This window comes from Aliirhizobium wenxiniae, from assembly GCF_014201355.1.
Lineage (GTDB): Bacteria > Pseudomonadota > Alphaproteobacteria > Rhizobiales > Rhizobiaceae > Neorhizobium > Neorhizobium wenxiniae.
Genome location: NZ_JACHEG010000002.1, coordinates 1,306,345 through 1,420,307 on the forward strand (window position 1 = coordinate 1,306,345; position 113,963 = coordinate 1,420,307).

Annotated in this window: 111 protein-coding genes, 2 tRNA genes and 1 pseudogene (2 of these 114 only partly in view); 67 read left to right on the forward strand and 47 right to left on the reverse strand. The window is 59.1% G+C overall.

Annotated elements, in window-relative coordinates:
- The 3 genes from HNQ72_RS14260 to HNQ72_RS14270 form a co-directional block, all read left to right on the forward strand.
- Window positions 1-933, forward strand: the 3' portion of a protein-coding gene (locus tag HNQ72_RS14260; RefSeq protein ID WP_183992842.1) for a TRAP transporter substrate-binding protein. 171 nt of this gene lie to the left of the window's left edge; 933 of the gene's 1,104 nt are visible here — the last part of the coding sequence; its start codon lies off the left edge, out of view; it ends in the stop codon at window positions 931-933.
- A gap of 344 nt (window positions 934-1,277) precedes the next feature.
- Entirely contained in the window at window positions 1,278-1,514 is a 237-nt protein-coding gene (rpsU, locus tag HNQ72_RS14265; protein ID WP_183992843.1) for a 30S ribosomal protein S21, read from the forward strand.
- 57 nt (window positions 1,515-1,571) lie between these two features.
- Window positions 1,572-1,790 carry a hypothetical protein gene (locus HNQ72_RS14270; RefSeq protein ID WP_183992844.1) on the forward strand — a complete coding sequence of 73 codons (219 nt, stop codon included), beginning with the start codon at window positions 1,572-1,574 and terminating at the stop codon, window positions 1,788-1,790.
- 47 nt (window positions 1,791-1,837) lie between these two features.
- Here the strand turns inward: HNQ72_RS14270 and HNQ72_RS14275 are convergent, their stop codons facing one another.
- Window positions 1,838-3,049 carry an MFS transporter gene (locus HNQ72_RS14275; protein WP_183992845.1) on the reverse strand — a complete coding sequence of 404 codons (1,212 nt, stop codon included), beginning with the start codon at window positions 3,047-3,049 and terminating at the stop codon, window positions 1,838-1,840.
- A 170-nt stretch (window positions 3,050-3,219) separates the two neighbouring features.
- Window positions 3,220-3,387, reverse strand: a complete 168-nt coding sequence (locus HNQ72_RS14280) for a hypothetical protein (RefSeq protein WP_183992846.1) — start codon at window positions 3,385-3,387, stop codon at window positions 3,220-3,222.
- A 153-nt stretch (window positions 3,388-3,540) separates the two neighbouring features.
- Here HNQ72_RS14280 and HNQ72_RS14285 point away from each other — a divergent pair, with 153 nt between their 5' ends.
- The 4 genes from HNQ72_RS14285 (at window position 3,541) to HNQ72_RS14300 (ending at window position 7,283) form a co-directional block, all read left to right on the forward strand.
- Window positions 3,541-4,158, forward strand: a complete 618-nt coding sequence (locus HNQ72_RS14285; protein ID WP_183992847.1) for a TetR/AcrR family transcriptional regulator — start codon at window positions 3,541-3,543, stop codon at window positions 4,156-4,158.
- A 30-nt stretch (window positions 4,159-4,188) separates the two neighbouring features.
- Window positions 4,189-5,424 carry an MFS transporter gene (locus HNQ72_RS14290; protein ID WP_183992848.1) on the forward strand — a complete coding sequence of 412 codons (1,236 nt, stop codon included), beginning with the start codon at window positions 4,189-4,191 and terminating at the stop codon, window positions 5,422-5,424.
- Between the two features lie 73 nt (window positions 5,425-5,497).
- On the forward strand, window positions 5,498-6,091 hold the full coding sequence (locus tag HNQ72_RS14295) for an HAD-IA family hydrolase (protein WP_183992849.1): 594 nt from the start codon (window positions 5,498-5,500) through the stop codon (window positions 6,089-6,091).
- Window positions 6,092-6,215: 124 nt separating this feature from the next.
- A complete protein-coding gene (locus tag HNQ72_RS14300; protein WP_183992850.1) occupies window positions 6,216-7,283 on the forward strand; it encodes an alpha/beta hydrolase family protein in 1,068 nt (355 codons plus the stop codon).
- Between the two features lie 35 nt (window positions 7,284-7,318).
- Here HNQ72_RS14300 and HNQ72_RS14305 read toward each other — a convergent pair whose 3' ends face one another.
- Entirely contained in the window at window positions 7,319-7,840 is a 522-nt protein-coding gene (locus HNQ72_RS14305) for a GNAT family N-acetyltransferase (RefSeq protein WP_183992851.1), read from the reverse strand.
- Window positions 7,841-7,859: 19 nt separating this feature from the next.
- Window positions 7,860-8,438: a helix-turn-helix domain-containing protein gene (locus HNQ72_RS14310; protein WP_183993143.1), complete on the reverse strand. Its 579-nt coding sequence runs from the start codon at window positions 8,436-8,438 to the stop codon at window positions 7,860-7,862.
- 155 nt (window positions 8,439-8,593) lie between these two features.
- Here HNQ72_RS14310 and HNQ72_RS14315 point away from each other — a divergent pair, with 155 nt between their 5' ends.
- From HNQ72_RS14315 to HNQ72_RS14325, 3 genes are all read left to right on the forward strand, one after another.
- On the forward strand, window positions 8,594-9,865 hold the full coding sequence (locus HNQ72_RS14315; RefSeq protein ID WP_183992852.1) for an MFS transporter: 1,272 nt from the start codon (window positions 8,594-8,596) through the stop codon (window positions 9,863-9,865).
- 72 nt (window positions 9,866-9,937) lie between these two features.
- Window positions 9,938-11,758: a translation elongation factor 4 gene (lepA, locus tag HNQ72_RS14320; protein ID WP_183992853.1), complete on the forward strand. Its 1,821-nt coding sequence runs from the start codon at window positions 9,938-9,940 to the stop codon at window positions 11,756-11,758.
- 201 nt (window positions 11,759-11,959) lie between these two features.
- Complete coding sequence (locus HNQ72_RS14325; RefSeq protein ID WP_183992854.1) at window positions 11,960-13,306, forward strand: NAD(P)/FAD-dependent oxidoreductase; 1,347 nt, start codon at window positions 11,960-11,962, stop codon at window positions 13,304-13,306.
- Here HNQ72_RS14325 and HNQ72_RS14330 read toward each other — a convergent pair.
- Window positions 13,303-14,181 carry a LysR family transcriptional regulator gene (locus HNQ72_RS14330; RefSeq protein ID WP_183992855.1) on the reverse strand — a complete coding sequence of 293 codons (879 nt, stop codon included), beginning with the start codon at window positions 14,179-14,181 and terminating at the stop codon, window positions 13,303-13,305. The two genes, HNQ72_RS14325 and HNQ72_RS14330, sit on opposite strands and share 4 nt — an antisense overlap.
- 99 nt (window positions 14,182-14,280) lie before the next feature.
- Between HNQ72_RS14330 and HNQ72_RS14335 the strand changes: the two genes are divergently transcribed.
- Window positions 14,281-15,216 carry an AEC family transporter gene (locus HNQ72_RS14335; RefSeq protein WP_183992856.1) on the forward strand — a complete coding sequence of 312 codons (936 nt, stop codon included), beginning with the start codon at window positions 14,281-14,283 and terminating at the stop codon, window positions 15,214-15,216.
- Window positions 15,217-15,367: 151 nt separating this feature from the next.
- Window positions 15,368-18,304 carry a hybrid sensor histidine kinase/response regulator gene (locus tag HNQ72_RS14340; RefSeq protein WP_183992857.1) on the forward strand — a complete coding sequence of 979 codons (2,937 nt, stop codon included), beginning with the start codon at window positions 15,368-15,370 and terminating at the stop codon, window positions 18,302-18,304.
- A gap of 90 nt (window positions 18,305-18,394) precedes the next feature.
- Here the strand turns inward: HNQ72_RS14340 and HNQ72_RS14345 are convergent, their stop codons facing one another.
- Window positions 18,395-18,634 (reverse strand): hypothetical protein, encoded by a 240-nt coding sequence (locus HNQ72_RS14345; protein WP_183823737.1) that lies wholly within the window; start codon window positions 18,632-18,634, stop codon window positions 18,395-18,397.
- A gap of 246 nt (window positions 18,635-18,880) precedes the next feature.
- Between HNQ72_RS14345 and HNQ72_RS14350 the strand changes: the two genes are divergently transcribed.
- A complete protein-coding gene (locus HNQ72_RS14350; protein WP_183992858.1) occupies window positions 18,881-20,653 on the forward strand; it encodes a methyl-accepting chemotaxis protein in 1,773 nt (590 codons plus the stop codon).
- 108 nt (window positions 20,654-20,761) lie between these two features.
- Here the strand turns inward: HNQ72_RS14350 and HNQ72_RS14355 are convergent, their stop codons facing one another.
- Complete coding sequence (locus tag HNQ72_RS14355) at window positions 20,762-21,067, reverse strand: hypothetical protein (protein ID WP_183992859.1); 306 nt, start codon at window positions 21,065-21,067, stop codon at window positions 20,762-20,764.
- Window positions 21,068-21,215: 148 nt separating this feature from the next.
- On the opposite strand from HNQ72_RS14355, the pseudogene HNQ72_RS14360 reads away from it, so the two are divergent.
- The 8 genes and pseudogenes from HNQ72_RS14360 to HNQ72_RS14395 form a co-directional block, all read left to right on the forward strand.
- Window positions 21,216-22,046 (forward strand): annotated as a pseudogene (locus HNQ72_RS14360) (NAD(P)-dependent oxidoreductase); the annotation flags it as partial.
- A gap of 15 nt (window positions 22,047-22,061) precedes the next feature.
- Complete coding sequence (locus HNQ72_RS14365; RefSeq protein WP_210319617.1) at window positions 22,062-22,430, forward strand: Rdx family protein; 369 nt, start codon at window positions 22,062-22,064, stop codon at window positions 22,428-22,430.
- A 92-nt stretch (window positions 22,431-22,522) separates the two neighbouring features.
- Window positions 22,523-22,609 (forward strand) — tRNA-Leu (locus HNQ72_RS14370).
- A gap of 89 nt (window positions 22,610-22,698) precedes the next feature.
- Window positions 22,699-24,156, forward strand: a complete 1,458-nt coding sequence (locus tag HNQ72_RS14375; protein ID WP_183992860.1) for a tyrosine-type recombinase/integrase — start codon at window positions 22,699-22,701, stop codon at window positions 24,154-24,156.
- Between the two features lie 232 nt (window positions 24,157-24,388).
- Entirely contained in the window at window positions 24,389-24,895 is a 507-nt protein-coding gene (locus HNQ72_RS14380) for an IS1 family transposase (protein ID WP_183992861.1), read from the forward strand.
- 324 nt (window positions 24,896-25,219) lie between these two features.
- Window positions 25,220-26,158 carry a ParB/RepB/Spo0J family partition protein gene (locus tag HNQ72_RS14385; protein WP_183992862.1) on the forward strand — a complete coding sequence of 313 codons (939 nt, stop codon included), beginning with the start codon at window positions 25,220-25,222 and terminating at the stop codon, window positions 26,156-26,158.
- A 272-nt stretch (window positions 26,159-26,430) separates the two neighbouring features.
- Window positions 26,431-27,003, forward strand: coding sequence for a helix-turn-helix domain-containing protein (locus HNQ72_RS14390; protein ID WP_183992863.1), 573 nt, complete (start codon window positions 26,431-26,433; stop codon window positions 27,001-27,003).
- 274 nt (window positions 27,004-27,277) lie between these two features.
- Complete coding sequence (locus HNQ72_RS14395) at window positions 27,278-27,913, forward strand: recombinase family protein (RefSeq protein WP_183992864.1); 636 nt, start codon at window positions 27,278-27,280, stop codon at window positions 27,911-27,913.
- A gap of 373 nt (window positions 27,914-28,286) precedes the next feature.
- Here the strand turns inward: HNQ72_RS14395 and HNQ72_RS14400 are convergent, their stop codons facing one another.
- The 4 genes from HNQ72_RS14400 to HNQ72_RS14415 form a co-directional block, all read right to left on the reverse strand.
- Entirely contained in the window at window positions 28,287-28,655 is a 369-nt protein-coding gene (locus HNQ72_RS14400) for a hypothetical protein (RefSeq protein WP_183992865.1), read from the reverse strand.
- A gap of 131 nt (window positions 28,656-28,786) precedes the next feature.
- Window positions 28,787-29,632, reverse strand: a complete 846-nt coding sequence (locus HNQ72_RS14405) for a C40 family peptidase (RefSeq protein ID WP_183992866.1) — start codon at window positions 29,630-29,632, stop codon at window positions 28,787-28,789.
- 11 nt (window positions 29,633-29,643) lie between these two features.
- On the reverse strand, window positions 29,644-29,994 hold the full coding sequence (locus tag HNQ72_RS14410; protein WP_183992867.1) for a MarR family transcriptional regulator: 351 nt from the start codon (window positions 29,992-29,994) through the stop codon (window positions 29,644-29,646).
- 54 nt (window positions 29,995-30,048) lie between these two features.
- The gene (locus HNQ72_RS14415) at window positions 30,049-31,449 is read right to left on the reverse strand and encodes a leucyl aminopeptidase family protein (RefSeq protein ID WP_183992868.1); all 1,401 of its coding nucleotides are present in this window, start codon (window positions 31,447-31,449) and stop codon (window positions 30,049-30,051) included.
- A 131-nt stretch (window positions 31,450-31,580) separates the two neighbouring features.
- Between HNQ72_RS14415 and HNQ72_RS14420 the strand changes: the two genes are divergently transcribed.
- Window positions 31,581-32,426, forward strand: a complete 846-nt coding sequence (locus tag HNQ72_RS14420) for a tetratricopeptide repeat protein (protein WP_183992869.1) — start codon at window positions 31,581-31,583, stop codon at window positions 32,424-32,426.
- 3 nt (window positions 32,427-32,429) lie between these two features.
- Here HNQ72_RS14420 and HNQ72_RS14425 read toward each other — a convergent pair whose 3' ends face one another.
- The 10 genes from HNQ72_RS14425 to HNQ72_RS14470 form a co-directional block, all read right to left on the reverse strand.
- The gene (locus HNQ72_RS14425; protein ID WP_183993145.1) at window positions 32,430-32,858 is read right to left on the reverse strand and encodes a GFA family protein; all 429 of its coding nucleotides are present in this window, start codon (window positions 32,856-32,858) and stop codon (window positions 32,430-32,432) included.
- A 54-nt stretch (window positions 32,859-32,912) separates the two neighbouring features.
- On the reverse strand, window positions 32,913-33,851 hold the full coding sequence (locus HNQ72_RS14430) for a type II secretion system F family protein (protein WP_183993146.1): 939 nt from the start codon (window positions 33,849-33,851) through the stop codon (window positions 32,913-32,915).
- A gap of 46 nt (window positions 33,852-33,897) precedes the next feature.
- Window positions 33,898-34,911 carry a type II secretion system F family protein gene (locus HNQ72_RS14435; RefSeq protein WP_183992870.1) on the reverse strand — a complete coding sequence of 338 codons (1,014 nt, stop codon included), beginning with the start codon at window positions 34,909-34,911 and terminating at the stop codon, window positions 33,898-33,900.
- A 21-nt stretch (window positions 34,912-34,932) separates the two neighbouring features.
- Window positions 34,933-36,426 carry an ATPase, T2SS/T4P/T4SS family gene (locus tag HNQ72_RS14440; protein WP_183992871.1) on the reverse strand — a complete coding sequence of 498 codons (1,494 nt, stop codon included), beginning with the start codon at window positions 36,424-36,426 and terminating at the stop codon, window positions 34,933-34,935.
- 33 nt (window positions 36,427-36,459) lie between these two features.
- Window positions 36,460-37,752 carry a CpaE/TadZ family protein gene (locus HNQ72_RS14445; protein WP_210319579.1) on the reverse strand — a complete coding sequence of 431 codons (1,293 nt, stop codon included), beginning with the start codon at window positions 37,750-37,752 and terminating at the stop codon, window positions 36,460-36,462.
- A gap of 27 nt (window positions 37,753-37,779) precedes the next feature.
- Entirely contained in the window at window positions 37,780-38,466 is a 687-nt protein-coding gene (locus tag HNQ72_RS14450; RefSeq protein ID WP_183823752.1) for a CpaD family pilus assembly protein, read from the reverse strand.
- Between the two features lie 59 nt (window positions 38,467-38,525).
- Complete coding sequence (locus HNQ72_RS14455; RefSeq protein ID WP_183992872.1) at window positions 38,526-40,007, reverse strand: type II and III secretion system protein family protein; 1,482 nt, start codon at window positions 40,005-40,007, stop codon at window positions 38,526-38,528.
- A 15-nt stretch (window positions 40,008-40,022) separates the two neighbouring features.
- Entirely contained in the window at window positions 40,023-40,823 is an 801-nt protein-coding gene (cpaB, locus tag HNQ72_RS14460) for a Flp pilus assembly protein CpaB (RefSeq protein ID WP_183993148.1), read from the reverse strand.
- Between the two features lie 119 nt (window positions 40,824-40,942).
- Window positions 40,943-41,464 (reverse strand): A24 family peptidase, encoded by a 522-nt coding sequence (locus HNQ72_RS14465; protein ID WP_183992873.1) that lies wholly within the window; start codon window positions 41,462-41,464, stop codon window positions 40,943-40,945.
- Window positions 41,465-41,557: 93 nt separating this feature from the next.
- Entirely contained in the window at window positions 41,558-41,737 is a 180-nt protein-coding gene (locus tag HNQ72_RS14470) for a Flp family type IVb pilin (RefSeq protein WP_183992874.1), read from the reverse strand.
- Between the two features lie 393 nt (window positions 41,738-42,130).
- Between HNQ72_RS14470 and HNQ72_RS14475 the strand changes: the two genes are divergently transcribed.
- The 7 genes from HNQ72_RS14475 to HNQ72_RS14505 all read left to right on the forward strand — a co-directional run bounded on the left by HNQ72_RS14475 (window position 42,131) and on the right by HNQ72_RS14505 (window position 47,560).
- Window positions 42,131-42,538, forward strand: a complete 408-nt coding sequence (locus HNQ72_RS14475; protein ID WP_183992875.1) for a pilus assembly protein N-terminal domain-containing protein — start codon at window positions 42,131-42,133, stop codon at window positions 42,536-42,538.
- Window positions 42,539-42,660: 122 nt separating this feature from the next.
- Entirely contained in the window at window positions 42,661-43,257 is a 597-nt protein-coding gene (locus HNQ72_RS14480; RefSeq protein WP_183992876.1) for a TadE/TadG family type IV pilus assembly protein, read from the forward strand.
- A complete protein-coding gene (locus HNQ72_RS14485; RefSeq protein WP_183992877.1) occupies window positions 43,257-43,847 on the forward strand; it encodes a TadE/TadG family type IV pilus assembly protein in 591 nt (196 codons plus the stop codon). Before HNQ72_RS14480 ends, HNQ72_RS14485 begins: the two co-directional genes overlap by 1 nt.
- Before the next feature lie 136 nt (window positions 43,848-43,983).
- The gene (locus HNQ72_RS14490) at window positions 43,984-45,204 is read left to right on the forward strand and encodes a phosphopentomutase (protein ID WP_183992878.1); all 1,221 of its coding nucleotides are present in this window, start codon (window positions 43,984-43,986) and stop codon (window positions 45,202-45,204) included.
- Complete coding sequence (locus HNQ72_RS14495) at window positions 45,201-46,181, forward strand: adenosine deaminase (protein WP_183992879.1); 981 nt, start codon at window positions 45,201-45,203, stop codon at window positions 46,179-46,181. Before HNQ72_RS14490 ends, HNQ72_RS14495 begins: the two co-directional genes overlap by 4 nt.
- Before the next feature lie 100 nt (window positions 46,182-46,281).
- Window positions 46,282-46,911: a uracil phosphoribosyltransferase gene (upp, locus tag HNQ72_RS14500; RefSeq protein ID WP_148146120.1), complete on the forward strand. Its 630-nt coding sequence runs from the start codon at window positions 46,282-46,284 to the stop codon at window positions 46,909-46,911.
- Window positions 46,912-47,026: 115 nt separating this feature from the next.
- Window positions 47,027-47,560, forward strand: coding sequence for a TIGR02281 family clan AA aspartic protease (locus HNQ72_RS14505; protein WP_183992880.1), 534 nt, complete (start codon window positions 47,027-47,029; stop codon window positions 47,558-47,560).
- Window positions 47,561-47,569: 9 nt separating this feature from the next.
- Here HNQ72_RS14505 and deoA read toward each other — a convergent pair whose 3' ends face one another.
- The 12 genes from deoA to HNQ72_RS14565 all read right to left on the reverse strand — a co-directional run bounded on the left by deoA (window position 47,570) and on the right by HNQ72_RS14565 (window position 58,795).
- Complete coding sequence (gene deoA, locus HNQ72_RS14510) at window positions 47,570-48,880, reverse strand: thymidine phosphorylase (protein WP_183992881.1); 1,311 nt, start codon at window positions 48,878-48,880, stop codon at window positions 47,570-47,572.
- Between the two features lie 9 nt (window positions 48,881-48,889).
- The gene (deoC, locus tag HNQ72_RS14515) at window positions 48,890-49,660 is read right to left on the reverse strand and encodes a deoxyribose-phosphate aldolase (RefSeq protein ID WP_183992882.1); all 771 of its coding nucleotides are present in this window, start codon (window positions 49,658-49,660) and stop codon (window positions 48,890-48,892) included.
- Between the two features lie 106 nt (window positions 49,661-49,766).
- Window positions 49,767-50,564, reverse strand: coding sequence for a purine-nucleoside phosphorylase (locus tag HNQ72_RS14520; RefSeq protein ID WP_183992883.1), 798 nt, complete (start codon window positions 50,562-50,564; stop codon window positions 49,767-49,769).
- Complete coding sequence (locus HNQ72_RS14525; protein WP_183992884.1) at window positions 50,561-50,953, reverse strand: cytidine deaminase; 393 nt, start codon at window positions 50,951-50,953, stop codon at window positions 50,561-50,563. Before HNQ72_RS14525 ends, HNQ72_RS14520 begins: the two co-directional genes overlap by 4 nt.
- A 4-nt stretch (window positions 50,954-50,957) precedes the next feature.
- Window positions 50,958-51,929, reverse strand: a complete 972-nt coding sequence (locus tag HNQ72_RS14530; RefSeq protein ID WP_183992885.1) for an ABC transporter permease — start codon at window positions 51,927-51,929, stop codon at window positions 50,958-50,960.
- 2 nt (window positions 51,930-51,931) lie between these two features.
- Window positions 51,932-53,035, reverse strand: a complete 1,104-nt coding sequence (locus HNQ72_RS14535) for an ABC transporter permease (protein WP_183992886.1) — start codon at window positions 53,033-53,035, stop codon at window positions 51,932-51,934.
- 79 nt (window positions 53,036-53,114) lie between these two features.
- Window positions 53,115-54,641: an ABC transporter ATP-binding protein gene (locus HNQ72_RS14540; RefSeq protein ID WP_183992887.1), complete on the reverse strand. Its 1,527-nt coding sequence runs from the start codon at window positions 54,639-54,641 to the stop codon at window positions 53,115-53,117.
- A 75-nt stretch (window positions 54,642-54,716) separates the two neighbouring features.
- A complete protein-coding gene (locus HNQ72_RS14545) occupies window positions 54,717-55,709 on the reverse strand; it encodes a BMP family lipoprotein (RefSeq protein WP_183992888.1) in 993 nt (330 codons plus the stop codon).
- A 232-nt stretch (window positions 55,710-55,941) separates the two neighbouring features.
- On the reverse strand, window positions 55,942-56,601 hold the full coding sequence (gene msrA, locus HNQ72_RS14550; protein WP_183993149.1) for a peptide-methionine (S)-S-oxide reductase MsrA: 660 nt from the start codon (window positions 56,599-56,601) through the stop codon (window positions 55,942-55,944).
- A 75-nt stretch (window positions 56,602-56,676) separates the two neighbouring features.
- Window positions 56,677-57,003 (reverse strand): hypothetical protein, encoded by a 327-nt coding sequence (locus HNQ72_RS14555; protein ID WP_183992889.1) that lies wholly within the window; start codon window positions 57,001-57,003, stop codon window positions 56,677-56,679.
- A 133-nt stretch (window positions 57,004-57,136) separates the two neighbouring features.
- Window positions 57,137-57,211: transfer RNA gene (locus HNQ72_RS14560), tRNA-Thr, on the reverse strand.
- Window positions 57,212-57,442: 231 nt separating this feature from the next.
- Entirely contained in the window at window positions 57,443-58,795 is a 1,353-nt protein-coding gene (locus HNQ72_RS14565) for an MFS transporter (RefSeq protein ID WP_183992890.1), read from the reverse strand.
- Window positions 58,796-59,112: 317 nt separating this feature from the next.
- Between HNQ72_RS14565 and cyoA the strand changes: the two genes are divergently transcribed.
- The 7 genes from cyoA (at window position 59,113) to HNQ72_RS14600 (ending at window position 67,592) form a co-directional block, all read left to right on the forward strand.
- The gene (cyoA, locus tag HNQ72_RS14570; RefSeq protein ID WP_183992891.1) at window positions 59,113-60,252 is read left to right on the forward strand and encodes a ubiquinol oxidase subunit II; all 1,140 of its coding nucleotides are present in this window, start codon (window positions 59,113-59,115) and stop codon (window positions 60,250-60,252) included.
- Between the two features lie 43 nt (window positions 60,253-60,295).
- Window positions 60,296-62,299, forward strand: coding sequence for a cytochrome o ubiquinol oxidase subunit I (gene cyoB / locus HNQ72_RS14575; protein WP_183992892.1), 2,004 nt, complete (start codon window positions 60,296-60,298; stop codon window positions 62,297-62,299).
- A 2-nt stretch (window positions 62,300-62,301) separates the two neighbouring features.
- On the forward strand, window positions 62,302-62,922 hold the full coding sequence (gene cyoC, locus HNQ72_RS14580; RefSeq protein WP_183992893.1) for a cytochrome o ubiquinol oxidase subunit III: 621 nt from the start codon (window positions 62,302-62,304) through the stop codon (window positions 62,920-62,922).
- Complete coding sequence (gene cyoD / locus HNQ72_RS14585) at window positions 62,919-63,320, forward strand: cytochrome o ubiquinol oxidase subunit IV (protein ID WP_183992894.1); 402 nt, start codon at window positions 62,919-62,921, stop codon at window positions 63,318-63,320. The genes cyoC and cyoD overlap by 4 nt, the downstream gene beginning before the upstream one ends.
- Before the next feature lie 69 nt (window positions 63,321-63,389).
- Entirely contained in the window at window positions 63,390-64,109 is a 720-nt protein-coding gene (locus tag HNQ72_RS14590; RefSeq protein ID WP_183992895.1) for an SURF1 family protein, read from the forward strand.
- A 272-nt stretch (window positions 64,110-64,381) separates the two neighbouring features.
- Complete coding sequence (locus HNQ72_RS14595; protein ID WP_183992896.1) at window positions 64,382-67,105, forward strand: ABC transporter transmembrane domain-containing protein; 2,724 nt, start codon at window positions 64,382-64,384, stop codon at window positions 67,103-67,105.
- A gap of 31 nt (window positions 67,106-67,136) precedes the next feature.
- Window positions 67,137-67,592 carry a cyclic nucleotide-binding domain-containing protein gene (locus HNQ72_RS14600; protein ID WP_148146138.1) on the forward strand — a complete coding sequence of 152 codons (456 nt, stop codon included), beginning with the start codon at window positions 67,137-67,139 and terminating at the stop codon, window positions 67,590-67,592.
- A gap of 14 nt (window positions 67,593-67,606) precedes the next feature.
- Here HNQ72_RS14600 and HNQ72_RS14605 read toward each other — a convergent pair whose 3' ends face one another.
- Both HNQ72_RS14605 and HNQ72_RS14610 read right to left on the reverse strand, forming a co-directional pair.
- On the reverse strand, window positions 67,607-68,089 hold the full coding sequence (locus HNQ72_RS14605; RefSeq protein ID WP_183992897.1) for a class I SAM-dependent methyltransferase: 483 nt from the start codon (window positions 68,087-68,089) through the stop codon (window positions 67,607-67,609).
- A gap of 15 nt (window positions 68,090-68,104) precedes the next feature.
- Complete coding sequence (locus tag HNQ72_RS14610) at window positions 68,105-69,445, reverse strand: nucleotide sugar dehydrogenase (protein WP_183992898.1); 1,341 nt, start codon at window positions 69,443-69,445, stop codon at window positions 68,105-68,107.
- A 108-nt stretch (window positions 69,446-69,553) separates the two neighbouring features.
- On the opposite strand from HNQ72_RS14610, the gene HNQ72_RS14615 reads away from it, so the two are divergent.
- Window positions 69,554-70,642 carry a glycosyltransferase family 4 protein gene (locus tag HNQ72_RS14615; protein ID WP_183992899.1) on the forward strand — a complete coding sequence of 363 codons (1,089 nt, stop codon included), beginning with the start codon at window positions 69,554-69,556 and terminating at the stop codon, window positions 70,640-70,642.
- Window positions 70,643-70,646: 4 nt separating this feature from the next.
- Window positions 70,647-71,387 (forward strand): polysaccharide deacetylase family protein, encoded by a 741-nt coding sequence (locus HNQ72_RS14620; RefSeq protein WP_183992900.1) that lies wholly within the window; start codon window positions 70,647-70,649, stop codon window positions 71,385-71,387.
- A 3-nt stretch (window positions 71,388-71,390) separates the two neighbouring features.
- On the opposite strand, the gene HNQ72_RS14625 is transcribed toward HNQ72_RS14620, so the two are convergent.
- Window positions 71,391-72,338: a glycosyltransferase family 32 protein gene (locus tag HNQ72_RS14625; protein WP_244654366.1), complete on the reverse strand. Its 948-nt coding sequence runs from the start codon at window positions 72,336-72,338 to the stop codon at window positions 71,391-71,393.
- A 179-nt stretch (window positions 72,339-72,517) separates the two neighbouring features.
- Between HNQ72_RS14625 and HNQ72_RS14630 the strand changes: the two genes are divergently transcribed.
- From HNQ72_RS14630 to HNQ72_RS14655, 6 genes are all read left to right on the forward strand, one after another.
- Complete coding sequence (locus HNQ72_RS14630; protein ID WP_183992901.1) at window positions 72,518-74,401, forward strand: ABC transporter ATP-binding protein; 1,884 nt, start codon at window positions 72,518-72,520, stop codon at window positions 74,399-74,401.
- Window positions 74,398-76,302, forward strand: a complete 1,905-nt coding sequence (locus HNQ72_RS14635) for an ABC transporter substrate-binding protein (RefSeq protein ID WP_183992902.1) — start codon at window positions 74,398-74,400, stop codon at window positions 76,300-76,302. Before HNQ72_RS14630 ends, HNQ72_RS14635 begins: the two co-directional genes overlap by 4 nt.
- The gene (locus tag HNQ72_RS14640) at window positions 76,299-77,297 is read left to right on the forward strand and encodes an ABC transporter permease (RefSeq protein WP_183992903.1); all 999 of its coding nucleotides are present in this window, start codon (window positions 76,299-76,301) and stop codon (window positions 77,295-77,297) included. Before HNQ72_RS14635 ends, HNQ72_RS14640 begins: the two co-directional genes overlap by 4 nt.
- A gap of 2 nt (window positions 77,298-77,299) precedes the next feature.
- Window positions 77,300-78,469 carry an ABC transporter permease gene (locus HNQ72_RS14645; protein ID WP_373289442.1) on the forward strand — a complete coding sequence of 390 codons (1,170 nt, stop codon included), beginning with the start codon at window positions 77,300-77,302 and terminating at the stop codon, window positions 78,467-78,469.
- 101 nt (window positions 78,470-78,570) lie between these two features.
- Entirely contained in the window at window positions 78,571-79,821 is a 1,251-nt protein-coding gene (locus HNQ72_RS14650) for a glycosyltransferase family 4 protein (protein ID WP_373289441.1), read from the forward strand.
- On the forward strand, window positions 79,818-80,960 hold the full coding sequence (locus HNQ72_RS14655) for a glycosyltransferase family protein (RefSeq protein ID WP_183992906.1): 1,143 nt from the start codon (window positions 79,818-79,820) through the stop codon (window positions 80,958-80,960). Before HNQ72_RS14650 ends, HNQ72_RS14655 begins: the two co-directional genes overlap by 4 nt.
- A gap of 2 nt (window positions 80,961-80,962) precedes the next feature.
- Here HNQ72_RS14655 and HNQ72_RS14660 read toward each other — a convergent pair whose 3' ends face one another.
- From HNQ72_RS14660 to HNQ72_RS14670, 3 genes are all read right to left on the reverse strand, one after another.
- Window positions 80,963-82,174: a glycosyltransferase family protein gene (locus HNQ72_RS14660; RefSeq protein WP_183993151.1), complete on the reverse strand. Its 1,212-nt coding sequence runs from the start codon at window positions 82,172-82,174 to the stop codon at window positions 80,963-80,965.
- Window positions 82,175-82,389: 215 nt separating this feature from the next.
- Window positions 82,390-83,397 (reverse strand): NAD-dependent epimerase/dehydratase family protein, encoded by a 1,008-nt coding sequence (locus HNQ72_RS14665; protein WP_183992907.1) that lies wholly within the window; start codon window positions 83,395-83,397, stop codon window positions 82,390-82,392.
- 61 nt (window positions 83,398-83,458) lie between these two features.
- Window positions 83,459-83,854, reverse strand: coding sequence for a response regulator (locus HNQ72_RS14670; RefSeq protein WP_183684915.1), 396 nt, complete (start codon window positions 83,852-83,854; stop codon window positions 83,459-83,461).
- 278 nt (window positions 83,855-84,132) lie between these two features.
- Here HNQ72_RS14670 and HNQ72_RS14675 point away from each other — a divergent pair, with 278 nt between their 5' ends.
- On the forward strand, window positions 84,133-84,531 hold the full coding sequence (locus HNQ72_RS14675) for a DUF1236 domain-containing protein (RefSeq protein WP_183992908.1): 399 nt from the start codon (window positions 84,133-84,135) through the stop codon (window positions 84,529-84,531).
- A gap of 62 nt (window positions 84,532-84,593) precedes the next feature.
- Here the strand turns inward: HNQ72_RS14675 and pncB are convergent, their stop codons facing one another.
- The 6 genes from pncB to HNQ72_RS14705 form a co-directional block, all read right to left on the reverse strand.
- Window positions 84,594-85,898, reverse strand: a complete 1,305-nt coding sequence (pncB, locus tag HNQ72_RS14680; RefSeq protein ID WP_183992909.1) for a nicotinate phosphoribosyltransferase — start codon at window positions 85,896-85,898, stop codon at window positions 84,594-84,596.
- Window positions 85,899-86,043: 145 nt separating this feature from the next.
- Window positions 86,044-86,994 (reverse strand): 2-hydroxyacid dehydrogenase, encoded by a 951-nt coding sequence (locus HNQ72_RS14685; RefSeq protein ID WP_183992910.1) that lies wholly within the window; start codon window positions 86,992-86,994, stop codon window positions 86,044-86,046.
- A gap of 17 nt (window positions 86,995-87,011) precedes the next feature.
- Window positions 87,012-88,640, reverse strand: a complete 1,629-nt coding sequence (locus HNQ72_RS14690) for an ABC transporter ATP-binding protein (protein ID WP_183992911.1) — start codon at window positions 88,638-88,640, stop codon at window positions 87,012-87,014.
- Between the two features lie 4 nt (window positions 88,641-88,644).
- Window positions 88,645-89,772 carry an ABC transporter permease gene (locus HNQ72_RS14695; RefSeq protein ID WP_373289440.1) on the reverse strand — a complete coding sequence of 376 codons (1,128 nt, stop codon included), beginning with the start codon at window positions 89,770-89,772 and terminating at the stop codon, window positions 88,645-88,647.
- A gap of 20 nt (window positions 89,773-89,792) precedes the next feature.
- Window positions 89,793-90,875: a microcin C ABC transporter permease YejB gene (locus HNQ72_RS14700; protein WP_183992913.1), complete on the reverse strand. Its 1,083-nt coding sequence runs from the start codon at window positions 90,873-90,875 to the stop codon at window positions 89,793-89,795.
- A gap of 128 nt (window positions 90,876-91,003) precedes the next feature.
- Window positions 91,004-92,839 (reverse strand): extracellular solute-binding protein, encoded by a 1,836-nt coding sequence (locus HNQ72_RS14705; RefSeq protein ID WP_183992914.1) that lies wholly within the window; start codon window positions 92,837-92,839, stop codon window positions 91,004-91,006.
- Between the two features lie 178 nt (window positions 92,840-93,017).
- Here HNQ72_RS14705 and mepA point away from each other — a divergent pair, with 178 nt between their 5' ends.
- The 6 genes from mepA (at window position 93,018) to HNQ72_RS14735 (ending at window position 99,010) form a co-directional block, all read left to right on the forward strand.
- Entirely contained in the window at window positions 93,018-94,076 is a 1,059-nt protein-coding gene (gene mepA / locus HNQ72_RS14710) for a penicillin-insensitive murein endopeptidase (RefSeq protein ID WP_183992915.1), read from the forward strand.
- Between the two features lie 117 nt (window positions 94,077-94,193).
- Window positions 94,194-94,571, forward strand: a complete 378-nt coding sequence (locus HNQ72_RS14715; RefSeq protein WP_183992916.1) for a methylglyoxal synthase — start codon at window positions 94,194-94,196, stop codon at window positions 94,569-94,571.
- 19 nt (window positions 94,572-94,590) lie between these two features.
- Window positions 94,591-95,613: a glucokinase gene (locus tag HNQ72_RS14720; protein WP_183992917.1), complete on the forward strand. Its 1,023-nt coding sequence runs from the start codon at window positions 94,591-94,593 to the stop codon at window positions 95,611-95,613.
- A gap of 119 nt (window positions 95,614-95,732) precedes the next feature.
- Complete coding sequence (locus tag HNQ72_RS14725) at window positions 95,733-97,514, forward strand: ABC transporter ATP-binding protein (protein WP_183992918.1); 1,782 nt, start codon at window positions 95,733-95,735, stop codon at window positions 97,512-97,514.
- Between the two features lie 17 nt (window positions 97,515-97,531).
- Entirely contained in the window at window positions 97,532-98,356 is an 825-nt protein-coding gene (gene dapB, locus HNQ72_RS14730) for a 4-hydroxy-tetrahydrodipicolinate reductase (RefSeq protein WP_183992919.1), read from the forward strand.
- Between the two features lie 18 nt (window positions 98,357-98,374).
- Window positions 98,375-99,010, forward strand: coding sequence for a 2,3-bisphosphoglycerate-dependent phosphoglycerate mutase (locus HNQ72_RS14735; RefSeq protein WP_183992920.1), 636 nt, complete (start codon window positions 98,375-98,377; stop codon window positions 99,008-99,010).
- A 73-nt stretch (window positions 99,011-99,083) separates the two neighbouring features.
- Here the strand turns inward: HNQ72_RS14735 and phnF are convergent, their stop codons facing one another.
- A complete protein-coding gene (gene phnF, locus HNQ72_RS14740; RefSeq protein WP_183993152.1) occupies window positions 99,084-99,818 on the reverse strand; it encodes a phosphonate metabolism transcriptional regulator PhnF in 735 nt (244 codons plus the stop codon).
- 89 nt (window positions 99,819-99,907) lie between these two features.
- On the opposite strand from phnF, the gene phnG reads away from it, so the two are divergent.
- The 16 genes from phnG to HNQ72_RS14820 all read left to right on the forward strand — a co-directional run bounded on the left by phnG (window position 99,908) and on the right by HNQ72_RS14820 (window position 112,717).
- Window positions 99,908-100,378 carry a phosphonate C-P lyase system protein PhnG gene (phnG, locus tag HNQ72_RS14745; protein ID WP_183992921.1) on the forward strand — a complete coding sequence of 157 codons (471 nt, stop codon included), beginning with the start codon at window positions 99,908-99,910 and terminating at the stop codon, window positions 100,376-100,378.
- Window positions 100,378-100,977: a phosphonate C-P lyase system protein PhnH gene (gene phnH / locus HNQ72_RS14750; RefSeq protein WP_183992922.1), complete on the forward strand. Its 600-nt coding sequence runs from the start codon at window positions 100,378-100,380 to the stop codon at window positions 100,975-100,977. The genes phnG and phnH overlap by 1 nt, the downstream gene beginning before the upstream one ends.
- 19 nt (window positions 100,978-100,996) lie before the next feature.
- Window positions 100,997-102,106, forward strand: a complete 1,110-nt coding sequence (locus tag HNQ72_RS14755) for a carbon-phosphorus lyase complex subunit (RefSeq protein WP_183992923.1) — start codon at window positions 100,997-100,999, stop codon at window positions 102,104-102,106.
- Entirely contained in the window at window positions 102,103-102,390 is a 288-nt protein-coding gene (locus HNQ72_RS14760; RefSeq protein WP_183992924.1) for a hypothetical protein, read from the forward strand. Before HNQ72_RS14755 ends, HNQ72_RS14760 begins: the two co-directional genes overlap by 4 nt.
- Window positions 102,387-103,268, forward strand: coding sequence for an alpha-D-ribose 1-methylphosphonate 5-phosphate C-P-lyase PhnJ (locus HNQ72_RS14765; protein WP_183992925.1), 882 nt, complete (start codon window positions 102,387-102,389; stop codon window positions 103,266-103,268). Before HNQ72_RS14760 ends, HNQ72_RS14765 begins: the two co-directional genes overlap by 4 nt.
- On the forward strand, window positions 103,265-104,041 hold the full coding sequence (gene phnK, locus HNQ72_RS14770; RefSeq protein ID WP_183992926.1) for a phosphonate C-P lyase system protein PhnK: 777 nt from the start codon (window positions 103,265-103,267) through the stop codon (window positions 104,039-104,041). The genes HNQ72_RS14765 and phnK overlap by 4 nt, the downstream gene beginning before the upstream one ends.
- Before the next feature lie 10 nt (window positions 104,042-104,051).
- Entirely contained in the window at window positions 104,052-104,762 is a 711-nt protein-coding gene (gene phnL, locus HNQ72_RS14775) for a phosphonate C-P lyase system protein PhnL (RefSeq protein ID WP_183992927.1), read from the forward strand.
- Window positions 104,759-105,376 (forward strand): DapH/DapD/GlmU-related protein, encoded by a 618-nt coding sequence (locus HNQ72_RS14780; RefSeq protein ID WP_183992928.1) that lies wholly within the window; start codon window positions 104,759-104,761, stop codon window positions 105,374-105,376. Before phnL ends, HNQ72_RS14780 begins: the two co-directional genes overlap by 4 nt.
- Before the next feature lie 115 nt (window positions 105,377-105,491).
- On the forward strand, window positions 105,492-106,346 hold the full coding sequence (gene phnC, locus HNQ72_RS14785; RefSeq protein ID WP_183992929.1) for a phosphonate ABC transporter ATP-binding protein: 855 nt from the start codon (window positions 105,492-105,494) through the stop codon (window positions 106,344-106,346).
- 87 nt (window positions 106,347-106,433) lie between these two features.
- Window positions 106,434-107,339: a phosphonate ABC transporter substrate-binding protein gene (gene phnD, locus HNQ72_RS14790; protein WP_183992930.1), complete on the forward strand. Its 906-nt coding sequence runs from the start codon at window positions 106,434-106,436 to the stop codon at window positions 107,337-107,339.
- Window positions 107,340-107,473: 134 nt separating this feature from the next.
- Window positions 107,474-108,400 (forward strand): phosphonate ABC transporter, permease protein PhnE, encoded by a 927-nt coding sequence (phnE, locus tag HNQ72_RS14795; RefSeq protein ID WP_373289439.1) that lies wholly within the window; start codon window positions 107,474-107,476, stop codon window positions 108,398-108,400.
- Complete coding sequence (gene phnE, locus HNQ72_RS14800; RefSeq protein ID WP_210319581.1) at window positions 108,400-109,755, forward strand: phosphonate ABC transporter, permease protein PhnE; 1,356 nt, start codon at window positions 108,400-108,402, stop codon at window positions 109,753-109,755. The genes phnE (HNQ72_RS14795) and phnE (HNQ72_RS14800) overlap by 1 nt, the downstream gene beginning before the upstream one ends.
- Before the next feature lie 116 nt (window positions 109,756-109,871).
- The gene (locus HNQ72_RS14805; protein WP_183992931.1) at window positions 109,872-110,585 is read left to right on the forward strand and encodes a DUF1045 domain-containing protein; all 714 of its coding nucleotides are present in this window, start codon (window positions 109,872-109,874) and stop codon (window positions 110,583-110,585) included.
- Window positions 110,582-111,718 (forward strand): alpha-D-ribose 1-methylphosphonate 5-triphosphate diphosphatase, encoded by a 1,137-nt coding sequence (locus HNQ72_RS14810; protein WP_183992932.1) that lies wholly within the window; start codon window positions 110,582-110,584, stop codon window positions 111,716-111,718. Before HNQ72_RS14805 ends, HNQ72_RS14810 begins: the two co-directional genes overlap by 4 nt.
- A complete protein-coding gene (gene phnN, locus HNQ72_RS14815) occupies window positions 111,718-112,326 on the forward strand; it encodes a phosphonate metabolism protein/1,5-bisphosphokinase (PRPP-forming) PhnN (protein WP_183992933.1) in 609 nt (202 codons plus the stop codon). Before HNQ72_RS14810 ends, phnN begins: the two co-directional genes overlap by 1 nt.
- A 130-nt stretch (window positions 112,327-112,456) precedes the next feature.
- Entirely contained in the window at window positions 112,457-112,717 is a 261-nt protein-coding gene (locus HNQ72_RS14820) for a hypothetical protein (protein WP_183992934.1), read from the forward strand.
- Window positions 112,718-112,758: 41 nt separating this feature from the next.
- On the opposite strand, the gene polA is transcribed toward HNQ72_RS14820, so the two are convergent.
- On the reverse strand, window positions 112,759-113,963 hold the final stretch of the coding sequence (polA, locus tag HNQ72_RS14825; protein ID WP_183993155.1) for a DNA polymerase I. 1,780 nt of this gene lie beyond the right edge of the window; 1,205 of the gene's 2,985 nt are visible here — the last part of the coding sequence; its start codon lies off the right edge, out of view; the stop codon is at window positions 112,759-112,761.

The window sequence follows — 113,963 nt, forward strand, 5'->3', positions numbered from 1 at the left end:
GCCCAGATCGTTCGCGATGCAACGGACGGCAATTTCAACATCCAGACCTATGCCGCCGGCGAACTGGTGCCCGGCCTGCAGGCTGCCGATGCGGTGGCCAACGGCACGGTCGAGATGGCGCATACCTGCTCCTATTATTACATCGGTCAAGATCCGGCCTTTGCGCTTGGAACCGCCATTCCCTTCGGGCTTAACGCCCGCATGACCAACGCCTGGTTCGCCAATGGCGGCAATGATCTGATCAACGAATTCCTGGCTCCCCGCGGTCTCTACGCCCTGCCCGCCGGCAATAGCGGCACACAGATGGGCGGCTGGTTCCGCAAGGAAATCGTCACCATCGACGACCTCAAGGGGCTGAAGATGCGCATCGCCGGGCTTGCCGGCCAGGTCATGACGAAGGTCGGTGTGACACCGCAGCAGATCGCCGGCGGCGATGTCTATGCGGCGCTCGAAAAGGGCACGATCGACGCCACCGAATTCGTCGGTCCCTATGACGACCAGAAGCTCGGCTTCGTCAAGGTCGCCAAATATTATTACTATCCGGCTTGGTGGGAGGGGGGCCCTGCCATGCACGCCTTCTTCAACCTCGAAAAATTCAACGCGCTGCCGAAGAGCTATCAGGCCATCCTGAAAACCGCCTGCGCTTCGGCCAATACCAGCATGCTGGCCAATTACGATGCGCATAACGCCATCGCGTTGCGCAAACTCGTTGCCGAAGGTGCGGTGCTGAAGCCGTTCAGTAAGGAAATCATGGAAACCTGCTTCAAGGCGGCACAAGGAGTCTATGCCGACCTTTCCGAAAAAAGCCCTGCCTTCAAGAAGATCTATGACCACCAGCAGGCCTTCAAAAAGGATTCCTATCTCTGGGCGCAGGTGGCAGAATACAGCTATGACACGTTCATGATGATGCAGCAGCGAAACGGCGCCCTCTGAACCTCCGACGACTTGAACACCAAAGCCCGGGGCCTGCCTCCGGGCTTTTGCATTTGCAGCAGGCGCCAATTCGTCCGAGGAATTAATTCCCCGATTTCATTGTTTTTTCCGCGCGGCACCCCATATTACCCATATCGAAATCTCAATCGGACCCACGCTGAAGCGCTGTTTTATGCGCTCTGATCCTCGTGAATGCCGATGGATGCCATCAGCCTCTCCTGACCGCGGATGTACCGGCAGCGAGATTTAGTCTATGGTCCTGGAAAGGTCGGGCAAGCCCGGCCTTTTTGTTTTGCCGTCCGGATGATCGGGCAAGGCATCGTATAAATAGGAAGGGATATAATTTGCAGGTTCTTGTCAGAGATAACAACGTTGAACAGGCACTGCGCGTCTTGAAGAAGAAGATGCAGCGCGAAGGTGTGTTTCGCGAAATGAAAGCCCGTAGTTCATACGAGAAGCCGTCGGAAAAGCGTGCGCGCGAAAAGGCCGAGGCGGTTCGTCGTTATCGTAAGCTGGCCCGCAAAAAGATGCAGCGCGAAGGGCTTCTGCCCGCGCCGAAGAAGGTTGCGCGCCCGCGCTGATTTTTGCGCGCCGATTTCTGCTTCCAGCATTCCCAAAACTTCAGGAAGGATGAGCCCATGACCGCTATCAAGGAAGAAACGACGCCCACCACCAAGCTTTCTGCTCGGGAAAAGGCCGCCGTTACCGATGAGACGGCGCGTGCGATCATCGCTGCCGAGGTAAACTCTCGGGAAGAGAAGACAGAAAGGCTGCGATTGCTTCGTCTCCAGCGGGAAGCTGCCGAAACACCGGCCGCACCTACCAAGCGCAAGGCAAGCAGCAAAAAGGATCACTGATCCCATCCAAAAAGCCCGGAGCATTTCCGGGCTTTTTGCTTTTATGCTCATGCGGGCTGCAGCTTTTCATCCTCGCGGCTCGGTAGCGGCGGAAAGGCGAGTGCCACCAGCACTGCCGCCAACCCCACCAGCGCAGAACCGAAGAACAGCCAGTTGTAATTGTTGAAGGCATCGAAGGCCCAGCCGCCGGCGAGCGGCCCGAAGGCCATGCCGATGCTGGACAGCATGGACGCCGCGCCGAGCACGGTGCCGAGGATCCTTGCGCCGAAATAATCCTGCGCCAGCACCGCATAAAGTGGCATGACACCGCCATAGGTGCCGCCGAAAACGATCGCCAGTGCGTAGAAATGCGCAAGGTCGGTCGCCATTGTATAGGCGGCAATCACCAGTGCCTGGATCAGAAGGCCGATTATCAGCACCGGCTTGACGCCGAACCGGTCTGCCGCAAGACCGTAGACAATGCGTCCGCCCAGGCCTGCCGCACCTTCGACACTGTAGATCGACACGGCCGCCATCGGCGCCACGCCGCAATACATCGCATAGCTGACCATGTGGAAGATCGGCCCGGAATGAGCGGTGCAACAGGCGAAAAAGGTGAAGGCCAACACCAGGAACTGCGGCGAACGAAAGACTTTTGCAAGCGGCAGGCCCGCCCCTTCCGCCTGCGGTTTATCGGCAACCACCGCCTCATCCGGCGGATTGCGGACCAGAAGCACGGTCGGCAGGAGGATGACCCAGGCGCCGATGCCGATCACCAGCATGGCCGTGCGCCAGTCGCCGAATTCATCGATCAGAAGCCGGGCCAGCGGCGAGATCGTCATCGGCGCCATGCCCATGCCGGCGGAGACAAGCGACACGGCAAGGCTGCGATGGTCATCGAACCAGCGCATGGTGAGCGAGATCATCGGCGCCATGAAAGCGCTGGCGGAGAGGCCGACAAGGCAGCCATACAGGATTTGGAAGGCGAAAAGGCTCTGCGCTCGACTGGCAAGCACCAGCGCCAGACCTGCAAGGACCGAGCCGATCAGCACGACTATCCTCGCGCCGAAGCGGTCGCTGGCTGCACCCCACATGAAACTGCCGAGCCCCATGACGATGAAATTGACTGTCATGGCGCTTGAAATCGCCGCATGCGACCAGCCGGTCTGGCGGGCGATCGGCTCCAGAAACACCGCGAGCGAAAACATCACGCCGACCGCCACGCAGCCCATCAGGCCGCCGGCAAACACGATGACCCATCGATACTGATTGCGCTTCATCCTGCCCTCCCGGCAAAGTCCTCAGGCGCGTGAATGCGCCACGATACACCAAGGACGTGCGAGCGGTGAGATTGCCGACAGGGAGGCTCGAATATTTTCCAGACTATTTATTGCCCAGCGAAAAGGCCCCGCACGCGGCGGGGCCCTCATAATCATGCGCTGCGGTGACGTCAGCTGCCGCTATTGGTGCGGTTGCTGCCCACATTGTGGTTCATCGACGATGTCTTGCCGTCCGGGTTCTGCCCGTAATAGGTACCGCCAAGATGGCCGCCCGAACTGGTGTTTTCGACCTGCCGTTTGGCCCGCTTGATGGCCTGTTGTACGTCACTTTTGCTCATGTCTGTCCTCCAGCTTTTGGGGTTGGTGACACAAGGCCAACCCCTCAGATGCAAAACCGTTCCGAGATTTCATCATCGAGGATGAGCAGGCCGCTTGACCTAAAGGCACTTCGCGCCTATTTGGAAACAATCATTTCCTAATTGGATTTCGTCATGAACATCGACATCAGCTCCAATCCCGGCCGCAGCGCCGGCCGGCCGCGTGAATTCGATATCGACGAGGCGCTCGACAAGGCGATCACCGTGTTCAGCGAGCAGGGCTATCACGGCACCTCGATTTCCGACCTGCGCGACGCGATGGGCCTGACAGCCGGAAGTTTGTACAAGGCATTCAAGGACAAGCATGCGATCTTCCTTGCCAGCTTCGACCGCTACAAGCAGGTGCGAAACGCACTTCTCGACGAGGAGCTGGAGAAAGCCGACAACGGGCGGGACGGCGTTTACCGCATGCTCGCCTTTTATGCCGAGGGCGCTCATGGCGAAGGTGGTCGACGCGGCTGCCTGGCTGTCGGGACGGCCGTAGAACTGGCGATCTTCGATGACGAGGCGGCACGACGTGTCGAGCGCTCGATGGATCGTTTCGAGACCACGTTCGAGGCGCTGATCCGCCGGGGCCAGGGGGATGGCTCCATCAATCGCTCGATCGACCCCAATGCGACGGCGCGGCTGCTTCTGTCCGTCGTGCAGGGGCTTCGCGTCCTGGGAAAGACCAGCCCCGGCCGCACACAAACCTTTTCCGTGGTCGATGTGGCGATGAAGCTGCTCGACTGAAAATACAAGAGACTGCTCAAGGATACCCCAATGACCAGCACGTCCGCGGCGATTGAAACGCCGGCACAGCATGGCCGGATGACCGCCGGCCTCACCTTCGTCATGGCCGCAGCCTGTGGCCTGATCGTCGCCAATCTCTACTACGCCCAGCCGCTTGCAGGCCCGATCGCCGCGGCGATCGGCCTCCCGCCACATCTGACCGGCCTGATCGTGACGCTGACCCAGATCGGCTACGGCCTCGGCCTGCTGTTCATCGTGCCGCTGGGTGATCTTCTCGAAAACCGCCGGCTGATCCTGATCATGATCGCAGCAACCGCGATCTCGCTCGTCGGCGCAGGCCTTTCGAGCGCTGCCGTGCCCTTCCTGCTGGCATCGCTCGCCATCGGGCTTACCTCGTCTGCGGTGCAGATGATCGTTCCCTTTGCCGCAAGCCTGACACCGGAGGAACATCGCGGCCGGGTTGTCGGCAACGTTGTCAGCGGGCTGATGATCGGCATCATGATGGCGCGACCGGTCGCGAGCTTCGTCACCGGCCTCACCAACTGGCATGTGATCTTCTTCGCTTCGGCTGTCGTCATGGTCGTGCTCGGTTTCATTCTCGCAAGCCGCCTGCCGAAGCGCACGCCGCACACGCAGCTTTCCTATGGCGGCCTGCTTGCCTCGCTCGGCACGCTTTACGCCACCCAGCCGATATTGCGCCGCCGCGCCTTCTACCAGTTCTGCCAGTTTGCCGCCTTCAGCCTGTTCTGGACGGTGACGCCGCTGGTTCTGGCCGGTCCCGCCTTCAACCTCAGCCAGACCGGCATTGCCCTCTTCGCGCTTGTCGGCGTTGCCGGCGCAATCGCCTCGCCGATCGCGGGCCGTCTTGCAGACCGGGATCTCGGCAAGCCGGCAACCGCGCTCGGCATCCTCTCCGTCGGCATCGCCTTCCTGATCACCCATATCTTCACCGAGGGATCTACAGCGGCGCTCGCACTGCTGACGATTGCGGCGGTGCTCCTCGATTTCGGTGTCGCGATGACGCTCGTCATCAGCCAGCGGGCGATCTACACGCTCGGCGCAGACCTTCGTTCGCGGCTCAACGGCCTGTTCATGGCGACCTTCTTCGTCGGCGGCGCGCTCGGCTCGGCCATCGGCGCCTGGGCATTTGCCGAGGGTGGATGGATGCTTGCCTCGACGATCGGCGTTGCGCTTTCGGCCGTCGCCTTCGTCTATTTCCTGACCGAACGGAAGCCGCATCACCGCCATCCGCAGCCCAAGGCCTGATACCGCACGCTCTTGTGGCCCGCCTTTCGGCGGGCTACTCCCATCCCGTGATTGACGAAGCGGATGGCGACAGATGAAAGTCCTGATGGTCGATATGGATGGCGTGCTGGTGAACGGCAGGCCGAAAGACGGGCTGCCCTATTTCACCGATATCGAACATGATCTTGGACTGCCCCTCGAACGCCTGCAAAAGGAGTTCTTCGGCGTCCACTGGCCGCAGATCATCATCGGCGAGCAACCCATCGAGCCGGTGCTAACCGCAGTTCTCTCGAAAATCGCACCCCATCTCGAAACGGAAACCCTGCTTCGCTACTGGTTCGAAAACGACTCCCGGCTGGATGAAAAACTGCTCGCGGATCTCTCCCTGCTTCGCAAATCCGGTGTGTCGATCTACCTCGCCACCAATCAGGAACACCGCCGCGCAGCCTGGCTGATGAACGAGCACGGCCTTTCCGAGCATGTCGAGGGTATTTTCTATTCCGCAAAACTCGGCTGCAAGAAACCGGGCGAGCAGTTTTTCCGAATGGCAACGGAGAGCGCGGGGGTCGCCGCCAGTGAAATCGCCTTCATCGACGATTCTGCTGAAAATATCGAAGCCGCCCGGCGTTACGGCTGGCAGGCGGTGCAATGGAAGCCGGGCATGGCCCTGAAAGAGGCCCTGGGATAGGGCAACAGGCGCAGTAGCCCCTCGCCGGAACAGAGGAATAAACGACCTAGATCATGTTCAAGGTCGAACGTCCGGCGATGATCGCTCATCGGTAACCCCGTTCTCCAACCAACGAGGTCACCCAATGAGACTGAAGGCTCTCCTTACCGCGCTTTCCCTATGCACAGCCGCAACTGCTGCGATTGCCGCCGAACCGGTCGGCGTTCGCACAATCAGCGTCGTCACCCAGGATTATCCGCGGCCGCTTGCGGTCACCATCTGGTACCCGTCGAAGGGCGACGGACAGACGGATAAGCCGAACTACGACAGGATTTTCGAGACAGGCCCTGCCGCAGTGAATGCGACGATCCGTGAAGGCCGTTTTCCGCTCGTGCTTCTCTCCCACGGTTCGGGTTCGCGCGCCGAAGGCATGGGCTGGATCGCAGCGGAGCTGGCCAAGGCCGGTTACATCGTCGCCGGGCCGAACCATCCCGGCACGACAAGCGGTGATTCCACACCGGCTGCCACGCCGAAGATCTGGGACCGCGCCCAGGACATTTCGGTTCTGATCACGGTCCTTTCCGCAGACAAGAACTGGACTACCTCGATCGATCCGAACCGCATCGGCATTCTCGGCTTCTCGCTCGGCGGCTCTACCGCAATGGAACTGGCCGGAGGCCGAGGCGATCTTTCCGCATACATGCGTTATTGCGACGAAAACCCCGCCATGATGGATTGCACATGGTTTGCTGGCGGTCGTGGTTATGCCGGCGGCGAGCAGGTGGATGTTGCGCCTCTCAAGCTGGCCGATATCGACAGGACACGGTTCGACCAGCAGAACCGCGATGCGCGGATAACCTCCGTTATCGCGGTCGACCCCGGCCTCGCCACCACGTTCCAGAAGACAAGCCTTGCAGGCATCGAGGTGCCGGTAACGCTGATCAATCTCGGCAGCCCCGGCCAGGTGCCGATGGCCGTGCTTTCCGACCAGTTGGCGAAGGATATTCCCGGCGCCTCCTACCTGCAGGTCGAGGGTGCCGATCACTTCAGCTTCCTGCCGGTCTGCAAGCCGGGCGCAGCGGATTTCCTCAAATCGGTCGGTGAGCTGGATCCTATCTGCGAAGAGACAAAGCGCCCGCGGGCAGACATCCATGCGGAACTGAGCCGGCTCATCGTCGAGGCTTTCGGCAAGACGCTGCAGGCCGGCAATTGAGACAATCGCGGAAGGCCGGGTCTACCGGCCTTCCTTCAGCCGATGCGCTTGTAGAAGATCGTCGTGTCGCAAAAACCGCCCTGCGGCCACAGCGCGTAATCGGGAATGACCCCGACGCGTTCCCAACCAAACCGCGGATAGATCTTTTCCGCTTCGCTGCCGGTCGCCGTATCGAGAACCAAGAGCGTGCGACCGCGGCGGGCGGCCTCTTCCTCCACCGCCACCATCAGCTTGCGCGACAGGCCGAGCCCGCGGCCGGAGCGATGCACGAGCAGCTTCATCAGGTCGCCGCGATGCGGCTGGTTGGGCTTGGAGGCGAGCCCGACCTGGACCGTGCCGACCACGCGCCCGTCGATTTCAGCCACACCAAGAATGATGCCGCCCGTCTCCACTTCGGCGGCGATATCGCTCCAGCAGGCCTCGCCATCCTGCGGCTGAAACGGCAGCATGAAGCCCAGTGAAGCGCCGCCATTGATGCAGTCGGAAAGCACCTCGCAGAGATCCGGGATGGCGGCGCGCGCGGCTGTCGCATCGAGGATGCGGATCGTGGCAGTCATTGATGTTCCCTTTGTTCTTTCAGCGTCCGCGGTTGAGGATTACCGCGTAACGGGCAGGCTTGTCGGATGGATTGTAAAAATCAAAGGCGTCGCCGATATCCATGAACAGGCAATCGCCCGGCTGCAGCCGATGGGTGGCGTCCGCCAGCACCATGTCCAGAACGCCTTCGAACAGCCAGACATGCTGGGTCATGACCCGGCTTTCCTCCCGCGGCGGAAAACTGACCCTGGCGCCGGCCGGAAACTCGATCTCGACGATATCGACCGGGCTTGGCATGCCCGGCGGCGAAACCGAGCGGCGCAGATATCCGGTCGTCGGGTCTCGCCACAGCCGCTGTTCCGTTCGCCTCGACAAGGGCGAAGACGAAGGTTCTTCCGGCGCGAAGAAAGCCGAGAGCGTCAGGCCTAGCCCCTCGCAGAGCCGCGCCAACAGAGCTGCCGTCGGACTTGCCTCGGCGCGCTCTATACGGGAGATCATCGCGCGGCTGACGCCGGAGCGATCCGCCAGCTGATCGAGCGTCAGACCTGAGCTGGCGCGAAGGCTTTTCAGCCGCTCTCCGATTGCGATTTCCAGTTCACTATCCGAATTTTCCATTATCAGAGAATTTCATTCTCTTATCGTGAAGTCAATGATTTTGACGTTCCGTTGGAAAATTCGCCGCGGTGGCGTTTGTACGATAGCGAAACCACTGCGCGATAGGATAAGCAGGCTGGATAGGTGGCGTGAAGCATAGCGGCTTTCGGAGAATTTGCATGACGGCTCAGGCGCAGGTCAGAGTTTCGCCCCTCTCCATCGCGAGCATCATCCTCTCGATGACGATCGCCGCCATCGGCAGCGGCATCATGGCCACTTATGTCCCATTCGTGCTGACCCAGAGCGGCGAGACATGGGCGGCGCGCCTCGCCGTGCCGGCGCTTGCCTTTGGCGGCCTGCTCGGCTGCGTGCTTGCCGGCCCGCTGATCCGACGCGTCGGTCATGCCCGCCTCTTCGCCTGCTCGATGGCGATGGTCATTATCGGCGCGGTTCTGGTTGCTGCCGATCTGCCGGCCGCCTGGTGGATCCTCGCGCGGGCGATCTATGGCGCGGCTTCCAACGTCAATTTCATCATCGCCCAGAGCTGGCTCAACCACGCCGCTTCCAACGAATGGCGCGGAAGGGCGATGTCCTTCTTCTACATGGCCTTCGTGCTTGCGCTGGGCGGCGGCGCATGGCTGTTCGGGCAGGTACCGGCCGACAGCAATCTTGCGCCGCTCATCGTCGTTTTCGTCACCGCGCTCTCCATCCTGCCGATCGGGCTTACCCGCCTGCCGAACCCGCCGGCACCTGCCAGCGTCAGCGTCAACGTAAAGATGGCGTGGAAGATCTCGCCGGTCGGTCTTGTCGGCGTGCTTGCCTCGGGCGGTCTCTCGATGGTCGTGCAGGGGTTTACCCCGATCTATGCGACGCTCAACGGCGTGACGCAGGGCGAGGTGGCGCTGTTGATGCTGGTGATGCAGACCGGGCTTCTGTTCGTGCAATATCCTCTCGGCATCATTTCCGACCGGCTCGACCGCCGCGTCGTGCTGCTGTTTACCTGCGGGCTGATCGTGGTTGCGGGTTTTGCGGCGCTGATGGTGTCGTTCACCACTTTCGTGCTCCTGATGATCGTCTTCCTCGTCTTCGGGGGGGCGGTGGAAACCGTCTATTCGGTCGCCAATGCGCATGCCAATGACCGCGCCGATCCGGGTGATTTTGTGCCCCTGTCCTCAACCCTTCTCGTCGCATGGTCGACGGCGGCGACGATCGTGCCGCTCTCTATCACCTTTCTCGCGCCGATCCTCGGCCAGCAGACCTTCATCTATGCGATCATCCTCGTGGCGACCGCCTATGGCCTCTATATCGTCTTCCGCCTGAAGGAACGCGGACCAGCGCCGGAAGACGAGCGCGAGACCCATGAGATGCGCAGCGCGCAGATGCCGAATGCGGCGATCATGACGGAACCGGGTGCGGCGGAGGCGCAGGCGGAAGCAAAAGCCCAGGGTTGAGGACGCTTATCGTCAACAAAGCCTTATCTTTCCACTTTGCGGCGAGCCGGGCCGCTGATATATGCGCGAACCATGAGCACCGATCGCACGCCCCTCGACCATATCCGCAATTTCTCCATCGTCGCACATATCGACCATGGCAAGTCGACACTCGCCGACCGTCTGATCCAGACGACAGGCGGCCTTGCCGAGCGCGAGATGTCGGAACAGGTTCTAGACTCGATGGATATCGAGCGCGAGCGCGGCATCACCATCAAGGCCCAGACGGTGCGTCTGCACTACAAGGCGAACAATGGCGAGACCTATGTTCTGAACCTCATCGACACGCCCGGCCACGTGGACTTTGCCTATGAAGTCTCGCGCTCGCTGTCGGCCTGCGAAGGTTCGCTTCTGGTCGTTGACGCCTCCCAGGGAGTGGAGGCCCAGACGCTCGCCAATGTCTACCAGGCAATCGATAACAACCACGAACTCGTCACGGTTCTCAACAAGGTCGACCTGCCGGCGGCGGAACCCGACCGTATCAAGGAACAGATCGAAGAAGTGATCGGCATCGATGCCTCGCAGGCAGTGCTGATTTCGGCAAAGACCGGCCTCGGCATTCCCGATGTTCTCGAAGCCATCGTCCACCAGTTGCCGCCGCCGAAGAGCGAAGCCGGCGAAAAGGGCCCGCTCAAGGCCCTGCTGGTCGATAGCTGGTACGACACCTATCTCGGCGTCATGGTTCTCGTGCGCATTCTCGATGGCGTGCTGACCAAGGGCATGACCATCCGCATGATGGGCACCGACGCGAAATACCAGGTCGAACGCGTCGGCGTGCTGACGCCGAAAATGCTGGCCGTGGACTCACTGGGTCCGGGCGAGATCGGCTTCATCACCGCCTCGATCAAGGAAGTGGCGGATACCCGCGTCGGCGATACCATTACCGAAGACAAGAAGCCGACGGCGAAAGCGCTGCCGGGCTTCAAGCCGGCACAGCCGGTGGTGTTCTGCGGTCTCTTCCCGGTCGATGCCGCCGATTTCGAGGATCTGCGCGCGGCGATGGGCAAGCTTCGCCTTAACGATGCATCCTTCTCGTTCGAGATGGAATCGTCTGCCGCTCTCGGTTTCGGTTTCCGTTGTGGCTTCCTCGGCCTGCTGCATCTCGAAATCATCCAGGAACGCCTTGAGCGCGAGTTCGACCTCGACCTGATCGCAACCGCTCCTTCGGTCGTCTACCATCTGCACATGACGGATGGCTCGATGAAGGAGCTGCACAATCCGGCCGACATGCCCGACGTGGTCAAGATCGCTTCGATCGAGGAGCCGTGGATCAAGGCAACGATCCTGACACCGGACGATTATCTTGGTGGCATCCTCAAGCTCTGCCAGGACCGCCGCGGTATCCAGACCGAACTGACCTATGTCGGCAAGCGCGCCATGCTGAGCTATGAACTTCCGCTCAATGAAGTGGTGTTCGACTTCTACGACCGCTTGAAGTCTATATCCAAGGGTTATGCATCGTTCGATTACCATCTGCACGGTTATCGCGAAGGCAATCTCGTGAAGATGTCGATCATGGTCAATGGCGAGCCAGTCGATGCGCTTTCCATGCTTGTTCACCGTTCGGCGGCGGAAAAGCGCGGCCGCGACATGTGCGAGAAACTCAAGGATCTGATCCCGCGGCACATGTTCAAGATTCCGATCCAGGCAGCAATCGGCGGCAACGTGATTGCCCGCGAGACGATCTCGGCGATGCGCAAGGACGTGACGGCCAAGTGTTACGGTGGCGACGCCACCCGTAAGCGCAAACTTCTGGACAAGCAGAAGGAAGGCAAGAAGCGGATGCGCCAGTTCGGCAAGGTCGACATCCCGCAGGAAGCGTTTATTGCAGCGCTGAAGATGAAAGACGATTGATCTTGAAGGCGCCGCAAGGCGCCTTTTTCATCTCCGCATGACTGCGACAGCGAAACAACCGAGGGATCCAAGCGGCCCGTTATGGTGTGCGCAATCGCCGCCTTTGGGCGCGTATCACCGGCAGATTTGCCTTCTTGATCCCCTCTCCCCGACTGGCTAGGGATTAATAGTCTCAATCTCTGCCAATCAGGACCGCCGCCCTTGCAGAACTTCCCTTTTTCCGAACGTGACCCGATCCAGTTTCCAGGTCCGGCGCCGAAACGCGCGGATGTGGTGATCATCGGTGGTGGCGTGATCGGGGTCACGACGGCGCTTTACCTTGCTGAAAAGGGCGTGGCAGTCACGCTCGTCGAAAAGGGCCGGATCGCGGCCGAGCAGTCCTCGCGCAACTGGGGCTGGATCCGCCAGCAGGGCCGCGATGCGGACGAGCTACCGATCGTCATCGAAGCCTGCCGGTTGTGGAAACAGCTTGCGGAAGAATGCGGCGAGGATATCGGCCTCGAGCAAACCGGCGTCACTTATCTTGCCAATTCGGCCAAGGAGATGGCCGATTTCGATGACTTCATGACGATTGCCGCACGGCATGATGTCGATACGCGGCTTTTGAGTTCGGCCGAAACGGCGACGCTGATCCCTGGCATGGCGCGCAAGTTCCATGGGGCGATGACGACACCTTCGGACATGCGGGCAGAACCCTGGCTTGCGGTGCCGGCGCTTGCGCGGCTCGCAGCTCGCAAGGGTGCCACGATCGTTGAAAACTGCGCTGCCCGCAGCCTCGACATTTCCGCTGGCCGGATCAGCGGCGTGTGGACCGAGACCGGGTTGATCGAAACCTCCAGCGTATTGGTCGCCGGCGGCGCATGGTCGTCGCTGCTGTTGCGTTTGCATGGCGTGTCCATCCCGCAGCTCAGCGTTCGTTCCACGGTCGCGGCCACCGAACCGATGCCTGAGGTTCACGCGGGAGCTGCGGTCGATAGTCACGTCGCCTTCCGTCGTCGGCAGGATGGCGGTTATACGCTGGCTCCCGGCAGCGGCAGCGCGCTCTATGTCGGACCGGACGCCTTCCGCCACGCGGTGAAATATCTGCCCGCACTGCTCGATAACCCTTTCGGTCTTCGCTATCTGCCAGCGGCACCCTCCGGCTTTCCCGATGCATGGTCGACGCGCAGAACATGGACGGCCGACGAAACCAGTCCGTTCGAGCGGATGCGCATCCTCAACCCCGCTCCCTCGCAAAAGGGGCTGCGTTCGGTGGAGCGCGAGTTCGCCCGGCTTTTCCCCGATCTTGGCCCGGTGCGCCTGAAAACCGCATGGGCAGGAATGATCGATGCGATGCCGGATGTCGTGCCGGTGGTCGATCGCGTCGAGGCGATCGGCGGCCTGTTCGTCGCAACCGGCATGAGCGGCCATGGTTTCGGTATCGGACCCGGCATCGGCCGCGTTGTTGCCGATCTCATAAACGGCAATGCCGTCGGACATGATCTGAGCCGGTTCCGGCTGTCGCGTTTTTCCGACGGCAGTCCGGTCAAGCTCGGGCCTGCGCTTTAGAAAGACAATTGCTTCACAAGCTCGAAAAGCCGTCCGACGGCCGGGTTTCTCGATGCCGTGGGAGCGCAGAGCACGACGTCGAATTCGGGCGGATCGATCAGCGGGCGGGAGACGATGGTTTCGCCGAGATCGCTGCAAAGCGATTGCGGGATCAGAGCTACACCCAACCCTTCTCCCACCAACCTTATGATCGTGTGCTGCAGGCGTGGCTCCAGCGCGAAATGTGGAACGATACCGCCTGCTGCACAATAGGCTCCGATTGCCGAGCGCAATGTAGGTACCACCGATGCCGGAGCGGCGATCAGCCTTTCCGACGTCAAGGACTGAGCCCCCACCTGTTCAGCCGAGGCCAGCGGGTGATCAGCGTGAACGATCAGGCGAAGCCGATCACGCGCAAGGAACCGCGTCTGCAGATGTCGCGCTGTCGGATTTCCAAGAGTGACTGCGGCATCCAGCCGCGATTCCAATAGAAGCTCATCAATATCGCTCGGCAACCTTTCTTCGAGAACGAGCCGCACATCCGGTGCGGCATCGGAGAGGAGACGCACAAGTTTCGGCACGATGCCCTGCGCCGCGTACATGGTAAAACCCAGTTTCAACTCGCCCTTTGCACCGCTTGCAACGAGCTGCACATCACGACACGCCGCCTCGAATCCGGCCAGTACCGAACGGCAATCATTGAGGAAATGCTTGCCCGCCGTCGTCAGCACGACGTTGCGGGAATTGCGTTCGAACAGCCGGACGCCGAGCGTCTTTTCAATTGCAGCAATCTGTCGGCTGAAGGGCGGCTGGCTCATGTTCATACGGGCTGCTGCCTGGCTGAAATGAAGGGTCTCCGCCAGTGCCACGAAATAGCGCATATGGCGCGTATCCATTTGATACCTCCAGAGTATCAATTCGCCACCTCAATGACATTGGATTATATCGATCGATAGCGTTAGGCAACGGGGCAACACTAATTCGAGCCTGCCGACATGCTGACCAACCTTTTGATCGTCCTGCCCATATTTGCCCTAATTTTTGCCGGCTGGATTGCCCGGAAAAGCGGAGCACTCGGGCCGAATGCGACGCGTGAGGTCAACCGATTGGTCGTCTATCTGGCCCTTCCGGCGTTGTTGTTCGACATCATGGCGAATGCAAAGATCGACCAGATCTGGCAACCCGGTTTCATCCTCGCTTTCAGCGCCGGCTGTGCGGTCATCTTTGTCGGTACGTTGTTCTGGCGAGTGGCCAAGGGCCGGCATCTTGCAGATGCTGCGGTCGATGCGCTGAATGCGAGTTACGCCAATACAGGTTTTGTCGGCTTTCCGCTGGTCCTGTCGCTTGTTGGCGATAGCGGCATGGCACCAACGTTGATCGCGACCATCCTCACGGTCTGCGTCCTGTTTGCCGTCGCCATCATCCTTGTCGAGGGCGGGCTGCAGTCCGAGACCCGCCACCGCGACATCGCCTTCAAGACCTTCGCCTCGCTTTGCAAGAACCCGCTGCTTGTCGCACCCGTACTCGGCGCCATCTTCATGCTATCCGGCTGGGGGCTGCCGCAACCGGTACACGCGTTCCTCAAGCTTCTTTCAGGGGCAGCCTCTCCTTGCGCGTTGATCGCCCTCGGCCTCTTCCTAGCCGGTCCGCAGGCGGCGACGGCGGCAAACAGGCTTTCCACCACCGGCATTCTGGTCGCGCTGAAACTGATCGCCCATCCGCTCGTCACCTGGGTGGTTGCCGGGCCGCTGCTCGGCCTGCCTGCAGGCTCGGTGCATGTCGCAGTCCTGCTCGCCACCTTGCCGACCGGTACCGGCCCATTCATGCTGGCGGAATTCTACAACAGGGAGGCAAGCCTAACCGGACGCGTCGTGCTGCTATCGACCACCCTCTCGATCCTGACCATCTCGGCCTATCTGTGGATCGCCTGAGGCCTATAAAGACAGCAAGTGTCGCCACCGATATTTTCAGCGACCTTACAGTCCATCGATCACCGTGTAATTGCGCTTGAAACCTCTTGGAAAACAGGTCTGCTGCTCCATATAATCGGCGCTTGTCCTACTCCCACGTTTCGGTGAATTCATGAACTATCAGGTCGTATCCGCCCATTGGCCGATTGGCGGAGGCGAAGCGGGGGAACTTGTCCGCGCATTCGACTGGTCACAGACCTCGCTTGGACCGATTTCCGAATGGCCGCAGCATCTGCGAATCAAGGTCAATTCGATGGTCAATTCGCCCATCCCGCAAGTGCTTATGTGGGGCGATGACCACGTGATGATCTACAACGACGGTTACATCGAAATCGCCGGCAGTTATCATCCCCGCGCGCTCGGCGGCACCGTTCCCGGCATCTGGCCGGAGATCTGGGACTGGAACAGAAAAATTCTCGAAGCCGGCTTTCGCGGCGAAGTGCAATCATTCCGCGACCAGACGATGACATTGCATCGCCATGGCGTTCCGGAAGACGTGATTTTCGATCTGTTCTACACGCCGATCTATTCCGAAAGCGGCAAGGTCGACGGTGTTTTGTGCACCGTGCTTGAGAACACCGACAGGGTGAAGGCCGTCAATGCGCTGGCGGAAAGCCGGGAGGAGCTTTCCCAGCTGACCAACGCCCTGCCGATCCTCGTCGGCTTCATCGATCGCGACAATACCTACCGTTTCGCCAACGAAGGCTACAGGGAATGGTTCGGCCTTCCCGCCGCCGACGTGATCGGCAAACATGTCGCCGACATTGTCGGGCAGGATTATTACAAGAGCCGTGTCCCGTTCATAAACAAGGCCTTTTCAGGTGAGGCGATCATCAATGACACGGTGATCCGCCGGCCCGATGGCGAAAAACGCACAGCGGAAGTCCGCTACGTGCCGCGCCGCACGCCCAAGGGCGAGATCGACGGCATCTATGTGCTGATCATTGATGTCGAGGCCCGAAAGCGTTCCGAAACCGCGCTTCGCCGCAGCAACGACCGCTTCCGCGCCGCCGTCAACGCCATCCATGGCGTGCTGTGGACGAACACGCCCGACGGACGCATGCTCGGAGAACAGGCTGGCTGGGCCTCTCTTACCGGTCAATCGGCGGAGGAATATCAGGGGTATGGCTGGTCGAATGCGGTGCATCCGGATGACCGGGCAGGCTCCGTGGCCAGCTGGCAGGCCGCAGTTGCCGCCAGGTCCACCTATATCTGGGAACACAGGGTTCTGCGCCACGATGGCGTCTACCGCACCTTCTCGATCCGCGGTGTGCCTATCATCGGCGCGGATGGCGAGATCGAGGAATGGGTCGGCGTCCATACCGACATCACCGAACAACGCGCGGCCGAGGCAAGCCTGCAGGAGCATGCAAGCAGCCTGGAACGGCAAATCCGCCACCGGTTGCGGGCGGAAGAACAGCTCAAGCAGTTGAACGAAAGCCTAGAAGCCCGCGTCGAGGCGGAAATCGCAGAACGCCGGTTGGCGGAACGTGCGCTGCAGCAGGCGCAGAAGATGGAATCGATCGGCCAGCTGACCGGCGGCGTGGCGCATGACTTCAACAACCTGCTGCAGGTCGTGGCAGGCAATCTGCAGCTTCTCGCCAAGGACATCGCCGGCAACCAAAATGCCGAACGGCGCGTTTCAAATGCGCTGGCTGGCGTCAACCGCGGTGCGAAGCTTGCCAGCCAGTTGCTTGCCTTCGGCCGCCGTCAAGCACTGGAACCGCGGGTCATCAATATCGGCCGCTTCATCGCCGGCATGGACGATCTTCTGCGGCGCTCTCTGGGAGAGGCCGTGGAAGTGGAGGTGATCTCCAGCGGTGGCCTCTGGAACACCTATGCCGACCCGACGCAGGTGGAGAATGCATTGCTCAACCTGGCGATCAATGCCCGTGACGCGATGGAAGGCTCGGGTAAACTGACGATCGAAGTGGGTAACGCCTTCCTGGATCAGGACTATGCCCGCGCCCATGCGGAAGTTGCAGCCGGGCAATATGTCCTTCTCGCCGTTACCGATACCGGTTCGGGCATGACGCCCGAAGTTCTGGAAAAGGTGTTCGAGCCGTTCTTCTCGACCAAGCCGGAAGGCAAGGGAACCGGGCTTGGCCTATCCATGGTCTATGGTTTCGTCAAGCAATCCGGCGGCCATGTGAAAATCTACAGCGAAGTCGGCCAGGGCACGACCGTCAAGGTCTATCTTCCCCGCTCGGTTGCCGACGAGGATCGCGAGGTGGTCGTTCCGGCCGGCCCTGTCGTCGGCGGAACCGAAACCGTGCTTGTCGTCGAGGATGACGAGGAGGTCCGCACCACCGTTATCGAGACGCTGACCGATCTCGGTTATCGGGTCTTGTCCGCCAAGGATGCTCAGGCTGGCCTCAACGTGGTCGAGAGCGGTATTCCAATCGACGTGCTCTTCACCGACGTCGTCATGCCCGGCCCGCTGAAGAGCCGGGAAATGGCGCGCCGTGCCAAGGAGCGCTTACCCAATCTCGCGGTCCTGTTCACCTCGGGTTATACGGAAAACTCGATCGTGCATGGCGGCATTCTCGATGTTGGTGTCGAGCTTCTATCGAAACCCTATACTCGAGAGGCGCTGGCGCGGCGCATCCGCCATGTGATCGCCAATCAGAAGCAGGTGGAACAATCGGCATCTCCAAGAACCGATGTCTCGGAATCTGGCGGCTACCGTTCATTGCCGGCACTGAGGATACTGCTTGTCGAAGACGATTTTCTGATCCGGTCCAATACTGCCGAAATACTTATGGAGTTTGGTCACGAAGTGATCGAGGCTTCTAACGGACACGAAGCGCTTCAGGAGCTCGCGGGTTCCGAGATCGATCTGCTGCTGACGGATATCGGCCTGCCGGATACAAGCGGCGGAGAACTGGTAAAACAGGCGATAGAGCTCAAGCAGAGCCTCGCAGTAATTTTCGCAACCGGCGAGAATCAAAAGCCCGATGGAGCCCCACCTCGGGCTGGTCTGCTGCGCAAACCCTATAATGAGCACGATATTGCAAAGGTGATCGAAAGCGTCATGACCAGTCAGTAACTCCCGACCCCTCGGCCTGTCTGAAACAGACGACCCGATCGTCCAATCCCGTTGAATCCCACAGAATGATAGGATCTCACCGGGAAAGACCTAATGGCCGGGGCGCGGGAGATCGGACGAGGTAATCCATACGCGGCCGTCAAACGCTACTTCACCGTGATCGAGCTTGCGGCTTGCAATCTTTTCGATGAGGCAGAGTTTCGAACGGACATTCCCGATGCGGCTGTCATTCACGACACAAACAGCGTGGAATGCAGTGCCCTCCTGCATCAAAAGCAGCGTGTGATGGGCATTGTCCAGGATCTTTCCGGGCAGCGTCTGGAGCGTCATGCTCTTCTCCTTGCCGATCATTTCAACCAACCGCCATAGAGACGATTGGCAAAAGCCTCCCTCAACAAGGTTAACGAATAGTTAAAATTTGGGTCAGGAAAACACCTCCTGCGTGCAGCGCCTTAACGAAACAAAACCTCTCGTAGTGCCAATAACCTATTGTATTATCAGTAAGTTAACCCGGATATTATATATCGATTACAATTTATGCAGTAACGCAACCTCCTATGTTGAGGATAGTCAACTATGTTTTCTTTCCAATCCAGTTCAGACCGGGTTCTTGATGCGCTCGATCTATCGATGGCGATCATCGAATTTGATCTTGAAGGTCGCATCATCAAGGCCAACAAGAATTTCTGCGATCTGATGGGCTATCAGCCACAGGAAATCATCGGCAAACATCACAGCCTTTTTGTCGAAGCGAACTACGTAAAGTCTAAGGACTACACGGCCTTCTGGAGCGCGTTACGCAATGGCCAGTTCTTCTCGAATGATTTCAAGCGGATTGCCAAAGGTGGAAGGGAAGTCTTCATCCGAGGCAACTATAATCCGGTCAAGAATAGCAGCGGAAAAGTCATTAAAGTCATCAAATTCGCCAATGACATTACCGATTCGAAACTGCATGCCCTCGACAGCGCGGCTAAAATCAACGCCATATCCCGCGCGCAGGCAACGATCGAATTCAACACAGATGGCACGATCATAGGTGCCAATGAGAATTTCCTGTCGACTCTCGGCTATGGCCTCAGCGAGATCGTCGGTCGGCATCACCGCATGTTTGTCGATGAGGCCTATGCTGCGTCGGCGGACTATGCCCGGTTCTGGGAGCGGCTGCTTTCGGGCGAGTTCGTTGCAGGCGAATTCACCCGTATCGGCAAGGGTGGCCGCAATGTCTTTATCCAGGCATCCTACAACCCCGTATTCGATGATACAGGGCGCGTCATAAAGGTTGTAAAATTTGCAACAGACGTGACCCAACGAGTGGAAAACGTCGAACGGCTGGCCTCCTGCCTGACCAATATGGCGGATGGCGACCTCTCGCAAACGATCGATGCGCCTTTTATTGCCTCGCTGGAAAAGCTGCGCGTCGACTTCAACATCGCATCCGCAAAGCTGCGTGAAGCCATGGCAACGGTTGCTGACAACGCCCGAGCCATCGCTTCCAGCTCCAACGAAGTCCGTGTCGCAGCGGACGATCTGGCGCAACGAACGGAACGTCAAGCGGCTTCCGTTGAGGAAACGGCTGCTGCTCTTGAAGAAATTACCACGACGGTCAAGGATTCCAGCAAGCGTGCAGAAGAGTCCGGCGCACTCGTCAACCGTGCCAAAGCCGATGCAGAACGCTCAGGCGAGATCGTTCGCGAGGCCATCAAGGCGATGGACTCGATCGATAACTCATCCCGCGAAATCTCCAACATCATCGGCGTTATCGACGAGATCGCCTTCCAGACCAATCTTCTCGCGCTCAACGCCGGCGTAGAGGCCGCCCGTGCAGGTGAAGCCGGCAAGGGTTTTGCAGTTGTCGCACAGGAGGTGCGTGAGTTGGCACAGCGTTCGGCTGGCGCTGCCAAGGAGATCAAGGCACTCATCACGACATCTGGCAACCATGTGGCAAGCGGCGTCGAGCTCGTTAGCAAGGCCGGTACAGCACTGCAGGAAATTGGCGGACAGGTGCATCAGATCAATTCTGACATTCTCGCCATCATTGATGCTTCCCGCGAACAATCGCTCGCACTCGGCAACATCAACCATGCGATCAACGAGGTTGACCAGGGCACACAACAGAATGCCGCGATGGTAGAACAACAGACTGCCGCAAGTCGCAGTCTCGCTCATGAATCACAAGCACTGTTTTCGCTGCTCGAACAGTTCCGCTTCGGTCAGGCATCCGCACATTCTGCGCCGTCAGCGCCAGTCAAATCCATACGATCCACGGCAAAACCGATCCGCACCCCTGCCCATTTCCGCACGGCGGGATCTGCTGCTCTGGCGGTAGAACCCGGCTGGGAAGATTTCTGAGCCACGCGTCATGCGGTGACAGGCCGCTCAGCTGATTTAATACGAAAAGCCGCCCTCTCGATGAGAGGGCGGCTTTTTCTTATCTGATCAACAGCCTGCAAACGGTTATCAGCCGCCGTTATTCGCAGGAGCCGAAGGAGCCGGTGTTGCCGGAGCAGGCGCAGGCGTTGCTGGCGCAGGCGTTGCCGGGGCTGGCGTTGCAGGGGCCGGAGCGGCCGGCGCTGCCGGCTGGGTCGTCGAGGACGTCGTCGTAGCATCGGTGGGCGCACTACCCATTTGCGACCAGACGAATGCACCCACGACGATCACGGCGAGCACTGCTACCCAGCCCATCCAGGATGAGCTGCCACGGGCCGCCGGGGGCGGTGTGCGCAGATCGGGACGGTTGTCATTCGGATTGGGATCATAAGCCATTTCGTTTCCTCCTATTCCAGCCAATAAAATGCGCGTTACCGGAATTTGTTCCGTAGCGGGGCATTTCGCGCCGAACTGCATAAAAATGGCATTTGCCGAAAAGACCGATTAGGAAGGTTGTGCTGGCGAAAAAGACGGGAGACTTCGCATGACAAAACCTCGTATCGGCATTATCGGTCTCGGTCGCATGGGACGCGCCATGGCGGCCCGGCTTGCCTCCTGCGGGTTCGAGATTACGGGCTGGAGTCGCAGCGGCGTTCCGGATGATTTTCCCGAAACGGCGACCGCAACCGCCGATATTGCCGGGCTTGTCGAAACCTCCGACATCATCATCCTTGCGCTTCTGGACGATGCAGCGGTGCATGCAATGGCCGAAAGGCTTGAGGCGATGGATCTTTCCGGCAAGCTGATCGTCGATACCAGCACGGTGAGCCCGCTGACACTGCGCAGCCACCAGGCGGCAATGGAACTCAAGGGCGGGCGCCTGCTGGACGCACCGATATCGGGCGGACCGGAGACGCTGACTGCCGGAAAGGCCGGTTTCTACATCGGCGGCAGCGAGGACGACTATCGCCGCGTCCTACCGGTGGCGGAGGTGCTGTCCGACCGTATCCACCATATCGGCGCACTCGGCCATGGCGCGGCCTCGAAGCTGATCAACAACATGATGCTGACCGGCCTGTGGGAAAGCCTCAAGGAGGCGCTGCAGCTCGGCGCACGCGCCGGCCTTGCCCGCGACAAGATGATCGAGGTCCTGTCCGGAAGCCCGGCTGCCAGCCCCGCCATGAAGGGCCGCCTGCCGGTGGTGTTGGGCGAAACCGACCATGTCGGCTTTCCGGTGTCCGGCGTGGTCAAGGATGTCAGCGTAGTGCGCGATTACGCCGCGCATCTCGACGTGGCCATCCCGGCGATGAAGGCGGCGCTTGCCAGCTTCGAAAGCGCCGCTAGGGCCGGCTATGCCGAAGCCGACCTCGCGACGATGGTCAAGCTTGCGCTGGACGAGGCCACGGCGGACCATTCCGCCGGCCCGGCGGTCACCCCGCATCGAAAGCCTCACATCACCATTCTCTATTGCACCCAGTGCAACTGGCTGCTGCGGGCCGGCTGGATGGCACAGGAGCTGCTGCAGACTTTCGGTGATTCACTTGGAGAGGTCGGCCTCATTCCCGGCACCGGTGGCGCGTTCGAGATAAGGCTGGATGGCGCTCTCATTTGGGAGCGCAAACGCGACGGCGGCTTTCCCGGCCCCAAGGAACTGAAACAACGTGTTCGCGACGTGATCGAACCGGAACGCGATCTCGGTCACCTGGACCGCCACGGTGTGGAAAAAGAGCCAAAAACCGATGTTCCGACCGTGGGTTAGCCGACCGGCCGAAAAGTTTTTTGCCTACTGACACAGAAACTTCAAAAACCCGGTTGACTTCATCGGCTGGCCCTCGTACATGGCTCTCCGTCGCCCAGATGGCGGAATTGGTAGACGCGCCAGCTTCAGGTGCTGGTATCCGAAAGGATGTGGAGGTTCGAGTCCTCTTCTGGGCACCATTCCCATTGTTTAAAGTTGAACATTTTCAATGTTCTCAGGATGTTAGCCTTCTCACCGGTACACAAACCGGTACAAGGGAAGGTACATTATGGGGCTTGTGTTGAAGTACGTCCAAGAGCCATCGGCGAGCCGAAGGCAGTACCGATATAGGCGCAGAGTTCCCGACGATCTCCAGTCCATAGCGGGCAAGAAAGAGCTGATCGCCACGCTCGGTGACAGCGAAAAAGAGGCCCTTAAAGCCTATCCTCGCATCCATGCAGGGTTTGAAGAGGAGCTTGCCCTTGCCCGCAAAGCACTGGTCGCCGAAAAAGCCAAACTTCCCTTCGCCGAACTCTCCGACCGCGAGCGCTATGACATTCTTCTCACCCGACTGAGGGAGTTGGGTGTCGATAATCCAGAAGCTGTCGCCAGCGATGATGAGCAGGTTTTCGAACGCGAGATAATCGCCGAGGGCATTGCTGCTCGATACCCACATAACGAGGAGACGGGAAACCCGATCATCACCGACAAGGCGGATGCGTTCCTCATTCAGTCTCTAATGTCCAAGGCTCCGCCTAAACCTGCCCCGTCACTGGACGATGCGGTTAAGCTCTACCTGAAGGACAAGGTGGCTGGCAGCGCGTTTGATGTGAAGAAGAACACGCAGCGCGTTGAGCGCGTCATCTCGCGGCTGAAGCGTGCGTTGGGCAAGACCCCTCAAGTCGATAAGATCACGCGTGACGATGCCCGCAAGGTCAGAGATCACCTGCTAGGCCTTGGCAGCTTGACACCGGCGTCAGTGCGCCGAGAGTTGAACGTCGTCAAGGCGATCATCAACCATGCGATCACCGAGTTCGAGCTGGGCGGCTGCAACAATCCGTTCCGAAAGCTGGACATAGCGGGTCTCGACGAAGAGAACGAGGCCGACAAGCGCCATCCGTTCCCTGCAGATATGCTCATCGAGGTCAGGAACCACATCCTCTCAACCGTAAACCCTGAACTCCAACTCATCTGGCGCTTGCTCGAAGGAACAGGCTGCCGAATGGCGGAGGTCTCCGGCCTGCGGGTGGATGATGTGACGATCATCGGCGATACACCAAACGTCCGGGTCACGTGGCATGAGGATCGACGCATCAAGACGAAAACATCGAAGCGTCACGTCCCCCTAGTCGGCGATGCCCTAGCAGCAGCGATTGAGGCCTTGGCTGCGGCTGATGCGGGACCAATGGTATTCAGCCGTTACAGTGACGAGAACGGCCCCACTAACGTCTCCAAGGCGCTCATGGACCGCGTGAGGGAGATCACCGATAACTCGCGGCTGGTTGTCCACTCGCTACGTCACAACATGAAGGACAGGCTGCTGCTCGCAGGGGTGGCGGAACTGGACCAGAATATCATACTAGGGCACTCGCTTGGCGGGGTCGGCAACCGGACCTATGGCGGCGAACAGGCAAAGCTGGTGGTGACGACGGCAGCGATGAAGAAGGCGTTTGGATTGGTTGATGGACCTGCCATGTCATCGGGCCAGCCCGAACAGCTAGCTAGCGCTGGCCGGCATCTTGGATAGCGCGTCAAGCCCATCTATCTCTTTATTTTCGACCTCTCACCGCCATTTCAGCAGGCATCCATATGCCCTATCCTCACGGCAGTTAGCATTGTCGTAAGGAGAGGAAGTTGGACATTTTTTCGTTCACCGCTGCGGTCGTTGCCGTCTCCGGGCTTATTGCGGCCGTCAGTTCGCTGCTCCGTGAACTCCGCAACTGGCGCACGCGCCCTCCTCGGGTCAACGACTGATGCCTATGGCCTCCGTAACTCAAGATGCCTATTGCCCACGCTGTGGCGGCAAGGACTTCGTCAAGAACGGCAGAGTACGGAACATGCAGCGTTTCCGTTGCCGGTCATGCAGTTTGAACTTCGTGGACGAGCCAAAGCATCGCTGGCCGCCCTCCTCCAAGCTTATCAACATCATGTTTGCGAGGGCGGGTGAAGGACCTGAAACAGCGTTAGAAATCGCCCGGGTTGACCGATGGATACTGGAAGCGAAAGAACACCATCCTTGGTTCATAAGAGCCTTGGCCGAGTTCGCAGTCAACAATGCTAGCCGTAGAGGCGAGACGCTGGAGAGCCTTCTGATACGCACCTGGGAACTCTACGCACACATCACCGAGCGCCACCCAGAGCCCTTCTACGATGTGCTGGCACCGGATTTGTACCTCGACATGTTCATAATCGGAGATGAGCCCTTTAGGAACGAGTTGCGTGACTGGCTGGCTGCGCATTCATCCCACTCGAATTTCGCAGGCTAGTCGGTGGTAGCCGCCCCGTCGATTACCGCCCACTTATGGCAGACGGCACCAATTACCCCTCACATATAGAAGAAGAAGGCTGGCGGCGATTGCCACACCCTTTAGGACAGAGCCGCCAACGGCAGCCCCTGCCCCTTCCTCGTGCCGTGTCGATTACCACGCACATATGGAGAACCACGCGCTCACGCGACCCGATAGCCGGGAGTTGGTTCAACCGCTCACGTTCGTCTCAGCCTAGCCCCGGTGATCAGATCGATTGCCGGGGTCTTTTTCTGCCGTGCTGGTGACGGACGATCACAACAAGAACCTAAGACGAGAACGAAGATGCAAGAATTCAACAACACAACACCCTCCTCACGGGCTCAGGGCGCTGCCTGCAGCCTTCCGCATGATCTGAAGGCCCTGACGTTCAGCAGGGCGCTGGACGCTCTCAGGCAGGCCCAAAAAGCCACCGCGAAGATCGACGACGAGCCGAGCCGTCTCCCGATTTCACAGCTCGAAGAGTTGCCGAAGGTGTTCCAGATCAGGAGCGCCGAAGTGGACGATCGGCATGTCACCGATCTGCTCAAGGCCCTGAACATCCACGGCGCGCTCGATCCAATCATGGTCTGGCGATGCGGTGGCCGAAACTTCGTGGTGGATGGTCATCACCGGATTGCCGCCTATCGGCTCTGGCGGAAGTCCAAGGAGCTGCCTGTCGTCTTCTTCAAGGGCACCATCGATGAGGCCATCGAACATGCCGAAGCGGTCAACGGAAAAGCGAGCCTTGGCATTACCTACGAGGAGCGATCGAACTACGCATGGAAACTGGTGGTCCATGCCGAACTTCTTGGCAAGTTGTCCAAGGCGCAGCTCGTCAGGCGAGCCAACATCGCCAAGGGTACAATCGATAACATGCGAGCCGCCTTCTCAGTCTTGGGCGTGCGAGCTGTCAGCCTGCCGGGTTGGCGGGATGCAATGACGGAATGGAAGAAGGGCCTGCAGGATGGAGATCAGGACTTCGATGAAAGCTGGCAAGAGGCGGAAGCTATGAAGATCGTCGATCGATTGGGCAAGGAGTTCGGTAAGCGACTTGCGAAGAAGCCGGAGATCGCAGCCAAAGCCTTTAGCCATCTCCTCGGCAGGAAATCCCGAGATGTCGCGGTTTTGATGCTGGAGGAGGACGGCCTCACGCCCATACTGCGCGATGAAGATGGCAATGAGATCGATGATCTGGATAGCTACGAGCGGCCCCTCCGCGAGCTGCCAGAAATCCCGTTCTGACCCATTTCCTGCCCACTGCTTAGGTGCCCATTTTGGGCAGGCGATAGACACGATTGCGGCCTTGGCCTTTCTCTTCAATTGCGAGAGGCGGGCCGAGGTCGGGACTTTTATGGCGGAAAATTCCGAGAGGCCAATCAGATATAAGGCTTTCTTCAGTTCCCCCGGTAGGGCGGTCGATAGCGCGATCGCGAGATTGGAACGCGCCTGATCGACTTGACGATATGAGTATATAAAGCTACTCATTGACGAGCATGAAAGGATACTCTATGTTAATGACCAGTAACGACCTTAGAGCCGCGATAACCGAATTAGGGCTGACCCAATCCGAGTTCGCGCGCTTGTTGAACGTATCAAACGGTGCAGTCGCACAGTGGCTGTCTGAAGCTCGGGCAATCCCGGGACCAGCAATCGCTTACGTCTCCCTCTTAATGCGCTCTCCGAGTTCGCTGCGACAACAGGAAGTAAACAACGTTCGCAAAGGAACACTGCAAATGCGCAATGGCATGTACCTCATTCATTTCACCGGCTCTGATGGAGACGGCTATGCCACTCTGACCTTCGAGGACGGTTACGCCTATGGCTTCGATACCGGTGGTGGCCAGTATGATGGCACCTACACCCATACTGGCCTGCTGGGCTTGGTGCAGGTTGACATTAAGGTCCGGATGCCCCCGAACGTCGCCAGCGTAGTCGGTGGCGTCTCACAGCGCTTCGAATGGGTCCTCCCGGTCTCTACTAAGCTGGATTTGAGTGCAGACCGCGGCGTCATTCAGGTCTCAACCGGACTTGGCCCCGCAGTCAGGGCTGAATTCCAGCGCATGCGCGATCTGCCCAAGGCCGCCTAGCCCCGCCTCTGGATAGGCCCGATAAACATGGGGGCGGGTTCACGGCCCCCACGCCCTATAGCGTAGTTGACCACGATAGCGGTGAAGCACCAACTCGCCTCGGCTGCGCAACTTCGCCGACATCCCAGTGATCTCATCTGAAGACCTTTGTCCGATAGGGCATACCATAGCGGACACCTCGCCAAATCCTCCCATCGTGTCCGATAGGGTTGACATCGTTCTTTCGTACACATATTCATTCGGACGCAATCCTATCGGACATTCGGAGTGAACCTTGGCAACCTTCCTATACGCTCGCGTCTCTACCTCTGAGCAGACCCTTGACCACCAGAAGACCCAAGCCGAGAAGGCAGGCTTTCAGTTCGATCACGTCATCGCTGATCAGGGCGTATCAGGTGTGTCGGTCTTGATGAGGGACCGCCCGGAAGGCAAGCGTCTCTTCGACATGCTGCGAGCTGGCGACACGCTGGTCGTTCGGTGGGTCGATCGCCTTGGCCGAAATTATGCTGACGTGATCGACACTATTCGAGAGTTCATGAGACGCGGCGTTGTGGTCAGGACCGTGATCAACAACATGACGTTCGACGGCTCGACCGCTGACCCCATGCAGATGGCGGTGAGAGATGCGATGATCAGCTTCATGGCCGCATCCGCGCAGGCGCAGGTCGAAGCTACGAAGGAAGCCCAGAAGGCTGCTATCGAGGCCCTGAAGGCGAAAGACGACGGCACGTATAAGGGCCGCAAGCCCAGCTTCACGCGAGCCGCATACGAGACGGTGGTCAACCTGCTAGGCAAAAACGCAAGCGTGTCAGAGATCGCCCAGGCATCAGGCATCAGCCGCCAGACGGTCTACAGGATCAAGGAGAACCCAGCGGCAGCGGAGAAGGCATTGGCGTTGTGGTCGCTATAGCGATCTGGCTGAATTTCTGATCGTCGGTTTGCCTTACCCCGATAATGTCTTTTCGGCCTGTCTGTGGTCAGCCCCAGCGGCCTCAAGATTTCCGGTACACAAAACCGCCACCGCATGGTACACACGCCCCACAGTATCGGTGAGGAAGCCATCTCGCAAGACATTGAAAACGTGACGCTTTAAGACACAGAGATGATGCCCTCGGCAAGCTTGGCTCGCCTCTTCTGGGCACCATTCCCATTGTTTATGCTTAGTAATTGGCCCGCTTGCGGGCCTTTACTGTTTTCGGGATTCGGGTCGCAGACCACCCGTTCAGGCCTGCCGGATCAGGTCATTTCCACAGTGAAACTACCCGCGATCTGCGGGCGAAAAATCATTCGGGAAGATGGCGTGGATTGAGGCCCGGGACCCATTGGGTGTTGGGCATATGCGTGCCGGTATAGGTGACGCCGCTCGGGGTTTCGCAGCGATAGACCTGGACCGGCAGATCATCGAGAATGCTGCCGCGGAACCGGCGGCGCGGCTCGGACGTGTAACCGACGCCGGTCGTGCAGCGATAGCCTTCCGGAGCATGCTTGGCGACGCGCGGCTCTTCCGGAACGACACCGGGAAGATCCTTGAAATAGGTATTCATCGAAGGACCGAACGCATTGCCTTCGGCGGCAAAGACCACGGAGGGCACTGCCGCGAGGATGAGCACGACCAGCATCGTTGCGGGCAATATCCATGCACCTTTGAGCATCTTGCTGAACTCCATACCTCGGACTGCTGTTCCATCTACAGATAGGTGTAGCCGGTCATGGATGCCATGACCGGCAGGCCAACATTCTCGTGATGACGAAGCCGGGATCATGAAGGTGTTGCCTGTTCGCGTCAGGCGATCCGGCGATAGCCGGTCGGCTGCTCGTAAAGCCAGCCGATACGTTTCACCGCCGCTTCGAAATTCTCGCGCGCCACGGTCATCGTGTGACCGTTCGCATGCAACAGCGTTTCTTCGTCTTCCATGATGCCGACATGGCCTTTCCAGAAGACGAGATCGCCGCGACGGAGCGCATCACGGGCAATCGCATGGCCGAAAGAGGCCTGCATGTCGGAGTCACGCGGTGCGCTTTTGCCGACCATCATCAGGGCCAGCTGGACGAGGCCGGAACAATCGATGCCGAAACCCGAGCGTCCACCCCAGAGGTAAGGCGTCTCGATGAACTTCGTTGCGACAGACACATAATCGTCCGCCATTGCCTCGCCGACCGGCAGGCAATGGGCGGCGATAACAGCTCCACCGCCGGCCAGAAGGAAATAGCGCGTGCCGCGCGTTTCCGCATCGCCGATGACGGTGACGAGGCTCCCCATTGAAAATGCCTTGATCGGCGGCTTGCGCAGCTCCGCTTCCGGGTAAAGGAAGGTCCGCGCGGCGGTGATCCGGTGCGTCGGCTCAATCAACGGGCCAATCATCTCTTCCGGCAGATAGCCGACATAACCGTCAGCATCAGCCTGCACCCAGGCGAAACCATTTGCACGATCGAAGACCCGGACACTCTCGCCAAAGAGAAGTTCCGTATCTATACCGCGGCCAATATCCGGGAACGGCCGCAAGGCCGCTACGGGGCCGATAACGGACGCAGGCTCGCCCTTCACGAAGCGGGTTGCCTCGACCTGTCCCTTCAGCGCTTCCGCTGCGAGATCCGGGCGGAAGGCATTTAGGCGTCTGTCCAATTCCATTGTCTTGTCCTTCATGAGGCGGGACGTCTTGCTTCCCGGATGATCAGGTCGCCGAGTTTTTCCAGATAAAGCGCGCCGCCGACGGTTCGTTTTATCACGACATTGCGCCGATCGCGATCATCCCTGACGCGATCGACGAGACCGAGTTCGCCCATCCTATCAAGTGCACGGGTGATCACGGGCTTGGTAACGCCGAGCGTTTCGGCAAGTCCCCGCACCGTATGCGGCGGCGGGATCAGATAGATCTGCAGCAGGATCGCTATCTGTCGCAATGTCAGGTCTGCCGCTTCGCCCCTCACCTCTTCCAGCGAAACGCGGCGCCACAGCCCCAAGGCCTCCGTTGCGGTCAATTCGATCGGCATCCGATACCTCCAACGGACGCCGATCGTAACGTCAAACCGTTACCGGTCTGTTTTTCACTTCCCGGCTTGCGCCATGTCGCGGATGACGCGATAGAGCGCCCGGATGGCGAAGGCTTCCCCACCCACCGGGGCATGCGGTTTTTCGGACGGGTTCCATCCGTAAATGTCGAAATGGATCCAGCTTGGCGATGCCGTGACGAAGCGCTTGAGGAACAAGGCCGCATTGATCGAACCTGCCATGCCGCCAGAGGGCGAATTGGTGATGTCGGCCGCACGAGTGCGCAGATCCTTGTCGTAGCCCATCCAGAGCGGCATGCGCCAGACCGGATCAGCAGCCTCTTTCGCCGCCAGTGACAGCTTGCCCGCCAAGTCCTCGTCATCGGTAAAGAACGGCGCAAGTTCCGGTCCAAGCGCCACACGGGCGGCGCCTGTGAGCGTCGCCATGTCGATCAAGAGATCCGGTGGGGTTTCGTCGGCGTAGGCGAGCGCATCGGCAAGCACCAAGCGGCCTTCGGCATCGGTATTGTCGATCTGGACGGTGATGCCCTTGCGGCTCTTGTAGATATCGCCCGGACGGAAAGCATTCGAGGAGATCGAGTTTTCGACAGCCGGAACCAGGACTGTCAGGTCGACGGGCAGACCTGCATCCATGATCATCAAAGCAAGCCCCATGACATTGGCGGCACCGCCCATGTCCTTCTTCATAAGGGCCATTCCGGTCGCGGTCTTGATATCCAGGCCGCCGGTATCGAAGCAAACCCCCTTGCCGACGAGCGTGACACGCGGATTTCCCTTTGTGCCCCAGCGCATCTCCAGCAGGCGTGGGGCAACCGCGCTCGCCCGGCCGACAGTGTGGATCAGCGGAAAGTTCTTCTCCAGGAGATCGTCACCAACGATCGAGGTGACGAGTGCACCGTAATGTTCGCCAAGCGCACGGAACGTCGCCTCAAGATTATCCGGGCCCATGTCATTGGTCGGCGTGTTGATGAGATCGCGCGCGAGCAGAACACCGGCAAGCTGCCTTTCGATATCCACGGCATCGGCATCACCGGAAACCGCAAGCCGTGCATCCCTTGGTTTTTCGGATTTGTATTTGGCGAATGAATAGCTGCCGAGACCAAAGCCGAGAGCCAGGTGATCCGCAGCGATACCTTGCGCGTCGATCGACCAGTCGCCAGGGGGAAGGAGCTTTGCAAGCCTGCCAGTCAGGAACGGCGATTCGGCCCGATCGCTGCCGAGACCAAAAAGCACCCGGGATATCGATCCTCCTTCACCGGGGACGACGAGAACAGAGCCCGCGTCGGCCTTAAAACCTGATGCTTTTACCCAGTCAGCGGCATCGGGCGGAAGCGTTCTGCCTTCCAGATCGGCTGGCGTAACCGCAGTCACGGGCTTGGTGACAGCGCCTGCAGGTGCGAAAAACGAGGGGCGATGGATATGCTGGAAAGGCGTCATGGCAGCTTTGATAACCTTCGGGAATCATTGGTCTTAACAATTCGTTAGGGTTAACAGTTTATTGCTGGATGGGAAATGCGCCACTCTTCATTGCCCTGGAAGACGGCAGGGCAACGACCGATGAGACCATGATGACTGCATCAAAGACATTCTCCCCGCGTTCATCCATTTCACGCTCGTCCGTGGCTCATGCCGCGATCCTCATCTGCCTGGCAATGGCCGTGAGCGGTTGCAACACCACGAAACGCGACACGATTACCACCGGTTCTATCCCGAAGACGTCTTCGGCACCGCTAGACAATATGGATGCTGCGCAACTGGCCGAAACCGAGCGGGCTATCGGCGGAGCCTATGTCAAGGACCCGAAAAACCGCGATATCGGGCTACGTTATGCCACAGTGCTGGGCATGACGGGCAAACATGCCCAGGCGCTTGCCGTAATGCAGCAGGTAGCAATTGCCAATCCCAGTGACCGACAGGTACTTGCAGCATATGGCAAGGCCCAGGCGGCAGCCGGCCAGCTCGAACAGGCGCTCGGCACGATTGGCAGAGCCCAAACACCGGATCATCCTGACTGGCGACTGATGTCGGCTGAAGGCGCCGTGCTCGACCAGCTCGGACGCTCGGAGGAAGCCCGGCAGAAATATCGCTCGGCATTGCAGACCCAACCGAACGAACCAAGCATCATGTCAAATCTCGGCATGTCCTATGTTCTATCGGGCGACCTGAAGACAGCGGAAACCTATATGCGCAACGCTGCCCAGCAGCCAGCGGCCGACAGCCGCGTGCGGCAGAACCTCGCTCTGGTGGTCGGATTGCAGGGACGCTTCTCGGAAGCGGAAACCATCGCCCGCAAGGAACTTTCGCAGCAACAGGCGAATACCAACGTCACCTATCTGCGCTCGATGCTCTCCCAGCAGAATTCCTGGGCAAAGCTTGCCGACAAGGACAAGCCGGCTAAATCTGCCGTAAACTGATCCCTATTCGGGGATGAACTTCAGCACGCCGGCGCGACCGGACTTGCCCGGAGCAGCGCCATCCGAAGGATGCGACACGCCATCGTTTACCGTCACGGACAGAAAATCGAACGGGCTGATACCTTCCAGGCAGGCAACGTTGACGCCATACTGCTGCGGATTCGATCGCCGCTGATGATGGGTATAGATACCGCAAACCGAACAGAAATAGTGCTTCGCGGTCTTCGTGTTGAATTGATAGAGCGTCAGTGCCGCTTCGCCTGACACGATCTGAATATCGTCGAGATTTGCCGAAACCGCGATCGCTCCACGCATTCTGCAGTAAGAGCAGGTGCAACGTCGAGCGCTGCGCAAGCCATTGGCCAATCGCACGTGAAATCTTACCGTCCCACAGTGGCAGGCACCATCAATCTCATCGAGATCGTCGTTCAGCATAACGTATCCTCCGGTAGAAAGGATTTATCCATAAAGGAAACGCGATAGCGATTAGAACCTGCTGGAGACCTGGATACCTGCAGGGCCAAGAATAACCGCAACGAGGACCGGCAGAAAGAACAGGATCATCGGAACTGTGAGCTTGGGCGGCAGGGCTGCAGCCTTCTTTTCCGCCTCATTCATGCGTTCGTCGCGGCTCTCCTGAGCGAGAACGCGCAGCGCCTGCGACACCGGCGTGCCGTATCGATCCGCCTGAATCAAAGCCTGCACGACCGAACGAACTATATCGAGCTGCGTGCGGTTCCCGAGATTTTCGAGTGCGGTCCTGCGGTCCTGCAGGAAGGAAAGTTCCGCCGTCGTCAGCGCCAGTTCTTCGGCAAGTTCGGGCGAAGACGTGCCGATTTCTTCCGCCGCACGACGCATGGCGGCTTCGATCGAGTTGCCGGATTCGACGCAGATGAGCATCAGATCAAGCGCGTCGGGCCAGGCACGCTTGATCGACTTCTGCCGCTTTCCGACCTTGTTGGAAACGAAGATGTTCGGTGCGTAGAACCCGACATAGGCGAAGCCGACAACCGCGAGAATCCGGATCCCAATTGGTTTGGAGGCCAGGTTACCAAGTGCGAATACCCAGACTGCCGCAAGGATCAAGAACAGGAAAGGCAGAAGAAAACGCGCCACAAGGAACATGTTCAGAGCGTTCTGTGATCTCAATCCCGCTGCGCGCAGCTTGTTCAGCGTGCCCTCGTCGACCAGTGCTTCACGCAGGTTGAAGCGTTCGACGATCTGGCGGACCGACTGATTGTTCTGGGTTCGCAGACTTGCTTTGCCATCCGCATTCATCCGAGCCCGTTCGCGGGCACGCATCTGTTCCCGTTCGGTGGAAACTGCCTTCATGCGCTTATCGAGATCGCCACGCTCCATGAAGGGCGCAGCCAGAGAATAGAGCGTTGCAAAAACGGCAAGCGCCACCAGAACTGCGAAGATCATGGTTGGCTCGGTGATAGCTGCAGCAAGATCCTTCACCGTCCGCTCCTCAGATTTCGAAGTTGATCATGTTGCGCATCACAAGGATGCCGATCGACATCCACACTCCCGATACAAGCATGATGATATGCCCGCGCGGATCGGTGAAGAGGATCATCATGTATTGCGGCGAGGTGAGATAGACGAGCGTCGCGACGATAAACGGAAGTGCGCCGATGATGACGGCAGAGGCCTTGGCCTCCATCGAAAGCGCGCTGACCTTGGCTTTCATCTTCCGGCGTTCGCGTAACACCTTGCCAAGATTGCCGAGCGCCTCGGAAAGATTGCCGCCGGCCTGACTCTGGATCGCGATGACGATAGAGAAGAAACTGACTTCGGAAAGCGGCATGGTCTGCAGCATGCGCGCACAGGCATCGGGAATGCTCAGGCCTACCTTCTGCGATTCCACAACGCGCTGGAATTCCCGCTTTACAGGCTCCCTGCCATCCGCAGCAATCAACCGGATCGCGTCATTGAGCGGCAGGCCGGACTTGATCGAGCGAACCATCACGTCCAGGGCGTTGGGGAACTCCTCAAGAAACTTGTTGCGCCGCCGCTTGATGAGGAAACCGATGACCCAGCGCGGGAAGCCGAATGCAAAAACGAAACCGGCGCCAAGCGAGGCAAGCAAGGGCATGCCAATGATCAGCGCAACCAGGGACGCCAGGATACCAAGGCCAGCAGACATGGCATAAAAACGCCCCATCGTCACCGCAATGCCCGTCTGGGCAAGCCGCGATTTCAGGCTGTTGTCGCCAATATACTTGTTTTTTTCCTGCTGCTTCTTTTCCAGATCCTTCAGAGAATCCTGCAGGGATTTGCGGCGCTTGGACAGTTCCTGAACGCGATCACGCGCGGCCTTGGCCTTGCCCAGATCGCTTTCGGCGGCCTTCACTCGCGTCAATCGGGCACCGGCCTTCTTTTCGGTCTCCAGGCGTGAGAACAACAGCGCATAGGCCACCGAAGCCGCTGACACAGCGACTAGAAGAACGATCAACAGCATGGTCAAATCAAGCCCGAACATGCGAACTGCCTCTCAACCGTCTCAATCCTTGGAGGTTTCCATGGCGTCGAGTGCTGCCGTGAGGCGGCGCTCTTCACCGAAATAGCGAACACGGTCCCAAAAATGCGGCTTGACGATGCCGGTGGAAACATGACGGCCAATAATCCGCCCGTTCGCGTCCTCGCCATCCATCTCGTAACGCATCAAATCCTGCGTGATGATAACGTCGCCTTCCATGCCGATCACTTCGGTGACCTGGGTAATCCGGCGCGAGCCGTCACGAAGACGTGCCGCCTGAATGATGATGTCAACCGATCCGCTGATGATCTCGCGTACAGTTTTGGCGGGCAGCGTATAACCGCCCATGGCGATCATCGATTCCATACGGCTCAGGCATTCGCGCGGCGTATTGGAGTGGATCGTCCCCATGGAACCGTCATGACCGGTGTTCATCGCCTGCAAGAGGTCGAAGACTTCCGGTCCACGTACTTCGCCGACGATGATACGTTCGGGGCGCATACGCAGGCAGTTCTTGACCAGATCGCGCATGGTGATCTCGCCTTCGCCTTCGATATTTGGCGGGCGGGTTTCAAGGCGCACAACATGCGGCTGCTGGAGTTGCAGTTCGGCAGTATCCTCGCAGGTGATAACGCGTTCATCCAGATCGATATAACGCGTCAGGCAGTTCAGAAGGGTGGTTTTGCCCGACCCGGTACCGCCAGAAATGACGACATTGCAGCGGACACGACCGATGATCTGGAGCAGAACAGCGCCTTCCGGCGTGATCGCACCGAATTTGACCAGCTGGTCGAGTGTCAGCTTGTCCTTCTTGAACTTACGGATGGTGAGAGCCGGACCATCGAGCGAAAGCGGCGGAGCGATCACGTTGACACGCGAACCATCAGGCAGACGCGCGTCGCAGATCGGCGAACTTTCATCAACGCGTCGACCCACCTGGCTGACGATACGCTGGCAGATGGACAGAAGCTGAGCGTTGTCGCGGAAACGGATTTCCGATTCGATCGTCTTGCCGGCCACTTCGATGAAGGTCTGCCCGGCCCCGTTGACCATAATGTCGGCGATGTCATCGCGGGCGAGCAGCGGCTCCAGCGGACCATAGCCCAAAACGTCGTTGCAGATATCGTCAAGCAGTTCTTCCTGCTCGGAGATCGACATCGCAAAATTCTTGATCGTGATGATATCGTTGACGATATCGCGGATTTCCTCGCGCGCGCTCTCGTTATCGAGCTTTGCGAGCTGCGACAGGTCGATCGTGTCGATAAGCGCCGAGAAAACCTGGCTTTTGGTATCGTAATACTGGTCGTTGCGGGCCGGCCGCTTGCGTGCGGGCGCGGCCGGAGCGAGCGGGGGCGGCGCCACGGGCTGACGCATCGCCGCGTTTTCGGCCGAAGCAGGCGACCTGATCGGGGCTTCCGAGGCCGTCGATGCGGCTGGCGCGGGCGTAAATTGAGGTGCAGGCGGCGATGCGACAGCGCCTCCCTTTCCAAACCCGTCGTTTCCGCGTTTTCCAAACATGCTTCTTAAAACCTAACTCTTTCGTGATGCCGCTTACTTTCGTCCCAGCATGCCAAGAATCTTGCCGAGACCAGCCTTCTTTGCCTTCTTGACCGCGATGCGCCCCGTGACGACGTGAGCGATCTGCGAGAAAGTTTCGGCAACCGGAGACTTGGCGTCGATTTCCGAGATCATACGGCCGCTATTGGCAGCATTGCCGAAAAGGGCTGAATCAAACGGCAGAATGGCGATCGGCTCCATTTCCAGCGCCTCGGTGAAATCGGACGGGCTGATCTCGGGACGCTTCGGCATTCCCACCTGGTTGAGAACCAGATGCGGTGCCCGGTCATTAGGCCTCAGCTGCTTCAGCGCATCCAGAATGTTTTTCGTGTTGCGAAGATTGGCGAGATCCGGCGCGGCGCAGATGACAACTTCGTCCGCATCGGCAAGAACCGACGTCGTCCACTCGTTCCATGCGTGGGGTACATCAAGAACAGCGATCGGCGCGCTGCGCTGCAGGATTTCGATGACAGGCTGGAAAGCGCGGCCTTCGAAGTCGTAAGCCCGATCGAGAAGCGACGGCGCAGCAAGAAGCGACAGATGATCCGAACATTTCGTCAGAAGGCGGTCCAGAAACACCTCATCCAGACGCTCCGGCGCAAAAACCGCTTCGGAAATTCCCTGCATCGGATCCTGGTCGAAATCGATGTTGGCCGTACCAAAGGGCAGGTCTAGATCGGCTAGAATGGTTTCGGTCGAAAACAGGCTCGATATTCCGAAGGCGCAGTTGTGGGCGATCGTCGAGGCACCGACCCCACCCTTTGCGCCAATAAATGCGATCGATTTGCCCAAAGGCTCTGCATCCGGATCAACGAAGATGGCGGAGATCGCTGCCATCATGTCGACCATCGGAACGGGCGCCACCAGATATTCGGAAATGCCGTTGCGGACCAGTTCGCGATAAAGCGCGATATCGTTGTAACGTCCAATGACGATGACGCGGGTCGAGGGATCGCAGACTTCTGCCAGGGGGGCAAGTTCGGCAAGAAGATTGCGTGGTTCGGCCGCCGTTTCCAGCACGATCAGGTTCGGTGTCGGCGAAGACGCATACATGTTGGCCGCGGCGTCGATGCTGCCGCTCGTCACACGCAGATTGACCTTCGCCATGCGCCGGTCGCGAGACAGCTTGTCGACCATGCGCTGGACGTTTTCGCTTTCGCAGAAGGCATGGATCGAGATACGCGGCAGCGGACGTACGGATTCGAGATCGAGCGCCGAGGAATGTTCCTCGGCATCATCGGCCTGCGACGGCTGTCCATTTACGTCGTATTGAACGGTGCTTATCATCGGATCAGGCCCAACCGTTACGCTTCATCATTCGTCCATGTCCTTGAGCTCGGTGAACGACTCGCGATAGCGCTCCATCACCTGACCGCGCTGCGTTCCGTCCGGCGGCGTCATGCGGCGTGGGCCGAGAAGGTCGTTCGGATTGGCGATCTGGGCTGCAAGGTTATTCTGGTTGGCGCAGCCGAAATTATAGTAGTTCTTGTTGCTCTGAATATTCAGCGTCATATCGGCCGGCCAGGTACCGCACTGCTCCGTCTTGGCGGCAATCGCCACATAGGTCAGGCGCATGGGAGCGGACTCTCCGAATTCCGAGGGGAAATGCGCCTGCAGAATATTCTGGGCCGGAACGCCCATCTTTACCATCAGCTTGCGGGTGGAGGAGGCGGCAGACGCGACTGCACCTTCATTGGCCGATCCGCGCGGCGTGATGATCTGGATAATGCCGGACGAGGACCGGCGGTATTCCGCAATGAAACCGGCGATGACTTCCGACTGGCCTTTCGTGAGGCCGGTATCACCAGCGGCGACCGGAATATCGATCTTTCTTTCCGCTTCGCCGACCACGATCGGGTGGCGCGTGCGGTAATCGTCCGGCAGGGAACCGGTGGTCATGCTGTCCTTGCCCGCGCAGGAAGACAGCAGCGCTGCGGCGCCGAGGACGAGCGCTACCGAAAGGCGGCCCGTCGAATATCGCGTTGTCTTTCTCGGATCCATGAATGGATGCCTTTCTTGCGAGCGGCTACCGCCGAAGTTTGGGAGCTGAGCTTGCTTCGTCATTTGTAGATGAACCCGACATTGCCCTGATAAGGCGCAGGCGGCGGAGACGCCTCCTTGCGGCCATAGATCTTGTTGACCCGTCCCAGGAAGACGCTTTCGGCATCACTGGCGGGCTGGAAATTGTCATCCGGGCGAGAGAGTTCGTTGCGATTGACCGGACGGACCAGATAAGGCGTCGCGATGATGACCAGTTCGGTCTCGTTGCGCTCATAGGTCTTTGCCCGGAAAAGCGCGCCAACAAGCGGAACCTTCGAGGCGACCGGGGTACCCTTCATGCTCTGGGAGATATCATCGCGGATCAGACCAGCCAGGGCGAGCGAGCCGCCGGACGGAAGTTCAACCGTCGTTTCCGCATCGCGCTTGCGATATTCGGCTGCCGACGTCGTGAGCACAGGCTCCGAAACCCGTGTCTGGATACGCAGGCTGATACGGCCGGACGACAGAACCGTTGGGGTAAATGCGAGCGAGATGCCGTACTGGTAAGGGGTTACAGTGGTAACGCCATCGACGCCGGTGGTGGAATACAGACGTTCTCCACCCGAATTGAATGTTGCGGCCTGCCCCGAGATCGCCGTCAGCGTCGGTTCTGCAAGCGTGCGGATCGCATCGGCCTGCTCCAGGGCGCTCAAGGCCGTTTCAATGCCAAGCTTGCCGATCTGCCCGGCAATCGTGCCATTCAGGCCTTGCGTGCCGGCTTCGACGGTCAGAACATCAAGAGCGTTACGGGACGGCGTGGTACGCGTGAACGTGTTGTCGAAACCGAGCTGCTTCAAAACCTCGCGACGGATTTCCGCCACGGTGATTTTCAGCGTGACCTGATCCTCGCCTTCAATCGAAAGGAGGTTCACGACCGTCGAGGTTTGTCGGCCTTCGGCATAGATTGCGGAGTCGCCGCCATTGTTGCCACTTGTCGCCGTGATTTCGCGCGTGGTCGCCTCGCCACCCTTCAGGAAGGCGTTGGCGAGTTGCGCGGCCTTGGCAGAATCCTGCGGCGTGCGCACCGAGCCGGAAAGCACGATGTTGTCGGATACGATTTCGACCTTGATGTTCGAATCCGGCAGGAAACGGCGGAGATTTGCCTCGAGGCCGGAAATATCGCGCTCGATCTCCACGTCGAGGGTGACAATTTCCTCGCCGCCCGGACCGAACACGAAGATATTCGTCTGACCGACTGTCTTGCCAAAAAGATAGATCCGCCGCGAGGTGCGGGTGACGGCATCGGCCATGGAGGGATCGGCCACAAGAATGTCGTGGGCATCGGACGGAAGGTCGATCACCAGTGCCTTGTTCAGGCCAATCGTCAGCCGCCGCTTGACCCCAACACCGCCCTGCGCAATGCGGATCACTCCGCTATCGGCTGCAGAAGCGCTTGGGACAGCCAGGAAGGATGGTGCAAAGCTACCTGGAATGCCGGAAAAGGCCAGGCAGAAAGCCAGGCCGGCCGAAACGGTTGCGCGGGTCTTGCGTTTCAAAATCATAACCAATCGCTCCGTTCAATTCGCCTGCGTCGAGCCGGTGATGATCGACCCCGATTTGATGACCTGGATATCCGCCCTGCCACCGCCATGCAGAAGGTAGTCCGCGGCCTGTGTGTCCGCCTCCTGTGCGTCAGCTACCGACCTCAAGGCGAGCGTCAGTCGCTCTGCCATCTGCTGTGCAACGGCAATGACCTTTGTCTGATCGGGTGTGAGTTCGAGGGTCGCGGTGGTGCCGACAACGGATTTGCTGCCATCGGGCGCTTCCTGGATGTTCTGGTCGATGGCCAGGACGCGAACGTTGTTGAGGACGTTCTCGGTGACATAACCGCCACCGGCGTCCTTGTTTTGACGGACCATGATGACATCGACGCGATCGTTCGGCAGAACGAAACCACCAGCGCCCGTTGCAACCGATATTTCAGTTGCGACCGCGCGCTTGCCGGAGGGCAAAAGCGAGGACATGATGCGGCTGGAAGAGTCTGCAACCTTCTCTGCTCTCAAAGGCTCGCCCTTGAAGATTGGAAGGCGGACGACGGAGCCTTCAAGCTCCTTGATGGCATCGGGGCGCGCTTCGCTGGTGATGAAACCCTCCGCAACACCGCTGCGCGGCCAGTTCAACCATTCGACCGACTTCTCGTTCAGACGGCTGCCTACCGGCAAGTTATCAGCTGAAACCAGAACATTGATCGTCGGCTCCTTCACCACCGTTTCCACCAGTTGAGGTGCCTGTGTGCCAGACATGTTCATTGCCAGCAGACCAGCCAGGCCTGCAGCCACGACGGCCACCGTCAAAATGATGATGCGAGCGGGCTTCATTGCCATGTCCCAGAAGAATCCTTGATCTCTGCGACAGGATGGGCGGCAATGGTGTAATTATGGTTAATGAGAAGCTTAGAATGCTGGTTAACGCAATGTTGCGATAGATCTCAGCGAAGTCAGAAGGCCTTGAGCGCCAGTATTGCAATTGGCGATGTTCCAAATGCCATCAGGCCCCCCATCGCAATGGCAATGCCATAAGGGATCTTGTTGGTACCAACGATCGATACGGGCAGCGGGATGCCGATCGACATTACAAGATCGGCCTTGACCCGTAGAAACAGGAAAAGCAGCGTCACAGCGCCACCAGAATAGGCCACCAGAACGAGAAAGGCGATAAGCGACTGGTCAAAGCCGAACCAGAGGCTGGCCGCGGTCAAAAGCTTGGCATCGCCGCCGCCCATGATATTGGCGGCGAACAAAGCAAAGCAAACTGCAAAAACAATGAGAGCGGCCACGAGGCTAAGGCCCAGATCGACCACCGTCACGCCCACTAGCGGCGCAAGAACGAGAAAAGCAGCAACCAAAGCCAACGACAGCCGGTTGGATATCTTCATCGTCAGAAAATCGCTCATCGCCGCAGCAGCCAAGGCTGCAGGAAAGGCAGCGAGTACAAGAACGGCGACGATGTCATTCAGCATGGCGCTTTTCCCTAACGCTGAAAAAGGTTCAAAGCCGCCCTACGCGGGACGGCTTCAACCATTGTCTTCGGTGCCGAACGACGGCGGTAGACTTTACGGCGTGTTCGGGCTCTTAACCTTGTTGGAGATGTTGATGAAGGCAGCGTTGAGCGTATTGCCCAGCGTGGAAGCGCCGGCGATGATAGCAACGGAAATGAGAGCAGCAATCAGGCCATATTCGATGGCAGTTGCGCCGGACTCATCTTTACGAAAACGAGCGAAAATCTTGGTCATTGGACTCTCCTACTCCACACAATTGTTGTTCAGCACTTACCGACAACTGTTTTCCCGTTGCTCGGTTGACGTGGAAACTACAGCCGGACGATTGCCAACCGCTTAAAGAGGAACGTTACCCGATCGTTAATCGAGGCAGTTCGGACCACTTTGGTAAATAGAACCTGACAGAAATGCAGTGAATTTTTCAGTAACAAGACGACTTTGGCCCAACAATTGAAGTACATACAAATCAATTAGTTAATTGATCCTACTTGGCCAATCACAGCCATTTTGGCAGCATATGGCGATGATCAGGGCCCAACCGAGCCGGCCTCACCCCGAGCTTAAGGCTTCATTCACCAATCAAGGTCATCTTCTGTTCACATCGAAATTCGCCTGGGGACCTTAAATATGGCGCTGCGTCTTGTACTGGCCGCCTTCACGCTTGCTTCAAGCCTTTTAAGCGCAGACATATCCACTGCCGATGACAAACAGGACGTGTTGCGCGTATTCATGAATCAGGCGCGCGTGCTCAAGCTTGACCGCCCGGTCGCGAAGGTCATCGTTGGTAATTCGGAAGTTGCAGATGCGACCGTGGCGGATGCAACAACGATTGTTCTTACCGGGCGCAGCTTCGGCACGACCAATCTCGTGTTGCTTGACCAGGATGGTAATGCGATTGCCGACGAGCGGGTTCTCGTTTCCATCGACGAAGGCAATACGGTACGGGTATTCAAACAGACCGAGCGGACCGTGCTTTCCTGTACGCCGAACTGCGAGCAGCATGCCGAGTTCGACACAACCAAGAAGACACCCTGACCCTATCGACTGCACCGATTTGCATCAGTTGCGAAACGGATTTTCAATAATCGTTGATTATGGTCCGCACTCACTTTCGCCGCTCAAGCGGTCAGGAAGAGACGCATCAGGATCGTTCGCCAATGACCGGCTCGACTTCGCCGAAATCACCGCAATCCGGCTTGAAGAGGCTCTTTCGTTCGAAGGACGGTGCCGCGGCGATTGAGTTCGCACTGCTTGCTATTCCCTATTTTCTCATTGTCTTTGCGATCGTCGAGACATTCGTGGCTTACACGGCCGAGCAACTGGTCGCTAATGCCGTCGACACGATGGGCCGCAAGCTTCGGACCGGCAATATCACAGTCACGAGCACTACCGCTTCTACCTACATGAACGAGACCCAATTCCGCCGCGCCTTTTGCGGTGAAATCTCGATCCTGATCCAGTGCAGCGAAGCCGAGGTCTCCAAAGCCAGCAAGCTGTTTATCGACGCAAAGCCCTATACGAATTTCTCCGACATGCCGACGACGATCCCGATGGCAAACGGAGATCTCAATACGGCGGGCCTTGGCTTTGCTCCAGGCGGATCGGGCACCAAGAACATGCTGCGTGCCTATTACAAGTGGGACATTACGACCGATCTGCTTCGACCTTATATTTCCAACATCCGCCCCACCAGCGGATCCAATTACTTCTTGATCGTGGAAACCTCTGCTTTCAGGAATGAGGATTATCCGTGATGCGGGCGAAATTGCAAAAGATTCTCTCGCGACTACCGCTGACCGAACAGATGCGGCGCTTCGCCTCAGATGTGCAGGGCATAGGCGGAGTGGAATTCGCTCTGATCGCGCCACTCCTGCTCTTCCTTTACATCACCTCTTTCGAGTTAACGATTGGTCTCAGCGTATCGAAGAGAGTAACCCGTACGGCCAGCACGGTCGCAGATCTCGTAACGCAGCAGGCAAAGGTTACAACAAGCGACCTGCAGCAGATGACTAGCGTCGCAAACGCCATTTTCACGCCTTACCAGCCTCAAAATCTGAAAATGAAGATTACCGGCGTCACGATCGATGCTTCGAGCAATCCAACTGTGGCCTGGTCCTGGGCGCAAGACGGAAGCCGGCCCTATTCCAATGGCTCCACGGTCAACGTGCCAACCGACATGCGTTCGGCCAGCACGTTTCTGGTTCGGGCGGAGGTTTCGGTCACGCACCAACTGCTGATGTTTATGCCAGGGCTGATGCCGAGCAGCCTGCAAACCATCACGCTGAACCGCGAGTTTTATTATCGCCAGCGTGTGGGAACCAGCATCACCTGTGACGGCTGCTGAGGCTTCAAGGCCGACAAGCTCTTCGACGCTTCCCGACCGACCGAGGTCTTTGCCAACCGCATCCACGAACTATATGTTAAGCGATTCAGTTCGACCACGAGGTTGGACAAGACGGCATTCAGATCACTGGTGACAGATGGCGCGAGCCTTTCTCTTCGTACTTGATTCCTTCGGCGTCGGCGGCGCACGGGACGCAGCCGATTACGGCGACCTGGGATCCAACACGCTTGGCCATATCGCAGAATTCTGCGCCGCCGGAGCGGCGGACCAGGCCGGCCTGAGACAGGGGCCACTCAAGCTTCCCAACATGACCTCGCTCGGGCTGATGGATATCGCCAAGATGGCGAGCGGCAATTATCCTGCCGGAATGCCGCTTCCCGAGCGTCTGTTCGGGCTTTATGGTGCGGCGAGCGAGTTGTCGAACGGCAAGGATACGCCGTCCGGGCATTGGGAGATCGCCGGTACCCCCGTCATGTTCAACTGGGGTTATTTCCCGACGGAAGGCGATGCGTTTTCGCCGAAACTGGTAGAGGCGATCTGCCGTGATGGCGAAATTCCCGGCATTCTGGGCAACTGCCACGCTTCGGGAACGGAAATTATCCAAAGGCTCGGCGAGGAGCATATCAGAACCGGAAAACCGATTTGCTATACGTCGAGCGACAGCGTTTTCCAGATCGCCGCGCATGAGAGGCATTTCGGGCTGGAGCGACTGATCAAGCTTTGCCAAGTGGTGCGCGGCTTGCTCGATCCGCTCAATATCGGCCGCGTGATCGCACGGCCCTTCGTCGGCGAAACGGCAGAGACTTTCGAGCGAACCGGCAACCGGCGCGATTTCTCCGTGCTTCCGCCGGAGCCGACATTGCTCGACCGGCTGGTGGAAGCCGGCCGCAGCGTTCACGCAGTCGGCAAGGTGGGCGATATCTTCGCGCATCAGGGCGTGTCGCGCGTCATCAAGGCGAACGGCAATGCGGCGCTTACGGCCGCGACGCTTGCCGCGATGGACGAGGCGGCGGACGGCGATCTCGTCTTCACCAATTTCGTCGATTTCGACATGATCTACGGCCATCGCCGCGACGTGGCGGGTTATGCCGCAGCACTCGAGGCTTTCGACCTCTGCCTGCCGGATTTTCACCGAAGGCTGAAGCCGGGTGATCTGGTGATACTGACCGCCGACCATGGCTGCGATCCGACATGGCGCGGCACCGACCATACCCGCGAGCGCGTGCCGATCATGGCTTTCGGCCCCGGTATCCGCACCCGCTCGATCGGGGTCCGGTCGTCCTTTGCCGATATAGGCGAGACCATAGCCGCACATCTCGGCATTGCCGCCGGGCGGCATGGATGGAGTTTCCTGTGACGAGAAATCTGCTGAAGGCCGAGATCCACTGCCATATCGAAGGGGCTGCGCCGCCGAGCGTAACGGAAAAGCAGGCACGCAAATATGGCGTCGATACGAGCGCATTCCTGCGGGACGGCGCCTATCAATGGCGTGACTTTTCCGAATTCCTGATCGCCTATGATGCGGTCGCCGCGCTGTTTCGCACTGAAGAGGACTATGCGCTTCTGACCGAGGCTTACCTGTCCGAACTTGCCGCGATCAACACGATCTATAGCGAAATCATCGTTTCGCCGGACCATGGCGACCGGATCGGGCTTGGCGCGGATGCCTATCTAGCCGGTATCTGCGACGGAATTCTCGCTGCGAAAGAAAAGACCGGCATAGAGGCGCGGATTATCGTCACCGGCGAGCGGCATTTCGGACCGGACCGGGTGATCTCGGCGGCGGAATATGCTGCGCGGGCGAAAAATCCTCTGGTCACCGGTTTCAACATGGCCGGCGAAGAACGCATGGGGCGGGTCGCCGACTATGCCCGCGCCTTCTACATCGCCCGTGATGCGGGTCTGGGCCTGACCATCCACGCCGGAGAGGTGTGCGGGCCATTCAGCGTGACGGATGCACTGGATCTGGTGAAGCCGGCCCGTATCGGCCATGGCGTTCGGGCGATCGAGGACGACGCGCTGGTAGCACGGCTGGCGGAACTCGGCACGGTGCTGGAAGTTTGCCCCGGTTCGAATATCGCGCTTGGCGTGTTTGACGATTTCGACAGCCATCCCCTGAAGCGGCTCAAAGCTGGTGGCGTGAAGGTTTGCATCAATTCCGACGATCCGCCCTTCTTCGACACCTCGCTTGCCCGCGAATACGAAATTGCCGCTGAGGTGATGGGCATGAGCGATGCGGAGATCAACGAGATGACGCGCACGGCGCTTCAAGCGGCATTCGTGGACGACACGACGAAAGCGAGATTGCTGCAGCGTTTCGACGCGCAAACTTGAGGTTCAGGCTGGGGATCATGCGCAGAGCATGATCTCGCCCCTTGCAGAACAGGACGTTTTTCGAAAAAGAAGAGACAAGCAACGAAAAGGATAAAAGGTCATGGACGGCGTCACAGTCATCAATCATCCGCTGGTGCAGCACAAGCTGACGATCATGCGCAAGAAGGAGACGTCGACCGCCGGTTTCCGCAGACTGCTGCGGGAAATCTCGATGCTTCTCTGCTACGAGGTGACCCGCGATCTCGAGCTGACGATGGAAACGATCGAGACGCCGATCACCGAGATGCAGTCGCCGATCGTGGAAGGCAAGAAGCTGGTCTTCGTTTCCATCCTGCGCGCCGGCAACGGCCTTCTGGAAGGCATGCTCGAACTGGTTCCTTCAGCCCGCGTCTCTCACATCGGTCTCTACCGCGACCACGACACGCTGCAGCCGGTGGAATATTACTTCAAGGCTCCCGATGGTCTCGACGAGCGCCTGCTGATCGTCGTTGATCCAATGCTGGCAACCGGCAATTCGGCAATCGCTGCAATCCAGAAGCTCAAGGAGCGCGGCGCGACGAATATCCGTTTCCTCTGCCTGCTGGCTGCACCGGAAGGCATCAAGAATTTCCAGGAAGCCCATCCTGACGTGAAGATCTACACAGCCTCGATCGACAGCCATCTGAACGAGAAAGGCTATATCGTGCCAGGTCTCGGGGATGCCGGCGACCGGATGTACGGCACGAAGTAAGCTTTTCAGGGTTTCCTAACCAATGCTGAAAAAGGCGGTCGGCCCGAAAGGGTGAGGCCGCCTTTTCGTAACCATTGCGGCCTAGCATGCTTCCCCAACCCAAGGGATAGACCCGATGCTCATTCGTACCGCCATGTTCGCAGCCGTCGCCATCCTCGTGGCGACGCAGATCCCTGCCCTGCTCGAACACACAGTCCCGGCACAGCAGGAGCCGGTGGTGCAGGCGCCCGCCCCCAAACCACAGGCCGCGGCAACCCCGCAGGCTGCATCGCTCACTCCGGGGACGATGGTTCTCAACGCCGATGGACGCGGCCATTTCATCGGTACGTTCCGGTTGAACGGCAAATCCGTTACCGGCCTTGTCGATACCGGGGCTTCCGTGGTGGCGATCAACGAGCGTACCGCGCGCATGCTGGGCTATAGTGCAAACAGCCTCGACTTCCGTTACCCGATGCAGACGGCGAACGGGCAGACGCAGGCCGCGCATATCGTTCTCGACCGTGTGGAGATCGGCAATGTGCGGGTGCGCGATGTCGATGCCATGGTGCTGCGCGACGAAGCGCTGAACGACACTTTGGTCGGCATGAGTTTTCTGACGAAGCTGAAATCCTACCAGGTCAAGGGCGGCAGCCTGACGCTTGCCAACTGAGGCCGGTGATCAGCCGATCCGCTCGATGATGACCGGCGAAGGCTCCGGCGCGCTCGCCGCGATTGTGTAGCTCGCGAGCAAAGCCTCGCCTGCGCGTTTCGCCTGTTCCCGGGATGCCGCGTGAACGCGTGCGATCGGTTGGCCCTTCTCGACGGTGGAACCCCGCGGCAGGATGTGGTCGAAGCCGACGCTGTGATCGATCGTATCGGTGGTCTTTCGGCGGCCTCCGCCCATATCCACGACGGCAAGCCCGAGGGTCCGACCATCGCAGGCGGCAAGATAACCGGCAGCCGGGGCCGGGATATCCAGAATGATCGGTGCTTTCGGCAGACAGGCTTCAGGGCGCTCGCAGAAATCGGCAGGACCACCGAGCGCATGCACCATTCGGGCGAAATTTTCCATGGCCCGACCGGACGAAAGAGCAGAGCCCACCATGCCCCTGCCCTCTTCCACGGTTGATGCAAGGCCTGCCTGAACCAGCATTTCGGCGACTTCAGCCAGCACAACCGTCTCAAGCCGCGTTCCCGCCTTCCGGCCGGCGAGAAAATCGACGCAGTTCATCACTTCCAGCGCATTGCCTGCGGCATCGGTCAACGGCTCGTTCATATCGGTGATGAGTGCAACGGTCGGCACGCCCGCACCGTTCGCGACATCGACCAGCGAACTGGCCAGAATGCGGGCCTCGCCGATATCCTGCATGAAAGCGCCCGAGCCGACCTTCACGTCCATCAACAGGGTCTGCAGGCCAGCGGCGAGCTTTTTCGACAGGATAGATGCAGTGATGAGCGGCACGGATTCGACCGTCGCGGTGACATCACGGATGGCATAAAGCCGCCGGTCGGCGGGCGCCAAATCCGATGTCTGGCCGACGATCGCACAGCCGACCTCCCGCATGACCCTTGCAAAACGCGCCTGATCCGGCGCGATGTCATAACCCGGAATGGATTGCAGCTTGTCGAGCGTGCCACCAGTATGGCCAAGGCCACGACCGGAAATCATCGGGACCGCGAGACCGCAGGCAGCCGCTATGGGGGCGAGCATCAGCGAGACATTGTCGCCGACGCCGCCGGTCGAATGCTTGTCGGCGATAGGTCGATCGATGCTGTCCCATTTCAGGACGGAGCCGCTGTCGCGCATGGCAAGCGTCAGACCCACCGTCTCATTTCGGGACATTCCTCGAAAGAAGACGGCCATGGCAAAGGCCGCGGCCTGCGCTTCCGACACAGATCCATCGGTGACGCCCGCGACGAAGGCCGCGATCTCTTCTCTCGAAAGATCGTGACCGTCTCGCTTGTGGCGGATGATTTCCTGCGGCAGCATGCCAGCCCGTCAATAGCCGGCAGCGGCGCGCGGCGCGGTGCTTCCGCTCAAGACCGCCAGAATATCGTCGAGCAAGCTGGAAGCGCCGAAGCGGAAAGTCGAGGGCATGACCCAGTTCGGCCCCAAAATGCTTTCAGCAAGCCTCAGATAGAGGTCGGCGTCGGCAACCGTGGAAATGCCGCCGGCCGGCTTGAAGCCGACCTTGGCTTTGGTTTCCCGGATGGCCCGCAGCATGATGTCTGCTGCTTCCAGCGTCGCATTGACCTGTACCTTGCCGGTCGAGGTCTTGATGAAATCGGCTCCGGCGGCAATCGCCAGCTCGGATGCACGCCTGACAAGTGCCATGTCGCGGATTTCGCCGGTTTCGAGAATGACCTTGAGCGTGGATTGCGGGCAGGCGGCACGAACGGCCTCGACCATCGTCGTGACGGCCGCTTCATCACCGGCGATGAAGGCCTTGTAAGGAATTACGAGGTCGATCTCGTCGGCGCCGTCCTCGACGGCCTTCAGCGTTTCCTCGACCACTTCGGCAACGGCAAGATCGCCGGAAGGGAAGTTGACGACGGTTGCGATCCTGACCGGATGGCCGGGCCCGAGGATGTTGCGGGCATGGGCGATGAAACGTGGCCAGATGCAGATCGCAGCGCTGTTGCCGTAAGGCGTCTGCGCGCGAAGGCACAGGTTTTCGATCGCGGCATTGTCGCAATCGTCACGCAGGTTCGTCAGGTCGAGAAGAGACAGGGCAAATGCCGCAGCCTCGCGCGGGCTCTGCAGTTCCATGGTGTCCTCCGCTTTGGATTAGAGTGCAAGTTTTAGCGTTGAACCGATTTGATTCAACCCGCATAGGTCGCGAAATGTGGCATCTCGCCGCTATGGCCTTGATAAGTCAGCCTGTGTTGCTGAGCATTTCACGCAGGACCGAGGCCAGACGAGCGCCGCCGACGGGCGCCATGTCCTTGGTTTCCTCGTGACTGAGTTCGGCACCGGTCATGCCTGCCCCATAATTGGTGACGACGGAGGCGGCCGCCACCTTGAGGCCGAAGTAACGGGCGAGGATGACTTCCGGCACGGTCGACATGCCGACCGCATCGGCACCCAGCGTGCGTGCCATGCGGATTTCCGCCGGCGTCTCGAAACTCGGGCCAGAGAACCACATGTAGACGCCCTGATAAAGCGTCACACCGGCGCGGATCGCCGCGTTGCGCATCTTCAATGCCAGATCGGCATCATAGGCGCTGGTCATGCCGACGAAACGTTGATCGCCATGTTCGCCGATCAACGGGTTCATGCCGGAATAGTTGATATGGTCGGTGATCTGCATGACCGAGCCGGGCGGCATGTCCTCACGCACCGAGCCGGCCGAATTGGTGAGGATCAGCGACTGGACGCCAAGCCCCTTGAGCACCTGGATCGGGAAGCGCATGGCGCGCGGATCGCCATGTTCGTAATAATGGGCGCGGCCGGACAGCATGATGACCGGTTGGCTGCCGAGATAACCCGCAACCAGTTCGCCCGCATGGCCGGTAACACCACTTACCGGGAAACCTTCAAGTTCCCGGTAGGAAATGCGGACCTGATCGGTGACGCCATCGACCAGCGAACCGAGACCGGAACCAAGCACGATCGCCATGCGCGGCATAAGGCCATCCAGCCGTTCGACCAGCAGATCGGTTACCGTCGTCATCCGATGACATCCGTTTCGAAAGCGTAAGGCAGCAGCTCGGCCATGGTGACGGTCTTCGCCACACCGGCCTCGTCGCAGAGATAGATGCGGGTATCGGCCGAGGCGAATTCGGAAATCTTCTGCCGGCAGCCGCCGCAGGGGGTGCAGAGCGGCAGCTTTTCGGCAATCACCGCAAGTTCGACGATCTTCCTTCCGCCGCCCATGACCATGGCGCCGATCGCCGTCGGTTCGGCGCACCAGCCCTGGGGGAAAGACAGGTTCTCGATATTGGCGCCGAGATAGACCTTTCCGTCATCGGCACGCAAAGCAACGCCGACCGGGAATTTCGAATAGGGCGCATGAGCCTTGGTCATGGCCTCGCGGGCGGCTTCGAACAATTCGTGGGACATGTTTTTAGCGCTCCTTGGTATAGGGCACGCCGCCAGCCTTGGGCGGGCGGGCGACGCCGATAACCCCGGCAAGCAGGACGCAGGTGAGGATATAGGGCAGCGCCTGGAAAATCTGCACCGGAACCTCGCCGATCATCGGCAGCGACTTGCCCTGCATGAAATTGGCGAAAGCATCGAGGAAACCGAACAGAAGGCAGGCAAACATGACCGGCACCGGCTTCCACTTGGCGAAGATCAGCGCCGCGAGCGCGATATAACCCTTGCCGGCCGACATGTTGTTGATGAAGGCGGCGGACTGGGCGATCGACAGATAGGTGCCGGCGAAGCCTGCGAGAAAACCGGTGACGATCAGTGCCCGGTAACGCAGCCAGACGACCGATATGCCAGCCGTATCGACAGCGCCCGGATTTTCACCCACGGCGCGAAGGCGCAAGCCGAAACGGGTGCGATAGAGCACCCACCAGGAGAGCGGGACCATCAGGAAGGCGATATAGGTGAGGATGTTGTTGCCGGAAATGACATTGGCATAAAGCGGACCGATGATCGGCACGTCGCGCATCATCTCGACACCCGGCAGAACGATGCCGGAGAAACGCCCTTCCGGCGGCACCTGGCCGGTGCGGCCGCCCTGGTTGAACCATGCGGTGCCGAGCACGATCGTCAGGCCCGCAGCGATGAAGTTCAGCGCCACGCCGGAGACGATCTGGTTGCCGCGATTTGTGATCGAGGCAAAGCCGTGCAGCAGCGAGAAGATGATCGCGACCAGGATGCCGGCGCCGAGGCCCGCCCAGGCATTGCCCGTCCAATAGGCGACGCAGGCGGCGGCGAAGGCGGATGCCAGCATCTTGCCTTCAAGGCCGATATCAAAAATGCCGGCACGCTCGGAGAAAAGACCTGCAAGCGCGGTGAAGAGCAGCGGGATGGACAGGCGGATCGCCGACCCCAGAATGCTGACGAAAGTATCGAAATATTCCATGACTACTTCCCCCTCGCCGTCTGGTAGAGCCGCACCATGGCCGGACGCAGCATGTATTCCAATGCGCCGGCAAAAAAGATGACGAGACCCTGGATGACCACGATCATGTCGCGGGTGATATTCGGCATTTCGAAGGAGAGATCGGCGCCGCCCTGATAGAGGATGCCGAACAGGATTGCCGCGAGAATGATGCCGACAGGGTGGCTGCGTCCCATCAGTGAAACAGCGATGCCGACAAAACCAGCGCCTGCGACGAACTCCACCTGCAGGCGGGCCGAGGCACCCATGACCGCATTGAGCGACATCATGCCGGCCAAGCCGCCGGAAATCAGCATGGCGATGATGACGGTGCGGACATAAGGGATGCCGGCATAAACTGCAGCTGTCGGACTGATGCCGAGCGTGCGCATTTCATAACCGAGCTTGGTGCGCCAGATCAGCAGCCAGACGAGATAACACATCACCAGCGCGATGATGAAGGATACGTTGAAAGGGGCCGGACCTAGTTTCAGGCCGAACAGAGCCATCAACCAGTCAAGCTTGGGCAGCTGTCCGCCGGGCAGGAAGGTGCGGGTTTCAGGCGCCATCTTGCCCGGCACGATGAAGACGTTGACCAGGAGATAGACCATCAGCGCCGCGCCGATGAAGTTGAACATGATGGTGGTGATGACGATGTGGCTGCCGCGCTTGGCCTGCAGCCAGGCGGGAATGAAAGCCCAGGCAGCACCGAAAAGGGCCGCGCCGGCAATGGCGAAGGGCATGGTCACGTACCACGGCACGTAATGATCGAGCGAGAGCGCAACCAGAGCCGCCCCGAGACCGCCGACATAGGCCTGGCCTTCGGAACCGATGTTGAACAGGCCGGCATGAAAGGCGACCGCAACCGACAAGCCGGTGAAGATGAAGCTCGTGGCATAAAACAGGGTGAAGCCGATCGCATCACCGCGGCCGAGCGCGCCCTGAATGAGAAAATTCAGCGCCTCGAACGGGTTTTCGCCGATCGCCCAGACGACGAGGCCGGAGAAAAAGAAGGCCAGGATGAGGTTCAACAGCGGAATGACGCCGTAATTGATCCAGGCGGGCAATGGGACGGAAGCCGTGCTCATGCGCCCCTCCCCGTTTGCCCGGTTCCGATCCGTGCCTCGTTCATCCCATACTCCGAAATTCTATTAAAAACAGAAACCGTCACGCTGCGATCCCCGCCATCATCAGGCCAAGTGTCTGCTCGTCCGCATCCGCCGATTTTTCGCCGACGACCTTGCCGGCAAACATGACGAGGATGCGATCCGACAGCGAACGGATCTCGTCGAGTTCAACGGAAACCAGAAGCACCGCCTTGCCTGCATCGCGCATCTCGATGATGCGCCGGTGGATGAATTCGATCGCGCCGATATCAACGCCGCGGGTCGGCTGGCCGATCAGAAGCATTTTCGGATCGCGCTCGATCTCGCGGGCAACGACGATCTTCTGCTGGTTGCCGCCGGAAAAATTGGCGGTTTTCAGCCTCGGGTTCGGCGGGCGGATATCGTATTTTTCGATCTGCTCCTCGGCGCTCTTTCGAACTGCGTCGAGATCCAGCATCGCGCCACGGCCGTAACGCGGATCGTGATGGTAACCGAGGATGGAATTTTCATATTCCTCGAATTTCAGCACCAGCCCCATATGGTGGCGGTCTTCGGGAATATGCGCCAGGGCGAGCTGGCGCAAAAGGGCGGGGTCGGCGGATTCGACCGGCTTGCCATCGATCAGGATTTCTCCCGAGACCGGCTTGCGGATGCCGGCAAGCGCCTCGAGCAGTTCCGACTGGCCGTTGCCGGCGACACCGGCGATGCCGACGATTTCTCCGGCGCGGACATCGAAGGAGACGTCATCGACCATGGTGACGCCGCGTCCGTCCTTCACCGTCAGGTTCTTCACCGACAGAAGCACCGGGCCAGGATTGGCGTCTCCCTTTTCGACACGCAGCAGCACGCGGCGGCCGACCATCAGTTCGGCGAGTTCTGCGACCGTCGTCTCGGCAGTCTTGCGCGTCGCCACCATCTCGCCGCGGCGCATGACCGAGACCGTGTCGGTGATCGCCATGATCTCGCGCAGCTTGTGGGTGATGAGGATGATCGTCTTGCCCTGATCACGCAGGACCTGGAGGATGCGGAAGAGATGATCGGCTTCGGCCGGGGTTAGAACACCCGTCGGCTCATCGAGAATGAGGATTTCGGCGCCACGATAAAGCGCCTTCAGGATTTCCACGCGCTGCTGATTGCCGACCGGCAATTCCTCGATCACCGCATCCGGATCGACTTCGAGGCCGTAATCCTTTTCCAGCCGCTTCAGTTCCTTGCGCGCGCCTGCAACGCCCTTGGCAAGCAACTGCCCGCCTTCGGCGCCGAGCATGACGTTTTCCAGCACGGTGAAATTCTCGACCAGCATGAAATGCTGGTGAACCATGCCGATGCCTGCCGCAATTGCGGCCTGGCTGTCACGGATCGTGACCGGCTTTCCCTGGATGCGGATCTCGCCCTCGTCAGCATGGTAGAAACCATAGAGGATCGACATCAGCGTCGACTTTCCGGCGCCGTTTTCGCCGATGATGCCGTGGATGGATCCCTTGCCGACGGAAAGGTTGATGTTCTTGTTGGCATGGACTGCGCCGAATTTCTTGTCGATGCCGACAAGCTCGATCGCGGGCTCATTCGCTGAAGACTGAAGGCTCAATGGTCCGACCTTGCTCTTAATATACAAAAAGGGCGCATGGCGGGGTTTCCACCATGCGCCCCTTCGATCCTTGACTTACATCGGGCAGGAATTGTCCGTCATGTAGTCATGCACCTTGACGGTGCCAGCAATGATATCGGCCTTTGCCTTATCGACGGCAGCCTGCATTTCCGGTGTGATGAGAGCCTTGTTGTTGTCGTCGATCGCGGCAACGACGCCTTCGTCCTTGATGCCGTTGGACTGGACGCCGGCGGTGAACTTGTCGGCGGCAGCATCCTTATAGGCATTGTAGACGGCCAGATCGACGCGCTTGACCATAGAGGTCAGAACCGAACCCGGATGAACGTGGTTCTGGTTCGAATCCACACCGATCGAGAGCTTCTTGTTGTCGGCAGCGGTCTGCAGCACGCCGAGACCCGATGCACCGGCTGCCGCGTAAATGACATCGGCGCCCTGGTCGATCTGGTTCTTGGTGAGTTCACCGGCACGAACCGGGTCGTTCCAGGCTGCACCGGTGGTGCCGACCATGTTCTGGAAGACCTGCATATCGGCCTTCACGGACTTGGCACCCTGAACGTAACCACAGCCGAACTTGCGGATCAGCGGAATATCCATGCCGCCGACGAAACCGACCTTGCCGGTCTTGGATGCCATGCCGGCGAGAAGACCGACGAGATAGGAGCCTTCAGCTTCGTTATAGACAACGGAACGAACGTTCGGCAGATCAACGACGGAATCGACGATGACGAATTTGGTATCCGGGAATTCAGCAGCAACCTTTTCCATGGCCGATGTCCAGGCGAAGGACACGGCGACGACCGGGTTATATCCACGGCTGGCGAAATTGCGGATCGCCTGCTCGCCCTGGGTATCGCTGGTCGGTTCGAAATCGCGATAATCGGTGCCGGTTTCCTTCTTGTACATTTCGGCGCCTGCAGCGGCCGCCTCATTGAAGGATTTGTCGAATTTGCCACCGGTGCCATAGACCAGCGCCGGCTTGATCTCGGCGGCCAGCGCTGTCGTCGACATCGCAGCCACTGCGAGAAGGCTCAAAAGGGTTTTCTTCATGGTGCAGCCTTGCTTTTTTTAATGTTAGGTCCTCCCGCGGGTCCGGCCAGCGAACGCCTTGCGGTTACCGCCCCCTCTTAGAAGGCTTGGCTATACCTACTCTTGCATGTGCGCCAGAAAAATTCACCAGATTTTTTTCATCCGGTAAAAACGCCTATCCCTTTGGCAGTCTGCATGAATTTGCCGCGGACCTGCACAAATCCGCGGCGCTCGAAATCACATTATCGCAGCTTCAAGCCGCCTGGCCGACCGGGCAGGACACACCCGTGCCCTTGAGACCGCAGTAACCGGCCGGGTTCTTGGCGAGATACTGCTGATGATAGTCTTCGGCATAATAGAATGTGGGCACCGGAGCGAGTTCCGTGGTGATCGGCGTATCGCGTCCAGCCTTGTTGAGGGCATCCTGGAAAACATCCAGCGCCTCGCGCGCCTGTTCGGTCTGGTTTTCGCTCGTCGTGTAGATCGCGGAACGATAGGTCGTCCCGATGTCGTTGCCCTGCCGCATGCCCTGGGTCGGATCGTGCTCCTCGAAGAACAGCTTCAGCAGCTGGCGGTAGGAGACGATTTTCGGATCGAAAACGATCTTGACGATCTCCGCATGACCGGTGAGACCGGTTGTCGTTTCATGATAGGTCGGGTTCGGCGTGATACCACCGGCATAACCGACCGCGGTCACGTAAACGCCCGGCACCTTCCAGAACAGGCGCTCGGCACCCCAGAAGCAGCCCATGCCGAAATAGGCGACTTCCAGACCTTGCGGATAAGGGCCCTTGATAGTGTGGCCGTTGACGAAATGGATCTCGGATGTCGGGATCGCTTCCGGCCTTCCGGGCAGAGCCGTCTGCTCCGATGGCATTACCGTCTTCTTGCTGAATATCTCGTTCAGGAACATTTCTGCCTCCATCTTTGGCGACATTGGTTGTCTGCTTTTCCTGGACTGCATCACTCCCCGGCACCGCCTGCCGGTTCAGGCCGCGAAACGTCCTGCGAAAGACGTTCTCTTGTAGCCCACCATCCAGAAAAGCAGCGCAAGGACCAGGAATATGACACCGGCAGGCTGCGCCAGAACCGGCGCCACATAGGGTCGCCATATATCTGCGCTCATATAGTCATCGGCCGACAGTTCTGCCAGTGTCAGACTTTCCGGATCGAGATTGAGCCACGCATTGCCGAGGCTGGTCAGAACCACATCGGACGACGAAACGGACTGGATCGCATCGATCGTGCCGACCAGGACGGCAGCAGCGAGCGCTGCAAAACTCAAAAAATGGAAAAACGCCCGAACGAGCCTCATCGCGCAGATCTCTTTCCCTCAAACAACGGCACCCTGCATCAAACGATAGCGTCATCGCCTGCACATGGCAACGACGGCCAAATTATCCTACACTGCGTCCGTGCGTTAAGTACTTGTCATTTCGGGAGGAAAATGGTGCTGCTAGAGAGATTTGAACTCTCGGCCTCTCCCTTACCAAGGGAGTGCTCTACCCCTGAGCTATAGCAGCATCTGAGCGGCGCGGCTTAGCCCGCGTCGTTGGTGAGCGGCCTATTGCCATAGGTTCATGGTGAGTGCAAGCGGCAAATCAACTATTTTGTTGAGAACCATGACAGCATTGCCACCTGACCGGGGCGGAAGCCCCGGCTGTGCCGCGAAAGACGAACGGATCACAGCATTATCGATTTTCCGATGAAATTGATGGATGGCGGGGTGACACGGCCACCCCGCCGCCTGCTCATTAGGTTTTCGTCGTACCATCGACTGTGTCGAGCGTACGGCTGAGAAGCAACGCGAGGATCGTACAGATCGCACCGGAGATCAGATAACCGCCGATAAAGATGATGCCGAAATTGCTGGCGAGCCCGAGAGCAACCAGCGGCGCGAACCCCGCACCGAGCAGCCATGCGAGGTCCGACGTGAGCGCCGAGCCGGTATATCTGTAACCGGCGCTGAAGCGCGAGGAAACAGAACCGGAGGCCTGACCGAAGGACAGGCCGAGGATGGCGAAGCCGAGAATGATGAAGGCCGCCTGCCCGGTCACACCTGCATCGAGCAGGAAGGGCGCCGTGAAGCTGAAGATCGCGATTATGAAGGCACCGATCAGCAGTTGCCGCCGACGACCGATGCGATCGGCCAGAAAGCCCGAAAGCATGATGGTGGCGAAACCACACAGAGCGCCCAGCACCTGAACGAACAAGAAGGTGCCTGCGGACTGGCCGCCATACAATGTCACCCAGCTCAGCGGGAAGATCGTCACCAGATGGAACATTGCGAAGCTGGCAAGCGGCGCAAAGGCGCCGATCACGACATCGAAACCGTGAAGCTTCAAAACCTCGGTTATCGGCTTGGCTTCCAGTTCGTGATTGTCCATGGCCGCGCCGAACTCATGCGAGGCAACGATGCGCAACCTCGCGAACAGGGCCACGACATTGATCGCAAAGGCTACAAAGAAGGGGAAGCGCCAGCCCCAGTCGAGAAAGTCTGCATCCGAAAGATTGACGACGAAATAGCCGAAAAGGATGCTGGCCAGCGCAAAGCCGACCGGCGCTCCGAGCTGCGGGATCATTGCGTAAAAGCCACGGCGGTTTTGCGGGGCGCTCATCGCAAGCAGAGAAGCCAGCCCGTCCCACGCTCCTCCAAGCGCAAAACCCTGACCGAGCCGGAAAAGCGCCAGAAGCGCCACGGACCACATGCCGATCGTCTCGTATCCCGGCAGGAAAGCGATCGATGCGGTGGAGCCACCCAGAATGAGCAGTGCAGTCGTCAGCTTGGTGCCGCGGCCGAAAGTCCGGTCGATCCACATGAACACAAACGAACCGACTGGCCTTGCCAGGAAGGCGAGCGAGAAGATGGCGAAAGAATAAAGCGTCGCAGTGACGGGGTCCGGAGCGAAGGGGAAGACCAGGCGGGGGAAGACCAGCACGCAACCCAGACCAAAAACGAAGAAGTCGAAGAATTCAGACGTGCGACCTATCACGACCCCGATGGCGATATTACCCGCCGAAATCGGCTTGTCGTCGTGAATATGCCTCGCATCGCGCTCCAGTGCTGATGACGACGGACCAGTCGCCAGAATTGTTGCCTCTGCCATGACTAACGTTCCTCCTTCGCGTCATTGCAACAATGAGTATGTTGGCCGGACTTGCTGTCAATCAAGATTTCAACTGTGAATTTGTGAAAATTCGAAAATTAGCAAATTTTGCCACAATCGTCAGGTTTCGCGCGATAAGGTATGTCTTCTGTCAACTTTATAGACTAGATTGCGCGCCGCAGGGCCGCCCTCCATCGAAATGGAGCAGGTGGTGATTTGCAGTGCGAAAAATTGTAGCACTGCGACGAAACACCTCATGGAGATCGGGGCTACGCTCCGATAGGCGAACTAGATAAAAAGCAAATTTGAGCAGATCAATGTCCCCAATCGTAAGGCGTCTTTGCCAGCTTTCCATCCTTCTCATCCTCCCATTCATGGCGGGCTGTGACCTTGTGGTCATGTCTCCGTCGGGCGATATCGCGCAGCAGCAGGCAGACCTCATCGTCGTGTCGACGGTGCTGATGCTTCTGATCATCGTGCCGGTGTTATTTTTGACCTTGTACTTCGCGTGGCACTATCGCCATTCGAACACGAAGGCCAAATATGACCCCGAATGGCATCACTCGACCCGCCTTGAAGTGGTGATCTGGTCCGCACCGCTGGCGATCATCATCGCGTTGGGCGCAATCACCTGGATCAGCACCCACAAGCTCGACCCGTTCCGTCCGCTCGATCGCATCGATGCGGAACGTACCATTCCGGAAGGCACCAAGCCTCTCGAAGTGGAAGTCGTGGCGCTGGACTGGAAGTGGCTGTTCTTCTATCCGGAATATGGCGTCGCTACCGTCAACGAGATGGCAGCACCGGTCGATCGGCCTATCACCTTCAAGATCACCTCTTCGTCGGTGATGAACTCCTTCTACGTTCCCGCACTGGCCGGCATGATCTACGCCATGCCGGGCATGGAAACGAAGCTGCATGCGGTGATCAACAAGGAAGGCGTATTCGACGGCCTGTCGTCGAACTACAGCGGACCTGGCTTCTCGCACATGCGCTTCAAGTTCCACAGCCTCAACGAGCAGGGCTTCGACGGCTGGATCGCCCAGGTCAAGCAGAACGGTACCGCGCTCAACCGCGACGCCTACCTGAAGCTTGAAAAGCCGAGCGAAAAAGAGCCTGTCCGCTATTACGCAACTGTCGAAGACGGCCTTTACAGAGCAATCCTCAACGTCTGTGCCACCCCAGGCAAGATGTGCATGGACGAGATGATGCACATCGACATGATGGGCGGCGCCGGCCTGGAAAGCCACGAGAATCGTGATCGCCTGAAGTATGACGGCGGCCCGATCGACATCAACCTTCGCGGTCATGGCGAAGAGCATTCCGCAGTCGAGCCCGCCGCGGGCTCCCAGTCCACCAAGAACATGCCCGCTGAGGGCATGTCGCACGGCAACCATTCCATGCAGGGCATGGATATGGCCAAGGGCGACGCCTCCGAGGCGCCAAAAACAAACTAACCTGGCGCCTAGCGTCGCAAGACTTTAATGAACGGGTTGTCCCATGTTTTCCAATCCTGACCTCCTGAAGTTTATCTTCGGCCGGTTGACTCTCGAATCCATCCCCTACCACGAGCCAATCCTGGTAGCGACCTTCGCTGCTGTCGCGCTGGGCGGCATCGCCCTCTGTGCGTTCATCACCTACATGAAGTGGTGGGGTCCACTGTGGAACGACTGGATCACCAGTATCGATCACAAGAAGATCGGTATCATGTACATCATCCTGGCGATCGTCATGCTGCTGCGCGGCTTCTCCGACGCGATCATGATGCGTATCCAGCAGGCTATCGCGTTTAACGGATCGGAAGGCTACCTGCCGCCGCATCACTACGACCAGGTCTTCACGGCTCACGGCGTGATCATGATCTTTTTCGTGGCAATGCCGTTCGTCACAGGCTTCATGAACTTCGTCGTGCCGCTGCAGATCGGCGCTCGCGACGTGTCCTTCCCCTTCCTTAACAATTTCTCCTTCTGGATGACGACTGCAGGCGCGATCATCGTGATGATCTCGCTTTTCGTCGGTGAATTCGCGCGTACCGGCTGGCTTGCCTATCCGCCGCTTTCGGGCGTGGAATACAGTCCCGGTGTCGGTGTCGACTATTATATCTGGGGTCTGCAGGTGGCCGGTGTCGGTACGACATTGTCGGGCATCAATCTGATCGCCACGATCGTGAAGATGCGCGCACCCGGCATGTCCTTCATGAAGATGCCTGTCTTCACCTGGACCTCGCTCTGCACCAACATCCTGATCGTTGCCACCTTCCCGATCCTGACCGCTACCCTCGTTCTTCTGTCGCTCGACCGCTATGTCGGTACGAACTTCTTCACGAACGATCTCGGCGGCAACCCGATGATGTACATCAACCTCATCTGGATCTGGGGCCACCCGGAAGTTTACATCCTGATCCTGCCGGCCTTCGGCATCTTCTCGGAAGTCGTCGCAACCTTCTCCGGCAAGCGCCTCTTCGGTTATGCCTCGATGGTCTACGCGACCTGCGCGATCATGATCCTCTCCTACCTCGTGTGGCTGCACCACTTCTTCACGATGGGTTCGGGCGCTTCGGTCAACGCTTTCTTCGGCATCACCACGATGATCATCTCGATCCCGACGGGTGCCAAGATCTTCAACTGGCTGTTCACGATCTATCGTGGCCGCGTCCGTTACGAAGTTCCGATGCTCTGGACGATCGGCTTCATGGTGACCTTCGTCATCGGTGGCATGACCGGCGTCATGCTTGCGGTTCCGCCGGCAGACTTCGTACTGCACAACTCGCTGTTCCTGATCGCTCACTTCCATAACGTGATCATTGGCGGCGTGCTGTTCGGCCTGATGGCTGGCGTGACCTACTGGTATCCGAAGGCCTTCGGCTACAAGCTCGATCCCTTCTGGGGCAAGATGAGCTTCTGGTTCTGGTTCATCGGCTTCTACTTCGCCTTCATGCCGCTCTACGTACTCGGCCTGATGGGCATTACCCGCCGCATGTCTCAGTTCGACGATCCGTCGCTGCAGATCTGGTTCGTCATCGCCGCCATCGGTGCAGGCATGATCGCAATCGGCATCCTGTCCTTCATCATCCAGCTCGTCGTCAGCTACATCAAGCGCGAAGAACTGAAGGATGAGACGGGCGACCCGTGGCATGGCCGTACTCTGGAATGGTCGACGTCTTCACCGCCGCCGGAATACAACTTTGCCTTCACCCCGGTCGTGCATGATCATGACAGCTGGTACGACATGAAGAACCGCGGCTACGCACGTCCGCTGCAGGGCTTCAAGCCGATCCACATGCCGAAGAACACCGGCACGGGTGCAATCCTGGCTGCCCTCAACATTGCCCTGGCATTCGGCCTGATCTGGTACATGTGGTGGCTGGTTGTCGTATCGTTCGTCGCCATCATCGCGGTCGCGATCGGCCATACCTTCAACTACAAGCGTGACTACTACATTCCGGCGGAAACCGTTTCCACGGAAGAAGGAAAGCGCACTGAACTGCTGGCGAAGCAGGTGTGACAATGAGCAACATTCAGACCCAATCTGCGGAAAAGCCGCAATTCTACCTCGAGGAAGACCATCATCCGGAAGGCAGCACGAACCTAGGGTTCTGGCTGTATCTGATGAGCGACTGCCTCATCTTCGCGACGCTGTTCGCGACCTACGCCGTGCTCGGCCGCAATTATGCGGCCGGCCCAGCGCCTGCCGACCTGTTCGACCTGAAGCTCGTGGCAATCAACACTGCCATGCTCTTGTTCTCGTCGATCACCTATGGCTTTGCCATGCTGCAGATGGAACGTGGCGCCAAGCAGGAAACCCTGTTCTGGCTCGCCGTCACGGGTCTCTTCGGCCTCGCCTTCCTGGGTATCGAACTCTATGAGTTCCATCACATGATCCATGAAGGCGCGACGCCGCAGCGTTCTGCGTTCCTGTCGGCCTTCTTCACGCTGGTCGGTACGCACGGTCTGCACGTTACCTTCGGCATCATCTGGCTGGTCACGCTGATGGTTCAGGTTTCCAAGCACGGCCTGATCGCTGAAAACCGCCGCCGCCTGATGTGCCTGTCGATGTTCTGGCACTTCCTCGACGTCGTCTGGATCGGCGTATTCTCTGTCGTCTATCTCATGGGAGTCGTCGGATGACCACCAACTCCACCTCGCACGAAGATGCACACGAAGCCCATCACGGCCACAGCCATGGCCACGAAGCCGGACATGGCAGCTTCAAGAGCTATGTGACGGGCTTTATCCTGTCGGTTATCCTGACGGCCATTCCGTTCTGGCTCGTCATGGGTGACGTGCTCGACAGCAAGGTTGCCACCGTAGCGGCAATCATGATCATCGGCGCGATCCAGATCGTCGTCCACATGATCTACTTCCTGCACATGAACACCAAGTCGGAAGGCGGCTGGACGATGATGGCGTTGATCTTCACGGTCATCATCGTTGCAATCGCTCTGGTCGGCTCGCTTTGGGTCATGCACCATCTCAACACGAACATGATGGTCATGTCGCCTGAGATGATGAAAAACCTGCCTTGAGGTGATCAGGGGAGCCCATGCGGGCTCCCTAACCTCGGACTTTACAGACCGGCATACACAATTCATGAAATGGAAACGCCCGTGAAATCTTACCTAGGCTTTCGGGCGTTTCTGCTTTTTGTGGCTATCGTCTTCACCGCTCTCGGTATCTGGCAGGTACAGCGGCTTTTCTGGAAGCTTGATCTGATTGCCCGAGTTGATGCGCGCGTCCACGCGGCAGCAGTTGCTCCTCCGAGCGCAACCGAATGGCCGACCATCAAGTCCAGCGATGCCGAATATCGGCACGTAGTGCTGAAGGGCACCTTCGACAACTCACGCGAGACGCTGGTACAAGCCGTGACCGAGAGAGGCCCCGGTTTCTGGGTTCTCACGCCACTTGCCACGGCGGATGGCGGCACGGTCCTGATCAATCGCGGTTTCGTGCCTCCGGATCGGCGCAACCCCGTATCCCGATCGGAAGGCCAGCCGCAAGGCGAGGTATCGGTTACCGGGCTTCTGCGTCTCACCGAACCGGGAGGGGCGTTCCTGCGGTCCAACAATCCCGCGGCGGGCAACTGGTATTCCCGTGACGTGCAGGCGATCGGCGATGACAAGGGACTTGCCGACGTGGCACCCTATTTCATCGATGCCGACGCAACGGCCAATGCCGGCGGTTACCCTGTTGGGGGGCTGACGGTCATCCAGTTCCGAAACAGCCATCTCGTTTACGCGCTGACATGGTTCGCGCTGGCCATCATGTCTTTTGCAGCCATGATCATGATCCCGCGCTTGCTGCGCAAGGAGACCTGACGGCAGGTGAGGCACCCGCTGCTTGCAAGGCAGCGTCGCAACACCACAAGAATAATTTCCACTTCATCTTGAACCGCAGACCTGCCGACACGAGATGCCAATTTGTCGCAGTGGGCGCTGTTGGGGTGCATCTCGCTTGCGGTTCCAGTTTCACTCCGGCAGCGAGAGCGCGTTGATGAGCACTCGTTAAAACCCGGAAGACAGGCTATACAATGCCGGATGCAGCTTATCCCATGCCCGAGTTGATAACGCTGTTGCTTTGGTGAAGGCATATGCAGAAGACGCTGCTACGTTATATCTGGACGCATACGAGGCCACAGCAGGTATTCATCCTGCTGATCGTCGCCTTGTCGATGATCCCGTATTTCCTTGCCTTCGACCTTCCCAAACAGATCATCAACGGCCCGATCCAAGGCCAGGGTTTCGAAGATCTCAGCACCACCCAGAATTTTCTGGATTTCTCGATCAGCATTCCGTTCGTCGATTACTCATTCGGCTTCGACGGTTTTCCGCTCGACCGCATGCAGACGCTGGTGGCGCTCAGCAGCGTCTTCCTGCTTCTGGTGATCATCAACGGCGCATTCAAATACTACATCAACACCTATAAGGGCCGGCTCGGCGAGCGCCTTTTGCGCCGCATCCGCTTCGAGCTCGTCGATCGAGTTCTGCGTTTTCCGCCCCGCCACGCGAAAAGCCTGAACGGCGCCGAGATCGCCAGCATGATCAAGGACGAAGTGGAGCCGTTCGGCGGTTTCACCGGAGATGCCTTCGTCCAGCCGGCACTGCTCGGCGGCCAGGCTCTCGCCGCACTGTTCTTCATCATCCTGCAGAATTTCTGGCTCGGCATGGTCGCGGCCTTCATGGTCGCGATCCAGGTGATCATCATTCCGAAAATGCGCCGCAGGCTGATCGAGCTCGGGCGGCAACGGCAGATCACGGCACGGCGGCTGGCTGGCAAGGTCAATGAAGTGGTCGAGGGCCTCGGCACGATCCACGCCTATGACACATCGAATTTTGAGCGCGCGGATGTGGCAAGCCGGCTGGGTGAAATCTACCGCATCCGCTACGATCTCTACCAGTGGAAGTTCCTGGTCAAATTCCTCAACAATTTCCTGTCGCAGGTAACCCCGTTCCTTTTCTACCTCATCGGTGGCTACCTGACGCTGCGCGGCACGCTCGACGTCGGTCAGCTTGTCGCCGTCATCAATGCCTACAAGGACCTGCCCGGCCCGCTGAAGGAACTGATCGACTGGGATCAGGCGCGCCAGGACGTGCAGGTGAAATACGAACAGGTTTTCGAGAACTTCGAAGTCGAAGACCTTATCAATCCGGCCATCCACACGCTGACACCGGCATCGGAACAGCCGCGCAGCGACACGCTTCAGGCCGTCTCGGTCTCGCTCAATGACGATAGCGGCGCCAAGGTTGTGGACCACGTCAACTTGAAGATCGATCGTGGCCAAACGGTTGCGCTGGTTGACCATACCGGTCGTGGCGCCGAAGCGATGGCGGAGGCCTTCGGGCGCCTCTCCTGGCCATCCAGCGGAAGGATCTGCCTTGGCGACCAGGATATAAGGGAACTGCCGGAATCGATCACCGGGCGCCACATTTCCTATGTCTCGACCGACAGTTACTTCTTCCACGGCAGCCTGAAGGACAACCTTCTCTACGGGCTGAAACATGCGCCGGTCAAAAGGTATGAATATGACGGCAAGGAGATGCGGCAGCGGATATGGGAGATCCGCGAAGCCAAGAAAGCGGGAAATCCGCATCTCGACATACGTGCCGGCTGGGTGGACTACAGCTACGCGGCGCTTGGCAACGGCGCCAAGGAAGACCTACAGAAGTCGCTTCTGGCAGCGCTGGATGCGGTGCAACTGACCGACGACGTGCTTGAACTGGCGCTGCATTCGACAATCAATCCGGAAGAAGATCCGAAATTTGCCTCCCAGGTCGTCGAAATGCGTCAGGCGTTGCGCACGCGGATGAACGAGCTGGGCATGGAATCCCTCGTCATACCGTTCGAACCGGATAAATATAACTCCCAGGCCACGGTTGCCGAGAACCTGCTTTTCGGCGCGACGCTCGCGCCCCTCACGCCCGATAATGAGCTGCTGTCGAGCGAACATTTCTACACGGCGCTCAACAAGGTGGGCCTGCAGCGCCCGTTCGTCGACATGGGACGGACCGTTGCCACGAACCTCGTCGAAATCTTCGGCGGGCTTCCGGCAGACCACCCGTTCTTCCGCCAGATCACGACTTTGTCCGCCGAAGACATCAGCTATTATCAGAGCCTGCTGCAGCGGAAAAACGAACCCAGGCCGGTCAATTTCCGTCTCTCCGGCGCCGACAAGGCTTTCATCCGGCTGACTCTGGAATATATCGAACCCCGCTACCGACTGGGCATTCTGACAACAGAGTTGCAGGACAAGATCGTCGGCTCCCGCGAACTGTTCTATACCGAACTACCGGCGCATCTGAGGGAACTTGTCGAACGCTACGATCCGGACAAGTATGTTTCCGTCGCAACACTGCGGGAAAACATCATCTTCGGAAAACTGAGCAACAGCAACGCGGACGGCATTATTGAACTTCGCACCCTGGCGGGCAGTGTCTCGCGCGAACTCGGCTTTGCCAACCAGCTTCTAAAAGCCGGTCTCGATTACGACATTGGCGCTGGCGGACGACGTTTGACACCAATACAGCGACGAAAACTTAATCTTGCCCGCGCATTAATTCGGCGATCTGACTATTACGTGTTCAATAAACCGCTTCCTGGGCTCGAAAGACACACCCAGGAGGAAATTGTGCAGAACGTGCTTGCATTTCTGGGTCAACAGGAGAATGATCCAGCTGTAATCTGGGTCTTGTCAAATATTTCTTTGTCACGTTTGTTTGACAAGGTCGTTATGTTTGACGGAGGCGCAATCCTCGAAGAGGGCTCGTACGAGACGCTCGAACAGGAGAGCGGAACCTTCAAGGCTCTGGTGGCTTAGCCATCTGTCCGACAGGAAAGGCGGAAGAGCGATGTTGCTATGTGATGAAGTCCAGCTGCTGCGGAAACTCCCGTATTTTGCGGAAGTAGATACCTGCAAGCTCAAACTGCTCGCGTTCGCATCCGAACGCGTGACGTTCAAGGCTGGTCAACGCCTCTTCACCCAAGGCGACGCCGGAGATTCCGCCTATTTCATTCTCAGCGGCAGCGTTGAGTTTCTTGTCAGCACGCCTGATGGCCCGGTGAAGGTGAGTGAACGCGGTCCTAATTCGATCGTAGGCGACATATCGCTGCTCTGCGATGGGCCGCGCAGCTCGACTGTTCAGGCTGCCGGCGTCGTCGAAGCCTTGAAGATTAACAAGGATTACCTATTCCGGATCATGGACGACTGCCCCGGCATGACCATGAAGATGACGCGTGCTATTGCCGAGCGACTGCGCCTGACCTCGTCGGAACTTGATCAGGTTCGCGCCCTGCAGAAAGCCTGATCGGCTTCATTCTTTCACAGCCTGCGATACATGAAATACCTGCCTTCATTGACAGAAGGCAGGCGAGGAAGCGCGTCGAGCTGCGGGTGTTCGAGTGGCAGACCGCTGACGGCGTAACCGCCCGGCTGAAGCATGGCGGCAACCATCTGCGGCAGCCATGACAGCGTGATCGCATCCTTGTCCGGATAACCCGTTCCGATATCCGCGTGGACCAGCGCTGCGCCGGTTCCGGCAAATTCCTGCCCCGTCTCGTTGATCTCGCCGGTGACGAAATCATCTTCATGCGGCGCCGTTGTGCGATGTGCATTCATCGCGCGATCGAATGCGATGACCCGCCGCTCGGGAAAAAGCTCGCGCAGATGGCTGTAGGTCCTGCCATTGCCCAATCCCACCTCAAGAACATCCCCTTGCGCCGGAAGACCGAGGTCACGGGCAACATGGTTGAGGATATCGCGCTGGGCAGACATGCGATTGATGAATGTGTCGAGGCGGCTCATGGTCTTTCCAGTGTCTCAGGCTTTGACGATGACGTCAGAGGAAATTCCCTTGCGGGCGAAGATGTTGCGGGTATCGACGATCAAGGGAGCACAGCGGGATATGGCGTCATAATCGACATTGTCATGATCGGTCGCGATGACCACCGCATCGAAGGATTTGAGCGCAGCCTCATCCCACTCTATCGACCGACGGCCCTTCAGCTCGGCATATTCGCGCGTGGACGGGATTTCCGATACGTAAGGGTCGAAATAGTAGACCGATCCGCCGCGGCGCTCGATCAGCTCCATCAGCCGCAAGGACGGGCTTTCGCGAATGTCGGGCACGTTCTTCTTGTAGGCTAGACCGATCAATAGGACTTTCGAGCGGCTCAGCGCCTTGCCACTGCGGATATCCAGCGCTTCCGCCAGCCGGGTGACGATGTGATGCGGCATGGCGGTGTTGATCTCGCCGGCCAGCTCGATGAAACGCGTCGGCGTCTCGAATTCACGGGATTTCCAGGTCAGATAGAACGGGTCGATCGGGATGCAGTGACCGCCAAGGCCGGGGCCTGGATAAAAGGGCATATAGCCGAAGGGCTTGGATTTCGCCGCATCGATAACTTCCCAGACATCAATGCCCATGGCGTCGTAGACGAGCTTCAATTCGTTGACGAGCGCGATGTTGACGGCGCGGAAGATGTTTTCGGTGAGTTTTACCGCCTCGGCCGTGGCCGTGGTGGAAACCGGCACGATGGTCTCGACGGTCGCGCCGTAGAAAGCCTGCATCAGTGCTGCCGCCGCTTCGCCGTCGCCAGCGACCACTTTCGGGATGCTGGCCGTGTGGAACTGGCGATTGCCAGGATCTTCGCGCTCAGGCGAATAACCGAGGAAAAAATCGGAGCCCGACTTCAGGCCAGTCCTTTCGAGGATCGGCTTGACGACCTCGTCGGTGGTGCCCGGATAGGTGGTCGATTCGAGTACGATGAGCTGGCCCCGACGTAAGGTTTTCGCAATCGCCTCTGCCGTCTTCGCCACATAGGAGAGGTCCGGATCGCGATGCACCGTCAGCGGCGTCGGCACGCAGATGGCGATGATATCGCATTCTGCTAGGAGGTTGAAATCGCAGGTGGCTGTAAAGCGCCCGGCCTCGCATTCTACCTGCAGCATTTCGGTCGGAACCGCTTCAATATAGCTTTCGCGGCGGTCGATGAACTCTATCTTTGATGGATCAATATCGAAACCGGTGACCGAGAAACCTGCCCGGGCAAAGGCCATCGCCAGTGGCAGCCCGACATAACCAAGCCCCACGACACCGGCTTTGGCCGTGCGTGCGGTGATCTTCGCCTGGAGCGTCGAGGAAAGGGAGGTATCGGTCATGACGGGAGAAATCCTAGCGGTGAGGCGGTGGCTGACAGTTGTGAGAGATGCGCCGACGTGTCAAGAGTGGTCACGGGGAGATGATCAAACCCGCATGATGCCAGGCCTATGAAAATCCTGTTCTATTCGCCGCTGAAATCACCCAATCATCCCGTTCCGTCCGGAGACCGGTTGATGGCGCGGCTTATCGTCCGGGCATTGACCAGCCTCGGGCACGAGGTTTCGATCGCGTCCGAAATGCGCAGTTTCATGCGCTCGGCCGATATGCGGGATGTTTTCGAAGCGAACAAGGCAGAGGCCGCAGAAGAGATCAAACGGATTGCCACCGAATATTCCGGTGCGGCTGCGCCCGACCTGTGGTTCACCTATCACCCTTATTACAAGTCGCCCGACCTCCTGGGCCCAGCGCTTGCGCAACACTTCGGCATTCCGCGGATCAATGCGGAGGCTTCCTATTCGTCGCGCCGGAATATCGGGCTGTGGCAGGTGTCGCAGGATATACTGCTTGAGAGCACTAGGAATGCTGCGGTCAATCTTTGCTTCACCCGCCGGGACCGGGACGGGCTGAAAGCCGCAGTTCCCGAGGCGCGGCTGGAACTGATCGCGCCCTTTATCGACAGTGCGCCTTATCTGAAGCGCGCGCCATGCCCCGAACCCAGGCGGCTGATTACCGTGGCGATGATGCGACCGGGCGACAAGCTTTCCAGCTATATGGCACTGGCCGAAAGCCTGAAACTGATCCGGCATCTGCCATGGACGCTTTCAATCGCCGGTGATGGCGAATGCCGCGAGGAGGTAGAGCGCGCTTTTGCTGCATTTGAACCCGGACGGGTAGAATGGCTGGGGGCCTTGCCGGAAGAGGAAATCGCCGAGCTGCTTTCGCACGGTTCGATATTCGTCTGGCCGGGACATGGGGAAGCGTATGGGCTTGCCTATCTCGAAGCCCAGGCCGCGGGTCTTCCCGTCGTCGCGGAAGCGATTGCCGGTGTTCCCGAAGTCATCGAACACGGCAGGACCGGCCTGCTGACGGCACCCGGTGACCGAACTGCCTTTGCAGAAGCAATCAGCGATCTCCTCTGTGACAACCAGTCGAGACAGCGGCTCGCCAGCGCGGCAAGGATATTTGCGACCGGGGAACGGTCGATCAGCGGTGCAGCGGAAAGCCTGCGCCGCATACTCGATATTTGTGTGAGATGACGAGATGAGCAGACAACACTTCATCGACACGCTGGACGCCTATGCCGTCAACGGCAGGACGGTGCAGCTGTGGCTGCGGGATGATGACGCAATCAAACCGACTGCGGCGCTGTCACGGCTTCTCGAGCAGTCGAAACGCTGGAATGCGCCGATGACGATCGCCGCCATTCCTGCCGATGCGACAACCGAACTGGCCCGACTGCTGATAGAGCTGCCGCTGATATCCGTCGCCGTCCACGGCTGGGATCATACAAACCACGCACCGGCATCGGAGAAAAAACAGGAACTCGGGCTGCATCGCGGTGAGGATGTGGTGCTTGCGCGGCTGGCCGAAGGGTTGGAGCGGGTCGCTGGCCTGTTCGGCGATCGCGCCGTGCCGCTGCTGGTGCCGCCATGGAACCGCATCGCGCCCGCACTTGTCGACCGGCTACCTTCGCTTGGATACGAGGCGCTCTCGGTCTTCGGACCGGAACGAGACGGGGGCCCACTTCGGCTGGTGAATACTCATGTCGACATCATCGACTGGAAAGGCACGCGCGGCGGACATCCGATGGATAGTCTCTACGCCGAGGCCGCTGCCCGCCTCGGCTCCGGTAACGCTCAATCGACAAGCCTCGGCGTGCTTACCCATCATCTCGTCCACGATGATGCGGCCTGGGATTTTCTCGACGACTTTTTCGCTCTTACGGCCGACCATCCGGCCTGCCAGTGGGTTCCAGTCAGTGCATTGATGCACAAGCGTTGAAAGCTACCAGGGCTTCCAAGGGATAAGCAGACCGTCGGCATCGGCAGCCATCGCCTGGACATCCGGAAGCAACGCGCCCGCAGGCGCGGAAGACGCAACGAACCCGGCACCTGCGAGGCTGACCGGACCGGATCTGGCAACCACCGTGAAGATCAGCGGACCCGTCGACCACCAGGCGGGAGCGTCGCCCAAATCATCGATCACCGAGGGCAGCGCATCGCATAGTCTCGAGAAAACCGGATTTCCTGCGGGCGTCGCGATAAAGGAATTGGCGAAAAGCACGCTTCCGGCACCGGTATTGCGTGGAATATCCTCGGCAAAGACGGACAATCCCGTCAGCGGCAGGAAATCATGGAAGCTGCCGCGACTACCGCCCGGATACCAGTCGCAATCGAGATAGATGCCTCCGATGTCACGTAGGATCATATAGCGAGCGACATCTACCGCGCCTGGAAAATCCCTCTGTTGCAGCATATGCTCAAGCGCCGTGTGTCGATCATAACCATTTTCGGCAAGATCGGCTTCGCGCCACAGTTTATGCTCATACCCATTGGCCGCGGCATGTTCTGCCCAGGCGTCAACGGTTGGAGGAACAGGTCTTGAGCCGAGCCATATCTGGTGGATGCACCGCGGCACCGGGACGCGAGACAGCTCGGCCATTGCCGCCTTGTCCTGCGCCGAGAACACACCGTGTCGCGCAAGCTTTTCAGGCGGCGGGACGAGGTGAAACTGATAACCGATCCGGGCAACCGCATCGCCTTCGGCTTTCGCCAGCTTTAACAGTGCCGACTGCAGCCGCCGCGGCAGGCCCAGTGACGTCCGCGCATCGGTTTTGCCGATATCCTGCGCCCGGATTTCCTGCAGCAGACCACCCGCTGCCTCTAAATTACCTGAGCGGATCAGCACCTTGGCTTCGCCAAGCATCCTTTTATAGTCTGTTTCGTTAATCATCGGCAGCTATCCGGCAGTCTTCATATGGCATGGACTATCATCATAGCTCTGCGCTACGTTCAATTCCGTTCCAGCGTCAACCTGATCAGGTGCCAAAAGATGCATTCCGACAAACTTGATTTTACCGTCATGCGGAAATGCGAAATCTTCATGCATGGCACCGTAGGAAAAACTGCCCGATGACGACATTCGTGCCCGACCTGCTGCGGATAGAAAATCTGAGCGTGAGCTTCCCGGTGTTCGGCAGCAGAATTCAAGCCGTCAACAATCTGAGCATGCGGATCAAGCCCGGCAAGGTGACGGCGCTGGTGGGAGAATCTGGATCGGGAAAGTCGGTCATCGGCCGCACGATCGTCGGGATCGAAAGCCCTCTGGCATCGATCTCGGGACGCGTGCTGTTCAATGACCCGGAGACTTCGGAAGAGCCAGTGGATCTGCTTCAGCTGCCGCAGGACGGACGGCAGATCCGCAGCATTCGCGGCAACCGGATCGGGATGATCTTCCAGGAACCGATGACCTCGCTGTCGCCGCTGCACACGATCGGCAACCAGATCGACGAGGCATTGCGGATCCATGATGCTTCGTCACCTGCCGAACAGCGCGAGCGGGTCTATGACACGCTGTCTCTCGTCGGGTTCAAGGACCCTGCAAAAGTCCACGCGATGTATCCGTTCGAGCTTTCGGGCGGGATGCGCCAGCGCGCGATGATTGCCATGGCGCTTGTCTGTCGCCCTGCCCTCCTGATCGCCGACGAACCGACGACGGCGCTCGACGTGACGATCCAGGCGCAGATCCTAAAGCTTTTGCGGGACCTGCAGTCCCGCTTCAACATGGCGATGCTGCTGATCACCCATGATCTCGGCATCGTCACCAATCTCGCCGACGAAGTGATTGTCGCCTATCGCGGCCAGATCATGGAGGCCGGCACTGTCGACGACATCTTCCGCCGACCCGTTCATCCCTATCCGAAAGGGCTGATCTCGGCGATCCCGACGTTCGAGATGAAGCGCGACCAGCGGCTGAAGCCGCTGCGCGAAATCGCGGTCGATACCGCCAGTCTGATGGAGACCGGTTATCTCAATTCCGGCGGCTCGCGGACGATCCTCTCGGTCAACCATATCAGCAAGACCTTCAAGGCCAAGAAGCGCAAGCTCGGAAGCCACGAAAGCAATGTGACGCTCGCCGTCGATGACGTCAGTTTCGATATCCGGCGCGGCGAGAGCCTCGGGCTTGTCGGCGAGAGCGGGTGTGGCAAGACCACGCTCAGCAAGATCCTGATGCGCGGCCTGACTGCGGATACCGGCGCCGTCGTCTTCGAAAGCGAGAAAGGGCCAATCGATGTCCTTTCCGCACAAGGTGAAGAGCTGGACATGCTGCGCCAGCGCATCCAGATGGTGTTCCAGGATCCGATCTCGTCGCTTTCGCCACGCATGACGGTCCGGGAAATCATCGGCGAGGGTCTGGAGATCCATGGCCGCGGTTCGCGCGCCACGCGGCTGGAAGCGGTTCGGCGGCTGCTGCGCACGATCGGCCTCGACGACAATGCGCTCAGCCGCTACCCACACAGTTTTTCCGGTGGCCAGCGACAACGGATAGGCATTGCCCGCGCCCTGGCGCTCGGCCCGGAACTGCTGATCTGCGACGAGCCGGTGTCGGCGCTCGATGTGTCGATCCAGGCGCAGATCCTCAATCTCCTGAAGGACCTTAAGCGGGACCTGGGGCTGACCTACCTGTTCATCTCGCATAACCTTGCGGTGGTGAACTACATGGCAGACCGCGTTGCCGTCATGTATGCGGGACGGATCGTCGAAATGGGCCCTTGCGAGATCATCATGCGCAACCCGACGCATCCCTATACACGACGGCTGATCGCGGCCGTTCCGATCCCCGACCTCGACCGTCCGCTCAATCTCGATTCTCTGGATATTCCGAGAAAACCGACGCAAGACTGGCATCCCGCCTTCATTCAGGACGAGGGAGAACGGTTGACCCAGATCGACCTCGGCGGCGGACATTTCGTCCTGGCGAAACCTCAGGTGAACATCAGGGAGCTGCAGCCATGATGAAACGCCGGTCCATGCTCGGGCTGATGGCCACGGCCCTTATTCCCTTCAACGCGAAGGCCGCCTTCACCGGTTCGGACTATCTTTCAGACGACATCAAGGCCGGCAAGCTGCCGGACGTCTCCGCGCGCCTGCCGCGCAATCCCCGTGTGGTCAATATCGGCGCGAAGAACCTGAAGCCAGGGCGTCATGGCGGCGTTGTGCGCATGCTGATCGGCGGCCAGCGCGATATCCGCCTCATGCCGATCAGCAGCTATTCACGGCTGGTGGGCTATGACGAACACCTGAACCTCCAGGCGGATATCCTGGAGAGCTTCAAGTCCGAAGGCGAACGTGTCTTCACCTTCACCCTGCGGGAGGGGCACAAGTGGTCGGACGGCTCGCCGCTGACGACGGAGGATTTCCGTTACAGCTGGGAAGACGTGATGAACAACAAGGAGCTTCATCGCGGCGGTATTCCGGTCGACCTGAGGGTCAATGGCCGCGGACCGCGTTTCGAAATCCTCGACGAGCGGACGGTGCGATACAGCTGGGATGAAGCCAATCCGGACTTTCTGGCTCAGCTGGCGAGGCCTTCGCCACTCGTGATCTACATGCCTTCGGCCTATCTGAAGCAGTTCCATCCACGCTACCAGAGCGCGGAAAAGATTGCCGGGATGCTGAAGACATACAAGGCGCAGGACTGGACCGACCTGCACCAGCGGATGTCGCGCACGGTGCGGCCGGAAAATCCCGAATTGCCGACGCTAGACCCCTGGTACAACAGCACCAAGCCGCCTGCCGGACAATTCGTCTTTCTGCGCAACCCTTTCTTCCATCGCGTCGACGAGAACGGCTTGCAGCTGCCCTATATTGACAAGATGGTTCTGAACGTCAGTGCGCCGGACCTGATCGCCGCAAAGGCAGGCTCGGGTGACAGCGACCTGCAGTTCGCCAATGTCGATTTCTCGGACTATACGTTCCTGAAAGCCGCCGAAAAGCGGCTGCCGATGAAGGTGGACCTGTGGAAGCGCACGCAAGGTTCCCGCGTGGCGCTGGTTCCCAATCTCAATTGCAAGGACGATGTCTGGCGCGGGCTGTTCCAGGACGTGCGCGTCAGGCGGGCGCTATCGCTGGCGATTGATCGCGAGGAGATCAACAAGGCAGTCTTCTTCGGCCTGGCGCATGCGGCCGGAAACTCGGTGCTGCCCGACAGCCCATTGTTCAAGCCGGAATACGAGCAGGCCTGGGCAAGCCACGATATCGACATGGCCAACAGGCTGCTGGACGAGGCCGGGCTCGCGAGCCGCAACGAGGATGGTTTGCGATTGCTTCCCGACGGGCGTCCAGCAAAGATCATCATCGAAAGCGCCGGGGAAAGCACGTTCGAGAGCGACGTGCTGGAACTGATCACCGATCACTGGTCGAAGATCGGTATTGCCATATTCACCCGCGTGTCGCAGCGCGAAATCTTCCGCAAGCGTGTGATCGGCGGCGAGACGCTGATGTGCGTGTGGATGGGTCTCGACAACGGTGTGCCGACGGCCGAGATGTCGCCCAACGAACTGGCGCCGACATTCGACGACCAGATGCAGTGGCCGGTCTGGGGGCTTCATTATCTTTCCGGCGGGCGCGACGGGCATCCACCGGATCTTGCCGAGGCTAGGCAGCTTCTCGACCTTTTGAAAGACTGGAAGACAGCCGGGACGCACGAGGAGCGGGAAACAATCTGGCATTCGATGTTGACCATCTACACACAGGGCGTCTTCACAATCGGCATCGTCAATCAGGCGCTGCAGCCGCTCGTCTATTCTTCGAAACTGCGCAACATTCCCGAGAAAGCCCTGTTCGGTTACGATCCGACATCCTTCCTCGGCGTCTATATGCCTGACACCTTCTGGTATGAGGAGGATCACGCATGATCCGCTACATTCTCTGGCGGATCATGGTGATGATCCCTACCCTGATCCTGATCTCGATGCTCGTCTTCACTATCATCGAGCTGCCGCCGGGCGACTATTTCGAGAGCTATGTCGCCGAGATGCGGGCAATCGGCGAACCGGCCGACATGCAGGAAATCGAGGAACTGAGAGCTCGCTACGGTTTTGACCAGCCGCTGCCGATCCGATACCTGCATTGGGTGGGTGGCATGATGGTGGGCGATTTCGGCTATTCTTTCGAATACCGCCTGCCCGTCTCGGACGTCGTCGGCGACCGTCTGTGGCTGACGATCCTCGTTTCCGTTGTGACGATCATCCTCACCTGGCTGCTCGCCTTCCCGATCGGCATCTATTCCGCAACGCATCAGTATAGCTGGGGCGATTACGGGCTGACGCTTCTCGGCCTTATCGGCCTCGCCGTGCCGAATTTCGTGCTGGCGCTTATTCTCATGTATTTCGCCAACGTCTGGTTCGGAACATCGATCGGCCATCTGATGGACCAGAAATACCTGAATCAGCCGATGAGCTGGGACAAGGCGACCTCGATCCTTGAACATCTATGGATCCCGGTGATTATCATCGGTACGGCCGGGACCGCCGGCATGGTGCGCCGGCTGCGCGCCAACCTGCTTGACGAGCTGCGCAAGCAATATGTGATGACGGCGCGGGCGAAGGGGCTTCACCCGTTCAAGGTTCTGACGAAATATCCGCTGCGCATGTCGCTCAATTTCTTCATCTCGGACATCGGCTCGATCCTGCCACAGATCATTTCCGGCGCGGAAATCACCGCCGTCGTGCTATCGCTCGAGACGACGGGGCCTATGCTGATCAAGGCACTGCAGACGCAGGACATGTATCTGGCGGGTTCCTTCCTGATGTTCCTTGCCATACTGACCGTCGTCGGGGTGCTGATCTCGGATATCGCGCTTGCGCTTTTCGATCCGCGCATTCGCCTTTACGGAGGCCGGACGCGATGAGCATGCAACTGCCACCGGACGGCCAGCCGCTGCCGCATTACGTCAGTGAAGCCCCATTCGATCCTTACGCTTTCGACAAGACGGGCGAAGGTGCGCCGCTTGCCAAGCGAGCCTCCCAGCTCCGTTTGATGTGGTGGCGGTTCAGGCGGCACAGGTTGGCGCTGTTTTCGGGACTATTCCTGCTGTTCTGCTATCTGTCGATCATCATCGCAGAATTTCTGGCACCGTATAATCTCCATACGCGCAACATGGATCACATTTATGCACCACCGCAATCGGTGCATCTCTTCCATGACGGGAAATTCGTCGGTCCATTTGTCTATGGCCAGAAGATGACGCTCGACATGGAAAACCTGAAGCGCGTCTATACAGATGATCCCAATCAGGTGCAGCGGCTGCGCTTCTTCTGCAAGGGCGATCCCTACAAGTTCTGGGGCTTCATTTCTGCAGACCGGCATCTCGTCTGCCCGTCAGAAGGCGGCCAGATGTTCCTGTTCGGCACCGACAGGCTCGGACGGGACGTCATGTCACGGGTGATCTACGGCGCACGGATTTCCTTGACGATCGGCCTTCTCGGCATCACCACCAGCTTCGTGCTAGGCATCCTGATCGGCGGACTTGCAGGCTATTGGGGCGGCAAGTTCGACCTAGTGGTGCAGCGTATCATCGAGGTGCTGCAATCGATCCCGAGCATTCCGCTATGGCTGGCGCTTGCCGCGATCATGCCGGTCGATTGGAGCCCGTTCGTCATCTATCTCGGCATTACCTTCATTCTGGGTTTGCTGGACTGGACCGGGCTCGCTCGTGCGGTGCGATCCAAGCTGCTTGCGCTTCGGGAGGAAGACTATGTGATGGCGGCGCAACTGATGGGCGCCAATCACTGGCGTGTCATCGGCCGACATCTCATCCCTGGCTTCATGTCGCACCTGATCGCCAGCGCAACACTGACCATTCCTGGCATGATCCTCGGCGAGACGACGCTGAGCTTTCTCGGGCTCGGCCTCAGGCCACCGGTCACGAGCTGGGGCGTGCTTCTGACCGAGGCGCGGACGGTCAATGTCGTTGCGCTTTATCCCTGGTTGCTCATACCGGTGATCCCGGTCATCCTGGTCATCCTCGCCTTCAATTTCCTGGGAGACGGCCTGCGCGACGCGGCGGACCCCTATCACTGACTTGCGCGCATAAAAGCGGGCGGATACTGGTTTTGCCGGCCGAACCCTGAGGGATCGACCGGCAAAGACCGCAAGGAACGACGTTGAACATACCGAAAAAGATGGTCGTGCTGCTGAAAGGCTATCCGCGCCTTTCAGAGACCTTTATCGCGCAGGAACTGCGCGGCCTGGAACTTGCCGGCTTCAAGCTCGAACTCATGTCGATGCGCCGACCGACCGACAAGAAGCGGCATCCGGTGCATGACGAGATCGAAGCACCCGTCCACTACCTGCCGGAATATCTGCACGAAGAACCTCTGCGCGTCGCCAAGGCCTTTTTCCACTGGCTCGGTGAGCCATCCTTCCGGGCGGCGGCCAGGGCCTTCCTGAAAGACCTGCCGCGCGACATCAGCCGTAACCGGTTTCGCCGCTTCGGCCAGGCTCTGGTGCTTGCCCGCGAATGGCCAGAGGGTGCGGACTGGCTGCATGTGCATTTCATCCACACGCCGGCTTCAGTCGCGCGGTATGCATCGCAGTTGCTGGGCATACCCTTCACCGTTTCGGCCCATGCCAAGGATATCTGGACAAGCCCCGACTGGGAGCTTTCCGACAAGCTCGATGATGCAAGCTGGACGGTGACCTGCACCGGCGGCGGCGCCGCCCACCTGCGCACGCTTTCAGGGAACCCTGGCAAGGTGCATCTCAGCTATCACGGCCTCAATCTCAGCCGTTTTCCTTCTCCGGATCGCGCAGCCGCAACGCGTGACGGCTCCAACCCGGAAGACCCTATCGCGATCCTGGCCGTCGGCCGTGCGGTGCCGAAAAAGGGTTTCGACATCCTGCTCAGGGCGCTGGCCCTGCTTCCTGCCGATCTTCACTGGCGGCTCGATCATGTCGGCGGCGGCGATGAGTTGAAGGTGCTGAAGCCGCTTGCGGAAGAACTCGGGCTTGCCGGCCGCGTCAGCTGGCACGGAGCCATGTCGCAGCAGGAAGTGCTACAGCGTTATGGCGAGGCCGACATATTCGCCCTGCCTTGCCGTATCGGCAAGGATGGCGATCGCGACGGATTGCCGAATGTTCTGGTCGAGGCGGCCAGCCAGCGGATCCTCTGCATCTCGACAACGATTTCCGGTATTCCCGAACTGTTCGTCGATCAGGAAAACGGCCTGCTGGTCGAACCGGAAGACCCGCAGGCGCTCGCCAAAGCGCTCGAAACGGCCATCCGCAGCCCATCGGAACGGGACCGCATGGCCAGGAATGCGGAAGCCAAGGTTCGTGGTCATTTCGACCACAAGACCAGCATATCGGATCTGGAGAGATTGTTCTCAGCCGCCTATTCGACGCTCGCCAACAAGGAGCCTTCGCAGCCATGACATCACCGCGCGTGCTCTTCTATGTCCAGCATCTGCTGGGGATCGGCCATATCGCCCGGGCAAGCCTGGTTGCGTCTGCTCTTGCAGAGGATGGCTTTGAGGTGACGATGGTAACCGGTGGACTGCCCGTGCCCGGTTTTCCGGGACCGGGCATCAACCATGTTCGACTGATGCCCGAGGTCACGTCCCGCGAAGGGTTTTCAGGCCTGCAGGATATAGATGGAACAACGCTCGGGCCTGACGGAGAGCGCCAGCGCATGGAGCAGTTGCTGGCGGTTCTTGGCGAAACGAAGCCGGATATCGTCATCACCGAGGCCTTTCCGTTCGGGCGCCGGCAGATGCGCTTCGAGCTTTTGCCGTTTCTCGATGCGATCAAGGCGATGTGCCCGAAGCCGCTGCTCTTTGCCTCTATCCGCGACATCCTGCAGGTGAACAAGAAGCCGGGACGTGACGAGGAAACGGTGGCGCTGGTCAGGCAACATTTCCACCGCGTGCTCGTGCATGGCGATAAAAACCTGACACGGATCGAAGACACGTTTCCGCTTGCAGGCGAGATCGCGGACAAGGTGCTGTATACCGGTCTCGTTGCACCTGCAGCCCCTGTTCCCTCGCCTGAAAAATATCGGGTGGTAGTTTCGGCCGGCGGCGGAGCGGTGGGACAGAAACTGCTGAATGCCGCCGTTGCCGCCCGCCAGTTGATCGCATCGCCCGGCCGCTGGTGCGTGATTACCGGACCGAACCTTGATACGGCAAGCTTCGACAGCCTTGTATCGAAGGGTGACGGCGAGGTGGATGTCTTTCGCTTCAGGAGCGATTTCCGGCAGTTGCTTGGCAGCGCCGAGCTTTCTATCTCACAGGCGGGCTATAACACCGTCTGCGACGTGCTGAGAGCCGGCTGCGGGTCGCTGCTTGTGCCTTTTGCGGCTGGCGGTGAGACGGAACAGACAGCGCGCGCCGTAAAGCTGCAGGAACTCGGGCTGGCGGAATTCATCGAGGAAGCGGCAATCACACCAGACATGGTTGCGAGCGGGATCGGCAAAGCACTTGCGCAACGTGGCAAGGCCAATCTGGACCTGAACATGGATGGAGCACGCGAAACGGCGCGGCTGCTGCGCCGCGAAATCAACCGCGAGAGCTGATGTCAGCTCTCGACGGCTGTGAGATAATCTGGACGCTTTCCCTGCAGGTATTCCTGGACGATGGCAGAAAGATTGGGCAGACCTTCAAGGCGATAATCCGGCGCCGTTGCAGATGGTGGATCCCGCAATAGCAGCTCCTTGATTGCTGCAGAGAGCCGCATACCATCCGAAGAATGATCGGGATGCAGCATGGCAACCAGCCCCAGTTCCGTGGCACGCATTGCGCGGATCAACTGCTCCTGCCTCGGCACCATGCGGGGAATAATCAGCGCCGGTTTGTCGAAGGACAGAATTTCGCAATAGGTGTTGTAACCGCCCATGGCAACGATCGCACGCGCATTGGCGATCAGATCTTCCATGCGGTTATCGAATTCGATGACCTCAAGACAGTTATGCGAGGCAGCCGCCTGGGTCAGCGCTTCGCGCTGCTCGCCGGGCATGTAAGGGCCAAGCACGATCAGGGCCTTTTCTGTCAGATCCGGATCGGCCTGATAGGCATTTATCACGTCGCGAACGAGTTCATACCCGTCACCGCCACCGCCTGTGGTCACAAGAATATAGTCGCCATCCCGCTTCGGCAGAGCCGTCGCGCGGCTTTTCCATGCCTTTCGCTGTAGGAAGCCGACGAAGGTCATCTTGCGACGTAATGATGGCGGCACATCGAGCCCGGTGAGAGGATCGTGGAAATCCGGAGGGCCGTAGACCCAGACGTGATCGTAAAGCTGATCGATCTTCGCCATCACATCGTTGCGCCGCCATTCAGCATCCAGCAAATGCGGTGCATCCATGACGTCGCGGAGGCCGAGCACGAGAAGCGTACCGCGGCTCTTAAGATAAACGAGCGTATCTTCTACCTCGCGCCGGAGACCGAGCGGCTCCTTGTCGACAATGAAGATATCCGGCTGGAAGGATTCCGCCGTCTGGCGAATGATCGCCTGACGCATTTCCAGCGTTTCTTCCAGATTGATGTGCTCATCCATCGACGTGTAGTCGCCGTTGCGCAACTTGATCACGCTCGGAATCTTAACGTAGTCGACGCGCGAGCGATAATCGAAGGCACCGGCAATCGTTGCGCCGGAGATGATCAGGACATGCGCGCCCTGAAACGTTTCGACCAGATGGTTGGCGATCGTCATGCAGCGGCGAATATGGCCCAGCCCGAACGTATCGTGGCTGTACATGAGGATACGGGCATCTCTGAAACCCTGTGACATGCCCTTGACCTTAGGTAACATCTGAACTGTCTTTCCCGGCAACATAAAGTCTTTCAAAAGCGAAGCCAAGCCAGCCAAAGCCCGCAGCTAAGCGGATTTCACCGACCCTGTCTTGAACGATATGCGCTTCGAACTGGGGGGTTATGGCTTGAGGTGCAAGCCCTTTCATGGAGACGTGATGCGTCGTTATCCCGCAGGCCTTCCATCGCCCGCGCTCAATCGATTTCAGACCGATGCTCCATATACCAGCGGACAAAAGCATCGACGCCTTCATCCAGTCCGGTTTCCGGCTTACGCCCGGTCAGCGCCAGCAGAAGGCTCGGGCTGGCGAATGTGCGCGGCACATCGCCCTTCTGCATCGGCAGCATCTTGCGCCTTGCGCGCTTGCCCATCGTCTTTTCGATAACTTCAACAAACTCGAGAAGGCCAACCGGCTGACCGCCGCCGAGATTGACTGTCCGGAACGGGCCTACTGCCGAAAGCGTGTCAATATCCGCAACTCGGTTGCTTTCGGATGGAGCAATCCCGGAAAGATCGATGATCGAATCAATGAGGTCATCGATATAGGTGAAGTCACGGCTCATCTTGCCTTCGCCGTAGATTTCGATTTCCTGGTCATCGAGCATGGCTTTGACGAATTTGAACAGCGCCATGTCCGGCCGACCCCAGGGGCCATAAACCGTGAAGAAACGGAAAGCCGTTGTCGGAACCTTGTAGAGATGGGCATAGCTGTGCGCCATTACTTCCATCGCCTTCTTGCTCGCAGCGTAGAAGGTCAAAGGCTCGTCAGCCTTATCGATTTCGCGGAAGGGAATGCCGGGATTTGCGCCGTAAACGGAAGAGGTCGATGCAAGCATCAGATGACCGACACCGATCTCGCGGGCGATTTCCAGAATATTCCACGAACCGATGAGGTTGGAATCGAGATAGGCCCTTGGATTTTCGAGGCTGTAACGAACACCCGCCTGGGCTGCCAGATGAACGATAACGTCCGGATTGAAGGCCTTGACCGCTTTTTCAAGCGAAGCCCTGTCTTCCAGCATGCCCTGGACGAAGCGGAAGGACGGGAACTGCGCCAGCCCGGCATTGCGGGCCTCCTTCAGGCGCAGGCTGTAATAGGCCGTCATCCCGTCAAAGCCGACAACCTCGTGACCATCCTGCAAAAGCTTGCGCGCCAGATGAAACCCGATGAAGCCCGCCGTACCGGTGATGAAATAACGCATGTCCGCTTCCGCTGTTGATGGGTATCACATACCCAACCGAACGGGTCGAAGCAACGAGGCGCTAATGGAAAAGCCTGAGGCGCGCTGGTGGAACCCCGGGCTTGCCATTTTTGCGATCGACAGCAAACTGGATGAGATCCATCGAAGCCTGGTCGGTGAGAGGCTTGGCCATGACGCCGACAACACCGTTCACACCAGAAGCCACTACGCCTGGGTTTCCGGTAATCATGATGACGACAATACCGTATTCGGCCAAGACCTTTGCGATCTCCGGCCCGGTCTCGCCATCGGCAAGCCGCACGTCGACGAAAGCGATATCCGTGTCACGAGTGTAGTTGAGCGCTACCTTCATATCAGGCGCGATGCCAACCACGTCATGTCCGCTACGCTGAACTGCCTCCTCTATGTCCATGGCGACTAGCAGGCTGTCTTCGACAATCAGAAAGCGATATTCCACGCGCATTTCTCCTATCACTCAAGCGGCAAATAGTAGGCGCCTGCCGCTTGGCAATAGGTATCTTAGAGATCACGGTCATTTTTAGGGGCGTGGTTAAGCCTTTGAACCTCGGCGTTTTTGCGCGTCAGCTCCCTATACGACGATCCCGCAAGGAACCAGAAGACGGCAACTGAGTGATCGCCAAATATTTCAGGGTCGGGCGAAAGGTGAGGAAGCATCCGGAACCGTTTTATCGACATGCGGGTTCTCTCGCCGGAAGTCAAAAGAGGAGAAGAACCATGAAAAATATCATTCTTGCTTCCTGCGCAATCTTCGCAGCAACCGTTGCAGGCCAGGCCTATGCACAACAGAGCACGGTGACCGGCGCCGCCGGTGGTGCCGTGACGGGAGCGGTGGTCGGTGGTCCCGTCGGTGCCGCTGTGGGCGGTGTTGTCGGTGCTATCGCCGGCACGGCAATCGATCCGCCGCCACAAGAAGTGGTCACCTATGTTGAACAGCAGCCCGCCCCGACCACGGCCGTAACCGTGGAACAGCCGATCGTCGTCGGCAAGCCTGTTCCCGAAACGGTCGTGCTGACCCCGGTGCCGAGCAATACCCAATATGCCTATACGGTGGTCAACAACCAGCGCGTGATCGTAGATCCGCAGACCCATACCGTGGTGCAGATCATCAAGTGACGCCCACAATACAAAAGCCCCGCTTCAAGGCGGGGCTTTTCAATTAAACTTGTCAGGGAGTTTCAGACCACCAACGTCTGGCTGATCCTATCCTCTTCGCCGAACAGGCGGAGGTAGCGCTGGACTTCCTTCGCATCGCCGGTCGCCTTCTGCGGATTGTCCGAAAGCTTGACGGCGGGGCGACCATTGGCTTCGCTTACCTTGCAGACGACCGAGATCGGTTTCAATCCGTTGATCTCGGTCGGCGCGCACCCGGCGAAGTCATTGGTGAGATTGGTCCCCCAGCCGAAGCTCATTCGCACCCGGCCCTCGAAATGCTTGTAGGTTTGAATGATCGCATCGACATCGAGGCCATCTGAAAAGATCAGCAGCTTTTCCTTCGGGTCGCGGCCGACCTTCTTCCACCAGTCGATGATCTTTTCGCCGCCTTCGATCGGTGGGGCGCTGTCGGGGCGGAAGCCTGTCCAGTCTGCGACCCAGTCCGGTGCATCCCTCAGAAACGCGGCAGTACCGAAAGCATCCGGCAGAACGATCAGCAGATTGCCGTGATAAAGCCGGTTCCAGTCCTTCAGCACCTGATAGGGGGAGTTACGCAGCTCTTCATCCGTCTGCGCCAACGCGGCGGCAACCATCGGAAGTTCATGCGCGTTGGTACCAACTGCTTCCAGATCGCTATCCATAGCAAGCAATACGTTGCTGGTACCGGTAAATCCGCTGCCGATACCTTCCTTCAACGCCTCGACGCACCAGCGCTGCCACAGGAAGCTGTGGCGGCGGCGGGTGCCGAAATCGGAAATCCGCAAACCTGGCAGTTCGCGCAGGCGCTGCACCTTTTCCCACATCCGGGCTTTCGCGCGGGCATAGATCACATCGAGCGTGAAATAACCGAGCGAGCGCATGGCCGAGCGGGATCGCATCTCGTTGATGATCGCCAGCGCCGGGATTTCCCACATCGTGGTGTCCATCCACTTGCCATGGAAATTCAGCTCGTATTGCCCATCACGCTTGGACAATTCGTATTCCGGCAGTTTGTAGTTGGAAAGCCAGGTGAGGAATTCGGGCTCGAAGATCTGGTTGCGGCCATAGAATGTATTACCCGCCAGCCAGATCATCTCCTTCTTGGAGAGACTGACCGTACGGGCGTGGTCGAGTTGCTCCCGCAGAGCACCTTCGTTGATCTCGTCCGCCAGTCTGACGCTGGTGGTGCGGTTGATCACGGAGAATGTCGCATCGACGTCCGGATAGAGCTTCCAGATCATCTGCAACATCAGAAGTTTGTAAAAGTCGGTGTCGATCAGACTGCGGATGATCGGATCGAGCTTCCAGCTGTGATTATACACCCTGGTTGCGATATCGGTCTTGGTCATGCCTGCCCCTGTCCCGGTCGCCTGTGACCGGTCGGCCTCACTCGCTAAGGAGGCAAGCTAATGATCCCACCTCCCGGCAGCTTTATCGGGAAAAAAATCGATTAAGTCCAGACGCAGTTCAACTATCGCAAGCAGATCGGAAGCGTCAGTAACCCGTCGTTCTGTCGACGACGTGCTGCAGCGGCTCTCCTCGTTCAAAACGCCCCATCTGAACTTCCGCATTGCGGAGCAAAGCCCGGACATCGGACGCAGAGGCAGCGTGCGGCGTCACGATTACATTATCCATGGACCAGAAACGGCTGTCCGGCGACAGGGGCTCATGCTCGAACACGTCGAGAGACGCGCCGCCCAGAGTCTTTGCGTCAAGAGCCGCGATCAGATCCTTCTCCACCTGGCTACCACCACGTCCGGCATTGATGAAGACTGGCGCACCGAGTGCGCCGTTCTGGCGAAGTCTAGAAAAGAGCGAGCCGTTGAAGATGCCGCGCGTCTCGCCCGTCAGCGGCAAGAGCCCGACAAGGATGTCGGTGCGGCCTAGAAAGGCATCGAGTTGCGACGCATCGTAGGTGTCGATACCCTCTATGGCCTTTTTCGTCCTCGACCAGCCGATGACGTTGAAACCCATGATCTTCAGCTTGCGGGCGGAATCCTGCCCCAGGACACCGAGCCCCATGACACCGACGGTCAGATCCTTCGCTTCCGGCTGGTGCAATTCCTTCCAGAAGCGGGCGCGCTGCTGCACGAGATAGGCCGGAGCCTGGCGCAGGTGGCTGAGGCATTGAAGCACGACCCACTCGCTCATGCGGGTGGTGAGGCTCTCATCGACAAAACGGACGATCGGAATATTCGGCAGGCCGGGCGTAGCGAGGATCGAATCGACACCGGCGCCGCCCGAAAAGAGCACTTTCAGCTTGGGGGCGCGCTCGAAAAGATCGAGATCCGGCTTCCAGAGAAATGCATAGCTGGCACTGGAAAGATCCGCCGCCTTGTCCGATGCGTGCAGGACCTTCCGTCCGGAAAGCGCACCGGAAAGCGCCCGATCCACATCACGGCGTTCGAATTTCAGGTCGATGACGACAGAACCTTTTTCAGACACAGCTATTCCCACTTTTGTTATTGGCCAACGGCCCCGTTTTCGACCGCCTCGATGTTGAAAGCCGCAGCCATTAGCGCCTTGGTATAATCTTCCTTCGGCGCGCTGAAGATCTGTTCGGAAGGACCTTCCTCGACAACCTTGCCGGTTCGCATGACGATGACATGATTGGCGAGCGCCTTCACCACCTTCAGGTCATGGCTGATGAAGAGATAAGCGAGATCATGCTTGGCCTGCAGATCGCGCAGAAGGTCGACGACCTGTGCCTGCACCGTCATGTCGAGCGCCGATGTCGGCTCGTCCAGCATAACGAAACGCGGTTTCAGCACCATGGCGCGCGCAATGGCGATACGCTGCCGCTGGCCACCGGAGAATTCATGCGGGTAACGCCAGCGAGTTTCGGGATCGAGGCCGACTTCCTGGAGCGCCCAGGCAACGCGCTGATCCCGCTCGTCCGCCGAAAGCTGCCGCTCGTGGACCTTCAGGCCTTCGGCGATGATCTCCCCCACCGGCATGCGGGGGCTGAGCGAACCGAAGGGATCCTGAAACACCACCTGCAGCCGGTTTCGATAGGGCAGCATCTGCTTGAATGAATGGCCGTTGATTGCATCGCCGATGAAGACGATCCGGCCTTCCGAGGCGATCAGCCTTGCCAGCGCCAGGCCGAGCGTCGTCTTGCCGGAGCCGGATTCACCGACGATGCCGAGCGTTTCGCCCGCACGCAGTGTCAGATCAACGCCATCGACCGCCTTCACGTGATCGACGACGCGGCGCATGAAACCGGCCTTGATCGGGAACCAGACACGCAGGTCCTTCGCTTCCATGACGACCGGATGTGCCGGATCGGCTGCCGGCGGTTCGCCTCTCGGTTCGGAGGAAAGCAGATGCTGGGTATAAGGATGCTGCGGACGCTCGAAGACATCGGTGACCGAGCCTTCCTCGACGATCTTGCCCTTGGTCATGACACAGACGCGATCGGCGAACTTGCGAACGATGCCGAGATCGTGGGTGATGAACAGCATGGACATGCCGTGCTCACCCTTCAGCTTGCGCAGGAGTTCGAGGATCTGCGCCTGAACCGTGACGTCGAGAGCGGTTGTCGGCTCATCGGCGATCAGCAGTTTCGGCCGGTTGGCGAGCGCCATGGCGATCATGACGCGCTGGCGCTGGCCGCCGGAGAGTTCATGCGGATAGGCGGTCAGGCGCTTTTCCGGCTCGCGGATGCCGACCTGATTGAGCAGTTCCAGGATGCGGGAGCGGGCCGCGGCACCCACCATCGCCTGGTGCATTTCCAGGATCTCGCCGATCTGTTTTTCGATCGTGTGCAAAGGATTGAGCGAGGTCATCGGCTCCTGGAAGATCATCGTGATGTCGTTGCCGCGCACATGGCGCAGTTCCGCTTCAGATGCCTTCAGGAGATCCTTGCCCTGAAACAGGATTTCGCCGGAGGGGTGGCTAGCGGCCGGATAGGGCAGAAGCTTCAGGATGGAATTGGCCGAGACCGATTTGCCTGAGCCTGATTCGCCGACCAAAGCCAGAACTTCACCCGGCTTTATATCGAACGACACGTGATCGACCGCGAGCGTTTCCGTCTCGCCCTGATGAAAGGCGACGGACAGATCACGAACGGAAAGGAGGGTGTCTGTCATCATATCACCGGAACGTCTTGCGGGGGTCGAAGGCATCACGCACCGCCTCGCCAATGAAGATCAGCAGAGACAGCATGATCGACATGGTGAAGAAGGCCGTCAGTCCCAGCCAAGGCGCCTGAAGATTGTTCTTGCCCTGGGCGATCATTTCTCCCAGCGATGGCGAGCCGGGCGGCATGCCGAAGCCGAGGAAATCCAGAGACGTAAGCGTGGCGATCGAGCCCGACAGGATGAAGGGCAGGAAGGTGAGCGTCGCCACCATCGCGTTGGGCAGGAGGTGGCGATACATGATCGTCCAGTTGCCGACTCCGAGCGCACGGGCCGCGCGCACATATTCGAAATTGCGGGCACGCAAGAACTCGGCCCTGACCACGCCGACGAGGCTGACCCAGGAGAAGAGCAGCAATATGCCGAGCAGGATGAAGAAGCCGGGCGGCAATATCGAAGCGATGATCAGCAGGATATAGAGGACCGGCATGGCCGACCAGATCTCGATGAAACGCTGCATCAGAAGATCTGTCCAACCGCCGAAATAACCCTGCACGGCACCGGCTCCGACACCGATGATGGCCGAGCAGATGGTGAGAGCCAGACCGAACAGGACCGAGATACGGAAACCATAGATCATCCGCGCCATGACATCGCGCGCCTGATCGTCGGTACCGAGCCAATTGAGATTACCTAGAATGCAGTTTTGATCCTGAACACCCTGCGGATAGGCCTTGCAGCGATCCGCCTTGGCCATCAGCCAGAAAGGCTCGGTCGGGGCGGAATGGGGGATCTGCGAATTGACCGTCTGGTAGGAATAGCGGATCGGCGGCCAGATCATCCAGCCGTTGGCATTGATCTCTTCCTGGATGAAATCCGATCGATAATCTGTCGTCGCGAGAAAACCGCCGAATTTTTCTTCCGGGTAATCGACCAGAACCGGATAGAGGATCTCGCCCTTGTAGGAGGCGACGATCGGCCGGTCATTGGCGATGAATTCGGCAAACAGGCTGAGCGTGAACAGGACCAGAAAGATCCAGAAGGACCAGAAGCCGCGCTTGTTGGCTCGGAAATTGGCAAGGCGCCGCTTCGTCGTCGGCGACAGGAAGGGGCGCTTGGCGGGCGCTACCGTCTCGACCGGCATGGCGGCAGAAGGGGCGTTCATCAGACATCCCTCCGCTCGAAATCGATGCGCGGGTCGATCCAGGTATAGATCAGGTCGGAGATGAGGTTCACGACGAGGCCCATCAGCGAGAAGATGAAGAGCGTGCCGAAGACGATCGGATAGTCACGGTTGACGATCGAGAGGTAACCGAGCCTTCCCAGTCCATCGAGCGAGAAAATGTTCTCGATCAGCAGCGAGCCGGTAAAGAAGGCAGAGATGAAGGCGCCCGGAAAACCGGCAATGACGATCAGCATGGCGTTGCGGAAGACATGCCCGTAAAGTACCTGCCGTTCATTGAGGCCCTTGGCGCGCGCTGTCGTGACATACTGCTTCTTGATTTCATCGATGAAGGAATTCTTCGTCAGCAGCGTCGTGGTGGCGAAGGCCGAAAGCGACATGGCGATCAGCGGCAAAGTCAGATGCCAGAAATAATCACCGATCTTCTGATACCAGGTGAGATCGTCGAAATTGTCGGATACGAGACCGCGCAACGGGAACCAGTCGAAGAAGGAACCGCCGGCGAACATGACGATCAGCAGAATGCCGAAAAGGAAGCTCGGAACCGCATAACCGACGATGATGATGCCCGAGGTCCAGATATCGAAGCTCGACCCGTCCTTCACTGCCTTGCGGATGCCGAGCGGGATGGAAATCAGATAGGAGACGATCAGAATCCAGAAGCCGAGCGAGATAGAGACCGGCAGCTTGTCGATGATCAGATCGATGACCGACGTGTTGCGGAAGAAGCTCTCGCCGAAATCGAAGCGAATATAGTTCCACATCATGTCGAGGAAACGCGTCAGCGGCGGCTTGTCGAAACCGAACTGCTGCTCGAGCTTCTTGATGAATTCCGGATCGAGTCCCTGGGCGCCACGATAGCTGGAATCGGAACTTACGCCCTGAGCCGAGAGATCATTGCTGGCTCCCGACAGGCGGTCACCTGAATCCTGCCCCTGGACCTGAGCAATGATCTGCTCGACCGGCCCGCCCGGCGCAAACTGCACAACCAGGAAGGAAATCGCCATGATGCCGACAATCGTTGGGATCATCAGCAGCAGGCGGCGTAGAATATAGGCGCCCATCAGAACACCCTGCCGAACGTTTCGGGCATGTCACCGCGGGTCTGCGCAAGGATCAAGCGGGCTTCCTTCATGTTTAGGCGAATCAATCCGGCCATTTGGAACAGTTGCCCCTTCAAGGTGCAAGCATCTTACTTACCGGGCTGCTTGGCAAACCATGCGTCAGGAAAACCGGTACCGTATTCCGGCAGCTTTTCCGGATGCGCGATCCGGTTCCAATAGGCGATCTTCTCCTCGCCGGAATAGAACATCGGCACAACATAGTGGTTGGCAAGCAGCACACGGTCCATCGCCTTTACCGCCGCCACCTGTTCCTCGCGGCTTGGAGGGAAGACGATCTTGCGAATCAGGATGTCGACAGCAGGATCGGCAATCCCGGCATAGTTGCGCGATCCCTGACGATCGACTGATGCCGAGCCCCAATAGTCGTTTTGTTCGTTTCCGGGGTTCATGGTCTGCGCCCATACACCGAAAATAATGTCGTAATCGAAGCTGCGGACACGGTTGATATATTGTGAGGCGTCCACTGTGCGGATGCGTGCATCGATACCTATTCTCTTGAGGCTGTTGATATAGGGCGTGACGGTTCGCTCCTGCCCGGCATTGCTCAGCAGGATTTCAAAGCTCAGGGGCTGGCCGGTCTTGGTGTTGACCATGCGATTGCCCTTCAGCTCGTAGCCCGCCTGCTTCAGCAGACCGACTGCGGTGCGAAGGTTGTCTCGCACCTTGTTCGGATCGCCATTGACCGGGTTTGCATAGGGCTTGGTGAAGACTTCTGGAGGAACCTTGTCCTTCAGTTCATTGAGGATTTCCAGTTCCTTGCCCTCAGGCAGGCCGGAGGACGCAAGCTCCGTGCCCCAGAAGAAACTGTCGACCCGCTTCAAGCCGCCAAAGGCGAGGTTTTTATTGAGGTCCTCGAAGTCATAGGCATAATTCAAGGCTTCGCGGACCCGCGCATCCTTGAAGATGTCCCGGCGCATGTTCGGCACGAATGCCTGCATCACGCCGACAGCCCTGAATGGGTTCGTCAGCGCCTCCTTCGTTACCCGGCCATCCTTGACTGCGTCGAAATCATAGCGGGTCGCCCAGCGGCTGGAGCTGTTTTCCTGCCGGTAGTCGACATTACCTGCTCGGAACGCTTCGAACTGCACGTCGGTGTCGGAGAAATAGGTGTAGCTGATGGTGCGAAAATTATGCTGGCCGCGGTTGATTGGCAGGTCCTTGCCCCAGTAGTCGTCGCGCAGCTCATAGCGAATGCCCGATCCGGGCTGAACCGAAGCAACCTTGTAAGGCCCGGACCCCATCGGCACTTCCAGCGACGTGCGGGAGATATCGCGCTTATTGCCCTGACCGTCCGTCCCTTCCCACCAATGTTTCGGCAGGATCGGGAAGTCGCCTACGATCGAGGGCAGTTCCTTGTTGTTCTTCTCGTCGAAGCGGAAGGTCACTTCGCGATCACCGGTCTTTTCCGCTCCGGTCACATGCTGGTAATAACCGGAATAAAGGGCGCTGTGCTGCTTGAACATTTCCAGGCTGAAGATGACGTCTTCCGGGGTAACCGGCTGGCCATCGGCCCATTTGGCTTCCGGCCGCAGCCGGAACGTCACGGATGACATGTCGTCGGGATAGGCAACGGCCTCAGCCAGAAGGCCGTAGGTGCCGAAGACCTCGTTTTCCGAACGCTTCATCAGCGTATCGAAGATCATGGGAATGCCAACTGCCGGCGCGCCGCGATCGATCACCAGGTTAAGGTTGTCGAACGTGCCCTCCTGGGCAAGGCGAAGCTCACCCACCTTGGGAGCGTTGACGTCTACATAGGGAAGCGACTGGAAATCCGCCGGCAATTGCGGCTCGCCGACAACGGCCATGCCGTAGCGCCATTTCGGCTCATCGGCCATTGCCCATGGCGCTATGAACGAAGCTGCCAATGCGACAACAAGACCTTTGCGGAGCCGGGTCAAATCCATGTTTTTCCCTTTGTGATTTTGATTTGTTGCAGCGAAGCATAGGGCAAAAGAGGGCAAAAAACAGGAGGCACCGCTCACAAGCGATTTATCGCCTGCAGTCCGCGGGGCGCGATCTCCATTTCACCAAAATCGCATTTCAGACTAAACTAGCGACAAAAGTGATTTGCGGCGGAAGTTCATGAAATCGATTTCGAAGATGGTCCTCGGATTGGCGGCGACGGCTCTGTTATGCGGCTCCATCGCGGAGCCGTCGATGGCGCAGGACGGTACGCCGGCCAAGCAGCTCTTCGGCGCCGTGAAGCTGCCGAACGCTGCGTCGCCGGCCCCTCTCGGCTTCTACGCCAAGGGCTGCATGTCCGGCGCAGTGGCACTGCCGACGGACGGCCCGACATGGCAGGCCATGCGCCTTTCGCGCAATCGGCGCTGGGGCAATCCGGCGATGATCGATCTGCTCGAACAGTTTTCCCGCGATGCCGCAAGCCTCGGCTGGGGCACGGGCATTCTGGTCGGCGATATTTCTCAGCCCCGCGGCGGGCCGATGATCAATGGCCATGCGTCTCACCAGATCGGGCTTGATGCTGACGTCTGGTTCACCCCGAAGCCGGCCCAGCCTATGAGCGTGCAGCAGCGGGAAGACCTGCCGTTCACCTCAATGCTGGACAAGAGCAAGTTCCTGACGGTCGATTCGCGCAAGTGGACAAGCACGCATGCCCGCCTGGTGATGCAGGCCGCAAGCTATCCCCAGGTGCAGCGGGTGTTCGTCAACCCGGCGATCAAGAAGAAGCTTTGCCAGACCTGGACCGGCGATCGAAGCCTGCTCGGCAAGGTGCGGCCCGTCTACGGGCACGACGAGCATTTTCATATCCGCATGAACTGCCCGCCGGGTGCCGCAGGCTGCGAGCGGCAGGCGGCAACGCCGGTTACCGACGATTGCGACAGCAAGGCACTCGCCTGGTGGTTCACCAAGGAGCCCTGGGCACCGCCAAAGCCGGCCGATCCCAACAAGAAACCCGTCAAGCCGCGCCAGGTCATGCTGTCGGACCTGCCGAAAGCCTGCTCCGCAGTGCTTGCCGGCCCGTCTCGCTCCGAAGCCGACGCGACGTTCGGGGGGCAGCCTGTCGCCTATTCGAGCCAGCCTTCCGTGCCTCAAGCCGTCGATCAGTTGGATGCAATCAGCTCCAATCCGGCCAATGTTCCGGCAGACATACCGCTACCCCGCGAGCGGCCTTTCCGTTAAGCCCGTTTGGCATCCGTAAGCTGCAGCGACAACGCCGAGCCTTCCCTTATCGGCAACGGCACGATAGAAAGCCAAGGCAAATTAAGGTGGCCTGCAAAGGCCCGATGGAGGAATGCCTTGGAATCGGCCAAGCCGTGCATCGCGCTCATCGCGCATGATCTGAAAAAAGACGACATGGCGGATTTTGCCCGCCAACGCCAGGCGGCATTATCGAAGTTTCGCATCGTCGCAACGGGAACGACGGGTGGCCGCGTGCAGGAAGCTGCTCCAGGTCTCGATGTCACGCGACTGAAAAGCGGGCCGCTGGGCGGCGACCAGCAGATCGGCGCGATGATCGCAACCGGCGAGGTCAGCATGCTGGTCTTTTTCATCGATCCGCTCTCTGCACTTCCGCACGATGTCGACGTCAAGGCGCTGACGCGGCTTGCAACCGTCTATGACATCCCGATGGCGCTCAACCGCGCCACGGCAGAACATCTCATCGACTTTCAGTAATCCGCGAGATCCGCTCCCCATGGCCAATGTTCATTCCGAGGCACTGCCCTTTCCTATCCTGATCGGAGATATCGGCGGCACCAATGCCCGCTTCTCCATTCTTGTCGATGCCGAAAGCAAGGCAACAGACTTCGTCCATGTGCAGACGGCGGATTACGAGACGATCGACGACGCTATAGTCGACAAGGTCTTCAACAATCCCGAGCTTGCCAAGCCGCGTTCGGCAATCCTTGCCATTGCCGGTCCGGTCGACGGCGACGAAATCGATCTGACCAATTGCGACTGGATCGTTCGGCCGAAGAAAATGATCTGCGAACTCGGCTTTGACGCCGTGCTCGTCCTCAACGATTTCGAGGCTCAGGCGCTCGCAGTTGCTAGCTTGACCGATAGCGACCGCGAACAGATCGGCCCGAATGCGCCCGCCGTCGATGCCACGCGGGTCGTACTGGGCCCCGGCACTGGTCTTGGCGTTGCAGGTCTGCTTCACGCCCAAGACACGTGGTTTCCCGTGCCGGGTGAAGGCGGCCATGTCGATATCGGCCCGCGCACGCCGCGCGATCTCGAAATCTTTCCGCATCTCGTCACGATCGAGGGGCGTGTCTCGGCCGAGGAAATCATTTCCGGACGCGGCCTCCTGCATATCTACAATGCGGTCTGCGCGGCTGACGGCGTCGCACCGGGCGTCAATCAGCCCAAGGATGTGACCGAAGAGGGCCTGAACGGGAAGAACGCCCAGGCTGCTGAGGCACTCGAACTGTTCGTGACCTATCTCGGCCGTCTTGCCGGCGATCTGGCCCTCATCTTCATGGCGCGCGGCGGCGTTTTCCTTGGTGGCGGGATTTCGCCAAAAATCCTGCCGGAGCTGAAGAAACCCACCTTCCGGGCGGCTTTCGAGGACAAGGCACCGCATAAAGAACTTATGAAGACGATCCCGACTTTTGTCGTCACACATCCGCAGGCAGCGCTCGCCGGCCTTGCCAGCTATGCCCGCACGCCCGCCTCCTATGGTATTGCTACCGAAGGCCGTTGCTGGCGTCGGTGAATGCCGGAAAGTCACACCATTAACGAATCCGGCAAGGTCGGCTGGCAAAACCAAGCCTAAGGGGTTAACAAGCCCCTTCTTGAGACTGCGCAGTGATACTGCCGAATTGGGACTTTCCATTGAAGGCTGAAAAAGAAAAAAAACGCCACGTTGATTCCAGCACCGTCGTCAGCGTGCTGAAGCGTATCATTTCGGAAAACGGCCGCGACCATATCCGTGGATATGTATTCGCGATCAGCTGTCTAATTGTCGTGGCGCTTTCAACCGCATTTACCGCCTGGATCATGGAGAAGGTTGTCAACGAGGCGTTTGCCAATCGTCGTGCAGATATCGTCTGGCTGATATGCGGCTCTATCCTTGCTGCTTTCGTGCTGCGCGGTTTCGCCACCTACGGCCAAGCGGTTGCGTTGTCGAAGATCAGCAACAATATCGTGGCGCGTTATCAGCGCCGGCTCTACAGCCATTTGATGACGCTTTCCGTCGGTTTCTTCTCCGAAGCCCGCTCTTCGCATCTTGCTGCCCAGATCAGCCAGAACATTGCTGGCATCCGCGACGTCATGAACCTCACGGTAACATCGACGGCACGGGATCTGTTGACGCTCGTTTCACTGATCGGCGTAATGGTTTCGAAGGATTGGGTCCTATCGCTGATTGTCTTCGCCGTCGCGCCCCCTCTCCTTTACGCGCTTCGTTATGTTTCCCGCCGGCTTCGACTGGCAACTCGTGAATCCGTCGAGATCAACAGTCGGGTTCTTGGCGCCACGCAGGAAACGATCCAGGGCATCGCGGTAGTCAAGGCCTTCACCATGGAGCAGGAGCTCGAGAAGAAGGTCAACAAGATCATCCAGACAGCGGAAGCCCGCTCGAACAGGATCGCGCGGCTTTCCGAGCGCACCTCACCGCTGACGGAAACCTTTGCCGGTTTCGCCATCTCGAGCGTGCTGGCGTATGCCGCCTTCCGTTCAATCTACAACAACGTGCCGCCAGGCGCCTTCTTTGCCTTCGTTACCGCGCTGCTGATGGCCTATGATCCTGCACGCAGGCTAGCCAAGCTGCAGGTGCAGATGGACCGTGCCGTGGTCAACGCGCAGATGATCTATGCCCTTCTCGACCTGCAGCCTGCACAACGCGAAAAGCCAAGCGCCCCTGATCTTGCAGTCGGCGAGGCCAAGGTTGAGCTCAAGGACGTTGTTTTCTCCTACACTGATGGCGCACCTATCCTGCGGGGCGTGAGCCTGGTTGCCGAGGGCGGCAAGACAACGGCACTTGTCGGACCTTCAGGTGCCGGCAAATCGACAATCATCAATCTTATTCCACGCTTCTACGACCCGGCAGAAGGCGAGATCCTGATCGACGGGCAAAATATCGCCGACGTTACGAAATCCTCGCTTCGCCACCAGCTCGCTTATGTCTCGCAACAGCCCTACATGTTCGAAGGCTCGATCCGCGACAACATCCGATACGGACGTCCAGACGCGACCGACGAAGAGGTCGAGGAGGCAGCGAAACTCGCGCACGCACATGAATTCATCATTGCCCAGTCCGAAGGCTATGACACATCGGTCGGCGAAAACGGTGTGACGCTTTCCGGCGGCCAGCGCCAGAGGCTTTCGATCGCCCGCGCACTGGTGCGCAATGCGCCGATCCTGCTGCTCGACGAGGCGACTTCGGCGCTTGACAATGAGTCGGAAGCAGCCGTGCAGAAGGCGCTCGATACGGCTATGCGTGGCCGAACCGTGATCGTCATCGCGCACCGCCTGTCGACTGTCGTCAACGCCGACAAGATCGTGGTGATGCAGGAAGGCCGCGTCGTTGAGGAAGGCACGCATGAGGACCTTGCCCAGCGCAAGAACGGCCTCTACGCTCGGCTCAACAATCTGCAATCGCCGGAACATCATTAAGCAGGAACAGGCAGGACATGAGTGAAAACGAGATGAAGCTGGTCGTTGTTGGTGCCGGCGGCCGAATGGGCCAGGCGCTGATCCGCATCATCCACGAGACGCCCGGCGTCACTCTACATGCAGCTGTCTCGCGTGAAGGCTCGCCTTTCATCGGCAAGGATGCGGGAGAGCTGGCAGGCACCGGACCGCTCGGCGTTCCTGTGACCAGCGACCCGTTGCAAGCTTTCCTCAATGCGGAAGGCGTCATCGATTTCACCACGCCGGGTACCAGTGTCGCCTTTGCCGGACTGGCAGCTCAGGCACGCATCGTACATGTGATCGGCACGACCGGCTGCTCTGTCGAAGACGAGGAAAAATTCACCGCCGCAAGCCGCCATGCGCGAGTGGTGAAATCGGGCAACATGAGCCTCGGCGTCAATCTCCTGAGCGTTCTGACGAAACAGGCCACCCGTGCGCTGCCGGCAGAGGGCTGGGATATCGAAATCATCGAGATGCATCACAAGCACAAGGTCGATGCTCCGTCGGGCACCGCATTGCTGCTTGGCGAGGCTGCCGCCGAAGGGCGCGGCATCGACCTTGCGACGCAGTCGGTACGCGTCCGCGACGGCCACACCGGTCCACGCCCCGGCGGCACGATCGGATTTGCAACGCTGCGCGGCGGCTCCGTCGTCGGCGATCATTCCGTAATTCTGGCCGGCGAAGGCGAGCTGGTTACATTGTCGCACAGTGCCCGGGACCGCTCTATTTTCGCACGCGGGGCAGTTGCAGCCGCACTCTGGGCGCGCGATAAGAAGCCCGGTCAATATTCGATGCTCGACGTGCTCGGGCTCTCAAATCAATAATATACGGAGGTCTTTCTCATGAGCGGTACCCTTGTCCTCGTTCGCCACGGCCAGAGCGACTGGAATCTCAAAAATCTGTTCACCGGCTGGAAGGACCCTGACCTGACCCCGCTCGGCATCCAGGAAGCCGAGACCGGCGGCAAGGCACTCGCCGAGACCGGCATCAAGTTCGACATCGCATTTACCTCCGACCTGCAGCGCGCCCAGAAGACGCTGAAGATCGTGCTCGACAAGGTCGGTCAGCCGAACCTCGAGACGATCAAGGATCAGGCGCTCAACGAACGCGACTATGGTGACCTCTCCGGTCTCAACAAGGACGATGCCCGCGCCAAGTGGGGCGAGGACCAGGTTCATATCTGGCGCCGTTCCTACGACGTACCGCCTCCGGGTGGCGAAAGCCTGCGTGACACCGGCGCCCGCGTTTGGCCCTATTACCTGACCGAAATCCTGCCCCGCGTCCTCCGCGGCGAAAAGGTGCTGGTTGCAGCACACGGCAATTCGCTGCGCTCGCTGGTCATGGTGCTCGACAAGCTCACCAAGGAACAGATCCTCGGCGTCAACCTCGCAACTGGCGTCCCGATGGTCTACAAGCTCAATGCCGACTCCACCGTCGCTTCCAAGGAAGTGCTTGGCGATATGTCCGGCGCGCACTAAGCGCCAGTTGAGCCTGACAATTTTGACGCCAGCCGAGAGAGAATTTCGGCTGGCGTTTTCTATTTCTGCCGTGTCAATTCTCGATGGTGAACTGAACCGCGTCGGCCGGGAAACGGCTGACGGCATACTGGACCGGCACGCCATCGGGATCGACATTCAGCGCCCGCGTTACGAGCACAATCGCACCCGGTGACAGTTCCAGGGACGAGAGGTCGTCATTGTCCGCGTGGACTGCAGTGATTTCCGTCGAGGCGCGTACATAATCGGGCAAACCAACGGCGGCGAAGGCTGCGGTGATCGACCCGCTATCCTGATAGGCGTCGGCTATCCCGGCAAAGCGATCTGCGGGAAACCAGGTCGTCGCGCGCGAAACAGGCCGACGGTCCGCTTTCCTCAGTGTTTCGAGGCGAATGAGCCGCGCACCAACAGGCAGTTTCAATCGCGCTGCGAGATCAACAGTTGCAGCTTCGTCGGACGAGGCGAGTAATATGCCTTCCTTTTCCCGCGCCTGATCGCCAATGCCTTGACTGAACCGCGTGCGCCGTGAAATCGGGAAATTCAGTCTCTCCTTGCGCAGGATCAGCGTCCCCCGCCCCTGCATGGCCTGGACTATGCCTTCCTGGGCAAGGGCTGCCAGCGCACTGCGGACGGTGTGGCGGTTTACGCCGAACTGGGCCGCCAGCACCATTTCCGGCGGCACCTTGCCGGTGTCGTCATAGTCTCCGCCAGCGATGGCCGTGCGTATCCGGTCGGCAATCTGGCGCCAGAGCGCTACTCCGTTTTGCCGGCGAACCGCCGCTTCTTGCATATCCATGTCACACGCTTGTTATATCGAAAAGTTATGGCTAATTTATCTTGTATAGTTGTCTATATCAATAGACATTTTGGAGATTGGCCATGAGTGTTGCAGAGCAGACCCTGCCGACCGAACAGGCAGGCCGCAGGCGGTGCGCTTCCCTTCTTGCCAGAGCGACGGCGGATGAACTTCACGCCGCCTGGGATGCATTAAAGGACAAACCCGAGACGAAACCCGTGCGCGGTCCGGAGACCGGGCTGGTGATGGTTCGCGGACGTATCGGCGGCGGCGGCAGCCCGTTCAACCTCGGTGAAGCGACCGTGACGCGCGCGACCGTCGCACTCGCATCCGGCACAGTCGGCCATGCACAAGCGCTTGGCACCGACAAGCAGAAAGCGAAGCTTGCGGCAATATTCGATGCGCTTTGGCAGGAGGATGCCACGAGAGATCACGTCGAAAACACCGTGCTTGCCCTGGTCGAACATCGGGTTGAGGCGGAAAACAGGGCGAAGGCGGAAGAGACTGCCGCGACCCGTGTCGACTTCTTCACAATGGTTCGGGGAGACGACTGATGTCAGCAAATATTCAGGCCTTCACCGGTGGCTTCTCCGATCCGGTCTTCCAGTCCCAGAGCGTGTTTCGCATGCTGATGGACAGCATGGCGCGGCCGGGATCGATCCGGGCGATGGAGCATGATGCCGGTCAGCCCGATCCGCTTGGAGCAGCAGCCGGTGCCATCGCATTGACGCTTTGCGACCATGATACGCCGGTCTGGCTCAGTGCCAGCTTTGCCAAGTCGGCAGTCGGCGAGTGGATCGGCTTTCATTCCAGCGCGCCGATAACCCGCGAGAAGGCAGAGGCCCGTTTCGCATTTGTGGAGCGGGGCGTGACGCCTTCCTCCTTCGGCCTGTTTTCGCTGGGCACGCAGGAATATCCGGATCGTTCGACGACGCTGGTCATCGAAGTGGCGGGGCTTGGCGAAGGCCAGTCCTTCACGCTGTCGGGACCGGGTATCCTTCAGTCCAAGACGGTCGAGATCGCCGGATTGCCCGAAGCGTTCCTGCGTTTATGGGCCGACAACCGGCCGCTGTTTCCGCGCGGCGTCGATGTGATCCTCACGGCGGGACGCAGTTTCCTGTGCCTTCCGCGCACGACGAAGATCGTGGCTTAAGCCTCAAGGAGAGTAGACCATGTATGTTGCCGTCAAGGGTGGCGAAGCCGCCATCAGCAACGCTCACCGGCTTCTCGCCGACCGCCGCCGGGGTGATCGCTCGCTTCCCTCCGTCACCATCGAGCAGATTGCCGAACAGCTGGGACTGGCCGTCGACCGGGTGATGGCCGAAGCCTCGCTTTACGACCGGTCGCTTGCAGCCCTTGCCGTGCGTCAGTCGCGCGGCGATCTGATCGAAGCGATCTTCCTCCTGCGCGCCTATCGCACCACCCTGCCCCGCTTCGGCAATTCGGTGCCGCTCGACACCGCCGACATGCTGGTCGAGCGTCGGGTTTCCGCCACCTACAAGGATCTTCCAGGTGGACAGCTGCTCGGCCCGACTTTCGACTATACGCATCGCCTTCTCGATCCTTCGCTTCTCACCGACGAGACCGTCGAAGAACCTGCCCGCAGGGATGCCAGCGAAGAAGAGATCATGCGCGTCTCCGACATTCTCGCGCATGAAGGCCTGATCGAGGCCGATGGGGATCTGCCCCAGGATCATCAGGCGGGCGATCTGACGCGTGAGCCGATGGAATTTCCGATGGGTCGCGACCTGCGTCTGCAGGCGCTCGCACGCGGCGATGAGGGTTTTCTTCTGGCGCTCGGTTATTCGACCCAGCGCGGCTATGGCCGCAACCATCCCTTCGTCGGCGAAATCCGTATCGGTGAAGTAGAGGTGGAGATGGAAATACCGGAACTCGGCTTTGCCGTTTCTCTCGGAAATATCCGCGTGACCGAATGCCAGATGGTCAACCAGTTCAAGGGTTCTTCAAAGGCGCCGCCGCAGTTTACCCGCGGTTACGGCCTCGTCTTCGGTCAGAGCGAACGCAAGGCGATGTCGATGTCGCTGGTCGACCGCGCATTACGCGCCGAAGAACTCGGCGAGGACATTACCGCGCCGGCGCAGGACGAGGAATTCGTCATTTCCCATTCCGACAACGTGCAGGCGACCGGCTTTGTCGAGCATCTGAAACTGCCGCACTATGTGGATTTCCAGGCAGAATTGGCCATGGTTCGCAGAATGCGCGCCGATATCCATGCTGCGCGTAGTCCTCAGCAAGGCGATGTAACGGAGGCCGCAGAATGACCGGATCACTCTCCTCCACCGCCACCTCCACCGCATCCCGCGTCACCGCCGGCACCACTGTCGCCATTGCAGCCATCAGCCGCGATGACAACTGGCGTGCCTTCCCCGGCAACACTTTTGTCGGTGGCGGATCGTGTGCGCTCCCTGTTGAGATAAAGGGGCAAGATGCCCAGAAAAAACAGCAGCGCGAAAGCGGCTGCTTGGAGCAATCCATTCGAAGTGACGGCGTCCATGACGACCTCTCCTCTCAGTGGCTTATGCAGGCACAGGATACTTCACTATGACGGACCTCGCCACCTACAATTTCGCCTACCTGGACGAACAGACGAAGCGGATGATCCGCCGCGCGATACTGAAGGCAATATCGATACCCGGCTATCAAGTGCCGTTTGCATCGCGTGAAATGCCGATGCCCTATGGCTGGGGCACCGGCGGCGTGCAGGTGACAGCCGCGATCATCGGGCCGGAAGATGTGCTGAAAGTCATTGACCAGGGCGCCGACGACACAACGAATGCCGTCTCAATCCGCGCCTTCTTCCAGAAGGTCGCAGACGTTGCGGTAACGACACATACCAAGGATGCGACGATCATCCAGACGCGCCACCGCATTCCAGAGCAGAAGCTCACCGAAGGCCAGGTTCTCGTCTATCAGGTCCCGATCCCCGAGCCGCTGCGCTTCCTTGAACCGCGCGAAACCGAGACGCGGAAAATGCATGCGCTGGAAGAATATGGCCTGATGCATGTGAAGCTCTACGAGGACATCGCCATCAACGGCCGCATCTCCAAGACCTATGCCTATCCGGTGAAGGTCGATGGGCGTTATGTGATGGACCCGTCGCCGACGCCGAAATTCGACAATCCGAAAATGCACATGTCGGACGCCCTTCAGCTGTTCGGCGCCGGCCGCGAGAAGCGCATCTATGCGGTACCGCCGCATACGGAAGTGGTCAGTCTCGATTTCGAGGATTACCCGTTCGAGATCCAGACATTCGAGCAGGATTGCGCGCTCTGCGGCGCACATGGCGTCTATCTCGACGAAGTCGTGCTCGATGACAAGGGTGGGCGAATGTTCGTCTGCTCCGATACCGACCATTGCGAGGACCGCCGCGAACACGGCCATGCCGGCGCGATGCTTGCTCCAAACCAGGAGGCCGCGGAATGAGCGACAATCCACTTCTCAAAGTCAGCGGCGTGTCGAAATTCTACGGCAGCCGAATCGGCTGCCAGGATGTCAATTTCGAGCTATGGCCGGGCGAAGTGCTCGCCATTGTCGGCGAATCCGGATCCGGCAAAACGACGCTTCTTAACTGCATCTCTACCCGCCTGCTACCGACTGCCGGCAGTGTCGAATACAGGATGCGCGACGGCAATTTCCGCGATCTCTACCACATGAGCGAGGCGGAGCGCCGCTTCCTGATGCGTACCGATTGGGGCTTTGTCCATCAGAACCCGGCTGACGGGCTGCGCATGACGGTGTCTGCCGGCGCCAATGTCGGCGAGCGGCTGATGGCGGTCGGTGACCGGCATTACGGAAAAATCCGCGAGACGGCGACCGACTGGCTCGGCCGGGTGGAAATTTCCGCCGACCGTATCGACGACCAGCCGCGCGCCTTTTCCGGCGGCATGCGCCAGCGCCTGCAGATAGCCCGCAATCTCGTTACCGGACCTCGCCTCGTGTTCATGGACGAACCGACCGGCGGTCTCGATGTTTCGGTTCAGGCGCGTTTGCTCGATCTGGTGCGTGGTCTCGTCAACGATCTGGGCCTGGCCGCGATCGTCGTTACCCATGATCTCGCGGTCGCGCGGCTTCTTTCGCACCGGATGATGGTAATGAAGGATGGCCACGTGATCGAACACGGGCTGACCGATCGGGTGCTCGACGATCCGCGCGAACCCTATACCCAGCTTCTCGTCTCTTCCATTCTCCAGGTGTGAGGTAACATCGATGGCAACTCCCCTCGTCGTCTCGGAAGTCTTCAAGAGCTTCACCATGCATCTGCGCGATGGCATCAAGCTGCCGGTCGTCAACGATGTGAACTTTTCGGTCGCCGCCGGCGAATGCGTCGTGCTCGGCGGCCCGTCGGGCATCGGCAAAAGCTCGATCCTGAAAATGCTCTATGGCAATTATGCCGTTGATGCCGGCCAGATCCTTGTCGACCATAAGGATCGCATCGTCGATATCGCCAGTGCCGATCCACGCACGATCATCGACGTGCGCCGCCACACGATGGGTTATGTCAGCCAGTTCCTGCGCACCGTGCCGCGCGTTGCCGCGATCGATGTCGTTGCCGAACCGCTTGTCGTGCGCGGCGTAGAGGCAACTATTGCAAAAGAGAATGCGGCCGAGCTTCTTTCGAGGCTCAACCTGCCGCGCGAATTGTGGTCGCTGCCGCCATCTACCTTCTCCGGCGGCGAGCAACAGCGCGTCAACATTGCCCGCGGCTTCATTACCAGCCATCGCGTTCTGCTTCTCGATGAACCGACCGCCTCACTCGACGCCACCAATCGCCGCGTTGTGGTCGATATGATCGCCGCGAAGAAGGAAGAGGGCGTCGCCATGCTCGGCATCTTCCATGACGAGGAAGTGCGCGAGGCAGTCGCAGACCGCATTCTTGACGTGAGTGCCTTTTCTCCACGAAAGGCCATTGCGGCATGAGCAGGAAACTGACCGAGGCGCCAAATATCCACGAAACGGCAAGCGTGACGAACGCAACGCTCGGACGTTACACGGAAGTGGCCGAACGCTGCCGCCTCGATGAAGTGGAATTCGGCGACTATTCCTATATCGAGCGCGACGGCTCGATCTGGTGCGCCACGATCGGCAAGTTCGTCAACATTGCCGCCGCAGTGCGTATCAACGCCACCAACCATCCCATGCAGCGCGCAACGCTTCATCACTTCACCTATCGCGCCGCCTATTATTGGGATGACGCGGATATGGAACAGGAGTTCTTCGACTGGCGTCGGGAACACCGGATCACAATCGGTCATGACGTCTGGATCGGCCACGGCGCCACTCTGCTGCCGGGCGTGAACGTCGGAAATGGCGCGGTGATCGGCGCCGGCGCTGTCGTCTCCAAGGATGTCGCGCCTTACACCATCGTCGGTGGTGTGCCGGCCAAACTGATCCGTGAGCGCTTTACCAAGCAAATCGGAGAAGAAATGGACCGGCTCGCCTGGTGGGATTGGGATCATAAGAAGTTACGCAGCGCACTCGAAGACTTCCGGGCGCTTTCGGCTGAGGATTTTCTTGCGCGCTATGCGTTGTAACGAAAGCGTTACAAGACCGTCACGCTTGTAATCAAACTGACATCGAATCGACATTCAGACTTCATCAACCAAGTCTAATCCGATCCCCACCAGGGGATTGGACAGGCATTAGAACATGAAGTTTGAACTGAGGAATATCACTCGACGTTTCGGCGATCGTATCGCGGTCAATGCCGTCAATGTAGAGATTCCCCAGGGCCAGATGGTCGGCATTATCGGCCGGTCGGGCGCCGGCAAGTCCACCCTTCTGCGGATGATCAACCGCCTGCAGGAGCCGAGCTCCGGCTCGATCCATTTCGGTGATGCCGAAGTATCGTCGCTGAAAGGCGCTGCCTTGCGCAACTGGCAGCGTGATTGCGCGATGATCTTCCAGCAGTTCAATCTCGTGCCGCGTCTCGACGTGCTGACCAATGTCATGCTCGGCCGGTTGAACCACCGTTCGACGGTCATGAGTCTTCTCAACATCTTTTCCGACGACGAGCGACTGGCAGCCATTGCTGCTCTCGAACGCCTAGGCATCGAACAGACCGCGATGCAGCGCGCCGGCACGCTTTCCGGCGGCCAGCAGCAGCGTGTCGCGATTGCCCGTGCACTGATGCAGTCGCCGAAGATGCTTCTCGCAGACGAGCCGATCGCTTCGCTCGACCCGCTCAACGCCAAGATCGTGATGGACGCGCTGCGCGACATCAACGAGCGCGAAGGCATCACCGTCATCACCAACCTGCACACACTCGATACGGCCCGTAGCTATTGCGAGCGGATCATCGGCATGGCCCATGGCAGCGTTGTCTTCGACGGCACACCGTCAGAACTCACAGCGACTGCGGTGCAGGAAATCTACGGCTCCGACAAGGACGGTGCCGGCATCGACGAAACGATGACCTCGACCAGCATCAACATTCCCGCAGCCCAGGCTGGCCGGGAACAGCAATCGGGCGGGATCGGCTCGCTGGCAAGCGCCAGCGCCTGATACCCGCACCCAGATCGACAGCCCGCGTAAAGGGCACACCATTCATTCATGACCCAACTCCGGATGATCCGGAAACAGGAGATCACCATGCTGAAGAAAGTTCTTCTTGCTGCCGTCGCGATGAGCGTCGTTGCAGGCTCCGCAATGGCACAGGACGTCAAGGTTCTGCGCATCGGTCTCGACGGCTCGGAAAACGAAGCCGACCAGATCCGCAACACCCAGTGTGTCGCCGATGGCCTGAAGGCCTTCACCGGCGTTCCGGAAGTCCAGATTTTCCCGTCGCCTGACTATAACGGCGTCATCCAGGGCCTGCTCGGCGGCACGATCGACATCGCTTCGATGGGCGCCTCCTCCTACGCCGCTATCGCGCTGAAGGACCCTAAGGCTGTCGACCCGATCCTGACCTACACCCAGTCGGACGGCTCCAGCGGTTACTACTCCATCATGGTTGCCCGCAAGGACAGCGGCATCAAGACGCTGGCCGACGCCAAGGGCAAGAAGATCGGCTTCGCCGACCCGGATAGCACGTCTGGTTACCTCGTCCCGAACGTTGCCCTGCCGAAGGAAATCGGCGCACCGGTCAAGGAATACTTCTCTGAAAGCGGCTTCGGCGGCGGTCACGAGAACCTCGTTCTCGCCGTTCTCGACAAGAAGTTCGACGTCGGCACGACCTTCGGTTCGGGCGTTGGCAAGTGGGAAGACGGTTATACCGGCGGCAACCTGCACCAGATGGTCAACAAGGGCATCCTCGACATGGACGACGTCGTTGAAGTCTGGAAGTCGCCGCTGATCCCGAACGGCCCGCTGATGGTGAACAACAAGCTGCCGCAGGAAATGCGCGACAAGGTCGAAGCTTTCTTCATGGAACTTCCGAAGAAGGACCACGATTGCTTCAAGGCCTACACGCAGGGCGACAACAAGGAATACATCAAGGTCGATCAGTCCTTCTACCAGACGATCATCGACGCTCGTAAGTCCGTTATCGGCGGCTGATTTTCCTCACCCCCCATCCAGGCGGCGGCGCTCCAAAAGCGCCGCCGTTTCTACAAGCGAGAGCGCGGATCATGGCGACCATCAGCGAAAGCAACAATAGCGGCCCCAGAGGCGAGCTAGGCCCGGCAGCATCCATGGTGATGCAGCATTACCGGCAGCAGCTGCGGACACGCCGCATCTATACCGCGATCTCGATTGTCGTTTTTCTCATCGTGCTGTTCTACTCGCTGCAATTCGCCAATGATGCGAATGCCGGCAAGTTCTTCGAGCGTCTGCCCTATTTCTTCGATTTCATCCGCAGCTTCGTGCCGGATAGCCCGATGGAAATCTTCCGGGCGATGTTCGACCTGCCGTCGCCCTATGCGGACGGTTCGCTCAAATACAATTACACGGCCGACCGCCACTACATTACCGACACGCTTTACATCCCGAACTTCATCTACCAGCTGGTGATCACCATCAACATCGCACTGGTTTCGACCATTATCGGTGCGGCGCTCGCCTTCCTGCTCTGCTTTTTCGCATCGACCAATCTGGTTGGCGCCGGCGCGACCCGCTTTGTCGTGCGCCGCATCATGGAAGTGATGCGCGCCTTTCCGGAGATCGTCATCGCCGGCCTTCTGACCGCGATCCTTTCGATCGGCCCGATTGCGGCGATCATCGCGATCACCGTCCATACGATCGGCGCGCTCGGAAAGCTGTTCTTCGAGGTGGTGGAAAATTCCGACATGAAACCGGATGAAGGCCTGCGGGCCGCCGGTGCCTCCTGGGTCGAGCGCGTGCGTTTCGCCATCGTTCCCCAGGTCCTGCCGAATTTCGTCTCCTACACGCTGCTGCGCGCAGAGATCAATGTGCGCGCCTCGACGATCATCGGGGCCGTCGGCGGCGGCGGTATCGGTGAAGTCTTTCGTCTGGCAATCGGCCGCGATCATGCCGCCAAAACCTATGCGATCATCATCCTGCTGCTCGTCAGCATCATCATCATCGACCAGTTTTCCGCCTGGCTTCGTCGCCGGCTGATCGGCCACCAGTCCTTCGAATTCGGCAGGGGAGCAGCCTGATGATCTCTTCGGTTCCCTCGATCAATGCATCCGACCGCGAGCGCCTGCGCGCCGCACATCCGGAAGTGTTTCACCGCTCCTTCCTGAAGCGTTACGGTCTGCTTGTCGGCTCTGGCATCGTGACCCTGTACCTCGTGGTCTGCTTCTTCGCCTTCAATGTCGGCCCGGCCTTCATGAACGGCCAGTGGGATCGTGCGTCGCTCTATATCCAGGACTGGTATTCCTGGCGTGCACAGCCACGCCTGCGCTTCGAGGATAACGGAACGGTTCGGGCGCAATGGTCTAGCCGCGGCCAATATGCCCAGGGCGCGGAGATCTTCTGGCTGAAGCCGACCGCGACCGGTGGCTATACCGTGACCTATGGCAGCGATGACGACCGTCTCGAAGTGAACCCGAGCCGTGTCGACGTTTATGTCAACGGCACGGCCTATCCCGTGACGATCACCGAGGATGCGGCAACGGCACCGGCTAATGCCCCTTCCGCAATTCAGCAGGACGGCAACAAGGTCCTCGTGCATTACGGCTTTGAAGGCCAGGCCGAAATCCGCACCTCTCAGGTTTATATCCAGCGCCGCTTCCTCGGCTGGGCGAATTTCCTGTTCGACACGAAATCCGATTTCTGGGGCAAGAGCTGGAGCCAGCTGATCAGTCTCGCAACGGTCGGCGAACGGCTCGATCCGGCGCGTTCGAACATTTCCCACATGGTCGACGATTTCCTCGGCAACAATGTCTGGCAGCATGCCGACATCCTATGGAAGCTGATGCAGACTCTGGTCATGGCCTTTGTCGGCACGCTGCTCGGCACGATCTTCGCCTTCCCGCTCGCCTTCATCGCGGCGCGTAACATCACGCTGAACCGCGCTGCCAATTGGGGCATGAAGCGGCTGTTCGACTTCCTGCGCTCGGTCGACATGCTGATCTGGGCACTGTTCTTCACCCGCTCCTTCGGCCCCGGACCAATCCCCGGCATTGCGGCGATCTTCTTCACCGATGCCGGTGCGCTCGGAAAGGTCTATGCGGAAGCGGTGGAGAATGTGGACGACAAGCAGCGCGAGGGCGTGAAGTCCGTCGGAGCATCGCCGGTCATCGTCAACCGCTTCGGCATCGTGCCGCAGGTCCTGCCGGTATTCATCTCGCAATCGCTGTATTTCTGGGAATCGAACACCCGTTCGGCAACCGTCATCGGCGCCGTGGGTGCCGGCGGTATCGGTCTCAAGCTTCTGGAAGCGATGGGCACCAATGCCGACTGGGACAAGGTTGCCTATATGGTGCTGCTCATCCTGTTCGTGGTCTTCCTGTTCGACAACGTGTCGAATGCGATCCGCTCTCGACTGATCGGTGGCCCGACACATTAAAGCACGTCCGCATCATCATTCTGTCATGGAAATCTTTTAGGCGCAGGGTCTGTTTCCCGGCGTGGCGGATGTCTAGACTTCCGCCTTCTATCCTTCCCTGATTCCGGACCGATGCCTTGCGTTACGCTCTCTATTTTTCCCCTGCTGCGGACCATCCGCTGACAAAGATTGCATCCCGCTGGCTCGGCCGTGACGCCTTTACCGGCGAGGCGTTTGCAACGCCCGACGTCGCCGGACTTTCGGTGGAGGAGGTTCACGCGCTTACCGCCGATCCTCGCCGCTACGCCTTTCACGCGACACTCAAGGCTCCGTTCGAACTGGCGGACGGCAAGACGGAAGCGGAATTGATCGAGGCTTTCGAACAGTTTGCGGCGACGACCGAAGCCTTCGAGATCCCGAATCTCATTGTCGGCCAGCTCGGCCGGTTCTTCGCGCTGGTACCGGATCGGGTCTATCCCGAGCTGCAGGACTATGCTGCCCGCATCGTCGAGGACTTCGAACCATTCCGGGCGCCGCTTTCGGATGCCGATATCGCCCGCCGCAAACCGGAAACGCTGTCGCCGCAGCATCGCGACAACCTGATGCGCTGGGGTTATCCGCATGTGATGGACGAGTTCCGCTTTCACATGACGCTGTCCGGCCAGGTTCCGCCCGAACAGGCGCCGGCAATGCGCGCCGCTCTTGAGCCGCGTTTTGCCGAATTCATTAACAGGCCGCTTTCCATTAACGGCATCGCGCTCTTCGTCGAGCCTGCCCGCGGCGCAGATTTTATTGCCCATCGCTGGCTGCCCCTGAAGCCGGCTTCCGAGATCAGAAAGACCGCCTCATGACCGAGACCGTATTCAAGAATGCCCGCATCGTGCTGGAAGACAGTGTTATCTCCGGCTCCGTGCAGATCCGTGACGGCAAGATCGCCGACATTTCCGAAGGCAGCGTTCAGACCGGCGAGGATTTCGAGGGCGACTACCTGATCCCGGGTCTGGTCGAACTTCATACCGACCATCTCGAGACGCATTACTCCCCTCGTCCCGGTGTGCGCTGGAACCCGACCGCTGCAATCCAGGCCCATGACGCGCAGATCGCCTCTTCCGGCATCACTACCGTGTTCGACTGCCTGCGCATGGGTTCGGACGAAGACGGCGGCTTCGAGCATGGCGAAATGCGCGACATGGCCGACGCCATCCAGACAGCCGAACGCGAAGGGCGGCTGCGCTCCGAGCACCTGATCCATCTGCGTTGCGAGGTTTCAGCGGATAACGTTCTGGAGCATTTTGCCGATTTCGAGAATGACAGCCATGTCCGTCTCGTGTCGCTGATGGACCATGCCCCCGGCCAGCGCCAGTTCCAGACCATGGACCAGTACATCTTCTATTATCAGAAGAAGCGCGGCCTGACCGATGAAGCCTTCAAGATCTTCGTCGACAAGCGCGTGGCGGAATCGCAGCGCAACTCGACGCCGCACCGTATCGCGATCGCCAAACATTGCGCAGAACGCGGCATCACCGTTGCAAGCCATGACGACGCAACGCTCGATCATGTCGACGAGGCGATCGAAAACGGCGTCAAGCTTGCTGAGTTCCCGACCAGTTTCGAAGCTGCCGCCGCCTCGCACAAGGCCGGCATGAGCGTGCTGATGGGCGCGCCGAACGTGGTACGCGGCAAGTCGCATTCCGGCAATATCGCCGCCCGCGACCTTGCTGCCGGAGACGTTCTCGATGTGCTGTCATCGGACTACGTGCCTCTCAGCCTGCTTTACGCGCCCTTCATTCTTGCAGACGATGTCGAGGGGATCTCTTTGCCGAAGGCAATCGCCATGGTGACCTCCACCCCGGCCCGCACAGCTGGCCTTGCCGATCGCGGCCGGATCGCGACCGGGCTGCGTGCTGACCTCGTCCGGGTTCACCGCGAGGCAGGCGTGCCGGTATCGCGCGCCGTATGGCGGCAAGGGCGCCGGGTGGCCTAATGGACGGATCATCTGAACCCCGCAGAAAAGCCGGTGAAGGCTGCATGATCGCGGTCGTCGGCCCCAGTGGGGCCGGCAAGGATACGCTGATGGCTTACGCAGCCCGCGCCTTCTCGGATCGCACTGACGTGGTGTTTACCCGTCGCGTGATAACCCGCGACGCCGCTGCCGGCGGCGAAGATCATGATGGCGTCTGCGAAGCCGAGTTCGAAAAACTCAAAGCCGATGGCCGCTTCGCCGTTTCATGGGAAGCTCACGGATTGCATTACGGCATACCCGTCGAGACGAAGAATGCCGTGGCGAACGGCGCGGTCGTTATCGCAAACGGATCGCGCTCCGCGCTCGGCCTGTTCGGGCAAGCCTATCCGAACCTCGTCGTCATCAACGTAACAGCACGCCCGGAAGTGCTAGCACTGCGACTTGAAGCGCGCGGGCGAGAAAGCAGAGAAGACATTCTGCGCCGGCTGAACCGGAGCTCGCTTGGTGTGATCGGCGACTATAAGGTGATCACGATCGACAATAGCGGTGAAATAGAAATTTCGGGCAAAGCGATTGTCGATGCCGTTTCGACTTTATTATCCCAGTCTTTCATTCCCAGAGAAAAATAAAACCTGACACGCTTTAAAGTTCCAATGGCTCCCCTACCTGTTTCATTCGGCATGCCTAATAGAGGTGGAGCCAAATGGAGCTGGGGCGGTGATAGAAACACGAGCAAGGGATGGGGCGGAACCTGACGGTATGGCAAATCCGGATCTCGAGGCACGAATAGTCGTGTTGGAGATCGTCGCCATGACCGCATTGGCGTTGACGCTCGACACCTCCGACAATGGCAACTCCGATCAGGCCCGCGGTATAGCGGCACTAATCCAGGATACCGTGCGACAACGATCGCGCGAAGTCGGCCTAACGAAGTCTGCCCAGGAAACGGCGGACACCTATGCCGAGGAGCTGTTGTCCACGGCACTGACTTCTCTTTACCCGGATAGCGGGTCCGCCTGAGCGGCGTTCCCGATCGTTAATCGAACCGGAGACTGGGCGCGTCAGTGCGCCTCGTCCCAATTTGACGCGGCGCGCGCATCCACCTTGAGCGGCACCTTCATCGAGATGGCAGGCATTGCTGCCTGCTCCATGGTCGAGACGATGATCGGCATGGCCTTTTCGACGTCGGCATCCTCGACTTCGAAAATCAGTTCATCGTGGACCTGAAGCAGCATGCGCACACGTTCGCCAAGCCCGGCTTCAGCCAGTACCGGCTCCATCTTCACCATGGCACGGCGAATGATATCTGCCGCAGAACCCTGAATCGGTGCGTTGATCGCCGCACGTTCATTGAAGGCGCGCATCGAAGGGTTGGACGACTTGATTTCCGGGTAATGGGCGCGGCGGCCGAAGATCGTCTCCACATAGCCATGCTCGCGAGCGAAGGTCTTGGTGCTATCCATGTAGTCACGGATGCCGGGGAAGCGCTCGAAGTATTTCTTGATGTAGTCGCTCGCCTCGGACCGTTCGATCGACAGCTGATTGGCAAGACCGAAGGCGGAAATGCCGTAGATGATGCCGAAATTGATCGCCTTGGCGCGACGGCGCACTTCACTCGGCATGCCTTCTACCGGTACGCCGAACATTTCCGACGCTGTCATGGCATGGATGTCGACGCCGTCCTCGAAGGCCTGGCGAAGCTGCGGAATGTCGGCCACATGGGCGAGCACGCGCAGTTCGATCTGGCTGTAGTCGGCGGACAGAAGCTTGTGTCCCGGCGAAGCAATGAAGGCAGTACGGATCTTGCGGCCTTCTGCAGTCCTTACCGGAATGTTCTGCAGGTTCGGTTCGGAGGACGACAGGCGGCCGGTCGTGGTCGAGGCCAGAGAATAGGAGGTGTGAACCCGCTTGGTCTCGGGATGGACATAACCGGGCAATGCGTCGGTGTAGGTGGACTTCAGCTTGGTCAGCTGGCGCCAGTCGACGATCTTGCGCGGCAGTTCGGCGCCTTCGGCCGCCAGGTCTTCCAGAACCTGCGCAGACGTAGACCATTGGCCGGTCTTGGTCTTGGAACCGCCCGGCAGCCCCATCTTGCCGAACAGGATATCGCCGAGCTGTTTCGGAGAACCGATGGTGAATTTTTCGCCTGCGAGTGCGTAGATCTCGTCTTCGAAGGCCGCTGCCTTCTGCGCCAGTTCGCCGGAAAGACGCGACAGGATCTGCCGGTCGATGGAGATGCCGCGCTCTTCCATACGCGCCAGAACCT

Excerpts from the sequence above, each read along its gene's own strand:
- HNQ72_RS14610 (WP_183992898.1), bottom strand. The coding sequence starts at position 69,445 with ATGACCGATACCTCCCTTTCCTCGACGCTCCAGGCGAAGATCACCGCA.
- HNQ72_RS14300 (WP_183992850.1), top strand. The coding sequence starts at position 6,216 with ATGAGACTGAAGGCTCTCCTTACCGCGCTTTCCCTATGCACAGCCGCA.
- HNQ72_RS14720 (WP_183992917.1), top strand. The coding sequence starts at position 94,591 with ATGGCCAATGTTCATTCCGAGGCACTGCCCTTTCCTATCCTGATCGGA.
- cyoA (WP_183992891.1), top strand. The coding sequence starts at position 59,113 with ATGTCCCCAATCGTAAGGCGTCTTTGCCAGCTTTCCATCCTTCTCATC.
- HNQ72_RS14435 (WP_183992870.1), bottom strand. The coding sequence starts at position 34,911 with ATGTTCGGGCTTGATTTGACCATGCTGTTGATCGTTCTTCTAGTCGCT.
- HNQ72_RS14690 (WP_183992911.1), bottom strand. The coding sequence starts at position 88,640 with ATGACAGACACCCTCCTTTCCGTTCGTGATCTGTCCGTCGCCTTTCAT.
- HNQ72_RS14665 (WP_183992907.1), bottom strand. The coding sequence starts at position 83,397 with ATGCGTTATTTCATCACCGGTACGGCGGGCTTCATCGGGTTTCATCTG.
- phnF (WP_183993152.1), bottom strand. The coding sequence starts at position 99,818 with ATGCAAGAAGCGGCGGTTCGCCGGCAAAACGGAGTAGCGCTCTGGCGC.
- lepA (WP_183992853.1), top strand. The coding sequence starts at position 9,938 with ATGAGCACCGATCGCACGCCCCTCGACCATATCCGCAATTTCTCCATC.
- HNQ72_RS14270 (WP_183992844.1), top strand. The coding sequence starts at position 1,572 with ATGACCGCTATCAAGGAAGAAACGACGCCCACCACCAAGCTTTCTGCT.
- HNQ72_RS14630 (WP_183992901.1), top strand. The coding sequence starts at position 72,518 with ATGACGACATTCGTGCCCGACCTGCTGCGGATAGAAAATCTGAGCGTG.
- phnD (WP_183992930.1), top strand. The coding sequence starts at position 106,434 with ATGCTGAAGAAAGTTCTTCTTGCTGCCGTCGCGATGAGCGTCGTTGCA.
- HNQ72_RS14440 (WP_183992871.1), bottom strand. The coding sequence starts at position 36,426 with ATGTTTGGAAAACGCGGAAACGACGGGTTTGGAAAGGGAGGCGCTGTC.
- HNQ72_RS14385 (WP_183992862.1), top strand. The coding sequence starts at position 25,220 with ATGCAAGAATTCAACAACACAACACCCTCCTCACGGGCTCAGGGCGCT.
- HNQ72_RS14635 (WP_183992902.1), top strand. The coding sequence starts at position 74,398 with ATGATGAAACGCCGGTCCATGCTCGGGCTGATGGCCACGGCCCTTATT.
- HNQ72_RS14525 (WP_183992884.1), bottom strand. The coding sequence starts at position 50,953 with ATGTCCCACGAATTGTTCGAAGCCGCCCGCGAGGCCATGACCAAGGCT.
- HNQ72_RS14555 (WP_183992889.1), bottom strand. The coding sequence starts at position 57,003 with ATGAGGCTCGTTCGGGCGTTTTTCCATTTTTTGAGTTTTGCAGCGCTC.
- HNQ72_RS14415 (WP_183992868.1), bottom strand. The coding sequence starts at position 31,449 with ATGACGCCTTTCCAGCATATCCATCGCCCCTCGTTTTTCGCACCTGCA.
- HNQ72_RS14615 (WP_183992899.1), top strand. The coding sequence starts at position 69,554 with ATGAAAATCCTGTTCTATTCGCCGCTGAAATCACCCAATCATCCCGTT.
- HNQ72_RS14600 (WP_148146138.1), top strand. The coding sequence starts at position 67,137 with ATGTTGCTATGTGATGAAGTCCAGCTGCTGCGGAAACTCCCGTATTTT.
- phnK (WP_183992926.1), top strand. The coding sequence starts at position 103,265 with ATGAGCGACAATCCACTTCTCAAAGTCAGCGGCGTGTCGAAATTCTAC.
- HNQ72_RS14700 (WP_183992913.1), bottom strand. The coding sequence starts at position 90,875 with ATGGGCGCCTATATTCTACGCCGCCTGCTGCTGATGATCCCAACGATT.
- HNQ72_RS14530 (WP_183992885.1), bottom strand. The coding sequence starts at position 51,929 with ATGGAATATTTCGATACTTTCGTCAGCATTCTGGGGTCGGCGATCCGC.
- HNQ72_RS14675 (WP_183992908.1), top strand. The coding sequence starts at position 84,133 with ATGAAAAATATCATTCTTGCTTCCTGCGCAATCTTCGCAGCAACCGTT.
- HNQ72_RS14780 (WP_183992928.1), top strand. The coding sequence starts at position 104,759 with ATGAGCAGGAAACTGACCGAGGCGCCAAATATCCACGAAACGGCAAGC.
- HNQ72_RS14290 (WP_183992848.1), top strand. The coding sequence starts at position 4,189 with ATGACCAGCACGTCCGCGGCGATTGAAACGCCGGCACAGCATGGCCGG.
- HNQ72_RS14520 (WP_183992883.1), bottom strand. The coding sequence starts at position 50,564 with ATGACGACGGTAACCGATCTGCTGGTCGAACGGCTGGATGGCCTTATG.
- HNQ72_RS14655 (WP_183992906.1), top strand. The coding sequence starts at position 79,818 with ATGACATCACCGCGCGTGCTCTTCTATGTCCAGCATCTGCTGGGGATC.
- HNQ72_RS14645 (WP_373289442.1), top strand. The coding sequence starts at position 77,300 with ATGCAACTGCCACCGGACGGCCAGCCGCTGCCGCATTACGTCAGTGAA.
- phnC (WP_183992929.1), top strand. The coding sequence starts at position 105,492 with ATGAAGTTTGAACTGAGGAATATCACTCGACGTTTCGGCGATCGTATC.
- dapB (WP_183992919.1), top strand. The coding sequence starts at position 97,532 with ATGAGTGAAAACGAGATGAAGCTGGTCGTTGTTGGTGCCGGCGGCCGA.
- cyoD (WP_183992894.1), top strand. The coding sequence starts at position 62,919 with ATGACCACCAACTCCACCTCGCACGAAGATGCACACGAAGCCCATCAC.
- phnL (WP_183992927.1), top strand. The coding sequence starts at position 104,052 with ATGGCAACTCCCCTCGTCGTCTCGGAAGTCTTCAAGAGCTTCACCATG.
- HNQ72_RS14765 (WP_183992925.1), top strand. The coding sequence starts at position 102,387 with ATGACGGACCTCGCCACCTACAATTTCGCCTACCTGGACGAACAGACG.
- HNQ72_RS14350 (WP_183992858.1), top strand. The coding sequence starts at position 18,881 with ATGTTTTCTTTCCAATCCAGTTCAGACCGGGTTCTTGATGCGCTCGAT.
- msrA (WP_183993149.1), bottom strand. The coding sequence starts at position 56,601 with ATGTTCCTGAACGAGATATTCAGCAAGAAGACGGTAATGCCATCGGAG.
- phnE (WP_373289439.1), top strand. The coding sequence starts at position 107,474 with ATGGTGATGCAGCATTACCGGCAGCAGCTGCGGACACGCCGCATCTAT.
- HNQ72_RS14650 (WP_373289441.1), top strand. The coding sequence starts at position 78,571 with ATGGTCGTGCTGCTGAAAGGCTATCCGCGCCTTTCAGAGACCTTTATC.
- HNQ72_RS14280 (WP_183992846.1), bottom strand. The coding sequence starts at position 3,387 with ATGAGCAAAAGTGACGTACAACAGGCCATCAAGCGGGCCAAACGGCAG.
- HNQ72_RS14490 (WP_183992878.1), top strand. The coding sequence starts at position 43,984 with ATGGCGCGAGCCTTTCTCTTCGTACTTGATTCCTTCGGCGTCGGCGGC.
- HNQ72_RS14465 (WP_183992873.1), bottom strand. The coding sequence starts at position 41,464 with ATGCTGAATGACATCGTCGCCGTTCTTGTACTCGCTGCCTTTCCTGCA.
- HNQ72_RS14620 (WP_183992900.1), top strand. The coding sequence starts at position 70,647 with ATGAGCAGACAACACTTCATCGACACGCTGGACGCCTATGCCGTCAAC.
- HNQ72_RS14285 (WP_183992847.1), top strand. The coding sequence starts at position 3,541 with ATGAACATCGACATCAGCTCCAATCCCGGCCGCAGCGCCGGCCGGCCG.
- phnE (WP_210319581.1), top strand. The coding sequence starts at position 108,400 with ATGATCTCTTCGGTTCCCTCGATCAATGCATCCGACCGCGAGCGCCTG.
- HNQ72_RS14400 (WP_183992865.1), bottom strand. The coding sequence starts at position 28,655 with ATGCTCAAAGGTGCATGGATATTGCCCGCAACGATGCTGGTCGTGCTC.
- cpaB (WP_183993148.1), bottom strand. The coding sequence starts at position 40,823 with ATGAAGCCCGCTCGCATCATCATTTTGACGGTGGCCGTCGTGGCTGCA.
- HNQ72_RS14375 (WP_183992860.1), top strand. The coding sequence starts at position 22,699 with ATGGGGCTTGTGTTGAAGTACGTCCAAGAGCCATCGGCGAGCCGAAGG.
- pncB (WP_183992909.1), bottom strand. The coding sequence starts at position 85,898 with ATGACCAAGACCGATATCGCAACCAGGGTGTATAATCACAGCTGGAAG.
- HNQ72_RS14695 (WP_373289440.1), bottom strand. The coding sequence starts at position 89,772 with ATGCCGGTCGAGACGGTAGCGCCCGCCAAGCGCCCCTTCCTGTCGCCG.
- mepA (WP_183992915.1), top strand. The coding sequence starts at position 93,018 with ATGAAATCGATTTCGAAGATGGTCCTCGGATTGGCGGCGACGGCTCTG.
- HNQ72_RS14545 (WP_183992888.1), bottom strand. The coding sequence starts at position 55,709 with ATGAAGAAAACCCTTTTGAGCCTTCTCGCAGTGGCTGCGATGTCGACG.
- HNQ72_RS14590 (WP_183992895.1), top strand. The coding sequence starts at position 63,390 with ATGGAAACGCCCGTGAAATCTTACCTAGGCTTTCGGGCGTTTCTGCTT.
- HNQ72_RS14305 (WP_183992851.1), bottom strand. The coding sequence starts at position 7,840 with ATGACTGCCACGATCCGCATCCTCGATGCGACAGCCGCGCGCGCCGCC.
- HNQ72_RS14820 (WP_183992934.1), top strand. The coding sequence starts at position 112,457 with ATGGCAAATCCGGATCTCGAGGCACGAATAGTCGTGTTGGAGATCGTC.
- HNQ72_RS14430 (WP_183993146.1), bottom strand. The coding sequence starts at position 33,851 with ATGATCTTCGCAGTTCTGGTGGCGCTTGCCGTTTTTGCAACGCTCTAT.
- HNQ72_RS14760 (WP_183992924.1), top strand. The coding sequence starts at position 102,103 with ATGACCGGATCACTCTCCTCCACCGCCACCTCCACCGCATCCCGCGTC.
- HNQ72_RS14485 (WP_183992877.1), top strand. The coding sequence starts at position 43,257 with ATGCGGGCGAAATTGCAAAAGATTCTCTCGCGACTACCGCTGACCGAA.
- HNQ72_RS14660 (WP_183993151.1), bottom strand. The coding sequence starts at position 82,174 with ATGTCACAGGGTTTCAGAGATGCCCGTATCCTCATGTACAGCCACGAT.
- HNQ72_RS14330 (WP_183992855.1), bottom strand. The coding sequence starts at position 14,181 with ATGGATACGCGCCATATGCGCTATTTCGTGGCACTGGCGGAGACCCTT.
- HNQ72_RS14810 (WP_183992932.1), top strand. The coding sequence starts at position 110,582 with ATGACCGAGACCGTATTCAAGAATGCCCGCATCGTGCTGGAAGACAGT.
- HNQ72_RS14480 (WP_183992876.1), top strand. The coding sequence starts at position 42,661 with ATGACCGGCTCGACTTCGCCGAAATCACCGCAATCCGGCTTGAAGAGG.
- HNQ72_RS14390 (WP_183992863.1), top strand. The coding sequence starts at position 26,431 with ATGACCAGTAACGACCTTAGAGCCGCGATAACCGAATTAGGGCTGACC.
- HNQ72_RS14410 (WP_183992867.1), bottom strand. The coding sequence starts at position 29,994 with ATGCCGATCGAATTGACCGCAACGGAGGCCTTGGGGCTGTGGCGCCGC.
- HNQ72_RS14475 (WP_183992875.1), top strand. The coding sequence starts at position 42,131 with ATGGCGCTGCGTCTTGTACTGGCCGCCTTCACGCTTGCTTCAAGCCTT.
- HNQ72_RS14470 (WP_183992874.1), bottom strand. The coding sequence starts at position 41,737 with ATGACCAAGATTTTCGCTCGTTTTCGTAAAGATGAGTCCGGCGCAACT.
- phnG (WP_183992921.1), top strand. The coding sequence starts at position 99,908 with ATGAGTGTTGCAGAGCAGACCCTGCCGACCGAACAGGCAGGCCGCAGG.
- HNQ72_RS14735 (WP_183992920.1), top strand. The coding sequence starts at position 98,375 with ATGAGCGGTACCCTTGTCCTCGTTCGCCACGGCCAGAGCGACTGGAAT.
- cyoC (WP_183992893.1), top strand. The coding sequence starts at position 62,302 with ATGAGCAACATTCAGACCCAATCTGCGGAAAAGCCGCAATTCTACCTC.
- HNQ72_RS14355 (WP_183992859.1), bottom strand. The coding sequence starts at position 21,067 with ATGGCTTATGATCCCAATCCGAATGACAACCGTCCCGATCTGCGCACA.
- HNQ72_RS14455 (WP_183992872.1), bottom strand. The coding sequence starts at position 40,007 with ATGATTTTGAAACGCAAGACCCGCGCAACCGTTTCGGCCGGCCTGGCT.
- HNQ72_RS14340 (WP_183992857.1), top strand. The coding sequence starts at position 15,368 with ATGAACTATCAGGTCGTATCCGCCCATTGGCCGATTGGCGGAGGCGAA.
- HNQ72_RS14595 (WP_183992896.1), top strand. The coding sequence starts at position 64,382 with ATGCAGAAGACGCTGCTACGTTATATCTGGACGCATACGAGGCCACAG.
- HNQ72_RS14445 (WP_210319579.1), bottom strand. The coding sequence starts at position 37,752 with ATGATAAGCACCGTTCAATACGACGTAAATGGACAGCCGTCGCAGGCC.
- HNQ72_RS14335 (WP_183992856.1), top strand. The coding sequence starts at position 14,281 with ATGCTGACCAACCTTTTGATCGTCCTGCCCATATTTGCCCTAATTTTT.
- HNQ72_RS14565 (WP_183992890.1), bottom strand. The coding sequence starts at position 58,795 with ATGGCAGAGGCAACAATTCTGGCGACTGGTCCGTCGTCATCAGCACTG.
- HNQ72_RS14450 (WP_183823752.1), bottom strand. The coding sequence starts at position 38,466 with ATGGATCCGAGAAAGACAACGCGATATTCGACGGGCCGCCTTTCGGTA.
- HNQ72_RS14405 (WP_183992866.1), bottom strand. The coding sequence starts at position 29,632 with ATGGAATTGGACAGACGCCTAAATGCCTTCCGCCCGGATCTCGCAGCG.
- HNQ72_RS14315 (WP_183992852.1), top strand. The coding sequence starts at position 8,594 with ATGACGGCTCAGGCGCAGGTCAGAGTTTCGCCCCTCTCCATCGCGAGC.
- HNQ72_RS14380 (WP_183992861.1), top strand. The coding sequence starts at position 24,389 with ATGGCCTCCGTAACTCAAGATGCCTATTGCCCACGCTGTGGCGGCAAG.
- HNQ72_RS14605 (WP_183992897.1), bottom strand. The coding sequence starts at position 68,089 with ATGAGCCGCCTCGACACATTCATCAATCGCATGTCTGCCCAGCGCGAT.
- cyoB (WP_183992892.1), top strand. The coding sequence starts at position 60,296 with ATGTTTTCCAATCCTGACCTCCTGAAGTTTATCTTCGGCCGGTTGACT.
- HNQ72_RS14505 (WP_183992880.1), top strand. The coding sequence starts at position 47,027 with ATGCTCATTCGTACCGCCATGTTCGCAGCCGTCGCCATCCTCGTGGCG.
- HNQ72_RS14755 (WP_183992923.1), top strand. The coding sequence starts at position 100,997 with ATGTATGTTGCCGTCAAGGGTGGCGAAGCCGCCATCAGCAACGCTCAC.
- HNQ72_RS14705 (WP_183992914.1), bottom strand. The coding sequence starts at position 92,839 with ATGGATTTGACCCGGCTCCGCAAAGGTCTTGTTGTCGCATTGGCAGCT.
- upp (WP_148146120.1), top strand. The coding sequence starts at position 46,282 with ATGGACGGCGTCACAGTCATCAATCATCCGCTGGTGCAGCACAAGCTG.
- HNQ72_RS14625 (WP_244654366.1), bottom strand. The coding sequence starts at position 72,338 with ATGATTAACGAAACAGACTATAAAAGGATGCTTGGCGAAGCCAAGGTG.
- phnH (WP_183992922.1), top strand. The coding sequence starts at position 100,378 with ATGTCAGCAAATATTCAGGCCTTCACCGGTGGCTTCTCCGATCCGGTC.
- HNQ72_RS14640 (WP_183992903.1), top strand. The coding sequence starts at position 76,299 with ATGATCCGCTACATTCTCTGGCGGATCATGGTGATGATCCCTACCCTG.
- HNQ72_RS14275 (WP_183992845.1), bottom strand. The coding sequence starts at position 3,049 with ATGAAGCGCAATCAGTATCGATGGGTCATCGTGTTTGCCGGCGGCCTG.
- phnN (WP_183992933.1), top strand. The coding sequence starts at position 111,718 with ATGGACGGATCATCTGAACCCCGCAGAAAAGCCGGTGAAGGCTGCATG.
- deoA (WP_183992881.1), bottom strand. The coding sequence starts at position 48,880 with ATGCTGCCGCAGGAAATCATCCGCCACAAGCGAGACGGTCACGATCTT.
- HNQ72_RS14295 (WP_183992849.1), top strand. The coding sequence starts at position 5,498 with ATGAAAGTCCTGATGGTCGATATGGATGGCGTGCTGGTGAACGGCAGG.
- HNQ72_RS14345 (WP_183823737.1), bottom strand. The coding sequence starts at position 18,634 with ATGACGCTCCAGACGCTGCCCGGAAAGATCCTGGACAATGCCCATCAC.
- deoC (WP_183992882.1), bottom strand. The coding sequence starts at position 49,660 with ATGGAACTGCAGAGCCCGCGCGAGGCTGCGGCATTTGCCCTGTCTCTT.
- HNQ72_RS14420 (WP_183992869.1), top strand. The coding sequence starts at position 31,581 with ATGACTGCATCAAAGACATTCTCCCCGCGTTCATCCATTTCACGCTCG.
- HNQ72_RS14535 (WP_183992886.1), bottom strand. The coding sequence starts at position 53,035 with ATGAGCACGGCTTCCGTCCCATTGCCCGCCTGGATCAATTACGGCGTC.